General features: G+C 64.3%; 115 protein-coding genes and 2 tRNA genes (1 of these 117 cut by a window edge). 62 read left to right on the top strand and 55 right to left on the bottom strand.

Annotated elements, in window-relative coordinates; genetic code table 11:
• Positions 1-704, top strand: the 3' end of a protein-coding gene (locus Q0D44_RS12290; protein WP_294136876.1) for an MATE family efflux transporter. 745 nt of this gene lie to the left of the window's left edge; 704 of the gene's 1449 nt are visible here — the last part of the coding sequence; its start codon lies off the left edge, out of view; it ends in the stop codon at positions 702-704.
• Positions 705-775: 71 nt separating this feature from the next.
• Here the strand turns inward: Q0D44_RS12290 and Q0D44_RS12285 are convergent, their stop codons facing one another.
• Positions 776-2431, bottom strand: coding sequence for a DUF87 domain-containing protein (locus Q0D44_RS12285; RefSeq protein ID WP_294136875.1), 1656 nt, complete (start codon positions 2429-2431; stop codon positions 776-778).
• A 195-nt stretch (positions 2432-2626) separates the two neighbouring features.
• Here Q0D44_RS12285 and Q0D44_RS12280 point away from each other — a divergent pair, with 195 nt between their 5' ends.
• A complete protein-coding gene (locus Q0D44_RS12280) occupies positions 2627-3718 on the top strand; it encodes an acyltransferase (protein WP_294136874.1) in 1092 nt (363 codons plus the stop codon).
• Here Q0D44_RS12280 and Q0D44_RS12275 read toward each other — a convergent pair.
• The 11 genes from Q0D44_RS12275 to Q0D44_RS12225 all read right to left on the bottom strand — a co-directional run bounded on the left by Q0D44_RS12275 (position 3696) and on the right by Q0D44_RS12225 (position 14203).
• Positions 3696-4700, bottom strand: coding sequence for an LLM class flavin-dependent oxidoreductase (locus Q0D44_RS12275; protein ID WP_294136873.1), 1005 nt, complete (start codon positions 4698-4700; stop codon positions 3696-3698). The two genes, Q0D44_RS12280 and Q0D44_RS12275, sit on opposite strands and share 23 nt — an antisense overlap.
• 46 nt (positions 4701-4746) lie before the next feature.
• Positions 4747-5187: an Hpt domain-containing protein gene (locus tag Q0D44_RS12270; protein ID WP_294136872.1), complete on the bottom strand. Its 441-nt coding sequence runs from the start codon at positions 5185-5187 to the stop codon at positions 4747-4749.
• A 90-nt stretch (positions 5188-5277) separates the two neighbouring features.
• A complete protein-coding gene (locus tag Q0D44_RS12265) occupies positions 5278-5493 on the bottom strand; it encodes a sulfurtransferase TusA family protein (RefSeq protein WP_294136871.1) in 216 nt (71 codons plus the stop codon).
• A 5-nt stretch (positions 5494-5498) separates the two neighbouring features.
• On the bottom strand, positions 5499-6863 hold the full coding sequence (der, locus tag Q0D44_RS12260; RefSeq protein ID WP_294136870.1) for a ribosome biogenesis GTPase Der: 1365 nt from the start codon (positions 6861-6863) through the stop codon (positions 5499-5501).
• Positions 6864-6992: 129 nt separating this feature from the next.
• Complete coding sequence (locus Q0D44_RS12255) at positions 6993-8342, bottom strand: PQQ-binding-like beta-propeller repeat protein (RefSeq protein WP_294136869.1); 1350 nt, start codon at positions 8340-8342, stop codon at positions 6993-6995.
• 14 nt (positions 8343-8356) lie between these two features.
• Entirely contained in the window at positions 8357-9055 is a 699-nt protein-coding gene (locus tag Q0D44_RS12250; RefSeq protein ID WP_294136915.1) for a tetratricopeptide repeat protein, read from the bottom strand.
• A gap of 76 nt (positions 9056-9131) precedes the next feature.
• Entirely contained in the window at positions 9132-10004 is an 873-nt protein-coding gene (panB, locus tag Q0D44_RS12245) for a 3-methyl-2-oxobutanoate hydroxymethyltransferase (RefSeq protein ID WP_294136868.1), read from the bottom strand.
• Between the two features lie 98 nt (positions 10005-10102).
• Positions 10103-12562 carry a TonB-dependent receptor gene (locus Q0D44_RS12240; RefSeq protein ID WP_294136867.1) on the bottom strand — a complete coding sequence of 820 codons (2460 nt, stop codon included), beginning with the start codon at positions 12560-12562 and terminating at the stop codon, positions 10103-10105.
• A gap of 161 nt (positions 12563-12723) precedes the next feature.
• Complete coding sequence (locus tag Q0D44_RS12235) at positions 12724-12912, bottom strand: YezD family protein (protein ID WP_294136866.1); 189 nt, start codon at positions 12910-12912, stop codon at positions 12724-12726.
• A 102-nt stretch (positions 12913-13014) separates the two neighbouring features.
• The gene (locus Q0D44_RS12230) at positions 13015-13683 is read right to left on the bottom strand and encodes an alpha/beta hydrolase (protein ID WP_294136865.1); all 669 of its coding nucleotides are present in this window, start codon (positions 13681-13683) and stop codon (positions 13015-13017) included.
• A 154-nt stretch (positions 13684-13837) separates the two neighbouring features.
• Positions 13838-14203: a PRC-barrel domain-containing protein gene (locus Q0D44_RS12225; protein WP_294136864.1), complete on the bottom strand. Its 366-nt coding sequence runs from the start codon at positions 14201-14203 to the stop codon at positions 13838-13840.
• An 88-nt stretch (positions 14204-14291) separates the two neighbouring features.
• Here Q0D44_RS12225 and Q0D44_RS12220 point away from each other — a divergent pair, with 88 nt between their 5' ends.
• Complete coding sequence (locus Q0D44_RS12220; protein WP_294136863.1) at positions 14292-14723, top strand: OsmC family protein; 432 nt, start codon at positions 14292-14294, stop codon at positions 14721-14723.
• Here the strand turns inward: Q0D44_RS12220 and Q0D44_RS12215 are convergent.
• The 4 genes from Q0D44_RS12215 to Q0D44_RS12200 form a co-directional block, all read right to left on the bottom strand.
• Positions 14695-15573: a DMT family transporter gene (locus tag Q0D44_RS12215; RefSeq protein ID WP_294136914.1), complete on the bottom strand. Its 879-nt coding sequence runs from the start codon at positions 15571-15573 to the stop codon at positions 14695-14697. The genes Q0D44_RS12220 and Q0D44_RS12215 overlap by 29 nt on opposite strands.
• Positions 15574-15670: 97 nt before the next feature.
• Positions 15671-16489, bottom strand: coding sequence for a methyltransferase (locus Q0D44_RS12210; RefSeq protein WP_294136862.1), 819 nt, complete (start codon positions 16487-16489; stop codon positions 15671-15673).
• 96 nt (positions 16490-16585) lie between these two features.
• On the bottom strand, positions 16586-18115 hold the full coding sequence (locus Q0D44_RS12205; RefSeq protein WP_294136861.1) for a CpaF family protein: 1530 nt from the start codon (positions 18113-18115) through the stop codon (positions 16586-16588).
• Complete coding sequence (locus Q0D44_RS12200) at positions 18112-19677, bottom strand: integral membrane-like protein (RefSeq protein ID WP_294136860.1); 1566 nt, start codon at positions 19675-19677, stop codon at positions 18112-18114. The genes Q0D44_RS12205 and Q0D44_RS12200 overlap by 4 nt, the downstream gene beginning before the upstream one ends.
• 117 nt (positions 19678-19794) lie before the next feature.
• Here Q0D44_RS12200 and Q0D44_RS12195 point away from each other — a divergent pair, with 117 nt between their 5' ends.
• Positions 19795-20796 (top strand): glycosyltransferase family 2 protein, encoded by a 1002-nt coding sequence (locus tag Q0D44_RS12195; RefSeq protein ID WP_294136913.1) that lies wholly within the window; start codon positions 19795-19797, stop codon positions 20794-20796.
• Positions 20769-21494, top strand: coding sequence for a class I SAM-dependent methyltransferase (locus Q0D44_RS12190; protein WP_294136859.1), 726 nt, complete (start codon positions 20769-20771; stop codon positions 21492-21494). Before Q0D44_RS12195 ends, Q0D44_RS12190 begins: the two co-directional genes overlap by 28 nt.
• Here the strand turns inward: Q0D44_RS12190 and Q0D44_RS12185 are convergent.
• Positions 21486-22979: a hypothetical protein gene (locus Q0D44_RS12185; protein ID WP_294136858.1), complete on the bottom strand. Its 1494-nt coding sequence runs from the start codon at positions 22977-22979 to the stop codon at positions 21486-21488. The genes Q0D44_RS12190 and Q0D44_RS12185 overlap by 9 nt on opposite strands.
• A 118-nt stretch (positions 22980-23097) precedes the next feature.
• Here Q0D44_RS12185 and Q0D44_RS12180 point away from each other — a divergent pair, with 118 nt between their 5' ends.
• Positions 23098-23451, top strand: coding sequence for a YciI family protein (locus Q0D44_RS12180; protein ID WP_294136857.1), 354 nt, complete (start codon positions 23098-23100; stop codon positions 23449-23451).
• A 78-nt stretch (positions 23452-23529) separates the two neighbouring features.
• Here the strand turns inward: Q0D44_RS12180 and Q0D44_RS12175 are convergent, their stop codons facing one another.
• The 6 genes from Q0D44_RS12175 to Q0D44_RS12150 form a co-directional block, all read right to left on the bottom strand.
• Positions 23530-23784 (bottom strand): ATP synthase F1 subunit epsilon, encoded by a 255-nt coding sequence (locus tag Q0D44_RS12175; RefSeq protein ID WP_006951519.1) that lies wholly within the window; start codon positions 23782-23784, stop codon positions 23530-23532.
• A gap of 113 nt (positions 23785-23897) precedes the next feature.
• On the bottom strand, positions 23898-25343 hold the full coding sequence (gene atpD, locus Q0D44_RS12170; protein ID WP_119747278.1) for a F0F1 ATP synthase subunit beta: 1446 nt from the start codon (positions 25341-25343) through the stop codon (positions 23898-23900).
• Positions 25344-25367: 24 nt separating this feature from the next.
• Positions 25368-26252 carry a F0F1 ATP synthase subunit gamma gene (locus Q0D44_RS12165; RefSeq protein WP_294136856.1) on the bottom strand — a complete coding sequence of 295 codons (885 nt, stop codon included), beginning with the start codon at positions 26250-26252 and terminating at the stop codon, positions 25368-25370.
• 144 nt (positions 26253-26396) lie between these two features.
• Complete coding sequence (atpA, locus tag Q0D44_RS12160; protein ID WP_294136855.1) at positions 26397-27926, bottom strand: F0F1 ATP synthase subunit alpha; 1530 nt, start codon at positions 27924-27926, stop codon at positions 26397-26399.
• 2 nt (positions 27927-27928) lie between these two features.
• Positions 27929-28483, bottom strand: coding sequence for a F0F1 ATP synthase subunit delta (locus Q0D44_RS12155; protein WP_294136912.1), 555 nt, complete (start codon positions 28481-28483; stop codon positions 27929-27931).
• Positions 28484-28665: 182 nt separating this feature from the next.
• The gene (locus Q0D44_RS12150) at positions 28666-30213 is read right to left on the bottom strand and encodes a serine protease (protein WP_294136854.1); all 1548 of its coding nucleotides are present in this window, start codon (positions 30211-30213) and stop codon (positions 28666-28668) included.
• A gap of 115 nt (positions 30214-30328) precedes the next feature.
• Between Q0D44_RS12150 and ada the strand changes: the two genes are divergently transcribed.
• From ada to Q0D44_RS12125, 5 genes are all read left to right on the top strand, one after another.
• On the top strand, positions 30329-31414 hold the full coding sequence (ada, locus tag Q0D44_RS12145) for a bifunctional DNA-binding transcriptional regulator/O6-methylguanine-DNA methyltransferase Ada (protein ID WP_294136853.1): 1086 nt from the start codon (positions 30329-30331) through the stop codon (positions 31412-31414).
• 126 nt (positions 31415-31540) lie between these two features.
• On the top strand, positions 31541-32074 hold the full coding sequence (locus Q0D44_RS12140; RefSeq protein WP_294136852.1) for a YfiR family protein: 534 nt from the start codon (positions 31541-31543) through the stop codon (positions 32072-32074).
• Between the two features lie 4 nt (positions 32075-32078).
• Entirely contained in the window at positions 32079-33302 is a 1224-nt protein-coding gene (locus tag Q0D44_RS12135; protein WP_294136851.1) for a diguanylate cyclase, read from the top strand.
• Between the two features lie 12 nt (positions 33303-33314).
• Positions 33315-33800, top strand: a complete 486-nt coding sequence (locus Q0D44_RS12130) for an OmpA family protein (protein WP_294136850.1) — start codon at positions 33315-33317, stop codon at positions 33798-33800.
• A 92-nt stretch (positions 33801-33892) separates the two neighbouring features.
• The gene (locus Q0D44_RS12125) at positions 33893-35419 is read left to right on the top strand and encodes a hypothetical protein (protein WP_294136849.1); all 1527 of its coding nucleotides are present in this window, start codon (positions 33893-33895) and stop codon (positions 35417-35419) included.
• Here Q0D44_RS12125 and Q0D44_RS12120 read toward each other — a convergent pair.
• The 3 genes from Q0D44_RS12120 to Q0D44_RS12110 are packed head-to-tail and all read right to left on the bottom strand — an operon-like array spanning position 35331 to position 38416.
• Positions 35331-35540: a DUF1289 domain-containing protein gene (locus Q0D44_RS12120; RefSeq protein WP_294136911.1), complete on the bottom strand. Its 210-nt coding sequence runs from the start codon at positions 35538-35540 to the stop codon at positions 35331-35333. The genes Q0D44_RS12125 and Q0D44_RS12120 overlap by 89 nt on opposite strands.
• Entirely contained in the window at positions 35540-37708 is a 2169-nt protein-coding gene (locus tag Q0D44_RS12115; protein WP_294136848.1) for a primosomal protein N', read from the bottom strand. Before Q0D44_RS12115 ends, Q0D44_RS12120 begins: the two co-directional genes overlap by 1 nt.
• 45 nt (positions 37709-37753) lie before the next feature.
• On the bottom strand, positions 37754-38416 hold the full coding sequence (locus Q0D44_RS12110; protein ID WP_294136847.1) for a DUF2490 domain-containing protein: 663 nt from the start codon (positions 38414-38416) through the stop codon (positions 37754-37756).
• Between the two features lie 132 nt (positions 38417-38548).
• Here Q0D44_RS12110 and fsa point away from each other — a divergent pair, with 132 nt between their 5' ends.
• A complete protein-coding gene (fsa, locus tag Q0D44_RS12105; protein WP_006949896.1) occupies positions 38549-39202 on the top strand; it encodes a fructose-6-phosphate aldolase in 654 nt (217 codons plus the stop codon).
• Between the two features lie 60 nt (positions 39203-39262).
• Here fsa and Q0D44_RS12100 read toward each other — a convergent pair.
• Positions 39263-39339 (bottom strand) — tRNA-Arg (locus tag Q0D44_RS12100).
• A gap of 68 nt (positions 39340-39407) precedes the next feature.
• Here Q0D44_RS12100 and Q0D44_RS12095 point away from each other — a divergent pair.
• Positions 39408-40127, top strand: coding sequence for a queuosine precursor transporter (locus Q0D44_RS12095; protein ID WP_294136846.1), 720 nt, complete (start codon positions 39408-39410; stop codon positions 40125-40127).
• A gap of 64 nt (positions 40128-40191) precedes the next feature.
• Positions 40192-41115, top strand: a complete 924-nt coding sequence (locus Q0D44_RS12090) for a sensor domain-containing diguanylate cyclase (RefSeq protein WP_294136845.1) — start codon at positions 40192-40194, stop codon at positions 41113-41115.
• On the opposite strand, the gene truA is transcribed toward Q0D44_RS12090, so the two are convergent.
• Positions 41112-41855, bottom strand: coding sequence for a tRNA pseudouridine(38-40) synthase TruA (gene truA / locus Q0D44_RS12085; RefSeq protein WP_294136844.1), 744 nt, complete (start codon positions 41853-41855; stop codon positions 41112-41114). The two genes, Q0D44_RS12090 and truA, sit on opposite strands and share 4 nt — an antisense overlap.
• A 52-nt stretch (positions 41856-41907) precedes the next feature.
• Positions 41908-42816, bottom strand: a complete 909-nt coding sequence (gene fmt / locus Q0D44_RS12080) for a methionyl-tRNA formyltransferase (protein ID WP_294136843.1) — start codon at positions 42814-42816, stop codon at positions 41908-41910.
• Between the two features lie 53 nt (positions 42817-42869).
• Here fmt and recR point away from each other — a divergent pair, with 53 nt between their 5' ends.
• The 3 genes from recR (at position 42870) to def (ending at position 44593) form a co-directional block, all read left to right on the top strand.
• Complete coding sequence (gene recR, locus Q0D44_RS12075) at positions 42870-43466, top strand: recombination mediator RecR (protein ID WP_294136842.1); 597 nt, start codon at positions 42870-42872, stop codon at positions 43464-43466.
• Positions 43467-43551: 85 nt separating this feature from the next.
• Positions 43552-44010, top strand: a complete 459-nt coding sequence (locus Q0D44_RS12070) for a VOC family protein (protein ID WP_294136841.1) — start codon at positions 43552-43554, stop codon at positions 44008-44010.
• Between the two features lie 52 nt (positions 44011-44062).
• Entirely contained in the window at positions 44063-44593 is a 531-nt protein-coding gene (gene def / locus Q0D44_RS12065) for a peptide deformylase (RefSeq protein WP_217673373.1), read from the top strand.
• Positions 44594-44614: 21 nt separating this feature from the next.
• Here the strand turns inward: def and phoB are convergent, their stop codons facing one another.
• From phoB to Q0D44_RS12030, 7 genes are all read right to left on the bottom strand, one after another.
• Positions 44615-45316 (bottom strand): phosphate regulon transcriptional regulator PhoB, encoded by a 702-nt coding sequence (gene phoB / locus Q0D44_RS12060; protein ID WP_006949946.1) that lies wholly within the window; start codon positions 45314-45316, stop codon positions 44615-44617.
• Positions 45317-45321: 5 nt separating this feature from the next.
• The gene (phoU, locus tag Q0D44_RS12055) at positions 45322-46014 is read right to left on the bottom strand and encodes a phosphate signaling complex protein PhoU (protein ID WP_294136840.1); all 693 of its coding nucleotides are present in this window, start codon (positions 46012-46014) and stop codon (positions 45322-45324) included.
• A gap of 17 nt (positions 46015-46031) precedes the next feature.
• A complete protein-coding gene (pstB, locus tag Q0D44_RS12050) occupies positions 46032-46820 on the bottom strand; it encodes a phosphate ABC transporter ATP-binding protein PstB (protein WP_119747316.1) in 789 nt (262 codons plus the stop codon).
• A gap of 8 nt (positions 46821-46828) precedes the next feature.
• Positions 46829-48073, bottom strand: a complete 1245-nt coding sequence (gene pstA / locus Q0D44_RS12045; protein WP_294136839.1) for a phosphate ABC transporter permease PstA — start codon at positions 48071-48073, stop codon at positions 46829-46831.
• Positions 48070-49464, bottom strand: a complete 1395-nt coding sequence (gene pstC, locus Q0D44_RS12040) for a phosphate ABC transporter permease subunit PstC (protein WP_294136838.1) — start codon at positions 49462-49464, stop codon at positions 48070-48072. The genes pstA and pstC overlap by 4 nt, the downstream gene beginning before the upstream one ends.
• A gap of 8 nt (positions 49465-49472) precedes the next feature.
• Positions 49473-50543, bottom strand: coding sequence for a substrate-binding domain-containing protein (locus Q0D44_RS12035; RefSeq protein WP_294136910.1), 1071 nt, complete (start codon positions 50541-50543; stop codon positions 49473-49475).
• 136 nt (positions 50544-50679) lie between these two features.
• Positions 50680-51924 carry an ATP-binding protein gene (locus tag Q0D44_RS12030; protein ID WP_294136837.1) on the bottom strand — a complete coding sequence of 415 codons (1245 nt, stop codon included), beginning with the start codon at positions 51922-51924 and terminating at the stop codon, positions 50680-50682.
• A gap of 98 nt (positions 51925-52022) precedes the next feature.
• Between Q0D44_RS12030 and Q0D44_RS12025 the strand changes: the two genes are divergently transcribed.
• Genes Q0D44_RS12025 through Q0D44_RS12010 form a run of 4 tightly spaced genes read left to right on the top strand, consistent with a single transcriptional unit; the run spans position 52023 to position 54651 of the window.
• Entirely contained in the window at positions 52023-52463 is a 441-nt protein-coding gene (locus Q0D44_RS12025) for a hypothetical protein (RefSeq protein ID WP_294136836.1), read from the top strand.
• Between the two features lie 54 nt (positions 52464-52517).
• The gene (locus Q0D44_RS12020) at positions 52518-52805 is read left to right on the top strand and encodes an HPr-rel-A system PqqD family peptide chaperone (RefSeq protein ID WP_294136835.1); all 288 of its coding nucleotides are present in this window, start codon (positions 52518-52520) and stop codon (positions 52803-52805) included.
• Positions 52802-53665, top strand: a complete 864-nt coding sequence (locus Q0D44_RS12015; protein ID WP_294136834.1) for an HprK-related kinase A — start codon at positions 52802-52804, stop codon at positions 53663-53665. Before Q0D44_RS12020 ends, Q0D44_RS12015 begins: the two co-directional genes overlap by 4 nt.
• The gene (locus Q0D44_RS12010; RefSeq protein ID WP_294136833.1) at positions 53662-54651 is read left to right on the top strand and encodes a nucleotidyltransferase family protein; all 990 of its coding nucleotides are present in this window, start codon (positions 53662-53664) and stop codon (positions 54649-54651) included. Before Q0D44_RS12015 ends, Q0D44_RS12010 begins: the two co-directional genes overlap by 4 nt.
• Before the next feature lie 10 nt (positions 54652-54661).
• Here Q0D44_RS12010 and Q0D44_RS12005 read toward each other — a convergent pair whose 3' ends face one another.
• Positions 54662-56023: an amidohydrolase gene (locus Q0D44_RS12005; RefSeq protein WP_294136832.1), complete on the bottom strand. Its 1362-nt coding sequence runs from the start codon at positions 56021-56023 to the stop codon at positions 54662-54664.
• Between the two features lie 261 nt (positions 56024-56284).
• Here Q0D44_RS12005 and Q0D44_RS12000 point away from each other — a divergent pair, with 261 nt between their 5' ends.
• Genes Q0D44_RS12000 through Q0D44_RS11990 form a run of 3 tightly spaced genes read left to right on the top strand, consistent with a single transcriptional unit; the run spans position 56285 to position 56977 of the window.
• Positions 56285-56554, top strand: coding sequence for a hypothetical protein (locus Q0D44_RS12000; RefSeq protein ID WP_294136831.1), 270 nt, complete (start codon positions 56285-56287; stop codon positions 56552-56554).
• Between the two features lie 12 nt (positions 56555-56566).
• Positions 56567-56695, top strand: coding sequence for a hypothetical protein (locus tag Q0D44_RS11995; protein ID WP_275402215.1), 129 nt, complete (start codon positions 56567-56569; stop codon positions 56693-56695).
• Between the two features lie 3 nt (positions 56696-56698).
• On the top strand, positions 56699-56977 hold the full coding sequence (locus Q0D44_RS11990; protein WP_294136830.1) for a hypothetical protein: 279 nt from the start codon (positions 56699-56701) through the stop codon (positions 56975-56977).
• Between the two features lie 19 nt (positions 56978-56996).
• Here the strand turns inward: Q0D44_RS11990 and Q0D44_RS11985 are convergent, their stop codons facing one another.
• Entirely contained in the window at positions 56997-57788 is a 792-nt protein-coding gene (locus tag Q0D44_RS11985; RefSeq protein WP_294136829.1) for a 3-hydroxybutyrate dehydrogenase, read from the bottom strand.
• Positions 57785-58960 carry a DUF3734 domain-containing protein gene (locus Q0D44_RS11980; protein ID WP_294136828.1) on the bottom strand — a complete coding sequence of 392 codons (1176 nt, stop codon included), beginning with the start codon at positions 58958-58960 and terminating at the stop codon, positions 57785-57787. Before Q0D44_RS11980 ends, Q0D44_RS11985 begins: the two co-directional genes overlap by 4 nt.
• Before the next feature lie 146 nt (positions 58961-59106).
• Between Q0D44_RS11980 and Q0D44_RS11975 the strand changes: the two genes are divergently transcribed.
• Complete coding sequence (locus Q0D44_RS11975) at positions 59107-59985, top strand: neutral zinc metallopeptidase (RefSeq protein ID WP_294136827.1); 879 nt, start codon at positions 59107-59109, stop codon at positions 59983-59985.
• 3 nt (positions 59986-59988) lie between these two features.
• Here the strand turns inward: Q0D44_RS11975 and Q0D44_RS11970 are convergent, their stop codons facing one another.
• The gene (locus tag Q0D44_RS11970) at positions 59989-60324 is read right to left on the bottom strand and encodes a hypothetical protein (RefSeq protein WP_294136826.1); all 336 of its coding nucleotides are present in this window, start codon (positions 60322-60324) and stop codon (positions 59989-59991) included.
• 72 nt (positions 60325-60396) lie between these two features.
• Positions 60397-60597 (bottom strand): hypothetical protein, encoded by a 201-nt coding sequence (locus tag Q0D44_RS11965; RefSeq protein WP_294136825.1) that lies wholly within the window; start codon positions 60595-60597, stop codon positions 60397-60399.
• A 103-nt stretch (positions 60598-60700) separates the two neighbouring features.
• Here Q0D44_RS11965 and Q0D44_RS11960 point away from each other — a divergent pair, with 103 nt between their 5' ends.
• From Q0D44_RS11960 to xth, 6 genes are all read left to right on the top strand, one after another.
• On the top strand, positions 60701-63391 hold the full coding sequence (locus tag Q0D44_RS11960; protein ID WP_294136824.1) for a bifunctional [glutamine synthetase] adenylyltransferase/[glutamine synthetase]-adenylyl-L-tyrosine phosphorylase: 2691 nt from the start codon (positions 60701-60703) through the stop codon (positions 63389-63391).
• Positions 63391-63852 carry a thioredoxin-dependent thiol peroxidase gene (gene bcp, locus Q0D44_RS11955; RefSeq protein WP_294136909.1) on the top strand — a complete coding sequence of 154 codons (462 nt, stop codon included), beginning with the start codon at positions 63391-63393 and terminating at the stop codon, positions 63850-63852. Before Q0D44_RS11960 ends, bcp begins: the two co-directional genes overlap by 1 nt.
• Complete coding sequence (locus tag Q0D44_RS11950; protein WP_294136823.1) at positions 63849-64649, top strand: ferritin-like domain-containing protein; 801 nt, start codon at positions 63849-63851, stop codon at positions 64647-64649. The genes bcp and Q0D44_RS11950 overlap by 4 nt, the downstream gene beginning before the upstream one ends.
• Before the next feature lie 121 nt (positions 64650-64770).
• Positions 64771-65484, top strand: a complete 714-nt coding sequence (locus Q0D44_RS11945; RefSeq protein WP_294136822.1) for a M23 family metallopeptidase — start codon at positions 64771-64773, stop codon at positions 65482-65484.
• 292 nt (positions 65485-65776) lie between these two features.
• Entirely contained in the window at positions 65777-66103 is a 327-nt protein-coding gene (gene erpA, locus Q0D44_RS11940; protein WP_217673353.1) for an iron-sulfur cluster insertion protein ErpA, read from the top strand.
• Positions 66104-66153: 50 nt separating this feature from the next.
• On the top strand, positions 66154-66927 hold the full coding sequence (gene xth, locus Q0D44_RS11935) for an exodeoxyribonuclease III (protein ID WP_294136821.1): 774 nt from the start codon (positions 66154-66156) through the stop codon (positions 66925-66927).
• A 216-nt stretch (positions 66928-67143) separates the two neighbouring features.
• On the opposite strand, the gene Q0D44_RS11930 is transcribed toward xth, so the two are convergent.
• Together Q0D44_RS11930 and Q0D44_RS11925 are read right to left on the bottom strand one after the other, a co-directional pair.
• A complete protein-coding gene (locus Q0D44_RS11930; RefSeq protein ID WP_294136820.1) occupies positions 67144-68112 on the bottom strand; it encodes a diacylglycerol kinase family protein in 969 nt (322 codons plus the stop codon).
• Between the two features lie 9 nt (positions 68113-68121).
• Entirely contained in the window at positions 68122-68616 is a 495-nt protein-coding gene (locus tag Q0D44_RS11925; RefSeq protein ID WP_294136819.1) for a DUF2141 domain-containing protein, read from the bottom strand.
• 130 nt (positions 68617-68746) lie between these two features.
• Between Q0D44_RS11925 and lptF the strand changes: the two genes are divergently transcribed.
• Together lptF and lptG are read left to right on the top strand one after the other, a co-directional pair.
• A complete protein-coding gene (gene lptF, locus Q0D44_RS11920) occupies positions 68747-69958 on the top strand; it encodes an LPS export ABC transporter permease LptF (protein WP_294136818.1) in 1212 nt (403 codons plus the stop codon).
• 3 nt (positions 69959-69961) lie between these two features.
• Positions 69962-71062, top strand: a complete 1101-nt coding sequence (gene lptG / locus Q0D44_RS11915; RefSeq protein WP_294136817.1) for an LPS export ABC transporter permease LptG — start codon at positions 69962-69964, stop codon at positions 71060-71062.
• 1 nt (position 71063) lies between these two features.
• Here lptG and Q0D44_RS11910 read toward each other — a convergent pair whose 3' ends face one another.
• Positions 71064-72131, bottom strand: coding sequence for a fatty acid desaturase (locus Q0D44_RS11910; protein ID WP_294136816.1), 1068 nt, complete (start codon positions 72129-72131; stop codon positions 71064-71066).
• A 144-nt stretch (positions 72132-72275) separates the two neighbouring features.
• On the opposite strand from Q0D44_RS11910, the gene Q0D44_RS11905 reads away from it, so the two are divergent.
• Positions 72276-73433, top strand: a complete 1158-nt coding sequence (locus tag Q0D44_RS11905; protein ID WP_294136815.1) for an N-acetyltransferase — start codon at positions 72276-72278, stop codon at positions 73431-73433.
• Here Q0D44_RS11905 and Q0D44_RS11900 read toward each other — a convergent pair whose 3' ends face one another.
• Positions 73434-74354 (bottom strand): YegS/Rv2252/BmrU family lipid kinase, encoded by a 921-nt coding sequence (locus tag Q0D44_RS11900; protein ID WP_294136814.1) that lies wholly within the window; start codon positions 74352-74354, stop codon positions 73434-73436. It lies immediately after the preceding gene.
• Between the two features lie 68 nt (positions 74355-74422).
• Between Q0D44_RS11900 and Q0D44_RS11895 the strand changes: the two genes are divergently transcribed.
• Positions 74423-75289, top strand: coding sequence for a metallophosphoesterase (locus Q0D44_RS11895; protein WP_294136813.1), 867 nt, complete (start codon positions 74423-74425; stop codon positions 75287-75289).
• Positions 75290-75451: 162 nt separating this feature from the next.
• Here Q0D44_RS11895 and Q0D44_RS11890 read toward each other — a convergent pair whose 3' ends face one another.
• On the bottom strand, positions 75452-76300 hold the full coding sequence (locus tag Q0D44_RS11890; RefSeq protein ID WP_294136812.1) for a class I SAM-dependent methyltransferase: 849 nt from the start codon (positions 76298-76300) through the stop codon (positions 75452-75454).
• A gap of 41 nt (positions 76301-76341) precedes the next feature.
• Between Q0D44_RS11890 and Q0D44_RS11885 the strand changes: the two genes are divergently transcribed.
• The 5 genes from Q0D44_RS11885 to Q0D44_RS11865 all read left to right on the top strand — a co-directional run bounded on the left by Q0D44_RS11885 (position 76342) and on the right by Q0D44_RS11865 (position 78825).
• Positions 76342-77091, top strand: a complete 750-nt coding sequence (locus Q0D44_RS11885) for a ComF family protein (RefSeq protein WP_294136811.1) — start codon at positions 76342-76344, stop codon at positions 77089-77091.
• Positions 77092-77142: 51 nt separating this feature from the next.
• Entirely contained in the window at positions 77143-77400 is a 258-nt protein-coding gene (gene grxC / locus Q0D44_RS11880) for a glutaredoxin 3 (protein ID WP_294136810.1), read from the top strand.
• A 5-nt stretch (positions 77401-77405) separates the two neighbouring features.
• Positions 77406-78236: a carbon-nitrogen hydrolase family protein gene (locus tag Q0D44_RS11875; RefSeq protein WP_294136908.1), complete on the top strand. Its 831-nt coding sequence runs from the start codon at positions 77406-77408 to the stop codon at positions 78234-78236.
• Positions 78233-78712, top strand: coding sequence for a DUF1178 family protein (locus tag Q0D44_RS11870; protein ID WP_294136809.1), 480 nt, complete (start codon positions 78233-78235; stop codon positions 78710-78712). The genes Q0D44_RS11875 and Q0D44_RS11870 overlap by 4 nt, the downstream gene beginning before the upstream one ends.
• Before the next feature lie 36 nt (positions 78713-78748).
• Positions 78749-78825, top strand: a tRNA-Arg gene (locus tag Q0D44_RS11865).
• A gap of 7 nt (positions 78826-78832) precedes the next feature.
• Here the strand turns inward: Q0D44_RS11865 and Q0D44_RS11860 are convergent.
• Both Q0D44_RS11860 and Q0D44_RS11855 read right to left on the bottom strand, forming a co-directional pair.
• Positions 78833-79054: a hypothetical protein gene (locus Q0D44_RS11860; protein ID WP_294136808.1), complete on the bottom strand. Its 222-nt coding sequence runs from the start codon at positions 79052-79054 to the stop codon at positions 78833-78835.
• A complete protein-coding gene (locus Q0D44_RS11855; RefSeq protein WP_294136807.1) occupies positions 79045-80013 on the bottom strand; it encodes a magnesium and cobalt transport protein CorA in 969 nt (322 codons plus the stop codon). The genes Q0D44_RS11860 and Q0D44_RS11855 overlap by 10 nt, the downstream gene beginning before the upstream one ends.
• A gap of 177 nt (positions 80014-80190) precedes the next feature.
• Between Q0D44_RS11855 and Q0D44_RS11850 the strand changes: the two genes are divergently transcribed.
• The 8 genes from Q0D44_RS11850 to epsC all read left to right on the top strand — a co-directional run bounded on the left by Q0D44_RS11850 (position 80191) and on the right by epsC (position 88330).
• Positions 80191-80718, top strand: a complete 528-nt coding sequence (locus Q0D44_RS11850; protein WP_294136806.1) for a hypothetical protein — start codon at positions 80191-80193, stop codon at positions 80716-80718.
• Between the two features lie 139 nt (positions 80719-80857).
• Positions 80858-81574 carry a response regulator transcription factor gene (locus tag Q0D44_RS11845; RefSeq protein ID WP_294136805.1) on the top strand — a complete coding sequence of 239 codons (717 nt, stop codon included), beginning with the start codon at positions 80858-80860 and terminating at the stop codon, positions 81572-81574.
• Positions 81575-81720: 146 nt separating this feature from the next.
• Positions 81721-82419 (top strand): carbonic anhydrase, encoded by a 699-nt coding sequence (locus tag Q0D44_RS11840; RefSeq protein ID WP_217673326.1) that lies wholly within the window; start codon positions 81721-81723, stop codon positions 82417-82419.
• Between the two features lie 3 nt (positions 82420-82422).
• On the top strand, positions 82423-83919 hold the full coding sequence (locus Q0D44_RS11835; RefSeq protein ID WP_294136804.1) for a SulP family inorganic anion transporter: 1497 nt from the start codon (positions 82423-82425) through the stop codon (positions 83917-83919).
• Between the two features lie 266 nt (positions 83920-84185).
• Positions 84186-85031: a TorF family putative porin gene (locus tag Q0D44_RS11830; RefSeq protein ID WP_294136803.1), complete on the top strand. Its 846-nt coding sequence runs from the start codon at positions 84186-84188 to the stop codon at positions 85029-85031.
• 177 nt (positions 85032-85208) lie between these two features.
• Positions 85209-85919 carry a response regulator transcription factor gene (locus tag Q0D44_RS11825; RefSeq protein ID WP_006961535.1) on the top strand — a complete coding sequence of 237 codons (711 nt, stop codon included), beginning with the start codon at positions 85209-85211 and terminating at the stop codon, positions 85917-85919.
• Positions 85916-87238, top strand: coding sequence for an ATP-binding protein (locus tag Q0D44_RS11820; RefSeq protein ID WP_294136802.1), 1323 nt, complete (start codon positions 85916-85918; stop codon positions 87236-87238). Before Q0D44_RS11825 ends, Q0D44_RS11820 begins: the two co-directional genes overlap by 4 nt.
• Before the next feature lie 84 nt (positions 87239-87322).
• Positions 87323-88330 carry a serine O-acetyltransferase EpsC gene (epsC, locus tag Q0D44_RS11815; RefSeq protein WP_294136801.1) on the top strand — a complete coding sequence of 336 codons (1008 nt, stop codon included), beginning with the start codon at positions 87323-87325 and terminating at the stop codon, positions 88328-88330.
• Between the two features lie 94 nt (positions 88331-88424).
• Here epsC and Q0D44_RS11810 read toward each other — a convergent pair whose 3' ends face one another.
• Positions 88425-90053 carry an alkaline phosphatase family protein gene (locus tag Q0D44_RS11810; RefSeq protein ID WP_294136800.1) on the bottom strand — a complete coding sequence of 543 codons (1629 nt, stop codon included), beginning with the start codon at positions 90051-90053 and terminating at the stop codon, positions 88425-88427.
• A 76-nt stretch (positions 90054-90129) separates the two neighbouring features.
• On the opposite strand from Q0D44_RS11810, the gene Q0D44_RS11805 reads away from it, so the two are divergent.
• The 11 genes from Q0D44_RS11805 to Q0D44_RS11755 all read left to right on the top strand — a co-directional run bounded on the left by Q0D44_RS11805 (position 90130) and on the right by Q0D44_RS11755 (position 101169).
• Positions 90130-92151 carry a protein-disulfide reductase DsbD domain-containing protein gene (locus Q0D44_RS11805; RefSeq protein ID WP_294136799.1) on the top strand — a complete coding sequence of 674 codons (2022 nt, stop codon included), beginning with the start codon at positions 90130-90132 and terminating at the stop codon, positions 92149-92151.
• Positions 92151-92888 carry a TlyA family RNA methyltransferase gene (locus Q0D44_RS11800; RefSeq protein ID WP_294136798.1) on the top strand — a complete coding sequence of 246 codons (738 nt, stop codon included), beginning with the start codon at positions 92151-92153 and terminating at the stop codon, positions 92886-92888. Before Q0D44_RS11805 ends, Q0D44_RS11800 begins: the two co-directional genes overlap by 1 nt.
• An 89-nt stretch (positions 92889-92977) precedes the next feature.
• Positions 92978-94021, top strand: coding sequence for an efflux RND transporter periplasmic adaptor subunit (locus Q0D44_RS11795; RefSeq protein ID WP_294136797.1), 1044 nt, complete (start codon positions 92978-92980; stop codon positions 94019-94021).
• Positions 94022-94029: 8 nt separating this feature from the next.
• On the top strand, positions 94030-97134 hold the full coding sequence (locus tag Q0D44_RS11790) for an efflux RND transporter permease subunit (protein ID WP_294136796.1): 3105 nt from the start codon (positions 94030-94032) through the stop codon (positions 97132-97134).
• A gap of 24 nt (positions 97135-97158) precedes the next feature.
• Positions 97159-97707, top strand: a complete 549-nt coding sequence (locus Q0D44_RS11785) for a TspO/MBR family protein (protein ID WP_294136795.1) — start codon at positions 97159-97161, stop codon at positions 97705-97707.
• 41 nt (positions 97708-97748) lie between these two features.
• Entirely contained in the window at positions 97749-98048 is a 300-nt protein-coding gene (locus tag Q0D44_RS11780) for an accessory factor UbiK family protein (protein WP_217673678.1), read from the top strand.
• Between the two features lie 42 nt (positions 98049-98090).
• The gene (locus Q0D44_RS11775) at positions 98091-98597 is read left to right on the top strand and encodes a YbjN domain-containing protein (RefSeq protein WP_006963728.1); all 507 of its coding nucleotides are present in this window, start codon (positions 98091-98093) and stop codon (positions 98595-98597) included.
• A gap of 4 nt (positions 98598-98601) precedes the next feature.
• A complete protein-coding gene (locus Q0D44_RS11770; protein ID WP_294136794.1) occupies positions 98602-99426 on the top strand; it encodes a pyrroline-5-carboxylate reductase in 825 nt (274 codons plus the stop codon).
• Between the two features lie 30 nt (positions 99427-99456).
• On the top strand, positions 99457-99954 hold the full coding sequence (locus Q0D44_RS11765) for an asparaginase domain-containing protein (RefSeq protein WP_294136793.1): 498 nt from the start codon (positions 99457-99459) through the stop codon (positions 99952-99954).
• A gap of 11 nt (positions 99955-99965) precedes the next feature.
• On the top strand, positions 99966-100859 hold the full coding sequence (locus Q0D44_RS11760) for an SGNH/GDSL hydrolase family protein (RefSeq protein WP_294136792.1): 894 nt from the start codon (positions 99966-99968) through the stop codon (positions 100857-100859).
• A 67-nt stretch (positions 100860-100926) separates the two neighbouring features.
• Positions 100927-101169: a hypothetical protein gene (locus Q0D44_RS11755; RefSeq protein WP_294136791.1), complete on the top strand. Its 243-nt coding sequence runs from the start codon at positions 100927-100929 to the stop codon at positions 101167-101169.
• 74 nt (positions 101170-101243) lie between these two features.
• Here the strand turns inward: Q0D44_RS11755 and Q0D44_RS11750 are convergent, their stop codons facing one another.
• From Q0D44_RS11750 to Q0D44_RS11735, 4 genes are all read right to left on the bottom strand, one after another.
• Positions 101244-101771, bottom strand: coding sequence for a CarD family transcriptional regulator (locus tag Q0D44_RS11750; RefSeq protein ID WP_006963736.1), 528 nt, complete (start codon positions 101769-101771; stop codon positions 101244-101246).
• Positions 101772-102016: 245 nt separating this feature from the next.
• Positions 102017-102355, bottom strand: coding sequence for a ferredoxin FdxA (fdxA, locus tag Q0D44_RS11745; protein WP_119749816.1), 339 nt, complete (start codon positions 102353-102355; stop codon positions 102017-102019).
• 95 nt (positions 102356-102450) lie between these two features.
• Positions 102451-102747: an RNA-binding S4 domain-containing protein gene (locus Q0D44_RS11740; RefSeq protein ID WP_294136790.1), complete on the bottom strand. Its 297-nt coding sequence runs from the start codon at positions 102745-102747 to the stop codon at positions 102451-102453.
• Positions 102740-105349: a helicase-related protein gene (locus tag Q0D44_RS11735; protein ID WP_294136789.1), complete on the bottom strand. Its 2610-nt coding sequence runs from the start codon at positions 105347-105349 to the stop codon at positions 102740-102742. Before Q0D44_RS11735 ends, Q0D44_RS11740 begins: the two co-directional genes overlap by 8 nt.
• A 224-nt stretch (positions 105350-105573) precedes the next feature.
• Here Q0D44_RS11735 and Q0D44_RS11730 point away from each other — a divergent pair, with 224 nt between their 5' ends.
• Positions 105574-107103: a M23 family metallopeptidase gene (locus Q0D44_RS11730; protein WP_294136788.1), complete on the top strand. Its 1530-nt coding sequence runs from the start codon at positions 105574-105576 to the stop codon at positions 107101-107103.
• A gap of 40 nt (positions 107104-107143) precedes the next feature.
• Positions 107144-107935: a nucleotidyltransferase family protein gene (locus Q0D44_RS11725; RefSeq protein ID WP_294136787.1), complete on the top strand. Its 792-nt coding sequence runs from the start codon at positions 107144-107146 to the stop codon at positions 107933-107935.
• 111 nt (positions 107936-108046) lie between these two features.
• On the opposite strand, the gene Q0D44_RS11720 is transcribed toward Q0D44_RS11725, so the two are convergent.
• Together Q0D44_RS11720 and Q0D44_RS11715 are read right to left on the bottom strand one after the other, a co-directional pair.
• Positions 108047-110359, bottom strand: a complete 2313-nt coding sequence (locus Q0D44_RS11720) for an EAL domain-containing protein (protein ID WP_294136786.1) — start codon at positions 110357-110359, stop codon at positions 108047-108049.
• The gene (locus Q0D44_RS11715) at positions 110356-110970 is read right to left on the bottom strand and encodes a methylamine utilization protein (protein ID WP_294136785.1); all 615 of its coding nucleotides are present in this window, start codon (positions 110968-110970) and stop codon (positions 110356-110358) included. The genes Q0D44_RS11720 and Q0D44_RS11715 overlap by 4 nt, the downstream gene beginning before the upstream one ends.
• 115 nt (positions 110971-111085) lie before the next feature.
• Between Q0D44_RS11715 and Q0D44_RS11710 the strand changes: the two genes are divergently transcribed.
• Complete coding sequence (locus Q0D44_RS11710) at positions 111086-111373, top strand: DUF3034 family protein (RefSeq protein WP_294136784.1); 288 nt, start codon at positions 111086-111088, stop codon at positions 111371-111373.
• Positions 111374-111430 lie beyond the last annotated feature (57 nt).

Below are 111430 nucleotides of genomic sequence, written 5' to 3'. Positions count from 1 at the left end.
TGGGCAAGGGGCTGCCGATGGGCCTCCAGATGATCGTCATGTCCGCGTCGGGACTCGTGATGATCGGCCTGGTCAATCGCGAAGGGCTGCTGGTGACGGCGGCCTATGGCGCGTCGCAGCAGCTATGGACCTATCTCCAGATGCCCGCCATGGCGATGGGCGCGGCGGTCAGCGCGATGGCGGCACAGAATGTCGGCGCTGGCCGGTGGGACCGGATCAGCCGGATCACCGGGGTCGGCATCGGCTATCAATTGCTGATTACCGGCACGATGGTCGCGGTGATGCTGGTGTTTCACGAGCCGTTGCTGGGGTTGTTCCTGGGCGATAATGGCGCGGTGATTGCCGAAGCGTGGCACATGCAGTTGCGGGTCAGCTGGAGCTTCATCGCCTTTGGCTGCACCATGATCCTGTTCGGGGTGATGCGCGCCAATGGCGTGGTGGTGAAGCCGCTGATCATCCTGATCTTCACTTTGTTCGTGGTGCGGATCGGCTTTTATTATGTCGCCTATCCGCTGATCGGGCCGGACGCGCTGTGGTTCAGCTTTCCGGCCGGGTCGTTCGTATCACTGCTGCTGGCGTTCCTCGTCTATGCCCATGGCGGCTGGCGCAAGGCCAAGCTGCTGGTGCCGGTGCATGAGGAAGAATGTCGCGAATCGGTGAACAGCGAGGCTGAGCCAGCCGGGCGGATCGCGCCGACGGGGTGAATGATCGAAGCCCTGCATTGCATTTCAAGAAGGGCGACCCTTCGACAGGCTCAGGGCGAACGGATGCATTTTTAACGCCCCTGGTTGCGCCAGCGGGTGATGGTGCGGTCGAGGATGGCGTCCTCGCCGCCTGACTGGCGCCAAAGTTCGGTGAAGCTGGGATCGCCCGATGCGGGGCGGCGATGTTCTTCCAGATTGTCGAGCGCGACGCGGATCGGCACCGCGACACCCTCGCCGCAGATGATCGCCTCCCGATTGCGCAGCGCGGGGATGGAATCGAGGAAGCCGCGCGCGCCTTCGGGCATGGCGGCCTTCACGAAGGCCTGGTCACGGTCGTTGTTCAGGCGCATCGAAATGATGGTGCCGCACTGCGACAGCACGCCTTCGGCAAGGTCCGAGGGACGCTGGGTGATGAGGCCCAGCGACACGCCATATTTACGGCCTTCCTTGGCGATCCGCTCCAATATCTTGCGGACTGCCTGCCCTGCGCCGGTGGTGCTGTTGGGGATGTAGCGATGGGCCTCTTCGCAGACCAGCAGGATCGGCCGCTGCGGCTCGTCGCGCGCCCAGATGGCATAGTCGAACACTAACCTGGACAATACCGACACGACGGTGGAGGTGATGTCGGATGGCATGGCGGACACGTCGATGATGGAGATCGGCTTGCCGTCCGATGGCAGGCGGAAAATCTTGGCGATGAAGGCCTGCATCGTGTCGGCGACCAACATGCCCGAGAACATGAAGCTGTAGCGCGGGTCCGCCTTGATCTCGTCAATCTTGGTCTTGAGCCGCATATAGGGCAGCGAATTGGTGCCCTTGTCGAGCTTGCCCATCTCGTTCTGGAGGATGGAGGTGAGGTCGGACAGCAGATAGGGGATCGGCGAATCGACGGTCAGGCGGCCAATCTGTTCGGCCAGGCGATTCTTGGAGCGCGCGGCGAGCAGGCATTTGGCGAGAATGTCGCAATCGACCGTGCGTTCGGAACCTGACGAGGTGACGAACACCTCACAATGTTCCTCAAAATTCATCAGCCAATAGGGCAGGGCCAGATTGTTGATGTCGAACACCGCGCCATTGGTGGCGAAGGCCGCGCCATATTCGCCATGGGGATCGATCATGACGATATGCCCCTGCGGCGACAGGTCGCAGATGCGGTGCAGGATCAGCGCGGCGCTGGTCGATTTGCCGGTGCCGGTGGAGCCGAGCAGCGCAAAATGCTTGCCCAGCATCGAATCGACATAGAGGGCGGCGCGGGTATCGTTGGTGGGATAGACGGTGCCGATTTCGACATTGGGGCGGTCATCGGCGGCATAGATTTGCTGCATGTCGCTGCCCGACACCGGGAAGATTTCGGTGCCTGGCGTCGGATAGCGGGTCACGCCGCGGCGGAAGCGATAGATGCGGCCGGTCAGTTGCTCCTCATCGCCCTCGCCCAGAAAGTCGATGTCGGCGATGATGCTCTTGCTCGCCTGATCCAGCGTCATCGCGCGCACGCTGGCGACCAGCCAGCATTGGCCGACGCGCATCTTCACCTGGCTGCCGACCTGTCCCGCCATTGCGGTGCAGGGGTCGGGGTCCTGCCCCAGCAGGGCAAGGCGCGTGGCGTCGATCATGACCTTGGAACTGGAGCCGGCAATCTGGAACACCATACCCATGGCCTGCCCCAGTGCGGGGTGCGCGGACGATGCAGCATTGGCAAATTGATGTGCGCCCGGCATCTGGGTCATGAGCCTTTGTCGTCCCTTCGACCGGAGCGGCTTCCGGCAAACAGGGACTTATCTAGGCGATAGAGGTAAAGATTGGCTTATAGCCGCACAGGGTTAATGCGCGGTAGACACAGGTCCGAAACGGATCGACATGAGGCGGCGCGGAACAGCGGGCCAGTTGGCGCATTATTGCCGCGTAACAGTCAGGATCTTTGCTTGTCCGAAACGATAGTGGCCGATGGAGCGCGTCGCTCCGACGCGATCGCCATAGCCCGTGTCATCTGTATCCTTGGCGTCGTCTATGTCCATGCCTGGACCGGGCAGAATGGCGAGACGCTGGACGCGCTGCGCGGCACCGCGCAGGAGAATCTGCGCTGGGCCTTGATGGAGATATTCGGGCGCAGCGCCGTGCCGCTGCTGGGGATGATTTCAGGCTGGCTGGTCGCTGGGTCGCAGAGCGCGCGGCACTGGCAGGGCCATGTCCGGCGCAAGGCGCGGACGATAGCGCTGCCGATGATCCTGTGGAACGGGCTGGCGATCCTGCTGGTGTCGGGCGCTGCCTGGTTCGGGTCGCTGAGCGCGCCGGTGCCGACGTCGCCCTGGTGGGTGGTGGAGGAACTGCTGATCGTCAGCCGCAATCCTGACATCAATGTCCAGATGCCGTTTTTGCGCGACCTGTTCCTGTGCATGGTTGCCGCACCGCTGTTGGTGCGATCGCCGGGATGGGCGTTGTGGCTGGTGGTCATGGCGGCGGTGGCGGCGCATGTCGCGGGGCTGGGGCCGCCGGTGCTGATGCGGGCGTCGATCCTGTGCTTCTTCACGCTCGGCATCCTCGCCCGGCGTGGCGGGTGGGAGCGGCGGGCGATTGCGCTGCCGCTGGCGACGGCAGTGCTGCCCTTTGCGCTGCTGATCAGCGTCCAGCTTTATGTGATGGTCGGGCTGGCGGAATTGCCGTCCCTGCCGCTGCGCAATGCCATCGATCTGGCGGTGCGGGTCGCAGCGGCGCTCGCCTTCTGGCGGCTGGCCTGGGCGCTGGCGGGGAGCGGTGTGCGTGGCGTATTGCTGCGGATCGAGCCGTTCGCCTTCTTCCTGTTCTGCGCGCACCTGATCCTGATCTGGCTGTTCGGGCCATTGCTGGGCCAGATGTTCGGGCCGCTCGGATCGCCGCTCTATCCAGTCTATCTGGTGATCCAGCCGCTGCTGGTGCTGGGCGCAGTCATGCTGATCGCCACGCTGCTGCGCCGGATCGCGCCCGGCGCGGCCACTATGCTGAGCGGCGGACGGATCAGGCCGGTTCGCGGGCAGTGAGTGCCTGTGCTGCGGCCATGGCGATGGCGACGCTGTGCTTGCGCGCAGCCACATCATGGATCTGGCTGGTGAGGATCAGTTCGTCGACCTGAGTGCGCGCCACGAAGGCGGTCAGGTCGCGCTCGACATCGGCCTGGGTACCGATGCTGGAGACGCTTAGCACGTCGGACAGCATCGCCTGCGCCTGGGGCGGCAGGCTGTCATAATAGCCCTCCACCGGCGGCTGGAGCTTGCCCGGCTGGCCGGTGCGCAGGCGCACGAACGCCTGCTGCATCGAACTGGCGAGCAGTTGGGCTTCGTCGGCGCTGTCTGCAGCAAAGACATTATAGCCTGCCATGACATAGGGGTTTTTGAGCTGTGCCGAAGGCCGGAAATCGCGGCGGTAGATCGCAATCGCGTCATCCAGCGCGCCGGGTGCGAAGTGGGAGGCGAAGGCGTAGGGCAGGCCGAGCGCGGCGGCGAGTTGCGCGCCATAGAGGCTGGACCCCAAAATCCATAGCGGCACATCCTCGCCCGCGCCGGGTGTCGCCTGAATGCCCAATCGGTCATCGCCCGCGAAATAGGCCTGCAACTCCATCACGTCGCGCGGGAACTGATCCGCGCCGCCCGTCAGATTGCGGCGGATCGCCTGCGCCACCCGCTGGTCGGAACCGGGCGCGCGGCCCAGCCCCAGATCGACCCGGCCGGGGAACAGGGCGGCAAGCGTGCCAAATTGTTCGGCGATCAGCAGAGGGGCATGGTTGGGCAGCATGATGCCGCCTGCGCCGATGCGGATGGTGGAGGTCGCATGGCCGATATGCGCCAGCACGACCGATGTGGCGGCAGACGCGATGCCCGCCATGCCATGATGTTCGGCGACCCAGTAGCGATGATAGCCCAGCATTTCGGCATGGGCGGCAAGATCGGCGGCATTGGCCAGTGCGGTGGCGACGCTGTCCCCTTCGCGAACGGGGACGAGGTCGAGCATGGAAAAGCGTGTCATGCCTGCCATATGGGGGCAGGTTGGGTTTTATTTCAATACGGAAAAATCAGACCGCGCGGCCAAAGCCCTGTGCCGGGGTGTCCGCGCGACGGCCAAATGTCACCGGACGACGCGCCACCAGCGGGTTGGCGTCACGGTCCAGCAGCGCCATCGTCTCGGAAAAACAGGGGCGCAGCGCCACGACGGTTTCGATCAGTTCGTCCGGGCTTTCCCGCGTTTCCACGCAGCGGCGGGCGACCATCTCGATTTCTTCGGCCATGGCGCTCAGCCGATAGGCGCCAAATTGCGCCGATTCGCCCTTGAGCGTATGGGCGGGCGTCACCAGCGCGGCGGCATTGCGGGCGCGAAACGCATCCTCTACCGCGCTGATGGATTTGGCGCCATCTTCACGGAAATAGCCAAGGATGCGCAGAAATGCCGTACCCAGCTCACCGCGGGTCCGTGCAAAATCGCTCCAATTGACGAGGTCGGCTTCTTGATGAGGCACCCGTGCCACTCCTTGCTCTACAGACAAGAAAATAGGCGGTGCGCGTAAACAGAGCGTTAAAGCGTGGCGAAGAGCAATGGATTGTTCGCTTCAATCTGGCGCAATCTGCGACAGCGCATAACAATGGGTGTCGAGGACCGTAAAGGACCAGCCATGCTGCCGGGCGAGCGCTTCCAGTTCGCGCCCGGCAATCGGGTCGTCCGCTTCGATTCTGATGGCGTCGGCATCGCGCATGGCCCGTGCCGCGCGCAGGGCGGGCCAGGGACATTTCATGCCGCGCGCATGGACGATGACCGGATCGGCCATCGCGCCTATTTGCCGAACGGGTTTTTGGCGCTGCGCAGCGTCAGCCGCACCGGCACCGCACCAAAGCCCAATTCCTTGCGGATGCCATTGACCAGATAGCGGCGATAGCTTTCGGGCAGGTCGTCCAGCCGCGTGCCGAACAGGATGAAGCCGGGGGGGCGGGTCTTGGCCTGGGTGATGTAGCGCAGCTTGATCCGCTTGCCGCCCGGCGCTGGCGGGGGATTGGCCTCCAGCGCGCTTTCAAACCAGCGGTTGAGAACGCCGGTGGACACGCGCTTCGACCAGGTGGTGCGGGTTTCGAACGCGACGCGGATCAGGTCGTCCAGCCCCTTGCCGGTCGCGGCCGACACGGTCATGATCGGCACGCCGCGCACCTGCGCGAGGCCGTCGAACAGCGCCTGCTTGATGCCCTGATAGAGGGCCGAACCATGTTCCACCGTATCCCATTTGTTGAGCGCGACGACGAGCGCCCGCCCTTCCTCCAGCACCTTGTCGGCGATGCGCAGATCCTGCGCCTCCAGCCCGCGGGTCGAATCGAGCAGCAGCACGACGACTTCGGCGAAGTTCACAGCGTTCAGACCATCGGTGACGGCCAGCTTTTCCAGCTTGTCCTGCACCTTGGCATGTTTGCGCATTCCGGCAGTGTCGATCAGGCGGACGGGGCGTTCCTGGCCCTCGTCGCTGACCCACATCCAGTCAACGGCGATGCTGTCGCGGGTGATGCCCGCTTCCGGGCCGGTCAGCAGGCGGTTTTCGCCCAGCAGCCGGTTGATCAGCGTGGATTTGCCAGCGTTGGGACGGCCGACGATGGCGAGCTTGAGCGGCGCGCTCTCGTCATCCTCGTAAAATTCCTTTTCGTGCGGCTCGTCATCTTCCTTTTCCAGATACGGCAGCAGCGCCTGAAACAGGTCGGCCATGCCTTGACCATGTTCGGCGGAAAAGGGGATAGGTTCGCCCAGTCCCAGGCTGAAGGATTCCATCACGCCATCATCGGCGGCCTTGCCCTCCGCCTTGTTGGCAACCAGCACGACCGGGGCATCATTGGCGCGCAGCCAGCGGGCGATTTCCTCGTCCAGCGGGGTGATGCCGGCGCGCGCGTCGATCATGAAGAGGGCCAAGTCGCAATTTTCGACTGCCGCCTCGGTCTGCATCCGCATCCGGCCGGGCAGGCTATTGGCGTCTTCATCCTCATAACCGGCGGTATCGACGATGATGAAGTCCAGGCCAAGCAGATGCGCCTCGCCCTCCCGCCGGTCGCGGGTGACGCCGGGCTGGTCGTCGACCAGCGCCAGCTTCTTGCCGACCAGGCGGTTGAAGAGAGTGGACTTGCCCACATTGGGCCGCCCGACAATGGCTACTGTGGGCAGCATGGAGGCCCGTTTCCTTCTGACAAATTCAAAATCGACAAATGCGGTGCTCCCGCGAAGGCGGGAGTCCAGTCCGAAAGGTGGAACTGGACTCCCGCCTTCGCGGGAGCAGGCCTAGCATATTTGTTGCTCTTAGCGGAGTGCCGTCAATTTTCCATCATCGGCAAGCAGATAAAGCATGTTGTTGGCGACGATGGGCGAGAGTGACATGGAGCGATCCATGTCCACTTCGGCCTGCACGCTGCCATTGGTGGGATCGACATAGACCATCTGGCCGCGCGTGGACACGACGATCAGGCGATTGCCCGCCAGAACAGGGCCGGTCCAGCGGATCGCCTTGTCCTTCTTCTTTTCCTTCTGCCAGCGGCGCAGCTGGCTGACCCAGCGGATCTTGCCGGTGGCGCGCGCGACGCAGAGCAGGCGGGCGTCGCTGGTGACGACGAACACCCATTCGCCGACCACCGACGGGGTGGAGATGCCAGCAATATTGATTTCCCACAGGCGCTGGCCGCTGGTCAGTTCATAGGAGGCCATGCGGCCGCCCTGACCGATGGCGAACACCCGGCCTCGGTCAATCACCGGGTCGGCATCGATGTCGGTCAGCGTCGCAACGGCGGTCGAAATGCTGGTGCGCGAGAGGGCGTCGCCCCACAGGGTGCGGCCATTTTCGTAGCGATAGGCGGTCAGTTCGCCGGAGCTGTAACCCGCGATCACCGTGCCCTGGGCGGCTGCGGGGGCGGCGACGCCGAACACGCCGGTCACCTGCAATGTGCCGCTGTCGGTCCACTGGGTTTCGCCATCGGACTGGTTGAGCGCGAAAATCTGGTTGTCCTGACCCATCACATAGACATGGCCATTTTCCAGCGTCGGCGCGCCGCGCAATGGCCCGGCCAGATGCTTCTTCCAGATGATCGCCCCGTCTGCGGTATTGAGGGCGAATACGTCGCCAAGGCCCGTGCTGGCGAACACCCGGTCACCCAATACGCTGACGCCGCCGCCGAAGAGCGAACGGCCATTGCCCTTGCCCTCGGCAGGCAGGCTGGTCTGCCACAATTTGCCGCCACTCGCCGCGTCAAACGCGATGACATGCGCGCCCGCGTCGGTCACGAACAGCTTGCCGCCCGACACGACCGGGGATGCGGCGAGGCGCGCCTGCGGCGAGCTGCCCTCGATCGAGGCGCTCCACACCTGTGTGGGTGATCCGCCCAACGAGACATTGCCCATCGCCTTGGACGGATCGCCGCCCGGCTGCGCCCATTGTTCGTTGACATAGGGGGCAGGCAGGCTGACCGGCACGTCGGCCAGCGCGGGTTCAACCTCGACACCCTGTTCATTGTTCAGGATGGACACGCGGTTGCCCAGCACCGGGGTCTTGGGACCACCCTTCTTGCCGCCAACAATGCCGCAGCCGGCCAGCAGCGCGATCATCAGGGTGAGCGTCACGGCGCGGCCAATGGGCGCTTTTGTCTTCATGCTGTCCATTCCCATGCGCTCATTCATCCCTGTGCCGGATCAGCGGGCAATTCAACCGCGTCGATCCCCAATAAACCTGCCATCTGTCGCGCGCGTGAACGGATCGACTGGGGCACATTGGCATCCTTGGCGATTCCGGCGAAAAGCGGCCCGGCAAGGTCGTTTTTGCCCATTTTCATATAAGAGATGGCGACCAGCTCGCCAGCGCTGCCGAACCAGGGCGCACCCTCGATCGCCAGCGGTTTCAGGCGATCGACGATTTGCTGCGGCTTTAGCGTTTCAAATTGCAGCGCGGTCTGGCGGATCAGCGCCAGATCGCGATAGGGCTGGTCCAGCCCGGTATCCGCGACCATCGCGCCATAGAGCGCGATGGCGCCCTTGGCGTCGCCCTTGCGCGATGCGGTGCCGGCTTGCACCAGCAGGGCGGACGCGCGATAGCCCGGCTGGTCGGCCTTGGTCAGTGCGTCCAGTTGCTTGGCATCGGGGGTGCCGCCGCCGGTGGCGGTCGCCAGCACGGCGTCCATCTGTTCCGACACGGCTTCCGATTGGGTCTTGCTATGATGCTGCCAGTAGAGCCAGCCGCCAAAGGCCGCCAGGCCGACGACGACCGCGACCAATATCCAGCGCCCATAGCGCTGCCACACGGTCAAAAGCTGGTCCTGACGGACCGCTTCATCGACTTCACGCATGAAGGCTTCGCTATTTTGCGGCGTCAGGGCCACGATATTCTCCGGGACATGGATCAGAAACAGATGGGCAGAAGGCGCGATCAATAGCGGCGCTTATGCCACAGGCAAATCACTTTTTCGGGCGATACACCTGTTCTTCGGTCGGAAAGCTGCGCGCCCGCACATCGGCGGCATAACGCTCTGCTGCACTGGCAATGGTTTCGGCGATATTGTCGAAGCGTTTGACGAAGCGCGGCACCCGTTCGAACATGCCCAGCATATCTTCGGTCACCAGCACCTGCCCGTCGCAATGGGCCGATGCGCCAATGCCGATCACCGGCACATCGACGCTGTCGGTGATGGCGACGGCAAGTTCCTCCATCACGCCTTCCAGCACCAGGGCAAAGGCGCCCGCCTGCGCCACGGCACGGGCATCGGCCATGATCTTGGCATGTTCCTCCTGGCTTTTGCCCCGCGCGCCATAGCCGCCGAGCGCATTGACCGCCTGCGGGGTCAGGCCGACATGGGCCATGACCGGGATGCCGCGCTGGCTGAGGAACGCGATCGTTTCCGCCATCACCTGCCCGCCTTCCAGTTTCACCGCCGCCGCGCCGGTTTCCGCCATGATGCGGCTGGCGCTGGCGAAGGCCTGCTGCGGGGAGGCTTCATAGCTGCCGAACGGCATGTCGACCACGACGACGCTATGATAGCTGCCCCGTACCACCGCCGCGCCATGGGCGCACATCATGTCGAGCGTGACGGCCAGGGTGGAGGGCAGGCCGTAAATCACCTGTCCCAGCGAATCGCCGACCAGCAGCATGTCGCAATGAGGATCGAGCAATTGCGCCTGCCGCGCGGTGTAGGCGGTCAGCATCACCAGCGGCTCGGCTGTTTTCCCCTCAAATTTGCGCCGCTGGATGGCGGGCACGGTCAGGCGCTTCATCGGCGCAGGGGTGGGATTGGCGCGGCTGGTCGACGTGTCGAGGGTGAAGGTCGTAGACATGGGCAGGCTCTAGCCCAGCCGAACCCCCGGCGCAAATGGCCAGCAATGGGCGGAGTGGCATGGTCGTGCCGCTCCGCCCACTGGCGGGGTGAGATGGATCAGAAGCTGAATTTGATCGTGCCGCCCCAGGTTTGCGGATCGCCGGGCTGGCCGGCGATCAGGCCGGTGTTGCCGGGTGCGACCTGGAGGGTTTCGATATAATCGACGTCCAGCGCGTTGCGGACCCAGCCGAATACGTCGAACCCTTCGCCCCGGAAACCGGCGCGGATGTTGGTCAGGGCATAGCCCTTCACATTGGTGTAGATCGAGGGCGAGGCGTTGCTGTTCCAGTGCGAACGGTAATTGCCGTCAACGCCGAAATAGACCTGTCCTTCCTTCGCCAGCAGCGTGACCGGCTGGTTGATCTCCGCGCCATAGGAGAAGGCCCATTTGGACACGCCGGGTAGATCCTGACCCGAAATGTCGCACTGGCGCGGGCTAAGTGCACCCGGCACGCCCGGCTGCGAATAATCCGGCGTCGCATTGGCCGCCTGGAACGTGCCGCCCGACAGTTCGGGCGGGCAGGGCGCGTCCACGAACTTCTTATATTTGGCGTCGGTATAGGCACCATTGGCATAGGCGGTGAAGCGATCGCTGGCGACGATCTTGAAATCCGCCTCGATCCTCTGCGACCGGACCTTGCCCGCATTGGCGAGGTAGCCGCGCACCGTGCCGAACTGGCCGCCATTCACCGTTGCCTGGAAATTCTTGATGTCGGTGCGGAAAGCGGTGAGGTTGAAGGTCGCCCGGCGATCGAAGAACTGGGTCTTGAGGCCGATTTCATAATGGTTGACCGATTCCGGCTTTACCGTGCTGGCGTCATAATTGACCGTATTGTCGGCGTTGAGCGGCAGGCCGTTCTGGTTGATCCCCAGCGTCTTGAAGCTCTTGGCATAGGTCGCATAGGCCAGCACGTCGCGGGCGATCTTGTAATTGATGTTGAAGTCGTAGGTGAAATTCCATGCGCTGTCGGACGGCGCGCTGACCTGCGGCTGATAGACGCCGCATTGCTGGGTCGTACCCTTGATGGTCCCCGGTTCAGCAACGGTGGTGCAGCTGATGGCCTGACCCTGGGCGTTGGTGACAACGCGCTGATAAAAGCCCGATTTCTTGTCATAGTTCAGGCGCAGGCCCGGCTGGATCGTCAGCGCGTCCGTCACTTTCCAGCTCAGCTGACCGAACAGAGCGGCACTGTCGGCCTTAAGATATTGGGTATTGCTGGCGGTCAGGCCTGCCAGCGTAGCCGGGATATTGGCGGGATTGGCCGGATCGGTCGATGGTGCCAGGCTCCATTTCGCAGCGGCGCTGCCCTGCTGTTCGGTGCCCTGAGTGTCGATCCGCTGCTTGAAGCCGAACAAGCCGAGGACGAAATCGACATCCTGGCTTTCGTAATTATAGCGAAATTCCTGGCTATACTGGTCCTGCTGCGAGGGGTTCTGCGATTTCGAGACGATCGACAGGCCAGTAAAGTCGCGGTCATTTTCCGGCTTCCAGTCCCAGAAACGCCAGGCCGTGACCGACGTCAGCGTGCCGGGGCCGACATCCCATTTGATCTTGGCCGACACGCCGCCAATCTTGTTGCCCGCGTTCAGGTTGCTGTCCAGATCAGTCAGCCGGTCATAGGGATTGCGGCTGGGGACGACATAATTTTGCGCAGCGGCCAGCGCGTCATATTGGCGATTGAGCGGGCGCTGCGTTTTGCCGACGCGCACGAAAGTGGTGCCGCAGCATTCGGGGTCCTGCTTGCTGTAATCGCCCGAAAGGGTGATGCTGAAATCCTCGCTCGGCTTGAACAGCAACTGGCCGCGGAGGCCAAGATTGTCCTGTTCGTTGATCCAGCGCTGGCTTGTCACATTGTAGAGCGTGCCGCGACGGCTGGTCGATGCCATGGCAATGCGCACGGCGACCGTGTCGGACAGAGGACCGGAAACAGCGGCCTTTGCCTGTTTGAGGTTGAGGTTGCCGACGGTCAGTTCGGCGCGGCCCTCAAAATTGAAGGTCGGCTGGTTGGTCGTGATGTTGATCGCGCCTGCCGTGGTGTTCTTGCCATAGAGCGTGCCCTGTGGCCCGCGCAGCACTTCGACCTGCGCGACGTCGAGGAAGTCGAAGGTCGCAGCGGCAACGCGGCTGTTATACACGTCGTCGACATAGATGCCGACGCCCTGTTCAAAGCCGTCGCTGGTCAGGCCGAATGGCACGCCCAGGCCGCGAATGTTGACCGACGTGTTGCGCGGGTTGGTCGTATAGACCTGCAGCGTCGGTGCGAGTTGTTGCAGCTTGACGATGTTGAAATTGCCGGTCGCTTCGATGCTGTCGCCACGGACCACTGAAATGGCCAGTGGCACTTCCTGCGCGGTTTCCTGACGGCGGCGGGCGGTCACGACGATGACGTCGCTGCGCGGGTTCTGCGTTTCGGCGGCCGGGTCGACCGGCTGCGGCGTTGCGTCCTGCGCAAAGGCGGCAGGCGTGATGAAGGAAGCGCTTGCCACGCTGGCAAGCAACAGAAAACGCGCAATCATATTGGTCCCCTTTTTCCGGCGGTCCGGTGTTTAGTCGATCGCGGCGTTTCCGGTGGTCCGGTCAAAGCCTGTATTTTCAGGGTGACGCTCAATTTTGCGGCTCACCCCTTTGCCGCATGGGTCATGATGACCCGGTAGCCCCGTTTACTCGCCCTCCGCTGTCAGCTGGTCAGGCGCGTCTTTTCAGTCACATCGATCTGGACCACGCGGGCGTCATGGACGGTCAGCGTGATCGATCCGAATTTCAGGCCCGCCAACACGCCGCGCACCTTGTCGATGCTGATCGTGATGTCGGACCGTTGTGCGTCGGTGCGACCGTTGCGGAAGTCAGTTGGTCTTGTGTCAGTCATGCGTACCTCTTTCCGCACATTATCTCAACTAGATTGATAGACAAAAAAGTAAATATAAGGGGCGCTCAAGTTTCTCTTGTGGCGCCCCTTGGGGTTCAATGATCACAAATGGGCGCGAAGGCCCGCAGAGGTCAGCGTTTGCCGCGCGAGCGGAATGGCGGGACGGGACTGGCGCATGGCGGACGCCTGTTCCTGGGCATTGTTGATCAGCCGTTCGAGCAGCCCCTGTCCAAAACTCCATTCGCCAAGGCCCGAATCGGCGTTGATGTGGCCGACATGGCCAGCATCGATAAATTCGCTGCCCCAATATTTGCCGACGCTGTGGGCGCGCTCGAAGAAGATATAAGGGTCGTCCCGGCTGGCCACCAGGATGGACGGGAAGGGCAGCGGCGCACGCGGAGTAGGGCCAAAACCGCCGATCGTTTCGGGGGTTTCCATCCGGTCGCAATCGGGCGGCGCAACCAGCAGTGCGCCGGTTACGGGCCAGCCATAGGCCTGGCTCTGCAACGCGCCCCACCAGGCGACGGCCATGCAGCCCAGGCTGTGCGCGGCCAGGATGACCGGGCCGTTGACGGCGCGGATCGCTGCGTCCAGCCGCGTGACCCAGGCATTGCGGTTGGGGCTGGCCCAGCTGCCCAGATCAACCCGCTCGCAATCGCCGCGTGTTTCCTCCCACAGGCTTTGCCAATGGCCCGGCCCGCTATTGTTCAGGCCAGGGATGGTCAGCACGACCGGCTGGCGCGTGTCACCCGAAAATCCGAATCGCTCCATGGTCTGATCCTCATCCTGTCTATCCAGGACATGAGGATAATTCTATTCTTATGGTAGACAATGGGCAAGCGACAAAATGTGTCGAAATCTGGGCGACCGGAAGGCGCAGGCGGGCAGGCGGCTTTGCCGCCACCGCCCGTCCACCAGACAGCCCTTACCAGGGGTAGATCAGACCATAATATTGATAGACGTTGCGGCCATAGCCATCGCTATAATCGGGACGTTCGTCGGCCATGTGGCGCGGCGCTTCATCCAGCAGCTTGCGGTCCAGATCGACCACATAGCCGCCCTGCTGCGTGTCATAGTTCAGCATCGACCAGGGCAGGGGATAATGGTCATGCCCCATGCCCAGAAAGCCGCCAAAGGACAGCACTGCATAACGGACCTGCCCCGTAACCTTGTCGACCATGAAGTTGGAGATTTTGCCGAGCTTTTCGCCCTGCCGGTTATAGACAGCAGTGCCTTCTACCCGATCGGATGCGATTAGCTGGCCGTGATTTTCAAGTGTCGTGTCAGACATTGTCACTCTCCTGCACAAGAAGGATTATAAGGATGCAACCACGCGGGTGCCTGCGGGTTCCTTGTCGGCAAGAGCAGGAGATAGAGTCATGAAGATCAATCGTAGCGGATCAGCGGTGTGGAGCGGCGGGCTGAAGGACGGCAAGGGCGCGATATCGACCCAGAGCGGCGCGCTGGACGCCTATCCCTATGGATTTGCCACGCGTTTTGAAGGCGTGCCGGGCAGCAACCCCGAAGAACTGATCGCCGCGGCCCACGCCTCCTGCTTCACCATGGCGCTGTCGCTCATCCTGGGTGAAGCCGGGCTGACCGCATCCAAGATGGATACGAAGGCGGTCGTCACGCTTGAAAAGCTGGACGATGGTTTTGCCGTCACCGCAAGCCACCTGACGCTCAAGGCCAGCATTCCCGGCGTGGATGACGCGACATTTCAGGATCTGGCGGGCAAGGCCAAGGCCAATTGCCCGATTTCCAAATTGCTGAAGGCCGACATCAGTCTGGATGCAGAGCTGTTGTCCTAACCCGCGCCACCTTGCCGCGGACATGTTCGCGCCAGGCAATATAGAGACCGCTGGCGATGATCAGGCTTGCCCCGATCCAGGTCGTTGCCAGCGGCCATGGTTCGCCGATCGCCAGGCCCAGCAGCGTCGTCCAGATGATCGCGCTATAGTCCATCGGCAGCACCACCGACACAGGCCCCCAGCGCAGCGCGGCGGTCAGGCAAAGCTGCGCGATGCCGCCGAACAGGCCGATCAGCAGTAATAGCCCCCAGGTGACCGGATCGTGCATTTGCGCGAAGAAGGGCATGGCGATGCCGAGCGGGATCATCGACAGCGTCGTGAACCAGAACACCACCACGCCCGCGCTTTCAGTCCGGCCCAGTTCGCGCAGCACCAGGCTGACGCTGGCCGTCACGAAAGCAGCGGCGATGGCGACTGCGACCCCCTGTAGCGGGAAATGGCCGGCATCGGGCCGGATCATCACCAGCACCCCGACAAAGCCGATCAGCACCGCCCCCCAGCGATGGATGCCCGTCGCCTCCCGCAGGATCAGCGCCGACAGGATCGTGCCGAAGATCGGCATGGTAAAGCCGATCGTTGCGGCTTCGGCCGGTAATAGCAGGATATAGGACAGGAAATTGAGCAACATGCCGCTCAGCCCCAGCATCATGCGGCTGGCATGGACGCGGATGCGGTTGGTGCGCACGGTGCGGAGGCCATCGGCCATCGCCACCCAGCCCAGCACGAAGGGCAAGGCGAGCGCCTGGCGATAGAAAAGCGATTCGACGACATGCACGCCACGCCCATCGACCACCCGCACGGTCACGAACATGATCGACAGACAGATGACGGCCGTCAGCCGCAGCCCGATGGCAAAGAGCGGCCGATGCGGTCGGGGTTGGGGCGGGGACGGCGTCACCGCTCCGCCTTAACCCGGTTGCGCCGTGGCGCAACCGGGTTGGGTCTATTTACAGCGGCTTGACGAATTTGAGCGTCATGCGGTCGCTTTCGCCGATCGCCAGATATTTGTCGCGATCGACATCCTTGTTGGTCAGCACAGGGGGCAGGGTCCATACGCCCTTGGCCCAATCCGCCGTATCCTTGGGATTGGCGTTGACTTCCGACGCGCCGACATAGGTGAAACCGGCGGCCTCAGCGATGCGGCGGATGGTCGAGACTTTGAGATAGCCGCTGGTCTTTTCCAGCGCGCTGTCGCGCCCTTCGGGCAGGCGATGATCAACCACGCCCAGCGTACCGCCGGGCTTGAGCATCGCAAAGAAGGCAGCGAAGGTCGCCGCCTCCGTGCCGCCCATCACCATATTATGGACATTGCGGAAGGTCAGCACCGTGTCCACGCTGTTGGCAGGGATGGCGGCGGTCGCTTCGGGATAGGGAACGACCGTCACCTTGTCATAGACGGTCGGCTTGGCGGCCAGGAATGTCTTGTAACCGTCCAGATATCGGCCGGTGGGTTGCAGCGCGTAGAATTTGCCCTGATCGCGCAGCAAGGGCGCCAATATTTCGGTGTACCAGCCGCCGCTTGGCGCATATTCCACCACAGTCTGGGTCGGTGTCACACCGAAAAAGGCCAATGTTTCTGCCGGGTGGCGATATGTGTCGCGCAGGACATTGGTTGGCGTGCGGCTGGGCGCGGCGACGGCGGCGGCAATCGGGTCTGCCGCCTTGTGCGCGGCATGATCGCCATGGCCGGCATGTTGGGCCAGCAGGGGCAGGGCAGGCAGGGCAAGGCCGGTCAGCAGCAGTCCGGCACGGGCGAGACGGTTCATCGGCAGTCCTCTCTTGATAGGTCAGGAGAGGGGTGTGCCGGTCGTAGCGAGTGGAAGCAAGGGGGCTGGGGGGAAATCCCTGCCAGCCATGATTCCTTACAGGCAGGCTTCCAGGAAAGGCTGGTCGAAGCCGAACATGCGCGCCTTGTCCAGCGTATAGGGACGCAAGCCCATCGACCGATATTCGCCGACGATTTTGCCGCTGTCATCCTCGTCATGATATTCGAACTTGAACAATTCCTGGGTGACGATGACGTCGCCTTCCATGCCGATCACCTCGGTCACGTTGGTGATGCGGCGCGAACCGTCGCGCAGACGCTTGACCTGGATGATCAGATCGACCGAGTCGGCGATCTGCTTGGAAATGGCTTCCTTGGGGATTTTAATGTCCCCCATCAGGATCATGTTTTCCATACGGCCCAGACATTCGCGGGGTGAGTTGGCGTGGAGCGTACACATGGAGCCGTCATGGCCCGTGTTCATCGCGGCGAGCAGATCGAAACATTCCGCGCCACGAATTTCGCCTAGAATGATCCGGTCCGGGCGCATACGCAGGGCGTTCTTGACCAGATCGCCGATGGTGATGGCACCATTGCCCTCCAGATTGGCCGGGCGGGTTTCCAGCGGCAGCCAGTGCGGCTGTTGCAACCGCAATTCGGCGGCGTCCTCGATCGTCAGCACGCGCTCACCCGGATCGATCATCTTCGACAGGGCATTGAGCATCGTCGTCTTGCCCGAACCGGTGCCGCCCGAAATGACGATGTTGAAGCGGCAGGCGCCCGCAATCTTGAGCGCCGTCGCCATTTTGGGACTCATCGCGCCCCATTGAGCCAGCATGTCGATGGTGATCGGTTTGGCCGAAAATTTACGAATCGAGATGGCGGTGCCGCGCAAGGACAGCGGCGGCACGATGACGTTGACGCGGCTGCCGTCGGGCAGGCGGGCGTCGGCCAGCGGCGTGGTCTGGTCGACTCGGCGGCCGACCTTGCTGACGATCCGCTGCGCGATCTGGAACAGATGCTCCTCGTCCCGAAACTTGATCGGGGCAATCATCAGCTTGCCCTTCTTTTCGATATAGGTCTGGTCCGGGCCGTTGACCATGATGTCGGTCACGTCCGGGTCGGACAGTAACTCTTCGAGCGGCCCCAGGCCCAGCAGTTCATCGACCAGCACCTTTTCCAGCGCGAACTGTTCGCGCCGGTTGAGGGTGAGCTTCAGCTCCGCCAGCACTTCCATGATGATCGGGCGGAATTCCTCGGCCAGCTCATCCTTGGTCAGGGTTGCAGCAGCTTCAGGATCGACGCGCTCCAGCAGGCGGGGCAGCACCTGTTCCTTGATCTTGTGGACGCTGGCTTCAAAACCCTGCGGTCCCGCGTCTGCTACATGCTCGTGATTGGCGCGGTCCGACAGGCGCTGGATCGCATCGGCATTGCGCTGCATCTGGCTGGTCGGCGCGGTGAGCGGATCGAAGCTGGTTTCGCCGGGTAGGGCCGCGATGTCGAGCGGGGGGAACTGGTCACCGCCCCGCGGTTCGTCCTTGGGCGCGCTTCCGCCTTGCATCGGCCGGGCGACGCCAAAGCCGGGCTTGATGCCAGCAGGTCCATTTTTCCGTCCAAAGGCGCTCATAGGTCTCCGCCAGTAATTCGCGATCGAAGCCGCCCGAAAGAAGGCCGATCAGATAGGGCTTGGGAAGGTGAATAAGATGGAAACTTTGACAAATGGCTAATGGCCCGGCGACGGATCAGCAGCGCCAGCCCCAGCAGCGCGATCAGGCTGATCGCCGCGCCGACTTTTTCCTGCCACAGCCGCACCCGTTCGATGCGATAGGTGCCGGGCTGGGCATCGAAGCGGATCAGCGGGCCGTGGCTTGCCACTGCCTGGCCATCGCGTGTCACCTGCCAGATCGGAAAGGCGGCATGGCCGATCGTCACGGGGCCGGGGCGAGTGATGGTGATGCTGTCGCCGCGCGGGAGGCTGGCATAGCGGCCAAGGTCAGTCCAGCGATCGACCCGATCGACCAGCGCGGCATCAAAGCCTGCGGGCAGATATTCGGGCGCGTCGGGCTGGTGCCGATCGATCCTGGCATAATCGACCGGCATGTGCAGCAGGGCGTTGGCGATCAGGCCGGTGAGCAGCAGCGGGAAGGCCAGCACCACGCCCGCGCCGATCGCGATAATGCGGCGGGGCGGGCAGGCGGCAATCGCGGTGATGGCGGCAAATTCGGTGATGGCGAGGATACGCCATGGGAATTGCACCTTGTCGAGCAGATCGATGCTCCACAATGACGGGATCAGATTGACCGCCGCCAATGCGGTGCCAACCGTGATCGCAGTCCATAGCGATCGCGCACGCCAGGCGAGCAGGACGAGGCCCAGCGCGATACAGGGGAACAACTCCACATCCTCGCGCCAGATCGACCAGCTGCTTGCCTGATATTTGCCGGTCCACAGCAAAGCGGTGGACATATGCGACTGGAGCGTCGCGGCGGGCAGCAGATAGAAAGCGGCAAGCGCAAAGGCGAGCAGCCCGGCGATAAGGCCAGGCAGCAATGTCGTGCGATCCTGCAAGATCCGCTGGAGCATCAGCGGCGCGATCAGGAACAGGCCGGTCAGCGTCGCCAGCGGCAAATGGGTCAGGATCAGCGCGGCATAGGCGCTGGCGAGGAGCGCCACCCCGCGTCGTGACGGCAGCCAATGGATGCCCAAGGCGATCAGCGGCAACCAGACGAACCCGGCAAATTCCGCCAGCGCGCCACGGACATAGAGGTCGAACAGATGATAGGGCGCAACCATATAGAGCGCCGCGCCCAAGAGCGGTCTTGTCCCGCGCTCGGCCAGCCACGCATATATGGCCAGTCCTGACGCGATCATCAGCAGCAGGCCAGCGCCGGTGATCGCCTGCCCCACGGTGAGGCCCATCGCGTTCAGCCCGCCCGACAGCCAATAGGCCAAAGGCGGGTAGAAATAGAAGGTGGGGCTGCCCAGCCCCTCGAAACTGCGCGGCAGCCAGCGTTCATAGAGATGCCCCGCCGCCATCTGCTCGCCGAAATGGCGTGTCCACATATGATTATAGAGATGGCTGTGCGTCGCGCCCGGTCCCCATAGCAGGGCAGGCAGCATCAGCACACACCCCAGCAGGATCAGCGTCCAGACCGGATGACGGCTGGCAAGGGAGGCGATGGCGCGCATGGGCCGGTGATGGCGCAATATGGTAAATGAAGCGTAAGGATGGCGGCGCGCCCTTACCTTCCATTAACCATTATGGCCGATAGCAGAGGCAGCTTTTCCGTGAGGATCATCGCGCCCATGCGCACCCTGTCGATCGTCATCCCCGTCTATAATGAGCAGGACAGCCTGTCGCTGTTTCTGGAGGTGGCGCGTCCGGCGGTGGGGCGTGCGCTGGCGCTGATCGGCGCGGATGCACGGGCCGAATATCTGTTCGTCGATGACGGCAGCAGCGATCGCACCGGCGACATATTGGCGATACTGGCGCGGCTGAACCCGGATGTGCGTTGCGTCACTTTGTCGCGCAATTTCGGCAAGGAAGCGGCGCTTGCGGCTGGGATCGACCATGCCTGCGGCGACGCGGTGATCCCGATCGACGTCGATTTGCAAGACCCGCCGGAGGTGATCGTCGATATGGCCCGCCACTGGCTGGCAGGCGCGCAAGTCGTCAACGCCCGCCGCACCGACCGGTCCACCGACGGCTGGTTCAAACGGACCAGCGCGCGGGGTTTCTACCGCCTGCTCAATCGCCTGTCCGATTATCCCATCCCGGAAAATGTCGGCGATTTCCGCCTGCTCGACCGGCAGGCCGTGGACGTCATCAAGCAATTGGGCGAACAGGCGCGCTTCAACAAGGGGCTGTTCAGCTGGATCGGCTTTCGCGTCGCTACGGTCGATTATGTCCGTGCCGCGCGCGGGACGGGGACGACCAAATGGCGGCTGGGCAAGCTCTGGTCGCTGGCGATCGACGGCATTACCGCATCGACCACCATGCCGCTGCGCATCTGGTCCTATATTGGCGGCGGCATTGCCTGCCTGGCCTTTGCCTATGCCGCCTTCCTGGTCGCGCATACGATCATCACCGGGGTCGATACGCCCGGCTATGCCTCCATCATGGTCGCGGTGCTGGGGCTGGGTGGGCTTAATCTGCTCAGTCTGGGGATCATCGGCGAATATCTTGGCCGGGTTGCGCGCGAAGTGCGGCAGCGGCCGCTTTATGTCGTCGCGGATCAGTCGGTCGCGCCGGTCGCAACGCCAATCAGGGATGAGGATCAATGGACCGATCAGCCTATGCGAGCCTGAGCGCGCAGGAGGGGAGCCATTGGTGGTTCGTCGCCCGCCGCGCCATTTTGGACGCGCTGATCCGCACCCGGATCGCGCCGCGCGCCGACGCGCGCATATTGGAGGCGGGCTGCGGCACCGGCGGCAATCTGGCGATGCTGGCGCGCCATGGCCGCGTCGATGCGCTGGAATATGATGATGACGCGCGCCGCCACGCCAGCGAACGCGGTATCGCCCGGATCGAGCCGGGAATGCTGCCGGGCCGGATCGGTTTTGACGGTGCCCGCTATGACCTGATCGCGCTGCTCGACGTGCTGGAGCATGTGGAGGAGGATCGCGCCTCGCTTGCGGCATTGCGCGTGCGACTGGCGGAGGGGGGGCGGATTTTGCTCACCGTTCCGGCGGTGCCCTGGCTCTGGTCCGACCATGACGTGCTGCACCATCATAAGCGCCGCTATACGCTGGCCGGGCTGCGCAGAGTGGCGCAGGAGGCGGGACTGAAGGTCGAGGCGATCGGCTATTTCAACAGCCTGCTCTTTCCCCTCGCGGTCGCGACCCGCACCGCGCACCGCTTGCTGGGGCGCAAGGGCGGGCTGGACGCCCAGCCATCGCCACCCGTCAACGGCGTGTTGAGGCGGATATTCGGCTGGGAACAGCATCTGCTTGGCCGGGTGCGCTTCCCCATCGGCCTGTCGCTCTACGCGATCTTGTCAGTCTGACGGATCGTCAGGATGGTGCCATGGCCCTTCCCAGCAGCGGGCGGGTTCGGTGGTGCTGACCGGGGCCGGATTGGCGGGCCGCACCAGCGGCGGCATCTTGCCCAGCGGCGCGACATAGGAATCGATCGGGAAATCGCCAAAACTCTGGTGCCATGCCTTGAACAGGCTACATCGGACCTGCGGCGCGCCGGGATGCGCCAGCGCCCGGCGGATTTCCACAATGCCAGTGACGGACCCGATCGCCAGCAGCACGACCAGCGGGGCGCGCGCGCGCGGTGCGCCGAGAAGGGCATCGGCGACCATGACCGCCAATATCATCAATGCGCAGATCGATCCGCGCATCATGAAATCGGTGGACGCGCCAATCTGGACGAAGGGAATGGCGATCAGCCAGAGGGCCAGCATCGTCAGCGTATCGCGGCCAAAGCGCGGACGATGGACCAGCAGCGCCAGGGGCGCGACATAGACCAGCACCTCCAGCAGCTCGAACAGACCCCATTGCAGCGGCGACAGCGCCATCAGCCGCACGCCGACCCCATCGCCTGCCGCGCTCAGATAGAGCAGGCCGGGGATGCAGAGAAGGGTGGTGAGCGCGGGGAGGACGATGTCAGCGGGGTGGAGCGCGCCTGCTCGCAAACTCCTTATCCCCGCCAGTGCGGCAAAGGGCATTGCCCCCATCAGCCCCAGCGGCGACCAGAGCGCGGTCAAAGGCAGCAGCGTCAGATAGACGCCGAGCGGCAGCTTCTCCGCCCGCCACAGCAGGAAGCCGAGCGCGCCGATCCAGCCCGACAGCGCATGTTGCGGCACCCAGAAGGCGAGGGTGATGGTCGATGAATATTGGAGATAGGCCCAGTTTTCGAGATGATCCGACAGCCCGCCGCGAAACAGGATGCGCCCCAGCGCATCAAGGCCGCTGAACCCGATGACGACGACCAACGCGATCAGCCTGGCGCGGCGCGTCGCAAACAGGGTGGACCCCAGCGCCAGCAACGTGCCGAGCAGCAGGCTGTTCTGGACCAGCAGCGCGATGTCGGCGGCGCGCTCGCCCAGCGTCTTGGCCGCCAGTGCGGGGATCAGGAACATGCCAATCGGCGCGCGCAGCAGGTCGGGTTCGCCGCGTGCGCTATAGACGAAGGGCCAGGGATTGACGCTCATGTCGCGCAGCACCGCGAACCGCACCTGCCAGTCGATATTGGCATAGAAGAAGCGGCCCTCTCCCCCCAACATCAGCAAGATCGTCGCAACCCCGATGCAGAACATCCATGTCGTAGGCGTTGGCCCGGCAAAGCTGCGCGCCGATCGGACGACAGCAACGCAGAGCGCCGCTACCAGGAACGCCCCCAGCCCATAGGCCCAGAGCGGCATGACATCCAGAAAGCGCCACAACAGCAGCTGGCCGACGCCCAGCCAGCCGACCAGCAGGGCGATCAGCCAGCCGCCGGGCAAAGGGCGCGGAACGGCACGGGCAGGGGACGGGGCGGTCATCGGCCCTGTTCATGGCAAGGCGGGGGAGGCGCGGCAATCGGCGATTGATGATGCGTAATAATTGTTGCGGCCCGTCCGCCGATTGCAGAGACTGACATGCGCGATCGGGAGGCAAACAATGCGTGTGATGGTGCTGGTGAAGGCGACGCCGGATAGCGAAACCGGCCTGTTCCCCGAACCCTGGACGAGCGAGATGATGGCGGCGATGGGTCGCTATAATGACGCCTTGCGCGACGCTGGCATATTGGTTGCCGCTGATGGCCTTACTCCCACATCGCAGGGCAAGCGCATCGCATTCGACGGCGCGGATCGCACGGTGATCGACGGGCCGTTCACGCCCAGCCGCGATCAGGTGGCGGGATTCTGGCTCTGGAATGTCAGGGACATGGACGAGGCGGTCGCCTGGGCCAAGCGCTGTCCCAATCCGATGCCTGGACCCAGCGAGGTCGAAATCCGGCCCTTTTACGAGTGACCGCCCAACAAAAAGGGGCGCTGTCGAGCGCCCCTCTGGATCACCGTGCCGCGTCGGGCCGGTTGTCAGGTGCCGTGATCAGCCGGCTTTTTCGGCCAGGACCGTCAGACCCTTTTCATTGACCTCGGCAAAGCCGCCTTCGACCGGGATGATTTCCGGCGTAGAGCCTGCGGTCGCGTAGATCTGGATGCTGCCGTCGCGCACGGTCGACATGAAGGGCGCATGACCCTCCAGCACGCCGAAGTCGCCATCGGTGCCGGGCACCACGACCTGATAGACATCCTCCGACCGGAAGAGCTTTTCGGGGGTCACGAGTTCAAAATGCAGTGCCATTTTTCTTACTCCCCCCTCCCTTTAGGGAGGGGTCGGGGGAGGGGATGTTGGTCAGGGATCGCCCATGACAGGCCTTCCCTAACCCCTCCCGCAAGCGGGAGGGGAATTTGGATTTACGCCGCCTCGGCAGCCAGCTTCTTGGCCTTTTCAATGGCCTCGTCGATGCCGCCGACCATGTAGAAGGCGTTTTCGGGCAGATGGTCATATTCGCCATCGACCACCGCCTTGAACGACTTGACCGTGTCCTCGACCGCCACGAACTTGCCGCTGATGCCAGTAAAGACTTCGGCGACGTGGAAGGGCTGCGACAGGAATTTCTGAATCTTGCGCGCGCGGGCGACGGTCAGCTTATCCTCTTCGGACAGCTCGTCCATGCCCAGAATGGCGATGATGTCCTGCAGCGACTTGTACTTTTGCAGGATCGACTGGACCGCGCGGGCGGTGTCATAATGTTCCTGGCCCACAGTGCGCGGCTCCAGCACGCGGCTGGTGGAGTCGAGCGGATCGACCGCCGGGTAGATGCCCAGCTCCGAAATGGCGCGGTTGAGAACCGTCGTCGCATCAAGATGCGCGAACGAGGTCGCGGGTGCCGGATCGGTCAAATCGTCCGCGGGAACATAGACCGCCTGCACCGAGGTGATCGACCCCTTGTTGGTGGAGGTGATGCGTTCCTGCAGCTGGCCCATGTCGGTCGACAGGGTCGGCTGATAGCCCACGGCCGACGGAATACGGCCGAGCAGAGCGGACACTTCCGCGCCTGCCTGGGTGAAGCGGAAGATGTTGTCGACGAAGAACAGCACGTCCTGATTTTCGACGTCGCGGAAATATTCCGCGATGGTCAGACCCGACAGGGCGACGCGGGCGCGCGCGCCGGGCGGCTCGTTCATCTGGCCGTACACGAGCGCGACCTTGGAGCCTTCGGAGATGGCATTGCCATCGGCATCCTTGGCGATAACGCCCGCGTCGAGGAATTCGTGATAGAGATCGTTGCCCTCACGGGTCCGCTCACCCACGCCCGCGAACACCGACGTGCCGCCATGGCCCTTGGCGATGTTGTTGATCAGTTCCTGAATGAGAACCGTCTTGCCGACGCCCGCGCCGCCGAACAGGCCGATCTTGCCGCCCTTGGCATAGGGGGCGAGAAGGTCGATGACCTTGATGCCGGTGACCAGGATCGAGCTTTCGGTCGACTGATCGACGAACTCAGGCGCCTTGGCATGGATCGGCGAGCGCATTTCGGTCGCGACCGGGCCGCGCTCGTCAATGGGTTCGCCAACGACGTTCAGGATGCGGCCGAGCGTGGCGGGGCCGACGGGGACGCTGATCTGCGCGCCGGTGTCGGTCACTTCCTGGCCACGGGTCAGACCTTCGGTCGAATCCATCGCGATGGTGCGGACGGTGTTTTCACCCAGATGCTGGGCGACTTCCAGCACCAGACGCTGGCCGTTATTGCTGGTTTCCAGCGCCGAAAGAATGAACGGGAGCGCATCGGGGAAGGTCACGTCGACGACAGCGCCGATGACCTGCGAAATGCGGCCTACATTGTTGGTGGTTGCCATGACTGCTTCCTTGCGTGCGTGTGCTTAGAGGGCTTCAGCGCCCGAAATGATTTCAACGAGTTCGGTGGTGATCGCGGCCTGGCGGCTGCGGTTATACTGGATCGTCAGCTTGTTGATCAGGTCGCCTGCGTTGCGCGTGGCGTTGTCCATCGCGGTCATCGACGCGCCCTGTTCGGATGCGTTATTTTCCAGCAGCGCCTTGAACAGCTGGATCGCGACGTTGCGCGGCAGCAGGTCGTCCAGGATCGCTTCCTCGCTCGGTTCATATTCGACCGTCGCGGCGATGGCGTTGCGGTCAGCGTCGGCGGGGATCCTGACCGGGATGATCTGCTGTTCGGTCGGGATCTGGGCGAGGGCCGACTTGAAGCGCGAGTAGAAGAGGTGCGCGACGTCGAACTTGCCGTTCAGATACATGTCGGTCAGCTCGCCCGCAATGGCGTGCGCCTGATCATAGCCGGGCTGCTTCGCGCCGGTCGTGTCATATTGGGCGACGATCTGGCCGGGATACATGCGGTTGATGACCGGACGGCCCTTGCGACCGATCAGGTAGAATTTGACCGTCTTGCCCTGCTCGATCAGCTCGTCGGCCTTGGCGCGCGCGGCCTTGACGATGTTGGCGTTGAACGCGCCAGCAAGGCCACGGTCGGAGTTGGCGACGACCAGCAGATGCACGTCATCCTTGCCGGTGCCAGCCAGCAGCGGCGAAGCGCCTTCGCCCGAACCGCCCGCAATCTTCGAGGCGAGCGAGGCGACGACGGCTTCCAGACGGCTGCTATAGGGGCGCGCGGCTTCCGCTGCGGCCTGCGCCTTGCGTAGCTTCGCGGCGGCGACCATCTGCTTCGCCTTGGTGATCTTCTGGGTCGATTTGACCGACCCGATGCGGATCTTCAGTTCTTTGAGGCTAGCCATCTCAATCCCGTGTTTCCCTCTCCCTTGAGGGAGAGGTAGTGAAACTTGGCGGCTTGCCGCCTAGTTGAACTAGGAGAGGGTGGTCCGCCCAATTGGCGTCGTACACCCTCACCCAACCCTCTCCCTCAAGGGAGAGGGCTTATGTTACGCGAACGTCTTGCCGAAGCTGTCGAGCGCGGCCTTCAGCTTGCCCTTGGCGTCGTCGCCCAGATCCTTGGTGTCGCGGATCGTGGTCAGCACGTCGGCATGATCGTGGCGCAGATAGGCCAGCATCAGCTCTTCGTAACGGGTCACGTCCTTGACAGCGACGCTGTCGAGATAGCCGTTGGTGCCAGCGAAGATCGACGCGGTCTGCTCTTCGAAGGGCAGGGGCGAGAATTGCGCCTGCTTGAGCAGCTCGGTCAGGCGCGCACCGCGGTTCAGCAGCTTCTGGGTCGATGCGTCGAGGTCCGAACCGAACTGGGCGAAGGCCGCCATTTCGCGATACTGGGCCAGCTCCAGCTTGATCGAGCCGGACACCTTCTTCATCGCCTTGGTCTGCGCGGCGGAACCGACGCGCGACACCGAGAGGCCGACGTTAATGGCCGGACGGATGCCCTGATAGAAGAGGTTGGTTTCCAGGAAGATCTGGCCATCGGTGATCGAGATCACGTTGGTCGGGATATAGGCCGACACGTCGCCCGCCTGGGTTTCGATGATCGGCAGCGCGGTCAGCGAACCCGAACCATTGTCGCTGTTCATCTTGGCCGCGCGCTCCAGCAGGCGGCTGTGCAGATAGAACACGTCGCCCGGATAGGCTTCACGGCCCGGAGGACGACGCAGCAGCAGCGACATCTGGCGATAGGCGACGGCCTGCTTGGAGAGATCGTCATAAACGATGACCGCGTGCATGCCATTGTCGCGGAAGTATTCGCCCATGGTCACGCCGGTGTAGGGCGCGAGATACTGGAGCGGGGCGGGCTCCGAAGCGGTCGCGGCGACGACGATGGAATATTCCATCGCGCCATTTTCTTCGAGCTGCTTGACGATCTGTGCGACAGTCGAGCGCTTTTGGCCGATCGCGACATAGATGCAATAGAGCTTCTTGCTCTCGTCATCGCCAGCGTTTGCGGCCTTCTGGTTGATGAACGTGTCGATCGCGACGGCGGTCTTGCCGGTCTGGCGATCGCCGATGATCAGTTCGCGCTGGCCACGGCCGACGGGGACGAGCGTGTCGATGGCCTTGAGGCCGGTCTGCACGGGTTCGTGGACCGAGGTGCGCGGGATGATGCCGGGCGCCTTGCGCTCGACGCGCATACGCTGGTCGGATACGATCGGACCCTTGCCGTCGATGGGATTGCCGAGGCCATCCACGACGCGACCCAGCAGACCCTTGCCGACCGGAACGTCGACGATGGTGCCGGTGCGCTTGACGGTGTCGCCTTCCTTGATCTCGCTGTCCGAGCCAAAGATCACGACGCCGACATTGTCGGCTTCCAGGTTCAGCGCCATGCCCTGAATCCCGTTGGCGAATTCGACCATTTCGCCCGCCTGGACGTTGTCGAGGCCATGGACGCGGGCGATGCCGTCACCCACGGTCAGCACGGAACCGACTTCGCTAACCTGCGCTTCGGTGCCGAAATTGGCGATCTGGTCCTTGATGACCTTCGAAATTTCTGCGGCGTTGATATCCATGTTCAGCCTTTCATCGCCATAGCGAGACTATTCAAACGGGTACGAATGGAGCTGTCGATCATCTGGCTGCCGATCTTGACGACCAGCCCGCCCAGGATCGCGGGGTCAACCTTGGCATCGACGGCGACGTCGCGGCCGACACGGGCGCGCAGGCTTTTGCCCAGCGCCGTGATCTGCGTCTTGGTCAGCGGATGCGCGCTGGTGACTTCGGCGCGGGCCTCACCGTTGTGATTCGACAGCAGGGTTTCATAGGCGCGGATGACGGCGGGAAGCTGGCCAAGCCGGCGGTTCCCGGCAAGCACGCCCAGAAATTTCGTGGTCAGGGGATCGATCCCCATAGAGGATGCGACTGCACTGATCGTCTTGCCAGACGCATCGCGGCTCAGCACGGGGCTGTTGATAAGCGCTTTGAAATCAGGCGATTGGGCAATCGCCGCCTTCAACGCGGCCAGGCTTTCCGCCACGGTGTCGAGCGATTGGCCGTCGCGTGCCAGATCGAACAGCGCAACCGCGTAGCGGCCGCTGAGGCTGGCCTGTATCCCGCCGGTAGTCTCCACGCGCTTACCGTCCTCCATTTGATGTGCCGGTCATGCAAAGAGGGGGGAGCAGTTACGCCCGTCCCCCTTGTTGTGGGGCCGGTTAGCAGCGCGATTATGACTATGCAAGTCATGCTGCGCGATTCCGTCAATAGTGCGAGATCACTGGCATTTGACTGAGTTTTTCTGTGAGCGCGAATCGACTATTGTGCGGGATCGGCCGGAGCAAGCCGACCTTTCTGGCAATGATAGACAATCCGCTCATTGGGCTGGGCCGGGACCAAGGCCGCCATTTGCGATTGCAGCGCGGCGACCCGGGCCAGCGCCTCCGGGTCGCTGCCACAGGCGGGAATCGGCTTGTCGCCCACCAACGCCCGCGCCTTGGCCATCGTATCCCCATCGGGCAGCCAGCGATCGACGCGCAGCACGCCATTGACCGGATCGAAGCGGCTGGAGGCCAGATAATGGCCGTCCGCCGGGATGGTGACGCGCTGCCATCCGATGCCGCTGGCGACATATTGGGTGTCGCCATTGACGCACCCGCCTTCGGCCCAGTTAAAGCCGATATCATTGGGTTGCGACAGGGTCAGGCGGCTTCGCGCTATGTCGACCTTGCAGATATTGTCGCCCGCCCAGGCGAAGGCGGCATTGCTGACGACGCCCCCGTCCTGCGCCACGGCGACCTTCTCGTCGATGCTGGCGAAGCTGGGTTTGAAGAAGAATAGCCCCAGCGCGCCGAACAGTAGCAGCCCGCCGGTCGCCAGCGCCCAGGTCGCATGTTTCTCACGCTTCTGGCTGTAGAACAGCCCGCCAGCGCCCAGGCCCAGCACGGCCAGCGCCAGCAGCATAGCGGCCCCGGCCATGGCGTTTTCGCGCGCGGAAATGACCTCCCGCTCGGCAGTATCGCGGGCGCGATCCATCGCCTGTTGGCGCGCGCTGTCGCTGGCGCGCAGCTTCTGCTCGCTCATCGCCGATTCGCGCTGGAGGATGGCGGCTTCGGCCGAATCGGCGTCGGCAAAGGAGCGGCACGGTACGACGGTATGGAGCGACGACACGCCTGCCTGCCGCAGGAAGGAGGCGATTTCGCGCCAGGACACGGCAAAGCCGAACTCCGCGTCGCTGCCGTCGGACACAGAACCGAAGCTGTTGACCCCCAGCACCCGACCGCAATCATCGACCAGCGGCCCGCCGCTGTTTCCAGCAGCCAGCGGCGCAGTGTGCAGCAACGTGTCGAAGCTGCGGCTGGCGCGGCCCGCCGATATGTTGCCGCTGGTCTTCACCGTCGCCACCGGCTCGACCATCTGCTTGAGGCCCAGCCCCTGCGCCCGGTCGACCGTGCCGGGATAGCCGATCGCGGTGACATGCTGGCCATCGGTCACGGCACCGGCATAGAAAGTGCTGACCGGCAGGCTGCCCTGTTCCAACTGGATGAGGGCGAGGTCGTTGCCCGGCGAAAAGGCGATGATCCGCCCGCCATAGGTCTTGGCCCCTTCGGACGGGATGATGCCGATGACGAGATTCTTCTCCTCACGCGCCAGTTCCACGACATGGGCGTTGGTCAATATCTTGTCGGGCGCAACCGCCAGCCCGCTGCCATGCCCGACAAAATAGGCTTCGCTGCCATCGGTCGCGACCAGCACGACACGGACGACGCCCCGCGCGGCAGCGGCGATGTCCTGCTGCTCGGCATGGGAGGCGACCGGCGCTGCAAGAGCGAGCGCCAGGAGGATGAAGCGGAAAAGAGCGATCATATGGGGCGCATACATATGCGAAGGCGGGCGTTGCGCAATCGGGAAAAGTGCGTGGTTTTTTTTGAACGCAAGGCGCGGGAAGCATGGCCAGCGGTTTCGCTTTATCCCATAACCCATGAACCAGATGACCCGCCTGTCCGCCGCCTCGATCGCTCCGGCACCCCTGATGCCCGATCCCGACCAGTGCTGGGCGGCGGTGTTGCGCCGTGACCGGGCGATGGACGGGCGGTTCGTGGGCTGCGTCGCCACCACTGGCATCTATTGCAAGCCCAGCTGCGCCGCGCGCCACCCGAAGCGTGAGAATATGAGCTTCCTGCCCGATCCCGCTGCGGCGCGCGCGGCAGGTTTTCGCGCCTGCCTGCGCTGCCGCCCGGACGAAACGGGGCGGGATCAGCGGGCAGTGGCGGACGCGATCGCCCTGATCGAGGCTGCGGAGGACACGCCCCGGCTCGACGTGATTGCTGCTCATGTCGGCTACGCCCCGCATCATTTCCATCGCCTGTTCAGGCGCGAGACCGGGCAGACCCCGGCGGGCTATGCACGCACGCTGCGGGCCGACCGGCTGAAGGCGGCGCTCGATGCGGGCGGCAGCGTGACGGCGGCCATTTATGAGGCAGGCTATGCCGCGCCCAGCCGCGCTTATGCCGATGCGGCCTCCCACCTGGGGATGACGCCCAGTGCCTGGCAGGCGGGCGGACGTGGCGTCACCATCCGCTGGCGCAGGATCGACAGCAGCCTTGGCCCGATGCTCGTCGCCGCCACGGACAAGGGGCTGTGCCGTATCAGCTTTGACGAGGGCGAGGCGGCATTGCGCGCGCGCTTCCCCAATGCCGATCTGCAATCCGCCGACGCCGCGCTCGATCGGCTATCCGCTGCGGTGGTGGCGCTGGTCGATGATCCGGGCATAGCGCCGGACCTGCCCGTGGATATCGCCGGCACCGCTTTCCAGCAGGCGGTCTGGTCCGCGCTGCGCGCCATTCCCGCCGGGCAGACGCGCAGCTATGGCCAGATCGCCGCGGCCATCGGTCGCCCCGGCGCTGTGCGGGCCGCGGGGAGTGCCTGCGGCGACAATGCGCTCGCGGTCCTCATCCCCTGTCACCGCGTCCTGCGCAGCGATGGCACGGCGGGCGGCTATGCCTGGGGCGTGGAGCGGAAGCAGGCGCTGCTGGCGCGGGAGCATGACGTTTCGGCCACGGATTGAACCAATCTCCGCCAATATCGGAACGATGTCGTCACAAGCGGTTGACTTCGCCACGGATTGGGCGATTTTTACGGCTGATTAACTAATCGTCGGGCCGGATCATGGCCCGCTGGGTTGGGGCGGGGATTGCGACTTCTGCTGTTTTGGCTTTTGCTGCTGGCGCCGATAGCGGCGATGGCAGCGCCGGTGTTCCAGCCAGCCATGATGCCGCTGGGGTCGGGGCCAGACCGTATGGCCGCGGGCGCGGCGCGGATGACCGACGCGATACTGGAATTTACCCGCTGGCCTGTTGAAAAACCGCTGGTGCATCTGTGCGTCGTCGGCGTGGCCGATCATGCCGGGCAACTGGACGAGATCAGCCTGTCCAACGGCGCGCGCGTGCAGGTGAGCCGCTTGCCTGATCCGGGCGCAGCGACGCAGTGTGATGCCCTGTATATCGGTCGGATGGCGGCGCTTGATAATCGGCGGCTGCTGACGGCGGCGCGCGGCGCGGCGGTGGTGACGATTGCGGAGGCTGATGCCGATTGCCGCAGCGGGGCGATGTTCTGCCTGCTCTTCACGCCGCAAGCGCTCAATTTCCAGCTCAATATCGATGCCGTGTCACGATCTTCCGTACGGATAGATCCCCGCGTATTGCGCCTGTCGAAAGGGGGCTATTGAGGCCATGACCCGTCCGGCTGCCCCACTCATGCCAACCCTGCGCCAGATATTGGCGCGGGTTCACACACGTCTCATCCTGTTTGCCGTGCTGATGGCGGGCGTGACCCTGATCGCAGCGGGCGTCCTGATCATGCGCGATTATGCCGAACGCAATCTGGCGCTGGTGGCCCGCACTGCCAGCTACACGATTGAGCCAGCCCTTTTGTTCGATGACATGGCGGCGGCACAGGATGGCATCGCGATGGTTGCCAATGGCCAGGGCGTGCGCTTGGTCGAGGTGCGCGACAATCAGGGACGGTTGATGACGCGCTGGATCAGGCCCGACGCGGGGGCAATGGCGCGCCTGGAGGCGACGGCCGGAAAATTGCTATGGCCATCGCCTGTGACGGAGCCAGTCCGCCATGGCCGGGACGTTATCGCCCGGCTGACCGTCCATGGCGATGCCGGTGCGATCGGTCGCTATCTGCTATCGGGCGTCGTCATCGCGCTGGCCTGCCTAGGCCTGACCGTCATCGCCACGCAAATCTTGGCGCGTAGGCTGCAAAAGGATGTGACCGGGCCGCTGGCGCAGATCGCCGACGTTGCCCATGCTGTGCGCGTGGAAAGGCGCTTCGACATGCGCGTGCCGAGCGCTGACATTGCCGAAGTCGATCAACTGGCGCGTGATTTCAATGCATTGCTGGACGAATTGCAGCAATGGCACGCAGGGCTTCTGTCCGAAAACCGTCAGCTGGAGCATCAGGCGACGCGCGATCCGCTCACCGGTCTTGGCAATCGCGCCATGTTCGAGCGGCAGTTGGCGGCATCGGTCGAAGCGGCGGAACAGACTGGTCAAGGCTTTGCGATCATCTATGCCGACGTAAACCGCTTCAAACAGGTCAATGACGGCCATGGCCATGATGCGGGCGACGTGATGCTGATCGTCATCGCCGCGCGCCTGCGCGCCGCCCTGCGCACTGGCGACCTGGCTTTCCGGCTGGGCGGAGACGAATTTGCGCTGATCCTGGCATCGGACACGACCCGCGAGGTGGTGGAGGCACTTGCCGCGCGGATCGACACCAGCATGGAGCAGCCGATCATGCTGCCCAGTGGCCAGAGCATCCAGTCGTCGCTCAGCCTTGGCTGGGCACTATATCCACAGGACAGCGCCGACCCACGCGATCTGCTGCGTCACGCCGACGCGGCCATGTACGCGGCCAAGGGACGCCGCCACGCAACCACCGATTGACGGATATTCGTAATGCGCCCAATTCTCGCCCTGCTGTCTGCTACCCTTGTCCTGACGGGATGTCAGACCGTTCCTGATCGCGGTGGCTTTACCCCGCGCCAGCAGGCGACGCTCCGGCAAAACGGGTTTGAGCCGGTCGGCGATGGCTGGCAGTTCGGCATGGCCGACCGGCTGCTGTTCGCTACCGATGAAAGCGTGCTGATCCCGGCCCAGCATGTCGTGATCGGGCGCATGGCCCAGGCGCTGGTGGCGGTCGACATTCGCGGCGCACGGGTGGAAGGTCATACCGATTCAACCGGGTATAATGATGCGCTGTCGCTGAAACGCGCGCAGGCGGTCGCTGACGCGCTGCACAGCGGGGGCATGGCGCAGGGGGCTCTCCGGGTGGTGGGCATGGGCGCGCGCATACCGGTGGACAGCAACCGTTCGGCTGATGGCCGCCGCGAAAATCGCCGCGTGGTGGTGATCGTGTCGCCGACCGATGCGATCCGCCCCTGATCGACCCTATCGGAACAGATCGCGATGGAATTTCCTTTCTATTCATGCCCTTCTCCGCCATTCTTAAGTCGGGGATATTGCAAGGGAGCGGGATGATGCGGACAGCGGCAAAGGTCATGCTGGCCATGATGCTGGCCTGGACGGCGCTGCCCGGCACGGCGCAGGCAGCGTGGTGGCAGGCGAAAAGCCGCCACTTTACCGTGTACAGCGAGGGCAATGACGAAAAGCTGCGCGGCTTTGCCGAACGGCTGGAGAAGTTCGATTTTCTGCTCCGGCGGCTGTACAATGTGACCGACCCTGAACAGGGCAGTCCGGTGCTGGTCTATCTCCTGTCCAACGATCGGAAGGTGCAGAAGCTCGCGGGCAATCCGAATATTGGCGGCTTTTACACAACGTCGGACCGCACCGCCTTTGCCGTGCTGGCGCGCGGTGACAAGACCGGCACATTTGATTTCGGCGCGGAGGAAATCCTCTTCCACGAATATACCCACCATTTCATGCTGCACCATTTCCCGGCCGCCTATCCCGCCTGGTATGTCGAGGGATTTGCCGAGTTTTTCTCGGTTGTAAAATTCCCCAAAAGCGGCGCGATCGAGTTTGGCCATGTGCCAATGGCGCGGTTGCCCGGACTGGTGCTGGGGCAGCCCTATCCGGTCAAATATCTGTTTGCCCATGACACGGGCGATCTCAGCCGGCGTGACGGTGACCGTTATTATGGCACCGCCTGGCTGCTCACCCACTTTTATCAATATAACAAGACGGAACGCCGCAAGGAAATCGCCAGCTATTTGGAGGATTTGGTGAGAGGCGTGCCGGACCGGTCGCCTGACAGCTATTTTGAGGGCGGGCTTGACGGTCTGGAAAAGGATCTCAGAGCCTATATGCGCCACCGACTGTCGGCTTCATCGCTCAAATCGAACGAGATGAAGATTGGCGAGATCGTCGTCAGCCCGGTCGATCCGGCGCAAGGCGCGCTGATCGAGGATGAGCTGCGCCTCATCAATCGGCCCAAAGAGGACGAACTCCCCGCCATCGTCACGGCCATTCGCGTAACTGCCAGCAAATTTCCCGATTCCGCCTATGCCGCCGCGCTGTTGGCGGAAGCGGAATGGGCGGCGGAACAGAAGGACGCAGCGCTGGCCGATGCCGATCGGGCGATCGCGATCGACGCCACATTGTCGCGCGCTCATGCGGTCCGTGCACAAGTCCTGCTGGAGCGCGCGCATGACAGCGACAAGGCGGAGGATTGGAAGGCGGCGCTGACCGCCATCGTCCGCGCCAACCGCGCCGATACGGAGGACCCGGTGCCGCTGGCGCTCTTCTACCGCTATCACGCGATGCGCGGGGGCAAGATGCCCGACCTTGGTTATGATGGCCTGTACAAGGCCTTCACCCTGTTGCCGCAAAGTTCGGACTATCGCTTCAATTTCGTCCACGCGATGGCGGCGCGGGGCGACTATGCCACCGCCTCGCTGCTGCTCGATCCTATCGCCTATTCGCCCCACGCATCGGACATGCGCGAGGCGGCGATCAGGTTGAAGGCGGAGCTGGACGCCCAGGCAGCGGCGAAGTCGGGGGAGAAGGCGAAGAAACCGGGAAATCCCGCACCCGCGCCATGACGGCGGCGCGCGCTTCGTCGCCCATGCTGCGCCAATGAACGATCTCGTCGATCGTGCGCCCGCACCCTGTGCAGACACGCGCCGCGTCCAGCGCACAAAGGTTACGGCAGGGCGTGTCCATCACATGAAACTGTAGGGATCAACATCCACCGCCACGCGGGTGCTGGATTTCCACACGATATTGCCCAGCCATTCGCGGATCGCGGCCTGTATGTCGACCTGCCGCGTCGCGTGGATCAGCAGCCGGTGGCGATGGCGACCGCGCAGGACGGACAGCGGCGCAGGGGCAGGGCCATAGACCCGCATCCCCTCAATCAGCGGGGCCGACTTGCCGATCAGCCGCGCGACCTGCGCCGCCTCATCGGCATCCTCGCTCGAAATGATGATCGCGGCGAAGCGGCCGAAGGGCGGGGCGTTGGCGCGGCGTCTATTCTCCGTCTCAACCGCATAGAATCGCTCGGTATCGCCCTCGATCAGCGTCTTGATCACTTCGCCTTCGGGCATCCGCGTCTGGATGAACACCCGTCCCGGCTTTTGCCCGCGTCCCGCGCGTCCAGCCACCTGCATGATCTGCTGGAAGGTCCGCTCCGACGCGCGCAGATCGCCGCCCTCCAGCCCCAGATCGGCGTCGATCACCCCCACCAATGTCAGATTGGGGAAATGATAGCCCTTGGTCACCAATTGCGTGCCGACGATGATGTCCACGTCGCCCGCCTCCACCGACTTCACGAAATCGGCGACCCTGGCGGGCGAAAATAGCGTGTCGGACGTGACGATGGCGGTGCGCGCCTGAGGCCATAGCGCCTTCACCTCATCGGCGATCCGTTCCACCCCCGGCCCGCAGGCGACCAGACTATCCTCCTCCTTGCACTCCGGGCAGAAGCGCGGCGCGGGGACGACATGGCCGCAATGATGGCAGGCCAGCCTGTGGGTCAGCCGATGCTCGACCATCCAGGCGGTGCAATTGGGGCATTGGAAGCGATAGCCGCAATGGCGGCACAGCGTCAGCGGCGCATAGCCGCGCCGGTTGAGGAAGAGCAGGCTCTGTTCGCCCTTGGCCATGACCTCGTCGATCGCCTTGACCAGAGGCGGCGCGATCCAGCGGCCGCGTTCGGGGGGATCTGTCAGCAGGTTGATCCCCTCGATCTGCGGCATCTCCGCCCCGCCATAGCGCGACGGCAGCTTGATCTCGCGATAGCGGCCCAGTTCGACCTGATGCCGCGTTTCGATCGCCGGGGTGGCCGACGCCAGGATGACCGGGAATTTCTCGATCAGGCCGCGCATCACTGCCACGTCGCGGGCGTGATAATGGACGCCATCCTCCTGCTTGAAACTGGCCTCGTGCGCCTCGTCAACGACGATCAGGCCGAGCTTCGGATAGGGGAGGAATAGCGCCGACCGTGCGCCGACAACTACCTGCGCCTGTCCGCTGGCAATCGCCCGCCAGGCCCGCCGCCGCTCGGTCTGGCGCAGGCCGCTATGCCAGTTGACCGGGATCGTGCCGAAGCGCGCCTCGAACCGCTCCAGAAACGGCTCGGTCAGCGCGATTTCGGGCAGCAGCACCAGCACTTGGGCGTTAGCGCGGATGGCGGCGGCAATCGCCTCGAAATAGACCTCGGTCTTGCCCGATCCGGTCACGCCATCGAGCAGGAAGGGCGCAAAATCATGCGCGCGCACGGCGTCCGCCATCGTCGCTGCCGCGTCCGTCTGCGCCGCTGACAAAGCAGGCGGGGCATGGTCCGGGTCGGGCGCGGGGAAGGGGGTGTCGACGCTGACTTCGATGGCGTCGAATATATCCTGCTTGATGAGGCCGCGAATAACCGCGTCGCTGACCCCGCCGATCAGCGCCAGTTCGCGGATCAGCCCCTGCCGCTCGCCGATCCGCTCCAGCGCCTGCGCACGTTGATCGGTCATGCGATCGGGCTGGCGGCCATTGGCCTTATATTCGATGACGGTGCGCGTCCCCTCCAGCGCCGCCATCGACGCCAGCGCCATGCGAAGCACGGCGGCGGGGGGCGACAGATAATAGTCCGCCGTCCATTCGATCAGCCGCCGCAGTGTTTCGGGCAACGGTGGGGCGTCCACCACTTCGATCAGGTTGCGCAGCCGATTGTCGCCCACGCTGTCCACATCGGGGAAACTATCCTCTTCCCACACCACGCCGACCAGCTGGCGGGGCCCAAGCGGCGCGACGACGATGCTGCCGGGCTTGACGCTCATCCCGTGCGGCACGCGATAGTCGAGCGGCCCCAGGGCAGCGTTGAGCAGGAGGACACGGGCGCGGGACATGCCCCGTCCTTAGCGCCTAGCGCCCGGCAGGCAAATGCCGCCTGCCTACATTCGCACGCTCAGCGTCAGCCATGGGATATGCGCGACGACATCGGGCCGACCGTCGCGGAAATTCTGCTGCCGCATATAGAGCAATTGCGCGTCCACATGATCGCTGATCGGGTGGCGCAGGCCGATCTGGTGCCGCATTGTCGCAAGCCCGGTCTTGTCGCTGGGCCGTGCGCGGTTGAGGTGAAAGAATATTTCTGTCGCGGCGATCGCCGTCCATTTTTTCGCCCGGTCCAGCGCCACACTGGCCTGCACACGCTGGCGCAGCCGCCAGCTGGCGGTGTCGGCATTATCGAAGAAGCGCTGCTCCATCCGGGTGCGGGCCAGCCACATGCCTTTGGTCAGCGTCACCTGCTGATGGAAGCGTAATTCCTGATCGACCTCGCTCTTCAGATAGGCGAAGCCGCCGCCTACCTGCACCAGTGGCGTCAGGCGATGGTCGATCGCGATCCGCGCCAGAAACTGCTCACCCCCACTGCCTGCGTCGGATCGAGCGCGCTGGCTGGAATCGATGGTCACCAGATCGGCCTTGCTGGCCCGGATCATCGCCGTTTCCGTGATCCACATTTGCGATTCCTGGGTCGCGGCGATGGCGGGCGATGCGATCGCCATGGCCGGCAGGACGCCTGCAAGCAGGCGGAAGTGCAATAAGCGGAGCATGTCTGGTCCTTTGGAAAGGTGCCCGCGCTGTAACCGTCCTGACCCGGCGATACAATCACCCGATCCGACATGGCCAATCCCCCCGCCAGCCGCTAAAGGAACCGGATTCGCCTATCCCCGGAGCCGCATCCCATGAAATTCTTTGTCGATACCGCCGACACCGCCGAAATCCGCGACCTCGCCGCCACCGGCCTGCTCGACGGCGTCACCACCAACCCTTCGCTGATCCACAAGTCGGGCCGCAAGTTCCTGGAAGTGGTCGAGGAAATTTGCGGGCTGGTCGATGGTCCCGTCTCCGCCGAAGTCGTCGCGCTCGATCATGAGACGATGATGAAGGAAGCCGCCGTCCTGCGGAAGATCGCGCCCAATGTCTGCATCAAGGTGCCGTTGACGATCGACGGCCTCAAGACTTGCAAGGCGCTGACCGACGATGGTGTGCTGGTCAATGTGACGCTGTGCTTCTCTGCCAATCAGGCGCTGCTCGCGGCTAAGGCGGGCGCCAGCTTCATCTCGCCCTTCGTCGGCCGTCATGACGATAACGGCTTTGACGGCATGGCCCTGATCCAGGACATCCGCCTGATTTACGACAATTACGGTTTCGACACCGAAATCCTGGTCGCCTCGGTCCGCCACCCCATCCATGTGCTGGAAAGCGCGCGGATCGGCGCTGACGTGATGACCGCGCCGCCCGCCGTCATCAAGGCGCTGTTCAACCATGTCCTGACCGACAAGGGTATTGCAGGCTTCCTGGCCGACTGGGAAAAGACCGGCCAGACCATCCTCTGATCCATGATCGCCGGGTGCGTGGAACCACGCGCCCGGCTCGTGACCGTGATCCATGGTGGATGGTGACCCCGGCGTGACTCGAACACGCAACATCCCGCTTAGAAGGCGGGTGCTCTATCCAGTTGAGCTACGGGGCCTTGGGCTGGCTCGATAGCGGCGGCGGGGGCGGCTTGCAATCGCTGGTCTGTGCGATATGCACGTTGCCATGATCGACGGGGCGGTTCACAAAATCGATGCAGCTGCGCTGGCTGGCCGCCCGCTGCGCTATTTCGACTTTGTCATGGCGGCCTTCGTCGTCATCTTGCTGCTTTCCAACCTGATCGGCGCGGCCAAGCTGTCGACGCTGGGCGGCGTCACCTTTGGTGCAGGCATCCTCTTCTTTCCGCTGGGCTATGTCATCGGCGACGTGCTGACCGAAGTCTATGGCTATGCCCGCGCGCGCCGCTGCGTCTGGGCCGGTTTCGTCGCGATGCTGTTCATGGCGCTGATGAGCTGGGTCGTGGTCGCATTGCCACCCGCGGCGGGCTGGCCGGGGCAGGCTGCCTACGAAGCGGTGTTCGGCAGCACCTGGCGCATCGTATTTGCCTCGCTCGTCGCCTTCTGGGCCGGGGAGTTTGCCAACAGCTTCGTCCTGGCCCGCATGAAAGTGCTGACGCAGGGCAAGCATTTGTGGATGCGCACGATCGGATCGACCGTCGTGGGGCAGGGGGTGGACAGCCTGCTTTTCTACCCGCTCGCTTTCTATGGTGAATGGAGCAATGCGCAGGTGCTGACCGTCATGGTCACCAACTGGGGGATGAAGGTTGGCTGGGAAGCGGTGCTGACGCCGGTCACCTATGGCGTGGTCAACATGCTCAAGCGGCGTGAGGGGCTGGACGTCTATGACGAGGGCACTGATTTCACCCCCTTCCGCGCCCGGCTCTGACTTTTTGTCCGTTTGTGTGATGGGGTAAAGTCCCTGTTTACCCCCGCTGCCGCATGTAGGGGGCATGAGCAGGCAGTCGCACCGGCAGTTCCACGAATCGAACATGAAGAAGGACGGGCTGGATGCGCCCGTCGAAGCGACCGCGTTGCGCCGGTTCGAGGCGACCTTTCTCCACGCGCCGGTCGGCATCGCCCATGTCGGGCTGGACGGCGGCTTCCTGCTGGTCAACCCGCGCTTTTGCGAGATTAGCGGCCATGATGCCGACACGCTGATGCGCACCGGCTTTCAGCAGATCACCCATCCCGACGATCTGGATACCGATCAGTTGCTGCTCGCGCGCCTGAATGCCGGGGACTTTCCGCGCTATACACTGGAAAAGCGCTATATCCGCGCTGACGGCACGATCATCTGGATCAACCTGACCGTCGCGATGGTGCGCGATGCGGCGGGCCATCCCGAATTTTACGTCGCGGTGATCGAGGATCTGTCCGAACTGCGTCAGGCAAGTTTCGAGGCGGTGCATGATCCGCTGACCGGGTTGCTCAACCGGCGCGGTCTGGCCGTGCGCGCCAATGCCATATTGGCCGACGCCGCGCGCCTCGGTACGCCGGTCAGCCTGTTGTTTCTTGATCTCGACGGCTTCAAGCAGCTCAACGACAGCCGGGGCCATGCGGTGGGCGACGCCTGTCTGGTGGCGGTGGCAGCGCTGCTATCGCGTCATGCCGGAACCAGCGACGCGGTTGCGCGCGTGGGGGGCGATGAATTTCTGATGCTGATCCCCACACTGGACGCAGGTTCCGCCGCAGAACGGGGCGAAACGATCCGCCTCGCACTGGGCGCGCAGGGCATCGGCGTCAGCGGATCGTTCGGGCTGGCCACAGGCAGCGGCACGACCGATCTCGACCGGCTGATCGACAGCGCCGATGGCGCGATGCTGGCCGCCAAGCGCGCGGGCAAGAACCAGCTGCGGGTCGCGACCCTGCACTAAGCCGGGTAATCGGCGCGCACGAAATAGAGGCCGTCGGGTGGCGCATTCAGCCCCAGCGCGGCGCGATCCGCGGCCGCCAGCGCATCGCGCAAATCATCCGCCGACCATCGCCCCATCCCCACATAGACCAGACAGCCCACCATCGATCGCACCTGGTGATGCAGGAAGGACCGCGCGGCGGCATGGATCGCGATGCGGTCCCCCTCCCGCTCCACCGCCAGCCGGTCGAGCGTCTTGACCGGACTGGCCGACTGGCAATGGGCCGACCGGAATGTGGTGAAATCATGCAGCCCCACCAGCGCCTGCGCCGCCTCATGCATCGCGCCTGCATCGAGCGGCTGTTTCACCTGCCAGGCCAGCCTCGCCTCGAAGGTCAGCGCCGCGCGGCGATTGACGATGCGATAGACATAGGATCGGCCCATGCAGGAAAAACGCGCGTGCCAGTCGTCCGCCACCTCTTCACACGCCAATATCGCCACCGGTTGCCGTCCCAGCCGTGCGTTGATCGCCTCCATCAGGCGAAACGGCGTGATCGCCTTGGCCACATCGGCATGGGCGCGCATCGCCAGCCCATGCACGCCCGCATCGGTGCGCCCGGCGGCATGGACCGCGACCCGCTCGCCGGTGACGGCATGGATCGCATCCTCGATCGCCTGCTGCACGCTCGGCCCATGCGCCTGTCGCTGCCACCCCATAAACGGCCGTCCGTCAAATTCGACGGTGAAGGCAAAACGGGTCATCGCTTAAGGCCGTTCGTTTCGAGCATAGTCGAGACACCCCACGCGCGCCGTCTCACCCATCCACCCGGCTCCCCGCCGGCATGTCGAAGCCGCGCAGCATCTCGTCGGGCGGCATCGCCGCCTTGCCTGCGCGCTGGATCAGGGTCGGGCGGATCGCGCCATGGCCGCAGCCGATCAGCAGCGCGTCGTCCAGCATTTCGCCGGGCGCGCCATCCTCATGCTCGATCTGCGCTGCTAATATGCGGAACCGCTCGCCGCCATATTCGAAAAAGGCGCCGGGAAAGGGATTGAAGCCGCGCACCTGCCGCTCGACCTGGATCGCGGGCCGGGTGAAGTCGATCCGCGCCTCGGCCTTGGCGATCTTGGCGGCATAGGTCACGCCCGCTTCGGGCTGCGCCATCGGCGGATGTTGCGCAATGTCGTCCAGCACCTCGACCATCAGCGCCGCGCCCGCCTGCGCCAGTTCCGCTGTCAGCGCGCCGGCCGTCTTACCCTCTATCTTGGTCACATATTTGGCCCGCATCGGCCCGGTATCGAGGCCCGCTTCCATGTCCATGATCGTGACGCCGGTGACATTGTCGCCCGACAATATCGCCCGCTGGATCGGTGCCGCCCCGCGCCAGCGCGGCAGCAACGACGCATGGATATTCATGCAGCCGTGGCGCGGCGCATCCAGCACCGCGCGCGGCAGGATCAGGCCATAGGCCGCGACCACCGCGACGTCGGCCTCCAGCGCCGCAAACTCCGCCTGCACCGCTGCGTCCTTCAGCGACTCCGGCACCCGAACCTCTATCCCCATCGCCTCGGCCCGCTGCTGGACGGGGGAGGGGGTCAGGCTCTTGCCGCGCCCCGCCGGACGGGGCGGCTGGCTATAGACCGCAACGATCCTATGCCCCGCCTTGGCAAGCGCTTCGAGCGCGGGAACCGCGAAATCGGGAGTGCCCATATAGATGATACGCATGGTGCCATCTCAAAGCCCTTGTCGGGACGGGTTGCAAGCCCTTATCTCATCACATGGCCTCTCCCGAAATCGAAGCATTGACGCAAGCCCTGTCCCGCCTGCCCGGTCTTGGCCCGCGTTCGGCGCGGCGCGCGGTGCTGCACCTCATCAAGAAGCGCGAGGCCGCAATGGCCCCGCTGCTGCGCGCGCTGGAGGCGGTGAACGAACGGCTGGTGACCTGCCATGTCTGCGGCAATGTCGATACGGTCGATCCCTGCGGCATCTGCACCGACATGCGCCGCGATCCCCGTGCGCTGTGCGTGGTGGAGGATGTGGCCGACCTGTGGGCGCTCGACAAGTCCCGCCTCTTTCCGGGCCGCTTCCATGTGCTGGGCGGGCGCTTGTCCGCGCTGGAAGGGATCAGACCGGAAGATCTGACGATCGACGCGCTGGTCGCACGGCTGGAACAGGGGGGCGTCGATGAAGTGGTGCTGGCGATGAACGCCACGCTGGAGGGGCAGACCACCGCCCACTATCTCGCCGAACGCCTCGAACGCTTCCCGATCCGCCTGACGCAACTGGCCCATGGCGTGCCCGTAGGCGGCGAACTCGATTATCTGGACGAAGGCACGCTGGCGCAGGCGCTGCGGGCAAGAAGGCCGGTAGGGTAGGGCGCGCACCCTGCCAAAGCTGTTAGCTGACCCCGCCGCATCCCTCCGCTAGACCGGGCCAGATAACCCACTGGAAGGATGCCCGATGATCGACCTCAGCCGTACCCATCATAAGGGCATTGCCGTTCCCGACATCGACCGGGCGGTGGCGGATTATAGCGCGGCGCTGGGGCTGACCTTCGCGCCGATCCGCGATTTCGATCCGCTGCCCTTCTGGACGCCGGAGGAGGGCGCGCGGGAAATCAGCGTACGCGCCACCTACTCGTTGGGCGGGCCAATCCATCTGGAACTGGTGCAGGGCAATAGCAGCTTTTACGACACGGCCAGTCCGGCAGGCGCGCGCCATATCGGCGTATGGGTGGACGATCTGCCCGCCGAAGCGGACCGGCTGGTCGCGGCGGGCTGGACCCCGCGCGCCGCCAACCTGCCGCCCGAACAGGGCTATGGCGCGATCGCCTATCTCACCTCGCCCGATGGCGGCTTGCTGGTCGAACTGATTTCGACCATATTGAAACCCGCGATCGACGAATGGCTGGGTGAATAGCGCGATGCAGCGCATCGCTTGAAATCCTGCGTCTTTCCGCTATTTTAGAGCCATGGCCATTCTTCCCATCCTTGAGGCGCCGGACCCGCGCCTGCGCACCATTTCGACCCCCGTGGAGTCGATCGACGCCGATCTGCAACGGCTGATCGACGATATGTTCGAGACTATGTACGACGCGCCGGGCATTGGCCTGGCCGCGATCCAGGTCGGTGTGCCAAAACGGGTGCTGGTGATGGACCTTCAGGAGCCGGAATCCGATGCGGAAGATGCGCCCCCGGTCAAGAAGCCGATGGTGTTCATCAACCCCGAAATCCTGCGGGAATCAGAGGATCTGTCGGTCTATAATGAGGGCTGCCTGTCCGTCCCCGATCAATATGCCGAGGTCGAACGCCCCGCGACGATCCGCGCCAGCTGGATGGACCGCGACGGCCGTATCCATGAAGAACAGCTTGAAGGCCTGCTCGCCACCTGCCTCCAGCATGAAATGGACCATCTGGAAGGCGTCCTCTTCATCGACCATCTGTCGCGCATGAAGCGCGACATGCTGATGAAGAAACTGACCAAGGCCCGCCGCGCCGCCTGACGGGCGCGACGGGCTGGAGATTCAGCTCACCCCATCGGTATCCAGCGCATAGCCCGCCGACCGTACGGTACGGATGATGTCCTGAAACTGGCCGTCGCCATTGATCGCCTTGCGCAGGCGGCGGATATGGACGTCCACGGTGCGCAGTTCGATATCGCTATCCTGTCCCCACACGCTGTCGAGCAGCCGTTCGCGTGAGAATACCCAGCCGGGATGCTCCAGAAAGTGGCGCAGCAGGCGGAATTCGGTGGGACCAAGCGGGATCACCTGCCCGCCGCGCCGCACCTTATGCCCCACCGTGTCCATTTCGACATCGGCAAAGGTCAGCGTTTCGCCTGCCAGCGCCGGGCGCACGCGCCGCAGCACCGCGCCGACCCGCGCCACCAGTTCGCGGGGGGAGAAAGGCTTGGTCACATAATCGTCCGCGCCCGTTTCCAGCCCGCGCACCCGATCCTCTTCCTCACCGCGCGCGGTCAGCATGATGATCGGCACATTGGCGGTGCCATTGGCGCGGCGCAGGCGGCGGCACACTTCGATCCCCGACAGGCTTTCCACCATCCAGTCGAGCAGCACGATGTCCGGCACATTTTCCTGCGCCATCAGCAAGGCTTCCTCGCCATCGACGGTATGGGCGACCTCGAAATCCTCACGCTTGAAATGCCAGATCAGCAGTTCGGCCAGCGCCGCGTCATCCTCGACCAGCAGCATTTTTGCACGGGCCATAATCTTTATTCCTCCGCCGCCGCGCCGCCGCGGTCGCGGTCGGGCAGGGTCTGGCCCGTGGCCGCATAATAGACCATCTCCGCGACGTTGGTCGCATGGTCGCCGATCCGCTCGATATTCTTGGCGATGAACAGCAGATGCGCACATTCGCTGATCGTCTTGGGATTTTCGACCATATAGGTCACCAGCGTGCGGAACACGCTGTTGTAGAAATCGTCGACCACCGTGTCGCGCTCGACCACGGCGACGGCCAGGTCGGCGTCGCGCGCGGCAAAGGCGTTGAGCGCGTCATGCACCATTTCGCTCGCCACCTGACCCATGGACGGCAGCAGCGACACCGGCTCCAGCGTGCGCTGGTTGACCATGATCAGCGGCACGCGCTTGGCGATATTCTTGGCATAGTCGCCGATGCGTTCGACCACGCCGACGATCTTGAGCGCGGCGATCACGTCGCGCAGATCGTTGGCCATCGGCGCGCGCAGCGCAATCACCTGGATGACCAGTTTCTCGACTTCCGCCTCGATCGCGTCGATGCGCTTGTCGTCGGCCACCACCTGCGCCGCCAGCACCAGGTCCTGCCGTTGCAGCGCGGTCATCGCGCTTTCGATGGCAGCTTCGGCGCGTCCGCCCATTTCCGCGATCAGGCCGCGCAGCCTGTCGATATCCTCGTCGAACGCCTTGATCGTATGTTCAGCCATATTCGTCTCTCCCGCGATCAGCCGTAGCGACCGGTGATATAATCCTTGGTCCGCTCCTGCGTCGGGTTCGTAAATATGTCGCTCGTCACGCCATATTCGACCAGATCGCCGAGGTGGAAGAAGGCGGTGCGTTGCGACACGCGCGCGGCCTGCTGCATATTGTGGGTCACGATGACGATCGCATAGCGGCCGCGCAGCTCGTGGATCAGCTCCTCGATCTTCGCCGTCGCAATCGGGTCCAGCGCGGAACAGGGTTCGTCCATCAGGATGACTTCCGGCTCCACCGCAATGGCGCGGCCAATGCACAGGCGCTGCTGCTGCCCGCCCGACAAGGCGGTGCCGCTGTCATGCAGCCGGTCCTTCACTTCTTCCCACAGGCCAGCGCGGCGCAGCGATTTTTCCACGACCACGTCGAGGTCCGCCTTGGCATGGGCCAGGCCATGGATACGCGGCCCATAGGCGATATTTTCGTAGATCGACTTGGGGAAGGGGTTGGGTTTCTGGAACACCATGCCGACCCGCGCGCGCAGCTGCACCACGTCCATCGACGGGGAGTAAATATCCTCGCCATCCAGCGTGATCATGCCTTCCACCCGCGCGCTGGCGACGGTGTCGTTCATGCGGTTCAATGTCCGCAGGAAGGTCGACTTGCCGCAGCCCGACGGGCCGATGAAGGCGGTGACATGGTCCATGTCGACGTCGATCGACACGCCCTTGATCGCCTGCTTCGCGCCGTAGAATACCTTGACGTCGCGGGCCGACATTTTGGGGTTGGCAATGGCCAGAGGATTGATTGCTTCGGTCATGGGTGCGTTTACCACCGTGTTTCAAACTTGTTGCGCAGATAGATGGCCAGACCATTCATCGCGAGGAGGAAGGCCAGCAGCACGATGATCGCGGCCGACGTCTTTTCGACAAAGCCCCTGGAGACTTCATCGGACCACAGGAAAATCTGTACCGGCAACACCGTCGCCGGATCGCTGATCCCGCCCGGCGGCGTCGCAATGAAGGCCCGCATCCCGATCATCAGCAGCGGCGCCGTCTCGCCCAGCGCGCGCGCCATGCCGATGATCGTGCCGGTGAGGATGCCGGGCAGGGCGAGCGGCAGCACATGATGGAACACCACCTGGACCGGCGAAGCGCCAATGCCGAGCGCCGCGTCGCGGATGCTGGGCGGCACCGACTTGATCGCGTTGCGCCCTGCAATGACGATGACGGGCATCGTCATCAGCGCCAGCGTCATGCCGCCGATCAGCGCTGCCGATCGCGGCAGGTGCAGGAAGTTCAGGAAGATCGACAGGCCCAGCAGGCCGAAGATGATGGAGGGGACGGCAGCCAGATTGTTGATCGACACTTCGATAATGTCGGTCCACCACGCCTTGGGCGCATATTCCTCCAGATAGAGGGCGGTCGCCACACCGACCGGGAAGCTGAGCGCCAGCGTCACCAGCATCGTCAACAACGATCCCTTGAACGCGCCCCAGATGCCGACCTGGGTCGGATCGGTGCCGTCGCTTGCGGTCAGGAAGCTCCAGTTGAAACCGGTGGTCAGCAGGCCTGCCTTGCGCAGCCGTTCGACCGCCGCTTCCGCTTCCGGCGCGCCTTCATGCTTGGCGGCGAGGTCGATGGTGGTGGAGGCCGGGACGCGGATCGTCACTGTCCGCCCCAATATTGCGGGGTCGGCCTTGATGGCGTCACGGATGCTGATCCAGGCGGTCGATGACAGCAAGGCATCGGCATCCGCGCCCAGTGCTTCCTTGGCGACCTGCCCCGTCACCATCGGCAGGTTGGCATTGGCCAGCGCCGCGTCGGTGATATTGGCCGGATCGAGCAGCAGCGGCGAGGCCGGGAAATCGATCTGAAGCGCAATCTCCGTCCGGGTGAAGCCGCGCAGCCCGTTGCCCATCATCGTGAACAGCAGGAAGGCCAGGAAGGCGGCAGACAGCGCCACTGCAAACAGCCCGGCGAATTTGAACCGCCGCTCCGCCGCATAGCGCCGCGCAATCCGCTTGCGCATTTCGTCCGACTTCCAGTCGGTGGGGTTGCGAGTGGGTGTCATTCGTAAGCCTCGCGATATTTCTTCACGACCCGCAGGGCCACGATGTTGAGCAGCAACGTGACGACGAACAGCACCAGTCCCAGTGCAAAGGCCGCCAGCGTCTTGGCGCTGTCAAATTCCTGGTCGCCGGTCAGCAGCTGGACGATCTGGGTGGTCACCGTGGTCACGCTGGCAAAGGGATTGAGCGTCAGGTTCGCGGCCAGACCAGCGGCCATCACCACGATCATCGTCTCGCCGATGGCGCGGCTGACCGCCAGCAACACGCCGCCGACCACACCGGGCAAAGCGGCGGGGATCAACACCTTGCGGATCGTCTCGCTGGTGGTTGCGCCCATCGCCAGGCTGCCGTCGCGCATCGATTGCGGCACGGCGGCGATGCTGTCGTCGGCCATGGAGGAGACGAAGGGAATGATCATCACGCCCATCACCAGACCCGCCGCCAGCGCGCTTTCCGACGAAGCGCCATGGATGCCGATCATCACCGCAAAGTCGCGGAGCGCCGGGGCAATGGTGAGCGCCGCGAAATAGCCATAGACCACCGTCGGCACGCCCGCGAGCATCTCCAGCGTCGGCTTCATCCATTTGCGCACGACCGGCTGGGCATATTGGGTCAGGTAAATGGCGCTCATCAGGCCCAGCGGGATCGCGACGACCATGGCGATGATCGCGCCGATGAAGATGGTGCCCCAGAAGAGCGGCACCGCGCCGAACGCATCCTCATTGCCATAGCCCATCGCGGCTGACTGTGGCGACCATTTGGTGCCGAACAGGAAGTCCAGAGGATTGACCATGGAGAAGAAGCGGAAACTTTCCCACAGCAGGGAGGCGACGATGCCCACCGTGGTCACGATCGCCAGCAGCGACGCGATCAGCAGCGTCGCCATCACCAGCCGCTCGACCCGTGTGCGCGCCCGGAAATCGGGGCGGACGCGGGTGAAGGCATAGGCGCCGCCGGCAAAGGCCAGCACGATCGCCAGCACTGCGCCCGCGACGCCATATTTGTTGATCGCGGCGCGATACGGCTCGACCAGTCCCTGCGCCAGCGGGTTGAACGCCCCGGCCTGCGCGCCCGTCGCGATCGACCGCGCCTCGCCCAATATGGCGGAGCGGTAGAAATCGTCCATCGGCAGGCTTTGTGCCGCCGGATCGGCCAGCACCGCCTGCGTCACCAGACCGGGCACGATATTGGCCCAGACCGCTAGGAACAGGATGGCCGGCGCGATCGTCCACAACGCCACATACCAGCCATGATAGCCCGGCAGCGAGTGGACGGCATCGCGCCGCCCGGTCGCCCGCGCCACTATCTGCAAACGCAGCGCGCGGGCGCGGGCGCTGACCCAGGCGATAGCGCCCAGGCCAGCGAGCAGCAGGAAAAGTGCGGGACCGGTCATTATGGCCCTTACTTCAGCTTGGAGCCGTCAAGCACGGTCAGCGCCTTGACCGTTTCGGCACTGGCCTTGCGCACATCTTCAGGTGCCGCGACCATGCCGCGCTTGGTCAGCGCTCCGTCGGGCGACCAGTTGGCGGCAAAGGCGTTGAGGAAGCCCTGCAAGCCCGGAATGGCGGCGATATGCGCCTTCTTCACATAGATGTAGAGCGGACGCGCACCGGGATATTGGCCGGTCGACACGGTCTCATAGGTCGCCTCGACGCCGTTGATCGGCACGTCCTTGAGCGTATCCTTATTCTCTTCCAGGAAGCTGTAGCCGAACACGCCGACTGCGTTCGGATTGGCGCCCAGCTTCTGCACGATCAGATTGTCATTCTCGCCCGAATCGACATATTTGCCGTCCTCGCGAACGCGGGTGCAGGTCGCCTTATATTCGTCCTCGTTCTTGTCCTTCAATTCCTTCATCGCCGGATCGGACTGGCAGCCCTTTTCCAGGATCAGCTCAGCCAGCGAATCGCGCGTGCCGCTGGTCGAAGGCGGGCCAAAGACGGAAATCGCGATGGCGGGCAGGGTGGGGTCGACATCCTTCCACGTCTCCGCCTTGTTCGGACCCTTGCCATAGGGATTGGCGGCCAGCGCCTCATACACGATCTTGGGGGTCAGCTTGTAGCCGGGGCCATTCTTGGCTTCGGCAAAGGCCAGGCCGTCGACGCCGACCTGCACTTCGATGATGTCCTTGACGCCATTGGCCGCGCACATATCAAATTCGGACTTCTTCATCCGGCGCGATGCGTTGGCGATGTCGGGATGCTGCGCGCCCACGCCTGCACAAAACAGCTTCATGCCGCCGCCAGTGCCGGTCGATTCGATGATCGGCGATTTCATGCCGGGATTGCCCTGCACGAACAGTTCGGCAACCGCCGTGGCGAAGGGATAGACAGTGGACGAACCGACCGCGCGGATCTGATCACGGGTCTGGCCCGCACCGCCGCTGCCGCTCTGGTCGCCACAGGCGGAAAGGGAAACAACGCTCAACGCCGTTGCGGCGAACAAGGTGAATTTATTCACGGGAACCTCCATCATGCAAGGCCGCGATTCGCTGTTCGCCGCCCCCCTTTGACCGGCGCTATAGGGCCGCTCCATCGCGGCATTGTGACATTCAGGTTGCAGTTTGATGACATGGCAAAAGGCGATGATGACAGGACCGCCATTTTGGTCAAACCTGCCCGCCGTCCGCCTCATGCATCAGCGGCAGCAAGACGGTCACGGTCGTCCCTTTGCCCAGCACGCTCGCCACGTCCAGCCGTCCGCGATGCCGCTCGACAATATGTTTGACGATCGCGAGGCCCAGTCCGGTGCCGCCCATCGCCCGGCTGCGTCCCGAATCGACGCGATAGAATCGTTCGGTCAGGCGCGGCAGATGATCCGGGCCAATCCCTTCGCCTTCGTCGGCCACGGACAGGCGGCACATGCGGCTGCCTCCCTCCGACAGCGTCACCCGGATCGGCGTGCCGGGGCGGCCATATTTCACCGAATTGCCGATCAGATTGTGCAGCAGTTGCGACAGCTGCGCCCGGTCGCCCTGCACCGCCTGCCGCCCCGGCGAGACCTCCATCTCCACCTCGCGGCCCCGTTCGCCATGGCTGGAGCGGAACACATTGACCGCTTCGGCGACCAGTTCGCCCAGATCGACCGATGCGTCCGGCGCGCGATATTTCTCCGCCTCGATCCGCGAAAGGGAGATGAGATCATCGACCAGCCGCTGCATCCGCCGCGCCTCGCCATCCATGATCTTCAGGAAGCGCTGCCGCGTCTCGTCATCCTTGCCGAGTTCCGGGTCGGCCAGCGTTTCGATAAAGCCCAATATCCCGGCCAGCGGCGTGCGCAATTCGTGGCTGGCATTGGCGACGAAATCGACCCGCATCCGCTCGGCGGCATGGGTGCCGCTATGGTCGACCAGATGCACCAGGCGGCGCATGTCGGCCACTGCACCGACCGGCGCGACCCGCATCTGCCACCGCTGCTCGCGCGTTCCCAGCCCCACCAGTTCGATCATGAACGGTTCGGCCAGCGGGGCCAGGCTCGCCAGCCGTTCAGCGGCGGCAGGGTGGCGGATGGCGATGCGTGCATCGTCCCCCTCGATATGCGCGCCCAGCAGGCGCTGCGCCGCCCGGTTGGCGCGCGCAATCCGCCCGCGCTCCACCAGCATCAGCGGATCGGAAATCCCCTCCAGCAGGCTGGCGAAATCGGGATGGTCGATCAGGTCCGGCTCATCCATCGCCACGTCCGGCACATCGGGCGGCGGCGTCCCGGCATCCGCCGTGATGGCCAGGACGATCACCCCGGCCAACACCGGCAGCGCGATGGCAAAGGGGGATGCGCCCATCATCAAGGCAGCGCCCGTGCTGAGCAAGAGGACGGCGAAGGACGCGATGATCTGGGAAAGACTGAGTCGATTCATGGTTACCGCACTGGATTTGTCGCGTATTTGCTGCGATGTCAGACCCAATAGCGTGCAATCATGACGCTTTGGCAAGCCCGATAGCGGATCAGGATCAGATGAGCGAGCCGATGACCGGACAGGATGATGACCAGCAGCCCGAAGCGGCTGCGCAGGCCGATACGCCCGATCTGGCCGTGCCGTCGCGTCGCCAGCTGCTGATGGGCGGCGCAGCGGCTGCCTCCGCGATCGTGTCGATCCGCCCGGCGCTGGCGAACACCGCTGCCTCGGTCCTCAACTGCACGATACCCGTGCCGGACGCCAGCCGGGCGGGCAATCTGATCGCCCCCAATGGCCAGCTCGTTCCCGCCGGGACGCCCGGTGCCTTCCCCGGCACTGGCCGCCCTTTCACCGGAGAACAGGTCAAGCAGGCGCTGCGTGGCCGCCCGCTGCCCGGCACCAGCTATCAGCAGAACCAGGCCTATCTCAACTATATCCGCCGCCTCCAGTCGGGCACCAGCGGCTTCACCTGCTACGCCTCGCTCCAGATGCCACGTTAGGCACTTGGCTACCCCTCTGCGTTAGGGCAGGGCGGACGGTGCGAGGTGGCGATAGTGACAGCAACGAAACTCTATCGGCGGGACGGGGCGGACGCGGTGACCGCCTGCGCGCTCGACGATATCGTGCTGCTCTATCATCCCCGGTCGGGCCAGACCCATATGGTGATCAGCCCGGTCCCCGAAATTCTCGATCAACTGGCCGACGGCGCCCCCGCCAGCGTGGCGCAGATTCACGACCGGCTGACGCGCAGCTTCGACCTTGGCGTGCCGGACGATGCCATGCGCGAAATCGCCGTGCATCTCGACGCGCTGGTGGCGCTCGGTCTGGTGCGCCCGGCATGAGGCAGAGCCTGACCCTGCGCATTGGTCCTGCGACCTTCCGCATCGGCTCTGCCTGGCCCGCGCCGATCGCAGAGCTTGCCCGCCTCTACGCCGCCTATCCGCAGCCGATCGACGCGATCGCCGATTTCACTGTCCGGCTCCAGCCGACCAGCCTTGTGCGCCGCTTCATCCGCCCGTCCATCTTCATCACTGGCGACCATGGCCTGGCAGACGCTGCACCGATGAGCCTGTCCCATGGCCTGCTGGCGGCGGAAATGGGGATGAACCTGCAAATGGCGCTGGGCTGGCGGCGGCATTTGCTGCTCCATGCGTCGAGTGTGGAGAAGGATGGCCGCGTGCTGGTGATGACTGGCGAGTCAGGCTCCGGCAAATCGACCCTGGCTGCGCTGCTTGGCGAACGCGGCTGGCGCTTCATGGGTGATGAATTTGCCTTGCTGGACCTCGACAGCGGCGCGATCCTGCCCTTTCCCCGCCTCGTCAGCCTGAAGAATCGCGCGATCGACGTGGTGGCGGGCGAAGTCGGGGAGGCCCGCATGGGACCGCTGCTTGCGGCCACTGCCAAGGGCGATATTCGCCACATGGTCCCCCGCCGTGACGCGGTCGCGCGTATGGGGAAGGGGGCGATGCCCGCGCTGCTGCTCTTTCCCCGCTTCGGCCACGCCGCCGATATGCGTGCCGTCCGCCAGGCGGAAATCTTCATGCGCCTGACCCAGGCGTCGACCAATTATGTCGCGCTGGGCGAACCGGGCTTCGCCGCGCTGACCCGTTTCGTCCAGCATGTTCCCGCACGCGCCATTGACTTCCCCACGGGTGAGGAGGCCATCGCCATGGTCGAACGGCTGTGGGAGGAGAGGACATGAGCGCTGCCTTGCTGGTGCGGACGCTACGCGATCCCGCGTCCGTTGCCGGGCTGGACGCATCGGGCTGGAACGGCCTGATCGCAGCTGCCCGCGCCGAACGGCTGATCGGGACGCTGGCCTTTCGCCTGGCCGACGTCGCCGTGCCACCAGCGGTCATGCCGATCCTGTCCGACGCGCGGGCCGACGCCGCCCGCGAAGCGCGGCAGGCGCTATGGGAAGCCGACCGCGCGGCACAGGCGCTTGGGGCGTTGGGCGTGCGCGTCGTGCTGCTCAAAGGCACCGCCTATGCCGCCGCCGGGCTGAAGGCCGGGCAGGGCCGTTTCATCGGCGATCTCGACATCCTCGTCCCGGTGGAGGCGATGGCGGCGGTCGAACAGGCGCTGATCGCAGCAGGCTGGGAATGGGTGAAGGATGATCCCTATGACGACGCCTATTATCGCCAATGGATGCACGAACTCCCGCCGATGATCCACGCCACGCGCGACCGGATGATCGACGTGCATCACACGATATTGCCGCTGACCGCGCGCCAGACCCCGGACGCCGCCGCGATGATCGCTGACGCTGTGCCTTTGGGTGATGGCTTGTACGTCCTCTCGTCCGAAGATCGCGTCGTCCACGCCGTCGCCCATATGCTGGCCGATGGCGATTTGCAGGGCGGCCTGCGCAACCTGTGGGACATCCATCATCTGCTGGCCGACACTGACCCGGACATAGTGATAGCCCGTGCCGCCCGGCACGGTTTGCTGCCCCATGTCCAGCAAGCCCGACGCCTCGCCGCCGCGCTCTACAGCCCCGGCGCGCGCCTGACTTTATGGGACCGGCTGATCCGCGCCCGGTTGCTGGCGCGCGACGGCTGGGGCCGCGAGACCCGCAAGGCGCTGATATTCGCCTTCTTCCTGCGCTCCCACTGGTTGCGTATGCCTCCGCTGATGCTCGCCCGGCACCTGTGGACCAAATGGCGCAAGGGGCATCGGCCGAGCTAGGCGGCGCATCCTACTCCTTCTTCAATATATCCAGCGCCAGCACCGTCATCGCCTCGCTGGCCGACCCGATTACCTTGTCGGCTTGCGGCGCCCAGAAGGGGCTGTGGAGGGAGGGGAGCGTTGTCTGTCCCGCCTGAGCTGCCGCCATCTTGTCAGCCGGCACGCCGCCGACCCAGAAGATGAAACTGTTGATGCTCTTGTCCGCGCGATAGAAGCGGCCGAAATCCTCGCCGCCCATCACCGCCGGGGTCTTGACCACCTGGTCTTGCGGGAAATGGGCTTTCAGCACGCCTGCCATCTGTTCGGCAAATTCGGGTGGATTATAGGTGGAGGGCGTAAATTCGTCCTTCACCGTCACCACCGGCATCCGGTCGTCCGGCACCCCTGCCGCAATCGCCTCGCCGCGCGAAATCCGCTTGATCCCCTCGATCAGCTTCGCCCGCGTCTCGTCCGAATAGCTGCGGATCGTCAGCAGCAATTTCGCCTCGTCGGGGATGATATTATGCTTGGCCCCGCCCTGAAAACTGCCCACCGTCACGACCGCCGGGTCGGACGGTTCCTGCTCCCGGCTCACCAAAGTCTGAAGCGCGCCCACGATCCGCGATCCCAGCACGATCGGGTCCTTGGTCGTTTGCGGATAGGCGCCATGGCCGCCGACGCCCCGCACCACTATGTCCACGCTGTCGACATTGGCCAGCGCATAGCCGGGCGTATAGCCGATCTTCCCCGCTTCCAGATTGGCCGCGTCGTGAAAGGCGATGGCGTGGGTGGGCTTGGGGAAACGGGTATAAAGCCCATCCTCCAGCATCAGCCGCGCGCCGCGTCCGACCTCTTCGGCGGGCTGGAGGATCATCACCAGCGTGCCTTTCCAATCGTCCTTCGCCGCCGCCAGCAGCTTCGCGGTTTCGATGAAGGCGGTCATGTGCGTGTCATGGCCGCAGGCGTGCATCACGCCGGTCTCCACGCCTTCGGGGGTCTTGGTCCGCACCTTCGATGCGAAGGGCAGGCCGGTCTGCTCCACCACCGGCAAGCCGTCCATATCGGCGCGGATCAGCAGCACCGGACCGGACCCGTTCTTCATCACCGCGACGACGCCGGTGCCGCCGACTTTCTCGGTCACGTCAAACTTCATCGCTTTCAGGCGCTTGGCCAGCTTGGCGGCGGTGTTTACCTCCTGCTCCGACAGTTCGGGATTGGCGTGAAGATCGCGGTAGAGCGTCATCAGCCCGTCCATATCCTTCGCGATCGTCGCGCCGATCGCGCTTTGCGGCGGCGCAGCCGGTGCGGGGGCTGGAGCCGTCGGTTCGGTCTGGGCGGTAGCGATGGACGACAGGCTGGCGGCGGCCAATATGGCCGTGAGCGCATGGCGCATGATGAAGTCTCCCTTGGTTGCCCGCAGCATAAGGGGATTCTACGCCTGTTAAAGGGGGGAGCGTGGCGGGCGATGAAAAAGCACCGGCCCTTGTAAACTCATGCGATCCAACCTATTTCACATGTGAAAGGAACGATCCGCCGCACTGCGCGGCCACATGATCGTCCGCCCCCCTTGCGACATGACTGACCCGCGCGCGTCCGACGAAGCGCCTCCTGTCGCCCCGATATCTCGATTTCCTCGTGCAAAGGAGCCTGCTCCATGGCCCAGACATCCGCCTTCTGCCTTGCTCAGCAGTCGATCCATCACGCCCGTTCATTGTCCGAAACCCTGCCCAACGCCCGCCGCGTCGCGGTTGCGGCCGCCAACGCCTGGGGCCGCGAAGCAAAGCTCGCCGCCAGCGCCGAACGCCGCCGCGCAACCCGCACGGTGGAAACGGAGGACGAAGCGATCGCCGCCGAATTCCGTGCCGAAGAGGATGCCGAAGCCGCATTGAACGCTGCGCAACAGCCGTCGACTCCCGCGAACTGAAAGACCCAGATCATGGCCAAAAGTCAGAAGAAATCGAGCCGCGAGACGCGCAAGCCCAAGGCGGAAAAGCCGCCCAAGGCCAATGCGTCCAACCCGTCGACCAAGCCCGGCCCGGTCGGCATCGTGACGCTGAAAAGCTGAACGATGACGACCGATATCCCTGTTCAGCCAGCGCCAGCCACCAACCGCACATCGCCGGGCCGCCGCTTCATTCCGCATAATGCGGTGCGCCTGTCTCCGGCAGAAGCCGAACGGCAGGGTCGCGTCACCCGCATCGTGATCGAGAAACTGGGCGCGCCCGCCGCGATCCTGTTCCTCAACAGCCAGCATGACGGCCTGCCCGATCGCCCCCTGCCGCTGGCGACGGCGAGCGAGGATGGCCTGCAATCGGTCCTGCGCCTGCTGCAGCCGACTGCGGCCTGACCTTAAAAGGGGCGGCGCGTCACTGCGCCGTCCATCCTCCGTCGATGCTCATATTCGCGCCAGTGATGTTGGCGGCGGCGTCGCTGCACAGGAACATCGCCATCGCCGCGACCTGTTCGACCGTCACGAACTGCTTGGTCGGCTGGCCCGCCAGCAGCACGTCATTCATCACCTGCTCGCGGGTCATGCCACGCGCCTTCATCGTGTCGGGAATCTGGTTTTCAACGAGCGGAGTCCAGACATAGCCGGGCGAAATGCAGTTGGCGGTGATGCCGAAGGTCGCGACTTCCAGCGCCACCGTCTTGGTAAAACCGGCCAGGCCATGTTTGGCCGTCACATAGGCGCTTTTGAACGGAGAGGCGGTCAGTGAATGGGCGCTGGCGGTCTGGATGATCCGGCCCCATTTCTTGCCCTTCATATAGGGGACCGCCAGCCGCGTCGTGTGGAACGCGCTGGTGAGGTTCAGCGCGATGATCAGGTTCCATTTGTCGACCGGAAAATCCTCGACCGGCGCGACATGCTGCATCCCGGCATTGTTGATCAGGATATCGACCCCCTCAAAGGCAGCCGCTGCCTCCGCCATCATCGACTCGATCTGGTCCTGCTTGGTCAGGTCATGCCCGCTATAGAGCGCCTTCGCGCCGCTCAGCGCCTCCAGCCCCAGCCGCTCCTGCTCGATCGCATCCTTGTCGCCAAAGCCGTTGATGACGACATTCGCGCCTTCGCCCGCCAGCGCCTTGGCATAGGCCAGGCCAATGCCGGAGGTCGAACCGGTGATCAGGGCTGTCTTGCCCGCAAAAGCCTTGCTCATGCCTTTTTCTCCTTGAGATGATCGGGCGCGTCGAGGTCGAAGGTCGCGCTCTTGCCGTCCAATATGTTGCGGGCGATCAGGTCGCCCTTGTGCATCACTTCTTCCACTGCGTCGCGGCCCTGGCTCCAATGGTCCAGCATCGTGGCGCGGGAAAATTCAAAGTCCTTCGCCCCGCTTTCCCAGTTCCGGCTGCGATAGATCAGGTGAACGATGTTGATCGAACCGCCATCGAGAATGTCGCGCAGTTTCTGGGCCTCCGGTTCGTTGCGCAATTCGGGCGGCAGCTTGTCGAGCAGCGCGCAGATCGCCCCATGTTCGCGGCGCAGGCGCAGATATTGGTCGGTCACCTGCCGGGTGCGGCTGCTATACTGAATATCCTTCGCGCGCGAATAGACGTCGGTCATCTGGCGTGGCATCGGCCCTTCGGCGGGGAACAGGTCGACCTGAAACACCAGCATATCTTCGGTCTGATGGTCCAGCACATGGGCCAGCGGGGTGTTGGACACGATGCCGCCATCCCAATACCAGCGCCCGTCAATCTCGACCGGCGGCAGGCCAGGCGGCAGCGCGCCCGACGCCATGATGTGGCGCGCGTCGATCCGGGTATTGCCGCCCGGCCCGCGCGTGTCCCAATAGGCGAAATTACCGGTCTCCACATCGACCGCGCCGACCGACAGCCGCACTGGCCCGTCGTTCAGCAGATCCCAGTCGATACAGGCGTCCAGCGTGTCCTTCAGCGGCGCGCTGTCGTAAAAGCTGATCGCGCCGGATGATCCTTCGGGCATCATCGTCGCGGGCCACAGGCGGGGGCGGAACATGCCCGGCACGCCGAAGGTCGCGACCGTGCCGGCGGCGGCCAGATGCGCGATCTCGCGTATATGGTCGATGTCGGGCAGCAGCACATTGGGCATCCCGCCGGACACGGTGTACCAGAATTTCTTGAGGCGGCTGATCCGCCTGTGCGGCGGGTTGCCCGCGATGATCGCGGCATTGACTGCGCCGATCGAAATGCCCGCAACCCAGCTGACATCGACCCCCAGTTCGTCCAGCCGCTCATAGACGCCCGATTGGAAGGAGCCAAGCGCGCCCCCCCCCTGGAGCAGGAGCGCGACTTCGCGGGGCAGGGGCAAAGGCGTGCGGGCGCGGCGGAGGGGCTTGGGCTGATTATCCATGATGCGGTGCAATATAGTCTTTGCCGACCGCAATCCAACTTTATGTCGCCAGATAAAATTTGCTTTGTCCGCAACCCTCTGCCCATCCCGGCGGTTTGCAGCATTCCGTGAATCGGGTAGGCAGAAGCCTAAACAGGGAGGGCGTCATGCGTCTCGACGACGAACAGGAAAGCAGCCATTTCGAGGTGCAGGACGGCCGGGGTGGCGGCGGTGGCGGCTTTGGCGGCGGCCTCGGAATGCTCCTGCCGCTGATCGGCAGCAGGTTCGGCTGCGGCGGCATTGTCGTGGCGCTGATCATCATGGTGGTGATGGGCATCAATCCGCTTAGCCTGATTGGCGGGGGCGGTGGCGGCGGCCAGCCGGTCCAGACGCAGCGCCCTGCGACGACCGAACTGACCGACATTCAGCGCACGTCGCTCAAGGTGCTGGGATCGACCGAGCGCCGCTGGGACGAGATATTCAAGGCGTCGGGCGAGCAATATCCGCCACCAACGCTGGTATTCTACAGCCAGAACGGCCAGTCGGGCTGCGGCGCGGCGCAGGCGGCGATGGGTCCGTTCTACTGCCCGGCCGACCAGCGCATCTATATCGACACCGATTTCTTCAACGAAATGGAGAGCCGCTTCAACGCGCCGGGCGATTTCCCGATCGGCTATATCATCGCCCATGAGGTGGGCCATCATATCCAGACGATCACGGGGCAGGCGGACCGGATTCGCAAGGCGCAGCAGAGCGCATCGGAAGCCGAGGGCAATGCGCTGCAGGTGCAGATGGAATTGCAGGCGGACTGCTATGCCGGTGTCTGGGCGGCGCGGGATACCAATTTGATGGAAGCGGGCGACCTGGAAGAAGGGATGCGCGCAGCGGAGGCGATTGGCGACGATACGCTGCAAAAGGCGGCGGGGCGGCGGCCCGTGCCCGAAAGCTTCACCCATGGTAGCAGCGCCCAGCGCATGGCCTGGCTGCGCAAGGGGCTGTCGACCGGCGATCCCGCCCAATGCGATACGTTCAAGGGATCGGTCTGACGCTTATTCCGCGTTGGGCGATCCGGGCGCGGCTGTGTCCGGCGTAGTCATCTGATCGGTTTCGACCGTCGGCGCGACCGTCGTTTCGGGCAGGCCAGCGCCGGGGGCCAGCATCGGCTGGCCCGCTTGCGGCATCGGCTGACCGAAACCGGGCGCGCTTGCGTCTGCAGGTGGCGGGGCGACGGGGGGTGCCACAGGAACGGCGACCGGCGGCGGGGCATCCGCGATATTGCCCTGCACAGGCGCGGATTCCGGCGGCTTTGGCATAATGTTCTGGACCGCCAGCACGATCAGCGGTGCGACGACCAGCGTACAGATAGCAAAATTGCGATATATCATGGCTTGAACTTCTTGCTGGCCGACGGCTTGGCCAACAATAGTCAGAATGGGTAAACAAAAAGCTGCGGGTGATCAGCCCTTTACTTGGCCTAATTTATCCAGCCGGGCCAGCATTGCGGTCATGTCGTCGGGCAATGCGTCACGCGGGGGCGCATAAGTGGAACGCAGCGCATTGCCCACGCCCTCATAGGGCAGGGGGAGCGCGACGGTCACGATCCGCCCGTCGTCGCCTTGGCGACCCGGTGCCGATCGGCCGGAAGATTTGCGCTGCATTTCCATGTCAGTAAGAACGGACGGCGCAAGCAAAAGTTTCTGGCGTTCGTCGCAAGCCCAAGCGATAGCGCCCCAAAGCACGCCCGCCGCAAGGGGAGAGACGATGGTGACGGACTGGCCCGAAACGCAGGCACGGATACGCGGCCATTCGCCCTTCCTGACACGCGCGCTGGATCGCTATCCGGACGTCGCGGAGGCGCTGGCGACCGGCGATATGGAAGCGGCGCTGGCCGTTGCGCAGGCGCTGGGCGGGCCGGAGGATGGCGTCGCCCGGTCGCTGCGGCGGCGGCGCACGGGGATCGCGCTTGTAACGGCGGCGGCCGACCTGTCGGGTGCCTGGGGACTGGACCGGGTGACGCGCACCCTGTCGGACTTCGCCGATAGCGCGGTGGAGGAGGCGCTGGCCGCCGCCATGGCCGAACGCTATCCCGACGCCGAACATAAGGGTTTCGTCGTGCTCGCTTTAGGCAAGCATGGCAGCCGCGAACTTAATTATTCGTCGGATATCGACCCGATCCTGCTCTACGACCCGGCCACCCTGCCGCACGGGCCGCGCGAAGATCCTGCCGATGCCGCCGTCCGAATCGGGCGGCGGATGAGCGAATTGCTGACTGCCCGTGATGCTGACGGCTATGTGTTCCGCGTCGACCTGCGCCTGCGCCCCTCGCCCGAAGCCACGCCGATCGCGCTGCCGGTCGAGGCGGCGATTGGCTATTATGAATCGACCGCGCTGGGCTGGGAGCAGGCCGCCTTCATCCGATCGCGCGCGGCGGCGGGCGACTTGCCGCTGGGCGACTATTTCCTGCGCCAGATTCGCCCCTTCGTCTGGCGGCGACATCTGGATTTCAGCGCGATCGACGCGATCGTCGATATCAGCCGCCGGATTCGCGACCATTATGCGCAGGGGCAGGCGTTCGGGCCGGGCTATGACCTGAAGCGCGGGCGCGGCGGCATTCGCGAGGTCGAATTTTTCGCGCAGGTGCATCAGCTGATCCATGGTGGGCGCGATCCGGCGCTGCGATCGGGCAATACGCGGCAGGCGCTGGCCGCGCTGGCGCAGGCAGGCGTGATCGAGCCTGACGTCGCGGCGCAGCTGGACGAGGCTTACATCCTGTTCCGCACGATCGAACATCGGCTTCAGATGGTCGAGGATTTGCAGACCCATGAACTGCCCAAATCGGCCGCCGCCATGGACAATGTCGCGCGGCTACATGGTCTGGCCGATGGCGACGCTTTGCTCGACCTGCTGCGGCCCCAGGTCGAATGGGTCGGGCGCAATTATGACCGGCTCAGCCCGGAAAAGGACGATGCCTCGCTGTCGCAGGATGAGGCGCTGTTGGCCGCGCAACTGGCCGAGATGGGTTTTGCCGATCCTCAAACCGCGCTGGCGCGGATCGCCCACTGGCGTGGCGGAAAGGTGCGCGCGCTGCGCAGCGGTCCCTCGCGCGAGGCGCTGGAAAGCCTGCTGCCCGGCCTGATGCGCGCGCTGGCGACCGCGCCCGATCCGTCGCGCGCGCTCAACCGGCTGGACGATATGATCGGGCGGCTGCCCAGCGCGATCAATTTCTTCAAGCTGCTCGCCGCGCGGCCCGCTTTGGTCGCGCTGCTGGCGGAGATATTGAGTCATGCGCCGACGCTGGCCGATGCGCTGGCGCGGCGGGCGGAGCTGATCGACGGGCTGATCGACGCCACCGCCTTCGATCCGCCGCCGCCTGTCGATGTGTTGGTGACGCAACTCGCCGCGCTGGAGCCGGGCGAGGATTATCAGGCCTTGCTCGACCGGGTGCGCCAGCGCGTGGGCGATCGCCGCTTCGCGCTGGGCGCGCAGATCATCCGGGGTGGCGATCCGCTAGAGGCCGGGCGCGGCTATGGTCGGGTGGCGGAGGCCGCGATGGAGGCGCTGGCGGCTGGCACGGTCGCGGAGTTTGAGACTGCCCACGGCAAGGTGGTGGGTGGAGAGATCGTCATCCTCGCGCTGGGGCGGCTGGGCGGCGGGGTGCTGACCCATGCGTCGGACCTGGACGTCATCTTCCTGTTCACCGGCGATTTCCGCGCCGAATCCGATGGACCCAAGCCGCTGGGCGCGACCCAATATTTCAACCGGCTGGCGCAGCGCATCGTCAATGCCTTGTCGGTGCATACCGCGTCCGGTCCGCTCTATGAGGTCGATACGCGCCTCCGCCCATCCGGCGCGCAGGGCTTGCTGGCGGTCAGCTTCGACAGTTTCGCCAAATATCAGCGTGAAGAGGCCTGGGCCTGGGAGCATCTGGCGCTGACACGGGCGCGGCCGATATTCGGGTCGTCGCAAGCGCGCACGGCGCTGGCCGCGATTCTGACCGAAACACTGGAAAAAGACCGTGATATCAATGATCTGTCGCAAGAAGCGGTCAAGATGCGGAGCGACATCGCCACCCACAAACCGCCCGCCAGCGACCTGGACGTCAAGCTGGTGCCGGGCGGTCTGGTTGACCTCGAATTCCTGATCCACATCACCCAATTCCGCTACGGCATGGCCTTTGATCCCGATCTTGGCAAGGCGCTGGCGATGCTGGTCGCGGCGGGCCATCTGCCCGCCGACCTGATAGCCGCCCATGACCTCATCACACGCTATCTGATTGTGTCCAGGTTAGTGTCGCCTTCATCCACAGAGCCGCCCGAAGCGACCCGTCCGCTGGTCGCACGGGCTTGCGGGGCTGGCCATTGGGACAGTCTGCTTGAAAGCTATGCCAAGGCGCGGCAAAGCATAGGCCAAGCTTGGGCCGCGCTCGCCGCGCCCTATCAGGAGGACAAATGATGCTGGTACAAGGCGACAGCGCGCCCGACGTCGCGCTCAAGGATGCCGATGACGCGGACTTCACCCTGGCCCGCTATCGCGGCAAGCCGGTGGTGGTCTATTTCTATCCCAAGGCGGATACGCCCGGCTGCACCAATGAGGCCAAGGACTTTACCGAACTGGCCAGCGACTTTGCCGCGATCGGCGTGCCGGTCGTCGGCGTGTCGAAGGACAAGCCCGCCAAGCTCAAGAAGTTTGCCGACAAATATGGCCTGACCGTCACGCTGGCGTCGGACGAGCCGGGCGACGCCTGCGAGGCGTTCGGCACCTGGGTCGAAAAGTCGCTCTATGGCCGCAAATATATGGGGATCGAGCGGGCAAGCTTCCTGATCGACGCGGACGGCGCCATCGCGCGGGTCTGGCCCAAGGTGAAGGTCAAGGGCCATGCCGCCGAGGTGCTGGAGGCGGCGAGGGCGCTTTGATCTTGCCCGATAGCGTCGGCGCGGCGTGCCGCGATGTCCTGCTGACCTCCGATCCCCATGCCAAGGTCATGGCCGCGCGCGCGGTGGCGCGGGCGTGGCGGCTGGGCCGACTGGCGCATCGGTTCGATGGGACGATGCCCGACCAGCCAGCGCGCCCGGACGCGCCGATATTGCTGCATCCGGGCCAAATGCCCCGGCGCGGCAAGATGGGGTCGGAACGGTCCCGCATCGCGATGCTCCATGCGCTCGCCCATATCGAATTTGTCGCGATCGACCTGGCCTTCGACCTGATCGGCCGCTTCGGCGATCAGTTCCCCACCGCCTTCACGAATGAATGGATGCAAGTCGGCGCGGAAGAAGCGATGCACTTCGCCCTGCTCGACCGGCGCCTGCGCCAGTGCGGCAGCCATTATGGCGCGCTCCCCGCGCATGACGGGCTGTGGCAGGCGGCGGAGGAAACCGCGCATGACGTTCTCGCCCGGCTGGCGATCGTTCCGATGGTGCTGGAAGCCCGCGCGCTCGACATCACCCCGGCGACGGTCGAACGGTTCGAGGGGGCAGGGGATTTCACCTCCGCCAAATTTTTGCGCCGCATCATGGCGGATGAGATTCGCCATGTGGCCGCCGGGACGACATGGTTCCTGGCGGCGACGAACCGATTGGGCCTATCCGCCCCAAATCATTACCAAATGCTTGTGAAAAGGCATTTTCGTGGTTCGGTTAAGCCTCCGTTCAACGACTCAGCGCGTCGACAGGCCGGTTTAACGCGGGAATTTTACGCCGCGCTTGCAACATGACCGGCGATTTGCAGTCTGCGTAACTGCGGGGGCGATCCAGGTCGCCAAAAAGTAACACGGGAAGCGCCGAGGGGCATAAGCCTCCGGTGACACAGTCGGGGTCGGCATGTTTGAACTTGATATGATCAATACTCGTGGTGCGCGTTTGTTCCATTCTGCCGTCAAGGCGACACAGATTTTTGCAGGACTAGGCATTGCAGGCGCGCTCTGCGCCGCTGCCCCGGCCCATGCGACCGAAACAGACGATCCCTATGGCGATGCGTCGGAAATCAACACCAGCGCCCTGGGGCCGCAGGATGTCGGTTTCTCCAACCTCTTCTCCAGCCTCCAGCGCCTTGACGGCAATGCCAAGACCGCGGCCTATATCCCGTCGGGCCGCCCGGTCGAAAAGCTGTCGCTGACCTCCAATTTCGGCGTCCGGTCTGACCCCTTCAACGGCGGCGCACGGATGCATAAGGGGATCGATATTCCCGGCCCCATCGGCACCCCGATCCACGCCACTGCCGACGGCATCGTCAACCGCGCAGGCTGGGCCAGCGGCTATGGCAACCTCGTTCAGATCTCGCATGGCAGCGGCATGGAAACGCGCTACGGCCATATGTCCAAGCTGCTCGTGCCTGCCAACAGCTTCGTCAAGCGCGGCCAGATCATCGGCCTGATGGGCTCGACCGGTCGCTCGACCGGTAGCCACCTTCATTATGAAGTCCGTGTCGACGGCGCCGCGATCAACCCGCTGCCCTTCGTCGCCGGTCCCGATTATCTGGTGGCGATGAACAGCAAGCCGCCGATCGCCATGGGCGGCCCGACCAAGGCGCAGGAAAAGAGCGTCGACTAAACAGGCTGTGTCGGAAATCTTTTACATCTATGAAAATTGGACACATGATCGTGTCCGGATACACACGGCGAATTGTGGCTATTGTAACGATGGCCGTGGAACGCAGTCGTCAGATTCCAATCGTAATGGCAGATGGCATGGGCCATATAATGATGAAGCTTCCGCAAGACTATTTGCTGGAAAGTTAAAACGCGCTGATTCTAAGGCGTGCGGTACATGCTTGGGCTGATTGGCAGGCTGATAGATTGCGTCAGGGTTGCCGTGCCTTTTGCTTGACCCTATCTAGGGTGCCATGACAGATATTGATCTCACCCCATCTGCCGCTGCCCGTGTCGCCGCGATCGCCGCCAAACAGGGCAAGCCTGCGATCCTGCGGCTGGCGGTGGAGGGTGGCGGCTGTTCGGGCTTCCAATATCGCTTCGGCCTGGCCGACAGCATCGAGGCGGACGATCTGTCGGTCGAGCGCGATGGCGTGACGCTGGTGGTCGATGACGTCAGCCTGGACCTGGTGCGCGGGTCGGCGGTGGATTTCGTGTCCGATCTGGGCGGCGCGGCGTTCAAGGTGACCAACCCCAACGCCACCGCCGGTTGCGGTTGCGGCACCAGCTTCTCGGTCTGATAGCCAAAAGCCGATCTTCCCATTAGGGACTTGGACGAGGAGAATCGTCCATGCGTATCGCCACCTTCAACATCAACGGCACCAAGGCGCGCCTGCCGCGCCTGCTGGAGTGGCTGGACGAAACGCGGCCCGACATTGCCTGCCTGCAGGAAATCAAGACGTCGGACGAAACCTTTCCGGCCAAGGATATCGAAGCGGCGGGCTATGGCGCGATCTGGCACGGGCAGAAGGGCTTTAACGGCGTTGCCATCCTCGCGCGCGGCGAAACCCCCGTGGAAGTGCGGCGCGGCCTGGATGGCGAGCCGGAGGATGAGCATAGCCGCTATCTGGAAGCGGACGTGAAGGGTGTGCGCGTCGCCAGCATCTATCTGCCCAATGGCAATCCGCAGCCCGGCCCCAAATTCGATTACAAGCTGCGCTGGATGAAGCGCCTGCGCGCCCGCGCGGCGGAAATCTGGGCGGAGGAAGTGCCTGCGATTCTGGCGGGCGACTATAATGTCATCCCGCGCGACAATGACGTCTATTCGGTCAAGGCGATGGCCAGTGACGCGCTGATGCAGCCGGAAAGCCGCGCCGCCTATCGCCGCCTTCTGGCCGATGGCTGGACCGACGCGCTGCGCAGCCGCCATCCGGCGGGCGGGGTGTGGACCTATTGGGATTATCAGATGAACGCCTGGCCCCGCGACGCGGGCTTCCGCATCGACCATCTGCTGCTCAGCCCCGCTGCCGCCGACCGGCTGGTCGATGCGCAGGTGGACAAGGATTTTCGCGGCAGAGAGAAGGCCAGCGACCATGCGCCGACCTGGGTGGAATTGCGGGGGTGAGGGGGAGGCTTATCCCTCTCCCTTGAGGGAGAGGGCTGCGGAGACTTGGCAGCTTGCTGCCTTAGTCGCAGCTGGGAGAGGGTGTGCTGACCTCAAGGAAACGCACACGATCATCGTCGATCCCCCTCATCCAACTTCGCCTAACCGGTTGCACCGGTAAGGCTTCGTATCCTTCTCCCCCCAAGGGAGAAGGATCGTCGGGACAAGATCCCGCGCTTAAGCCGCCAGCCGCAGGAACGGCACTGGCTTGGTCGAACGCAGCACGATCGGCTTGCCCTCGGACGCTTCGAACAGTTCGCCGTCCAGAATGACGCTGCTATGATTGCCCTCGATGCGGATGGTGTCGCCCTGTTCCAGATGGATGCCCTGCATCTGACTCTTGCCGACCCGCTTGAAGATGCTCGCGAAGATCAGGCGCAGCAGGGCGGGCAAATTCTGCTCGACTGCCATCAGTTTCATGTTGCCGCGACGGCTGTCGCCCGGCTGCACGCCCAGCAGCAACCGCTCCAGCGTGGTGACGATCAGCACGGAGAATCGCCCGGCCAACTGCCCGTCGCGAATCAGCGAGATGCTGACCGGCTTGCTCGACGGCGGCAGGAATTTCGCGCGGATGCCGAAGATCAGCGAGACCAGCACTGCCATCGCCGTCAGGAAATGGCTAAGGCCATTGGACAGGCCCAGCGGATAGATCTGGTTGCGGCAATAGAGCATATAATCGGCCAGCCCCGCGCCGCCCAGAAACATGCCCAGCACTGGCCGACTGCCGACCTTGCCGTCCGACAGGGCGATCAGTTCGCGCGCAACGACATGGTCGTCCACGCCGGCCTTGGCCAGCGCGACGATCCGCTCCAACGCCTTGATCGGATCGCCATGGATGCCAAGGTCGAGCGCGATCAGGTTGGTCTTGCCGTTGGGCAGCACTGCGATCGGCGGCACCCGGCCTTTGAAATGTTCGCCCTGATACAGTTCGGTCAGCGCCGCCTGCACCGTGCCGTCGCCGCCATTGATGACGATGACGACGGGATCGACACGGGCGATCGTCTGGAGCGCGCGGCCGATCTGATCGACATGCTCCACTTCATAATGGAAGATGTCCGGGTTGCTGGCGCAATAGCTGCGCACGCGCGGCAGGGTCTGGCGGTTGCCCGTGGATTTGGGATTGGACAGGAGCGCGACGCAGACCATGGCTTTTGATCACATATATTTGAGGGTGATAGTGATTTTCGTCACGCCGGGACCGGCATAGAAAGCGGCCTTTTCAACCCCAGGCTTGCCCAGGTTGAAGATGCTGATCGACGGGTTGTTGGAAAAACCACCGCCGTCCCGTGATATGTCGGTCTTGCCATTGCCGTCGCGATCGTGGCGCACGGCAATGCCATATTTGCCCGGCTGCGGCACCGGCATACAAAAGCGCATCGCGCCATTGGCCGGGCGAACCTGGCTGTCGATCCGATTGAGCCATTCACCCTTGGTCAGCCAGGCCGATTTGGTGGCGGGGTAGGACTGGACGCGCACCTTGCCGGTCGCGGCCGCAAAGCCGCGCACATCGACCAGCACGGCCGGGCCGTTCCCGCTGCTGGCGCAGCGTTCCAGATCATTGCCGATAACCTGGCCATGGGCCATTGCCGGGACGGCTGCGATCATCGCTGCCACCGACATCAGACCCACTGCAACTTTTACCATGACCATTAGACTCCTGGAAGCTATAGCCGCCCGACCGGGTCGGACGGACAGCCCCTGTTCGCCCCGCTACTTTCCCTGATTCCGATATGGGATGGGTTTGCGGCCAAAACATGGTGATGGGACGACGACTTAGAGAATGCTGACCGCCACCGACCGTTATCTCGCCCGCCTGATCGCGGTGCCCATGCTGGGTACGCTGGTGATCGCCGCGATGCTGCTGGTGCTGGACAAGATGCTCAGCCTGTTCGATTTCGTCGCGGCGGAAGGCGGACCGGTCAGCGTCGTGTGGCGGATGCTGGCCAATATGCTGCCCGAATATCTCTCGCTCGGTATTCCGATCGGCCTGATGCTGGGCATATTGCTGGCCTTCCGCAAACTGGCGCTATCGTCGGAACTGGACGTGATGCGCGGGATCGGCCTTTCCTACGGACGCCTGCTGCGGGTGCCGTACATGTATGCGATCGCGCTGGCTTTGCTCAATTTCGGCATTGTCGGTTTCGTCCAGCCCCTTTCTCGCCACGCCTATGAGGCGCTGCGATTCGAGCTGCGGTCGGGCGCGCTGGGCGCGTCGATCAAGGTCGGCGAATTCACCAATCTGGGCAAGCGGATGACGATGCGGATCGAACGCAGCCTGGACGAAGGGCGCAATCTGCAAGGGATTTTCGTGCGCGCCGTCAGCCGCGACGGGCAGTCGGTCGCGGTCACCGCGGCGCAGGGCATGTTCCTGGCGACGGATGATCCCGACACGATCATCTTCCGCCTGCGCGATGGCGTGCTGGTCAACGATGCGCCCAAATATAAGACGCCGCGTATCCTGTCTTTTTCCAGCCATGACCTGCCGATCGATCTGCCGCAGATCGAAAATTTCCGCGGGCGCGACGTGGACCGGGAAAAGACGATTCCCGAACTGATGGTGATTGGCCGCAACCCGGCGACCCCGGAAAAATTGCGCGACGAAGTGCGCGCCAATTTCCATTTCCGCATGGTGGAGGTGGTGATGATGATGCTGTTGCCGCTGGCGGCGCTCGCCTTTGCGATCCCGCCCAAGCGATCGACATCGGCGCTCGGCGTGTTCCTGTCGATCATCTTCATCGTCACCTATCATAAGATCAACCAATATGGCGAAAGCGTCGGCGCGCTGGGCAAGGTGGACCCGATCATCGCGCTATGGGGACCGTTCCTGCTGACGTCGGGCCTGATCTTCTGGATGTATCATGTCATCGCGCACCGCCCCGGTGGCCAGCCGATCGGCGCGCTGGAAGTGGCCTTCGCCAAGATCGGCAAGCAGATCGTGCGCCTGTTGCGGCTGGGCCGCCGACGCCCGCCCTTGGCGGAAGGAGCCGCCTGACCGATGCAATTTGCTTTCTTCCCCTCGCGCCAGATCAGCTGGTATATGGCGCGCCTGTTCCTCACCCGGACGCTGGCCGTGCTGGCGCTGCTGGTGCTGGTGTTGCAGACGCTGGACCTGCTCGGCCAGTCAGGCGACATCCTTGCCTATCCCGGCAATGGCGACGCGCAACTATGGCATTATGTCGGCCTGCGCGTGCCGCAGATCGTCGCCCGCTTTCTCCCTTTCTCGGTGCTGCTCGGCACGCTGGTGATGCTGGCGACGCTCAACCAGAATAGCGAAATCATCTCGATGAAGGCGGCTGGCCTGTCCGCGCACCAGATATTGGCGCCGCTCGTGGTGGCGGCGCTCGGCGTGGCGGTGATCAGCTATGCCTTCAACGAACGCATCGTCGCGCGATCCACTGCGTCGCTCAGCGCCTGGCAGGCGGTCGATTATGGCCCGATCCCGCGCGACAGCGGGGTCAAAAGCAACCCCTGGGTGCGCGACGGCAATAATCTGGTCAACGCCGCGATCGTGGCGGGGCGCGGCACGCAGGTGCAGTTGCGCAAGGTCGAGATTTTCAACCGCATCAACAACAGCCTGACGACCATCGTCCAGGCTCCGCGCGGCCATTATGACGCGGCGAACAAAAGCTGGGTGCTGGAAGATGCGCGCCAGTTCGACGTGGCGCGTGGCACGGTCGCCAATGTCGGCACCGTCCGCTTTGGCCGCGACATTCGCCCCGACCAGTTCACCCTGGCCAAGGTCGATCCCGACGCGCTGACCTTCAGCCAGCTTCAGGCGGCGATTTCAGACCTGCATGACGCCGGAAGGCCCACGGCGGAGCTGGAGGCCAATTTGTGGCACAAGCTGTCGGGGCCGCTCTCGGCGCTGCTGATGCCGATATTGGGATCGGTCGCCGCCTTTGGCCTCGCGCGATCCGGCCAGTTGTTCGTCCGCGCGGTCATGGGCATGGCGCTGGGCTTTGCCTATTTCGTCGCCGACAATTTCTCGCTGGCGATGGGCAGCCTTGGCGCTTACCCGCCGTTTCTGGCGGCCTGGGCGCCCTTCTTCCTGTTCCTGCTGGTCGGTGAAACCGTGCTATTCAGGACGGAAGAGTGATTTATCGCGCCGCCATCGTGCTGCGCGCGATCTTGCCGACCAGCGGCAGCATCCCGCGATAATTGCCGCGATGATAGGGTGACTGCGGGTCCAGCGTGGCGATCAGCTTGCGGTGCGCGGCGGCCAGATTGTGATAAGGTACGCTGGGCAACAGGTGGTGCAGCGCATGGTAGCGCAGGCCGACCGGCGCCCAGAGTGCAGGCAGGCTGCCGGGCGGTGGCACATTGACCGAATCGAGATATTGCGCGGTCACCGTCATCGGATCGCCCTCATTCTCCCACAGATGCGCGACCAGGGTGCGCAGCTGGTTGATGACGGTCATCGCCGAATGGATCGCCATATAGACCAGCAGCGGCTTCCACCCGAACAGGAACACACTGCCGACCAGCGCCAGCGCAAACAGGCACGCGCCCGCCTCCTGCCACGCCCACATCCGTGCAAAGGCACCTTCGGGCGCGCGACGGCGATAGGCCGGGTTGATCGACAAGGCCGACAATTCCGCCACCAGCTTCGCGCGCAGCGGCGGGATGATCAGCGACAGCGGCGTCAGCACGCCAAAGCGCAGGATCAGGCCGACCGGGGCCAGCGAGGCGACCAGGATGAACAGAGGCAGCGACCAGGGCTTCATCAGTGCCAGCGGCAGATATTCCGGATCCTCGGCCGTGCCGTAGCGGGTGCGGGCATGATGCTGGGTATGGACGCCTTCATACATGAACGACGGGATCATCAGCGGAATGCCGACGATCAGGTTCCATCCCGCCCGGAAACCGGGCAGCGCACCGGCGCGAATATGGGTGAGTTCGTGAATGAAGCTCGCCGCCCGATAGAGCGCCAGCATCGCCACCACAGCGCAGGCGATGGCCAGCGGCACGCTGTCGACCAGCACCGCACCCGCCAGCGCACCCCAGCCGATCAGCGCCGACGCCAGCAAATCGGGCCAGTAGATGCGCGCATCGGCGCTGGACAGGTCGCGGGTCAGTTCCGCCGCCGCGCGCAGCATCGCCACGTCATCAGGAATGGTCGCCCGCGCGCGCTGCGCGGCGGCAAGTATGGGATCATGCACAGTCATGACAGGCGTCCTAATCTCCAAATGCGCTGATATCGTGGCAGCACGATGACATATTCTGCCCGATAGCGGGCTGGCGGCGGCCTGTGATTGACAATCCGCAAACAAGCGGCGAACTGCTCCCCTCTTTTGGTGAAAGCGGCAGCCGTGGCACAGAATGATCTGGTGATTACCCCCGTTTCGGGCAAGGGCGACCTCAAGGCCTTTATCGACCTGCCCTGGTCGATCTACGCCAACGATCCCAATTGGGTGCCGCCGCTGAAGGCGGAAATGCACGAGTTGCTGACGCCGGGCAAGAACCCGTTTTTCGAACATGCCAAGGCGCAATATTTCCTGGCCCGCCGCCAGGGTCGCGTCGTCGGCCGCATTTCGGCCCATTATGACGAGCTGGCGCTGGCAATGCCGCGCGAACAGGGGATTGGGCCGGGAACGGGCAATTTCGGCCTGTTCGAGGCGGAGGATAAGGCGGTCGGCGCGGCCCTGATCGCGCGCGCCGAGCAATGGCTGCGCGAACAGGGCATGACCCGCGTGGTCGGGCCGATCTCGCTGTCGATCTGGGAGGAGCCGGGCCTGCTGATCGCCGGGCATGATCATCCCCCCACGGTCATGATGGGCCATGACAGCCCGGCCTATCAGGCGATGGTCGAGGGCGCGGGCTATCAACCCGTCAAGACGCTCAACTGCTTCGAGCTGGACATCACCAAAAGCTTTCCCCCGCTGATCCAGCGGATCGTCGCGTCGGGCCACAAAAATGACCGCATCCGCATCCGCAAGGTCGACAAGTCGAAATTCGACGCAGAAGCGGCGATCATCCTCAATATCCTCAACGATGCCTGGGGCCGCAACTGGGGCTTTGTGCCGATCACCGATTCGGAAATCGCGCATACCGGCAAGAAGCTGAAACCCATCGTGTTTGAGGATCTGATCATGATCGCGGAGGTCGATGGCGAGCCGGTCGCCTTCATGATGACGCTGCCGGACCTGAATGAAGCGATCAAGCCGCTCAACGGCGCGCTGTTCCCGTTCGGCTGGGCCAAGCTGCTCTGGTGGCTGCGCAAGCCCAGGGTGCGGACGATGCGGGTGCCGTTGATGGGCGTGCTCCAACGGTTGCAGGCGTCGCGGCTGGCCAGCCAGCTGGCCTTCATGATGATCGAGACGATCCGGCTGGAAGCGCTGGCCCAATATGGCGCGACGCGGGGCGAGATCAGCTGGGTGCTGGACGATAATCAGGGCATGAACGCGATTGCCGAGGCGATCGGCAGCAAGATCAATAAGGTCTATCAGCTGTACGAAAAGCCGCTCTGATCAGCTCTCCGCCGGGACCGCGACCTCGATCGCGCCCGGCGCGACCTTTGCCACGACCGGGGTTTTCGCCAGCACTTCGCCGTCGATCGAGATGCGCTGGCGCGGGTGGGTGGTCAGGGTGAAGGCCTTGCCGTGAAACTCCTCGGTATGGGCGTCGCGGTCACGCAGCTTGAAGAATTTGGCGTACCAGTCCCATGCCAGCCGCGGCTTGCTGCGCCCGACCACCGCCTGAATGACGATTTCGCCGGTATCGACATCGGCATGGTCGGACAGTTCGACCCCGCCATGATAGGGGCCGTTGAGGATGCGCACTTCGGTCGACCATAGCCGCCATTCCTGCTGCCCGTCGTCGATGGTCAGGCGGAAGGCGCGAAACCCCACCGAACATTTGACCGCCCATAGCAGGTAACCGATCCGCCCCAGATAGCGTTTCAGCTTGTGCGGCACCGTCTGGCCGATCATCGGTGAGAGGCCGAGTGAGGCGGCGTTGACGAAATAATCCTTGTCGATCATGCCCAGGTCCACCCGGCGGCGGCGTCCGTTGGCAATCGTCGCGACCGCGCCGTCCAGGTCGAGCGGCAGGCCGAGCGTTCGCGCAAAACTGTTCGCGGTGCCGAGCGGCAGGACCGCGAACACGCAATCCTTGCCCACCAGCTGATCGACCGTGCCGGACATGGAGCCGTCGCCACCGCCCACGATCACCATCGGCGCGCCGTCGGCGATCGCCTTAGCTACGGTTTCTTCCATCAGTTCGGGGTTCTTGATCGCGTGAGCAGCGAGAAGCTCCATCCCCGCCTGTTCCAGTTTTTCCTTGGCCTGCGCAAACAGCGCCTCGCCCTTGCGGCTGTGCGCGTTGACGATCAGCGCGGCCTGACGTGGCAGTGGACGGGTAGTTGGGCGGGTGGGGGATTTCGTTTCCATGGCACAACAACTCGCGAGAGGCTGTTCGGGTCCGGGGAAACCATATCGCGCCGGATCGTTATCCGACCATGGCCCGTATCGCTCACCTGTCCGACATTCATTTCGGCGCGCATGATCCCCGCATCGTCGACGCTGCCACTGCCTGGCTGGAGGAGCACAGGCCCGACCTTGTCATCATCAGCGGCGACCTGACCCAGCGGGCGCGGGTGGAACAGTTCCGCGCGGCGTCCGCCTGGATCAACGGGTTGCGCGCGGTGGGGCTGAAGCTGCTGGTGATCCCCGGCAATCATGACATTCCGCTCTATGACGTGATGCGGCGCTTCGCCGCGCCGCTCGACCGCTACAAGCGCTATATCAGCCCGGACCTATGCCCCTGGTATGAGGATGACGAGGTCGCGATCCTGGGCCTCAACACCGCCCGGTCCCTGACGATCAAGGACGGGCGGATCAACCATAACCAGATGGACATGCTGCGGGAGCGCTTTGCGTCGGTCGCCAGCGCCAAGACGCGCATATTGGTGACCCATCATCCGCTGTTCGCCATGCCGATCGGCCGGGGCGGGGAGCTGAGCGAAGCGGTCGGCCAGCATGATGATGCCGTGCAGGCGGCGAGCGAGGCAGGGGTGCATCTGGCGCTGGCTGGCCATTTCCACCGCACCTATGCGCAGGCCGCGCGCAAGATGGTGGAGAAGGCGGGCGGCGCGCTGATCATACAGGCAGGCACCGCGACATCGACCCGGCTGCGCAACGCCGAACCTCAAAGCTTCAACTGGCTGCATGTGCGGCGGCATGACGAGATGGAGTTGCAAGTGATCGTGTGGGACGGCGCAGGCTTCCGCCGGGCCAGCCATGTTGAGTATCGGCATGACGGGGCGGATTGGACCGGGCGGGATGTGGCGGATGCGCCGGTTATCGGGGCGATGGCGGGCGAATAGGATTTTCCGGGCTTAACTTCGCATATTTCCCGGCAATCGTGACATTTGCGAACAGGATTGGATAATAATATTACGCATCTGGGTCGAGCAATTATACGATGGAAAGAGCCGGATGCGGCTTTTAGCACGGGGTATTCATGTAGGACAGCAGACCGGTCGCGCTCAATCCTTCCCTTTCAACGCCGCCGCCAGCGAGACCGTCGCGCTGCCGCGCCGGGCCGGGGCGGCCTGGCTGGGGTCGGGTTTCCAGCCGGAGAGATAGACGATGGCGATCTGCTCCGCCGTGCGGCCGTCCGGGTCGGCGGCATCGACAAAATGGGCGGCGGCACCTACCAGCGCGTCCCGGCGCAATGCGGGCGGGCGTGCCGTCAACATGTTGCCCGCGCCCATGCCGCGAAGGTCGTGCATCAGGCGCAGCAGGTCGCCATAGCGGACGCTCAGCGTTTCGCCATCCGCGACCGGCATCGCGAAACCCGCGCGGCTGAGCAGGTCGCCAGCCGATCGCACATCGACCTGCGGGTGGATATGCTGGCCGGGCCGGTCGCCTTCGCCCGCCATCAGCGCGGCGCGCAGGCGGGGCAGGCTGCCCGCGCCCGTGAAGGCGGCAAGCATCAGCCCGTCGGGCCGCAGCACCCGCCGCATCAGGATCAGCGCGCCGGGCAGGTCATTGACGCTGTCGAGCGTGCCGCAGGCCAGGATCAGATCGAAACTATTGTCGGCAAAGGGCAGGGCATCCTCATCCCCCTGCACCCCGCCATGGGCACGGGCAGCGAGGAAGCCGGGATCGATACAGGCGACACGCTTGCCCATCGCTTCCAGCGCGGTCCTGGCGCTACCGTCCGGGCAGCCGATCACCAGCGCTTCGGGCAGGTCGCGCTGCACATCGCCCAGCCGGTCGAGCAGTTCGTCCAGCATCGCGCGATAGAGAAAGTCGTGGGCCGCGAAATCGGCCAGCATCCGGTCCCGCCGGATGCTGCGCAGGGATCGGTCGAAGATGTCGGGGCTGCTCATGCCGGGCCTTGTGCAACGGGCGGGAAGGGGGGACAAGGCAGATGATGCCTTTCCTGCCGCTTCTCAAGAGCGCGATCCGCCCCGCGCTCGATTATGCGTTGCCGCCGCGCTGCCCCGGTTGCGGGACGATCGTGGGGGAGGATCATGGTTTCTGTCTGTCTTGCTGGGGCGGCATGGAATTTTTGGGCGAACCTTGCTGCGCGCGTTGCGGCATCCCTTTTCCGCATGACATGGGGGATGGGGCGGCGTGCGGCGCGTGCCTGGCTGATCCGCCGCCCTTCGACAGCGCGCGGGCAGTGCTGGCCTATGGCGATGTGGCGCGCACGGTGGCGCTGCGGCTGAAATATGGGCGACGCATTGGCCTCGCCCGGCTGGTCGCGCGGCAGATGCTGCGCCATGTGCCGGTGGCGGGTGATGATCCGCCGCTGATCGTGCCGGTGCCGCTGCATCGCTGGCGGCTATGGGGGCGGGGGTTCAACCAGTCGGCGCTGATCGCGGATCATCTGGGGCGGCTGACGGGACTGGCGGTGGACAAGCACAGCCTGTTGCGGGTCAAACGGACGGTGCCCCTGCGCGGTATGCATCCGGGCCAGCGCGCCAAAGCGGTGCACGGGGCATTCGCGCTGGCGGACGGGCATGGGCTGAAGGGACGGCGCATCCTGCTGATCGATGATGTGCATACCAGCGGCGCGACGGCGGCGGCCTGCACCCGCGTTTTGAAGCGCGGCGGGGCAGGCGAGGTGCGGTTGCTCTGCTGGGCGCGGGCCTTGCCGCGCGAAGGCGTCGATTGACAAAGCTGCGATAAGCCCCAATTTCAGGGAATAAGGAGTGATGACGGACAGATGGCAAAGGTCGAAATCTACACCAAGGCATTTTGCGGCTATTGCGCGCGGGCAAAGGCGTTGCTGACCGACAAGGGCGTCGCGTTCGAGGAATATGATATCAGCATGGGCGGGCCGAAACGCGCCGAAATGCTGGAGCGCAGCCGGGGCGGCAGCACCGTGCCGCAGATTTTCATCGACGGTCAGCATATTGGCGGCAGCGATGACATGGCGGCGCTGAACCGGCAGGGCAAGCTCGACCCGCTATTGGGCCTGTGACGACGATGCGCGCCGCGCTGTTCCAGATGACCAGCGGCATCGACCCAGCCGCCAATGCCGCGGCGATTGTCGAGATGGTGGAGCGGGCCAAGGGCGAGGGAGCGGACATGTTCTTCACCCCGGAAATGGCGGGCTATCTGGACCGCGACCGCAGCCGCGCCGCCGCGACTTTGCGGTCGCAGGCCGAGGATGGCGTGCTGGCCGCCGTGCGGGATGCAGCAGCCAGACATGGCTTGTGGGTCCATATCGGATCGCTGCCGCTGAAGGACGAGCGGGCCGACGGGCGCTGGGCCAATCGCAGTTTCCTGATCGATGATACAGGCGCGATACGGGCGAGTTATGACAAGATTCACCTGTTCGACGTCGATCTCGCTACCGGCGAAAGCTGGCGCGAGTCGTCGGTCTATGGGCCGGGCGAACAGGTGGTCGCGGCCGATACGCCCTGGGGGCGGATGGGCTTTTCGATCTGTTACGACATGCGCTTTCCCGATCTTTATCGCGCACTCACCAATGCCGGGGCGACGATCCTGCTGGCACCGGCGGCCTTCACCGTGCCGACGGGACAGGCGCACTGGCATGTCCTGTTGCGCGCGCGCGCGATTGAGGCGGGCTGTTTCGTGATCGCCACCGCGCAGGTCGGCACCCATGCGGACGGGCGCGTCACCTATGGCCATAGTGTGGTGATCGACCCATGGGGCGAGGTGCTGCTGGATATGGGCGAGAGCGCGGGGCTGGGGCTTGTCGATATCAACCTGACGCGGCTAGGGGATGTGCGGGCGCGGGTGCCCGCCATCGCCAACCGCCGTATCATTCCGCAGGAAGTGCAAATTTCGTGATCGTGTTCGACCTGAAATGTGAGCGTCAGGGCCATGTGTTCGAGGCTTGGTTCGGCTCCAGCGCGGACTATGCGGACCAGCAGGCGCGGGGCCTTCTGACCTGCCCGATCTGCGGCGACGCACAGGTGGTGAAGGCCGTGATGGCCCCTGCCGTTGCAGCCAAGGGGAACAGCCGGGCAGTCGCGGTGCAGGATGCGCCCACCCCGGACGCGCCTGTTGCAATCAGCGCGGGCGACGCGGCCAAGATGCGCGCGATGGTCGATGCGCTGGCCCAGGCGCAGAAAAAGGCGCTGGAAGGCTCCACCTGGGTCGGGCGCGGCTTTGCCGAACAGGCGCGCGCCATGCATTATGGCGAGCAGGCCAATAGCAGCATCCATGGCGAGGTCGCCCCGGCGGAGGCCAAGGCACTGATGGAAGAAGGCGTGCCAGTCGCGCCGCTGCCTTTTCCGGTCATCCCCCCCGAAGCGAAGAATTGACCGCGTCGCCCGCCCATAATAGAGGCCAAGCCATGGGCACCCGTAGCTCAGCAGGATAGAGCATCAGATTCCTAATCTGAGGGCCATGGGTTCGAATCCCGTCGGGTGCACCATTTTTTCTCAAGCCTCAGCCAGCATCGCGTCGATGACCGCCTGCCAGGCAGCAAGCGCTGGCGCGTCCATCGGCACGCCCGGATCGCGGATCGTGGTCAGCACGACACGCGCGTTTTCGCGATACATATGCCGCATCGGTTCCGCGTCGGGATCGTCCCAGTCCCAGTCGGGCGCGATGTTGGCATACATGGCGCGGGCGGCGCGCTCTACGGCGTTGGTCACAGCCATTTGAGTTTCCTGAAGCGGGCATAGAGCAGGGTGCAGACGATGCTGATCACGCCCAGCACCACGAAATAGCCATAGCGGGTGCGCAGTTCGGGCATATGTTCGAAATTCATGCCGTAAATGCCCGCAATCGCGGTCGGCACCGCCAGGATCGCGGCCCAGGCGGCGAGCTGGCGGGTGATGACGCCAGTGCGCTGCTGTTCCAGCAGATTGCTGAATTCAAACACTGATGTCAGGATTTCGCGCAGATCCTCCACCATCGTCTGGACCCGGCGGACATGGTCGCGCACGTCGCTGAAATAGGGGCGTGCTTCGGGGTCGATGCAGGGCAGTTCCTGCTTGACGAATTTGGTCGCGACCTCGTGCATCGGGGTCAGGATACGCTGGAAGCGCAGCAGCTGGCGGCGCAGGTTGAAGATGCGGGTGATGTCGTCGCGGCCCAGGAATGTGTCGACCGTATGCTGCTCCATCGCCAGCACCTCTTCCTCTATCCCCTCGATAATCGGCAGATAGCCATCGACGACGAAATCCAGAATGGCGTGCAGGACATAATCGACCCCCTGGGACAGGCGGGCAGGCACTGCCTCTAGATCCTGCCGTAAGGCCAGGTGCGCGCGGGCCGAACCGTGGCGGACGGTGATGATATGGCTGTGGCCCACGAAGATCGCGGTTTCGCCATAGCAGATGCTGCCATCCTCGACATGGGCAGTGCGGGCGACCACGAACAGCTGGTCGCCATAGAGATCTACCTTGGGCAACTGGTTGGCCTTGATCGCATCCTCGATCGCCAGCGGGTGCAGATCATAGGCGTGCTGGAGCGCCTGCATTTCAGCCAGCGTCGGGTCGGCGACACCGATCCAGACGAATTCTGACTTGTCGTGGGCGCAGTCGATTCGTTCGTCGATCGACACGGCCCGGACGCGGGCACCATTGCGATAGAGATAGGCAGCAACGACGGTCATAAGCGGGTCCGGCTGAGGCAAGATGATTGCCGATTAGCAGATGCCGACGCTCTACCCCAGTCGGACCACGACTTGCATGATTTTTCGTCAAGGGGGTGGCGGCTGACTTTGGCGTGACATAGTTGGGGGCGACAGGGGAGCATCAAAAAGCGCGCGAAAGCGGAGACGGTTCTGCCCATGTTTGCCATAGATTTCGAGGCGTCCTGCCTGCCGCGCCACGGACGATCCTTTCCCATCGAGGTCGGGTTGGCGGGCAGGGACGGTGCGCGCAGCTGGCTGATCCGGCCGCACCCCGACTGGTCGGGGTGGGACTGGACGGCGGAGGCGGAGGCCCTGCACGGGCTTAGCCGGGCGCGGATTGAGAGCGATGGCCTGCCTGCCCATGTCGTGCTGGACCAGTTGGCCGATGCGGTGGGCGGGCGACGGGTGGTCGCCGACAGCCTGATCGATCCCTATTGGCTGGATACGCTGGCGGCAGCCGCTGGACGGGAGGCTCCCTTTGCCATCGATCATGTCGCGACGCTGATGGATGAGCGGCAGGTCGATGAAGCGCAGATCAGCGCGGCGGTGCGGATAGCAGACCAGCGCTGTCCGACGCGACACTGGGCGGGCAGCGACGCCTTGTGGCTGGCGAGCGTGATGGCGCAGCTATGGCCCGATGTGACGGGTTATCCGGCCGCCCGGATGCCGCTGATGTCCCGGTAGCAACAATTTGTTACGTCCGGCAAATTTCGGAGACATTCGCCGTCCCTAATTCGGGCGCTCCGGTTCCGCAGGGATCGGATGCTTTCGCCCGAGCAGGAGTTGCGATGATGACGGACAATGCCGCGCCGGACGGCCCGCGATGCCGGTAACCGCGCCGCTGATCATGGTCGCCGAGACGCAGCCGGACCTGCGCCGGACGATCCGCGAATTTCTGGAGGAGAGCGGCTTTCGCGTCCTGCCGGCCAAATCCTCCGATGATATATTCCAGGCGCTGGGCACAATGCCGGTCGGTGTCGTCGTGCTGGATTCGGCGTTGCGCGGGGCGGACGGGCTGGACCTGTGCCGCGACGTGCGCGAACGCAGCGATGTGCCGGTGATCCTGGTCGGCGCCAACAGCAGCGAGGTTGACCGAGTGGTCGGGCTGGAGCTGGGGGCGGACGATTATATGGCCAAGCCCTATTCGGGCCGCGAACTGGCCGCGCGGGTGCGGGCGGTGCTGCGCCGGGGGCGGAGCGACCGGTCGCTGGGCCTTGGCCGCCAGACCGAAGCGCTGTTCGATGGTTGGGTGGTGCATTTCGGGCGACGGGAGGTACTCGATCCGGCTGGTGCGCCAGTCAATCTGACGGCGGCTGAGTTTACATTGCTGGCTGTGTTGCTCGATCATCCGCAGACGGTGATTGCGCGGGCGCGGCTTATGGAACTGGCCGGGGTGCGGGATGCGCCATCGTCCGATCGCAGCATCGACGTGCTGATCAGCCGCCTGCGCCGCAAGCTGCGCCATGGCGACCGGCCCGCACCGATCGTGACCGCGCGCGGCGTCGGCTATATGTTGAGCGCAACGGTCGATCGCCGCTGAAATCGGGCTTTGTCGCGCTGGCGTATCAATTCAACGTCCAGACATACTATTTAACAAAGCCGCTGCGACGCAGCAAAACCGCTCTCCTATCTATGCTGCAGGCCGGTCCGCCCCCTGACCGGCAAAGCAACAAAAGGATAGACTCCATGAACGAGCTTATCGGTCGCGTTTTCAACTTCGAAAAGCACACTTTTCCGAATGAAAGCGCGCTTTACAATCGACTCGCCAGTGACGGCCAGAGCCCCAAGGCGCTGATGATCTCCTGCGCCGATTCGCGGATCGTGCCCGAACATATTATGCAGGCACAGCCCGGCGATCTGTTCGTATGCCGCAATGCGGGTAATATTGTTCCGCCGCACGCGACGCAAAATGGCGGCGTGACCTCGACGGTCGAATATGCCGTCATGGTGCTGGGCGTGCGCGACATCATCGTGTGTGGCCATAGCGATTGCGGCGCGATGAAGGCGCTGTCCACCGAGGCCGACCTGACCAACATGCCCAATGTCGCTGCCTGGCTGCGCCACAGCCATGCCGCGCAGCAGGTGTGCAAGGCCAGCTATCCTGCCGATCTGAGCGATGCTGAAAAGCTGCGCAACATGGCGCTGGAAAATGTCGTCGCGCAACTCGCGCACCTGCGGACCCATCCTTCGGTCGCATCCGGCATCGCGCGTGGCGAGATCGCTCTGCACGGTTGGTATGTCGACATCCATGCCGGTCTGGTGATGGGCCTTGATGGCGAAACCGGACGCTTCTCGCCGTTGCGTGAAGGGCAGCCAATGCCCGTCGCGCTGCCTCACGCCCGTCGCCTCGCCGGCGAAGGCGAATATGCCCTAGCGGCGGAGTAAGCCATGTTGAAAGCCTTTTCCGGCGGCACATTCAGCCGCGATTTCGTAGCGTCGATCGTTGTCTTTCTGGTGGCGATGCCGCTGTGCATGGGCATTGCGGTTGCATCTGGCGTGCCGCCGGAAAAGGGCCTGATCACCGGAATTATCGGCGGCATCGTCGTGGGATTGCTGGCAGGTTCACCGTTGCAGGTCAGCGGTCCTGCGGCGGGTCTGGCGGTCATCGTTTTTGAAATCGTCCGCGAACAGGGGCTGTCCGCCCTTGGTCCCATCCTGATCCTGGCAGGCGCGATCCAGGTCGTTGCTGGCCTGTTGCGGGTTGGCGGCTGGTTTCGCGCGATTTCGCCTGCGGTCGTCCACGGGATGCTGGCGGGCATCGGCGTGCTGATCGTGGTCGGCCAGTTCCATGTGCTGTTCGACGACAAGCCGCTGTCGAGCGGCCTGCAAAATCTGATCGCGATGCCGGGCCAGATTTTCGGGCTGAGCAATGGCGATGCAGCGACGGCCTTTGCGGTCGGCATGGTCACCATCTTTGGCATGTTGGGCTGGGAGAAATTTCGTCCCGCCTCGCTCAAGCTGGTGCCTGGCGCGCTGGTTGGCGTGGTTGCTGCCACGCTGATCGCGTTCCTGCTCGGCCTGCCGGTCGCGCGTGTCACAGTGCCTGAATCGATTGTGGGCGCGATTGCGCTGCCCGAAGGCGGGCTGTTGGCGCAATTGCTCAACCCCGCGATCTTTACCACAGCGATTGCCATTGCCTTCATCGCCAGTGCCGAAACATTGCTGTCGGCCGCAGCGGTCGACCGGATGCATGATGGTGTGCGCACCGACTATAACCGGGAACTGAGCGCCCAGGGCGTCGGCAATCTGCTTTGCGGCTTTGCCGGGGCGCTGCCGATGACCGGCGTTATCGTCCGCAGCTCCGCCAACGTGCAGGCGGGGGCCAAGACCCGGATGTCGACCGTGCTGCATGGCATCTGGATTTTGGGCTTCGTCGCGCTGCTACCATGGCTGCTGCGCGAAATCCCGATGGCCGCGCTGGCGGGCATCCTCGTCGTCACCGGTGTGCGTCTGGTCAGTGTCGATCATGTTCGCCATCTGCTCCACCGTTATGGCCCGTTGCCCGCAGTGGTGTGGGCCGCGACGCTGATCTGCGTCGTTGCTACCGACCTGTTGACCGGCGTGCTGGTCGGCATCGGCCTGTCGATGCTGGAACTGGTGCCGCACCTTAGCCGTCTGCGGCTCAGGATGGAGGAAGAAAGCCGGGGTGACGCGCATGAAGTCGCGCTGCGCGGGTCGGCGACCTTCCTCAACCTGCCCAAGCTGTCGGCCAAGCTCGATTCGCTGCCGACCGCTGGTCTCGTCATCCTGAATGTCGAGCGGCTGGGGCATATCGACCATACATGCGCGGAAATGGTGCGCGAATGGGTCGATCGCCGTCGCGGTGCCGGGTCGCCTGTAGAACTGTTTGGCGCAACCGGACGGATGCGCCAGCTCGTCGCCTGATCATCCCCCCTCGACCAGGTGACAAAAGGTGCCGCCGTGTCCCCCCGACACGGCGGCATTTTACGTCTTGGGACCGCATTGTACCGACAATGAATAGTTACTTTTATGTCACAGCGATTAGCATCATCTCGCATCTGCGAGAAAATCCTGTTTGCCTGTAGGGCATTTGAGAATTAGGCAGACCTCGACCACCGGTACTGGAAGCGCAAGCAACAGACTTTCGGATCAGAGTGGACGCAGGACGGAACATTCTTTCGTAAAGGGGAATGTTCATGAAGTATAAGATCGCTACTGTCGCCCTCGCGCTTATGTCTAGCGTACCGGCTTTCGCGCAGGAAGAACCTGCCAGCCCCGTCACCGTTACGGGCAGCGTTGGCCTCGTTTCCGACTATCGCTTCCGTGGCGTGTCGCAGAGCGACAAGGGCATGGCCGTTCAGGGTGGCATCACCGCCACGCATGAAAGCGGTGCCTATGTCGGCACCTGGGCATCGAACCTGGGCGGCTGGGGCCGTTTTGGTGGTTCCAACATGGAACTCGACCTGTTCGCCGGTTACGCCATTCCGCTGGGCGGCGCGACGCTGGACGTCGGTCTGACCTGGTACATGTATCCGTCGGGCGCCGACATCACCGATTTCGCTGAGCCCTATGTCAAGCTGTCCAGCACGATCGGCCCGGTCAAGGGTCTGGTTGGCGTTGCTTATGCGCCCAAGCAGGAAGCCCTGGGCAACTGGTGCAGCGATGCGGCTTGCACCATCTTCAACCCCGGCGACAAGGAAGATAACCTGTACGTCTGGGCTGACGTGAGCGGTGCTGTTCCCAACACGCCTGTCACGCTGAAGGCGCATCTGGGCTATTCGAACGGTAACCCCGGCCTTGGCCCGAACGGCACGTCGGTCGCCCCGACCGGCAAATATGTCGATTGGCTGGTTGGCGCGGATGTCGCCATCCCCGGCACCCCGCTGACCCTGGGCGTCGCCTATGTCGACACCGACATTGCCCGCGTCGAGGAAAATTACCTGCGTCCCAACTTCGCCGTTTCGGGCGACAGCAAGGATGTCGGCAAGTCGATCGCGCGCAGCCAGGTCGTATTCTCGCTGACCGCCGCTTTCTGATCTAAAGCGCCGGGCCTGTTCATGCAGGCCCGGCGCACCTTTACCTGCCGCGATGGCGCTGGCATGACAAATTGTTGCTGTTGCCGCTGCGGAACGTTTCGCAAGCCGCTCATGGTTGACCCCTGTTAAGGGCGACCCTATCCCAGCTGACATGACCAACGCTCTGTCGTCCCCATCATGACTGCCCCCACCATCATCCTGGTCGAGGATGACCCGCCGCTGCGCACCCTGACCGCGCGGGCGTTGCAGGAACATGGCTATCAGGTCCGCCCCGCCTCGTCGGGACCGGAAATGTGGGTGGCGTTCGATGCTGGCCCCGTTGATCTGGTCGTGCTGGACGTCATGCTGCCCGGCACCAACGGCATTGACCTGTGCCGCCAGATCCGGCGCAAGAGCGACGTTCCCATCATCTTCATCAGCGCCAAGGGCAGCGAGACCGACCGGATCGTCGGGCTGGAACTGGGCGCGGACGATTATCTGCCAAAGCCGTTCGGCACCCGCGAGTTGATCGCCCGCATCCGCGCCATATTGCGTCGGGTGGGGCTGGAGCGCGGGCCGGACGATCATCGCGAAAATGAAGCGCGGTTCGACGATTGGGTGGTCAATTTCCCCCGTCGCGAACTGCGGTCGCCCACCGGCGCGATCGTTGACCTGACCGGTGCGGAATTTGATCTGCTGGGCAGCTTCCTCAGCCATCCGCAGCGGGTGATCGCGCGGGAGCGACTGATCGAACTGTCGCGCACCCGCATGGGTGACAGCAGCGACCGCAGCATCGACGTGCTGGTCAGCCGCCTGCGCCGCAAGCTGACAACCGAGGACCGACCCGCGCCGATCACCACGGTGCGCGGCGTCGGATACATGTTCAATGCCGAGGTCAGCCGCGCTTGAAACGGCATTTCAAAGGATCGCTGGGGCTGGTCGGCCGCATTTTCGCGATTCTGTTGCTGACGGTGATGCTGGAATTTGCGGTTGGCACGTTGATGTACGAACGCGCCAGCCAGCTATCCCTGCAGGATGACGAGGCGCGGCGGCTGGCCGAGCATCTGGTGATCGCGCGCAAGCTGTTGACCGAACAACCGGTCGAGGAACGGCGCACCATGGGCGTGCAGCTGACCACGGATCGCTACGACGTTCACTGGTCGCCCGCTGCGCCGCCGCCGCCGCCGCTATCGCCCGAACTGGAGCGGATGCGGCAACAGATCATCGCCTGGGAGCCCAGTCTGGAACGGTCGCGGCTGTGGCTGCGACTGGCGTCGCCCGGTCGCCATTCGGAAATCAATGGCGGGCTGCAATTGCCCGATGGCAGCTGGCTCTATTTCGGGATGCATCATAGCGGGGGCAAATGGGCCTTCACCATCGGACGGATGGGGATGGCGCTGATCCCGGTACTGGCGCTGCTGATCGCTGGCTGGGTGCTGATTCGTAAGACGCTGGACCCGCTGCGCGACCTGACCCGCGCGACCGAGCAGATCGGCCTGGGGCGGGAGGTGATCCTGCCTGAAGCAGGCACCAGTGACGTGCGCAACCTGATCCGTGCCTTCAACGTGATGCAGACCCGCATCCATCGCCTGATCGACGAGCGGACCGAGACGCTGGCGGCGGTCGGCCATGACATGCGCACGCCGCTCGCCCGGCTGCAATTGCGGCTGGAAACGGTGCCGGATGGCGAGACGCGCGAGGCGATGGACGGCGATCTGGAAGAAATGGGGCAGATGATCGAATCGCTGCTCGATTTTCTGGGTGGCGAGAAAGATCCCGAACCCGCGGTGCGCACTGACCTGGCGGTCACGGTGGCGACGATTGTCGATGCGTTTCAAGACCATGGCCATGATGTCGATTATGCCGGGCCGGACCATCTGGAAATGGCGGTGCGGGCGCTGTCGTTGCGCCGGGCCGTGCGCAACCTCATTGAAAACGCGCTCCACTATGGCAAGCGCGCCCGCGTAACCGTGGAGCGCAAAGGCGATGAAGTGCTGATCCGGGTCGATGACGATGGCCCCGGCATTCCGCGTGACCAGCTTGATACGGTCCTCAAACCCTTCGCCCGGCTCGACACCGCGCGCCAGCGTAATACGAGCGGGTTGGGGCTGGGGCTGGCGATCGTGCAGAAAGCAGTGGATGCCGAAGGGGGCAAGCTGACGCTGGCTAACCGGCCCGAAGGGGGCTTACGCGCCGAAATCTGCCTGTTCCTGCCCGCCAGCAAATGAGAAACTGTCCGGCTACAAGCAAAACTCGTTTATCGCCGCGCCCCTGCACAGGCTAAGCCAGCCGCGACAAGCAAAGAGGCGCATATGACGGCGGACGTGGATAAGCCAAATAGCGAGGTGGATGGCTATTGGGATCTGGATCAGCTGGTTGCTGATCTGGGCGCGGTGCGCGGCCGTTGGCGGCGCGACCAGCAGCATCATGCCGAATATGGCGCGGAGGGCTTCCCCTCGCGCGCCAATCTGACGAAAATCATGCAGGCGCTGTGCGGCGCGCTGTTCCCGCTGCGGCTTGGCCCCGATTTCGTGCGGCTGCATAACGAGGACAGTTTCGTCGCCGAGACGCTCCAGACCGTGCTCAGTCGCCTCTACGGCCAGATCAGGCTGGAGCTGATCTATGCGCTGAAGCACGAACCGGCGACGGCGATCGACGCGCAGGCGGCGCGGATCATCAGCGGCTTTGCGCAGGCGCTGCCCGGATTGCGCGAACTGCTCGATACCGATGTGGAGGCTGCATTTCTGGGCGATCCCGCCGCGCGCAGCGTGGACGAGGTGCTGATCTGCTACCCCTCGATGCTGGCGATCATCCACCACCGGCTGGCGCACCGGCTGCACGACCTGGGTGCGCCGCTGGTGGCGCGGATCATCTCCGAAATCGCCCATGGCAAGACCGGGATCGACATTCACCCCGGCGCAAAGATCGGTCCCAGCTTCTTCATCGATCATGGCACCGGCGTCGTCATTGGCGAAACCGCGATCGTGGGACAGCGGGTGCGGCTCTATCAGGGCGTGACGCTGGGCGCGCGCAGCTTTCCGTCGGACGAGAAGGGCGCGCTGGAAAAGGCTTTGCCGCGCCATCCGATCATCGAGGATGACGTGGTCATCTATGCCGGTGCCACGGTGCTGGGACGGATCATCGTCGGCAGTCGGTCGGTCATCGGCGGCAATGTCTGGTTGACCGACAGCGTCCCGGCGGACAGCAATGTGCGTCAGGCCAAGGCGCAATATGAAGTCACCAGCCGGGTCGACGTATCCGCCCCGCACCGCGTCCATGCTATGGTCGAAAGCACGGACGGGGTGGGGGAGAATTTTTGAACCACCACCTGTTCGTTTCGAGCGTGTCGAGAAACGCTGGCTGAGGTTTCTCGACTTCGCTCGAAACGAACGGAGGTTGGTTGTTTGATCGGGCTTACTGCGCGGGGCAGCTGGTTCCTTCGCCCGCCACCAAATCCAGGCAGCGGCCGTCAATCTCGCTCTTGGCGACCGGCAGGGCGATGAGCGCCGCCAGCGTCGGCATGATGTCCACCGTCTCCACGCCCAGCGGCTGTTCGAAATGGGCTAGTCCCTTGCGCCAGAACAGGATGGGCACGCGGCGGTCATAGTCCCATGGGCTGCCATGGGTGGCGACATAGCCCTTGGTCGGATCGACGATCGGCGTGACGCGCGGCTTGAGCAGCAGCAGTATGTCGCCTGATCGCACCGGGTCGAAGCTGGCGCGCGCTTCCTGAAGCAGGGTCCAGCTTTCCGGCGGGCCGGAGGGGGAGGGGACGGCGGCGATCTGCGCCTTGGTATAGGCGGCCTCGACCTGCGGATGGGCGCGTAGCAGTTTGAGCGTTTCGGCCTCCACCTTGGCGCGCTGGGTGGCGGTCAGCCCCTTGTCGAAATACAGGTCGCCCGCCGGGCCGTCGCCCCAGATGAGCTTCTTGCCGGTCAGGCCGGTCTTTGCGCCGATGGTTGCGGTCAGCGCCTTGGGCGTCAGCGCTTCATCGACGCGCGCGTCCATCGGCATGGCATTTTCCTGATGGCGTTCGGGCAGGTCGTGGCCGCCATGGTCAGCGGTCAGCACCACGGCATAGTCAATGCCGTCCTTGTCGAGGCGATCGAAGAAAGCGCCAAGTTCGCGGTCGAGCCGGTCGATCTGGATGCAGCTTTCCGTGCCTTCGGTGCCGTGGGTGTGGCCGACATAGTCGGTCGCCGATAGGCCGATCGAGATGATGTCGGTCTGCGCCTGCTTGCCCAGCGCCATGCTTTCGATTGCACCAGCGGCCAGCACCAGCGTCATCGCATCCTGTTCGGGCGAAGCGCGGAAGCTTTTGAAATCGCCCGCCGCGCGGGCGAAGCGGCCAGTGCCGACACTCTTGCCAGCGCCGATCGCGACGGGGAAATCCTTGGCCACACATTGCTGCGGCAGCTCGAAGCCCGCATTGGGCTGGGCCAGACGCTGGGCGAAAGCCTCATTGATTTTCGCGACCAGGGGCGGGGTCGCGACGCCCTTATAGCTGACAAAGCCCTGTGCGCCGCCGATCCACCATGTCTGGTCGGCGGTCGGCCCGCCCATCATGATCGCGGCGCGATCCTTGCCCGCGACGGACACGACGCGGGTGGCAGGATTGGCGATCTTCATCCGGCCGCCCAGGGTCGGGACTTTGAGGTGAATGGGGGAGGCGACATAATTGCCGCTGTTGCTACCCGGCTGGTTTTCATCCTCGGCGCAATAGATCGCCTTGTCATCGCGCGCGGTCGACAGGTCGAACCAGGTGTTGGCGATGATGCCGGTGCGCGACGGGCGGCTGCCGGTCAGGATGGTCGAATGGCCGGGGCAGGTTTCGGTCGCCGCATGGCTTTGATAGCCTTTGGGGAACACGACGCCCTGCGTCAGCCGCTTGAGGCCACCGCTATAATATTGGCGATATTCGCTGAACAGGTCGGCCGAAAACTGGTCGACCGAGATCGCGACGATCAGCTTGGGCGGCGTCGTTTGTGCGGCAGCGGGGATTGCGGTGGCGAGCAGCAGGGCGGCGGCGACTTTTCTCAACATCTACTGTACCTTCTCCAGCCTTGACGGCGAACGCCACCGGACCTAGCCCGCTGACAACCACCCGACCAGAGGCCCGATGCGGATTTTTCATGTCATACTGATGACGCTGGCGTTGCTGGCCGGGGTGTCAGGCGCGCAGGCGCAGGGGGCTTTCGGGGGCGGCGCGCCGCATATCGCCGCGCGGCTGGTGGCCGAAAGCGCCACGCCCGCGCCGGGCAAATCGACCAGCATCGCCTTTGCCATGGTGCCGGAAGCGGGCTGGCACGGCTATTGGGAAAATCCGGGCGACGCGGGCCTGGGCATGACAGTGAACTGGACATTGCCCAAGGGCGTGAGCGTCGGTCGTCTGCGCTATCCGGTGCCGGAAACGCTGCTGATTTCGGGCCTGATGAACCATGTCTATGAAGGCCCCTACGGCGTACTGGCGACCCTGACCGTTGCGCCAGACGTCGCGGCTGGCACGCGACTGCCGGTGCTGGCGAAGGCGCAGTGGCTGGCCTGCACCGACAAAGTGTGCGTCCCCGAAAGCGGCGAGATGGCGCTCGATCTGGTGGCGGGCGATGGGCAGGTCGTAGCGGCAGATCGGGCGCGGTTCGACGGGTGGCGCAGCCATCTGCCCCGGCCATTGGGGTCGGAGGCGACCTATGCGATTGCGGGTGGCAAGCTGCGCCTGTCGGTGCCGTTTCCCGCCGATGCGCAGGCCAGCAATGTGCATCTTTTCCCGCTTGCCGAAGGGCTGGCACGCTATGCTGCGCCGCAGAGCGTGACCCGCGATGGCGACCGGCTGCTGGTCGAAACCGACGCAGGCGAGGGTGGCAAGGGCGGCGCAGTGCAGGCGGTACTGGCCACCGGGGACCATGTCGGCTTTCTGCTGACGGCCCGCCCCGGTGCGGTCGCGGCGTCAGGCGGCGTGGCGGGGGCCATCCTGATCGCGCTGGGCGGCGCGTTGCTGGGCGGGTTGCTGCTCAACATCATGCCGTGCGTGTTCCCGATATTGGGGCTGAAAGCGATGAAGCTGGCCAAGGCCGGGGGCGATGAGCGGACCGTCCGGCGCGAGGCGCTGGCCTATGCGGGCGGGGTGATCGCCACCTGTCTGGCGCTGGGCGCGGCGCTGCTGGCGTTGCGCGCGGCGGGGGCGGCGGTGGGCTGGGCGTTCCAGTTGCAGGACCCGCGCATCATCCTGTCGCTGCTGCTGCTGGTCAGCGCCATCGCCTTCAATCTGGCGGGACTGTTTGAATTGCGCGCGGTCGGCGGGGGCGAGGGGCTGGCGGGCAAGGGCGGTATGGCGGGCGCGTTCTGGACCGGGACGCTGGTCGCCTTCGTCGCGACGCCCTGCACCGGGCCGTTCATGGGCGCGGCGATGGGCGCGGCGATGGTGCTGCCGCTGGCGGCCGCGCTGGCAGTGTTTGCCGGGCTGGGGCTGGGGCTGGCGCTGCCCTTCCTGCTGCTGGCCTATATCCCGGCGCTGCGCACGCGGCTGCCACGGCCCGGACCATGGATGGCGCGGTTCCAGAAGATTTTGGCGATCCCGATGTTCCTGACTGCGCTGGGCCTGGCCTGGCTGCTGGGGCAGCAACGCGGCGTTGTGGGCATGACCATTGGCCTGGCCGCTATGCTGACCTTTGTCCTGCTGCTCTGGTGGCTGGGCAGTCGGCAGCGGGCCGGGCGGGGTGGTGGCTGGATCGTCGCGCTGGCGGGGCTGGCCGTGCTGGGCGGGGCGGTGGCGTTGCTGCCGTCGCGCGCGCCTGCCGCCGCGGCTCAGGAAGGCGCGGCGCTGCCCTTCGACGAAGCGAAACTGGCCAGTCTGCGGGCAGCCGACAAGCCGGTATTTCTCTATTTCACCGCCGACTGGTGCCTGACCTGCAAGGCCAATGAAGCCGCCGCGATCGACCGTGCCGAAACCCGCGCGGCATTCGACAAGGGTGGCGTGACGGTGATGGTCGGCGACTGGACCAATGCCGACCCTGCGATCACCCGCTTTCTGGAAGGGCAGGGCCGATCGGGCGTGCCGCTGTACCTCTGGTATGCGCCGGGCAAGGAGGCGCAGACGCTGCCGCAATTGCTGACCCCGGCCACGCTGACGGCGCTGGTGCGCTGATGGCGAAGATTCGCGCCGACCAGTTGCTTGTCGACAATGGCCTGGCGGAAAGCCGGGCGCGGGCGCAGGCGCTGATCCTGGCGGGCCTGGTCTTTCTGGGCGACCGGAAGATCGACAAGGCTGGCCAACAGGTTGCGCTCGACGCCGATCTGGACGTGCGGGGCCGGGACCATCCCTGGGTGTCGCGCGGCGGCATCAAGCTGGCCCATGCCTTGGCCGAATATGCGATTCCCGTGACCGGCATGGTCGGGCTGGACGTGGGCAGCTCGACCGGCGGCTTTACCGACGTGCTGCTGACCAATGGCGCGGTTCGGGTCTATGCGGTGGACAGCGGCACCAACCAGCTGGCGTGGAAATTGCGCAGCGACGATCGCGTCATCGTCCATGAACAGACGAGCGCGCGCGTCCTGACAGCGGCGCACATCCCAGAACCGATCGACATCATCGTGTGCGACGCCAGCTTCATATCGCTGGCCAAGGTGCTGGAGCGGCCCTTGACCTTCGCCCGTCCCGGCGCGGCGCTGGTAGCCCTCATCAAGCCGCAGTTCGAGGCGGGGCGGGAGGAAGTCGGCAAGGGCGGGGTGGTGCGCGATCCTGAAATCCACCAGCGTGTCTGCGAAGAGGTCCGTACATGGATACAGGCGCAGGGCTGGACCGTTATCGGCATCACGCCCAGTCCGATCACCGGACCGCAGGGCAATGTCGAATTTCTGCTCCATGCCCGGCTTGGTGGATAAACGCCTTATGTTCGTTGTTTGGGACGTTGTTACATCTTGCGACAAAAGGCCATGTTGTGTCGCACCGAAAGGCCCGATAGCCCTCCACCATGCGTAATTCCCTGTTTCTTTTCACCGCCCTTTGCCTTGCCGGTTGCAGCGGCGACAAGGCGCCCAAGCCGCGCCCGGCTGCGCTGGTCGAGGCCGCGCCGATCGCAACCGCCGATTTCGCCGATACGCTTGACGCGGTCGGCACTGCGCTTGCCAATGAACAGGTGATTTTGTCTGCGCCGGTGACGGAGCGGGTTACGTCGATCAACTTTGCCGATGGCGGCTATGTCGCCAAGGGGCAGGTGATCGCGACCATGGCGATTGCGCAGGAACAGGCGGAACTGGCGGCGGCGCAGGCGCAGGCGTTGCAGGCCGGACAGCAATTGCAGCGGGTGCAGGCGTTGAAGGCACGGGGTTTTGCTACCGCCGCCTCGCTCGACCAGCAACTGGCGCTGGCCAATGCGGCCAAGGCGAGCGCGGACCAGAGCCGGGCCGCGATCAGCGACCGGGTGATCCGCGCGCCCTTTGGCGGCTGGGTCAGCCTGCGCACCGTATCGCCCGGCGCGATCGTGACGGCGGGGACGGCGATCGCCACGGTCAGCGACATTTCGCGAATCAAGCTGGACTTCACCGTGCCGGAGACGCGCCTCGCCACCATTCGCGCGGGTCAGGCGATCCGCGCTGTCTCCGCCGCCTGGCCCGACCGGCCCTTTACCGGCACGATCGCAACGATCGACCCGGTGATCGATCCCGCCACCCGTGCCGTGCGCGTGCGCGCGATCCTGCCCAATCCCGACCGTGCGTTGAAGCCCGGCATGTTGCTGACCGTCAGCATCGTGTCGCGACAGCGCAAGTCGCTGGCGCTGCCAGAACTGGCAGTGGTCGGCGATGGCGAGGATCGCTTCGTGTTCGTGCTGGATGATCGCAAGGCCAAACGGGTCAAGGTCGATACCGGCCTGCGCCAGAATGGACTGGTCGAGATTTTGGGCGGGGTGAAGGCCGGGCAGATGGTCGTTACCGATGGCGTCGTCAAGCTGAGCGATGGCGCGCCGGTGCGACTGGCAGGGGACAAGCCTGCACCATCAGCCAAGCCCGCAGGCTAAGTAGCGCCATGCAGCTGTCCGACCTGTCCGTCCGCCGCCCGGTTTTCTCCGCCGTCGTCGCGGTGCTGCTCTGCATCGTCGGGGTGGTGGGCTATCTCAGCCTGTCGGTGCGCGAATATCCCGATACCGATCCGCCGGTCGTGTCGGTCGAGACCAATTATACGGGCGCTGCCGCTTCGGTCGTGGAAACGCGCATCACCCAGCTCATCGAGGATGCTGTGGCCGGTGTGCAGGGCATCGTTACGATTACATCGACGTCGCAGGACGGCACGTCCAACATCAGCATCGAATTCGACCCGTCGCGCGACATTGACACCGCCGCCAACGATGTGCGCGACCGGGTGGGGTCGGTCGTCGAGGATCTGCCGGAGGATGCGCTGGCACCAGAGATCCGCAAGGTCGATGCGGATGCGCGGCCGATCCTGTTCCTGGCCTTCTCCCGCCCCGGCTGGAGCGCGATCCAGCTGAGCGATTATATCGACCGCAATATTGCCGACCGTTTTTCCGCGATTGACGGGGTGGCGCGCGTGACGATCGGCGGCGAGGCGCGGCCATCGACCCGCGTCTGGATGAACGCCGAACGTCTTGCGGCCTTTGGCCTGACCCCGGCCGATGTCGAAAATGCGCTGCGTGCGCAGAATGTCGAACTGCCCGCCGGGCGGTTTGAATCGAAGGACCAGAACCAGACGCTGCGTGTCGATCGCCCGTTCGCCACGCCGGAGCAATTTGCCCAGCTGGTCGTTGGTCGGGGCGACAATGGCTATCAGGTCAAGCTGGGCGATGTCGCGCGGATCGAGGAAGGGCCGGAAAACCCCTATAGCAGCTTCCGCTCCAACGCCGGGACCGCGATCGGCCTTGGCATTGTGCGGCAGTCGGGCGCAAACACGCTGGAGGTTGCGGACAAGGCCAAGGCGCTGGCCGAACAATTGCGCCCGACCCTGCCGCAGGGGATGCGGGTGGCGGTTGGCTCCGACGAATCGCTGTTCATCAGCCGCGCGATCGACAATGTCTATGACACGCTGATCGAGGCGGCGCTGCTCGTCATCCTCGTCATCTTCCTGTTTCTGGGGTCGGTGCGGGCGACGATCGTTCCGGCCATTACCGTGCCGATCTGCCTGCTGGCGACCTGCGCGGTCATGTGGTTGCTGGGCCTGTCGATCAACCTGCTGACCCTGCTCGCCTTCGTGCTGGCGATCGGGCTGGTGGTGGATGACGCCATCGTCGTGCTGGAAAATGTCTATCACCGCATCGAACAGGGGGAGGACCCGCTGGTCGCTTCCTATCTCGGCACGCGGCAGGTGGGCTTTGCGATCATTTCCACCACATTGGTCGTATGCGCGGTGTTCGTGCCGGTGATGTTCCTGGCCGGGCAGACCGGATTGCTGTTCCGCGAACTGGCCATCGCGATGATCGCCGCGATTGCCTTTTCAGGCTTCATCTCGCTCAGCCTCGCACCGATGCTCTGTTCCAAATTGCTCAACAATGCCGAGCGCGGGCGGCTGGCGCGCTGGGTCGATGCCCGGTTCCAGCGGCTGGAGGGCGGTTATGCCCGCTGGCTGGACCATGTCTTGCGCAAGCCGCTGCTGCCGCTGATCGGGGTTGGGCTGTTCCTGTGCCTTGCCGGTGGCATGTTCACTTTCCTGCCGAGCGAACTGGCACCTGCCGAGGATACCGGTGTCGTCGACAGCCAGATCAGCGCGCCGGAGGGGGCGGGCTTTGACCGGATGCTGGCCTATATGCGCAAAATCGAAAATGAGCTGGCCCCGTTGCGGAAAGACGGAACGCTCCAGAACCTGATTGTCCGTGCGCCGGCAGGTTTCGGGACGTCGGACGATTTCAACAGCGGCAATGTCATCGCCTTCCTGCGTCCATGGGAGGACCGCACGATCACAACGGCGGAAGTCGCGACCATCATCAACAAGGTGATTGCCGACCAGCCCGGCGTCCGGGGCAATGCGGCACCGCGATCGGGGCTGGGGCGTGGGCGCGGCCTGCCGGTCAATATCGTGCTGGCCGGATCGACCTATGAAGGGCTGGTGGCGGCGCGCGATCGGATCATTGCCGCAGCGGCCAGCTATCCGGGGCTGATCAACCTGGACAGCGACTATAAGGAAACCAAGCCGCAGATGCGGATCGACGTCAACCAGCAGCGCGCGGGTGATCTGGGCGTGTCGGTTAACGACATCAGCCAGGCCTTGCAAAGCCTGTTGGGGTCGCGGCGCGTGACCACCTATGTCGACCGGGGCGAGGAATATCGCGTGCTGGTGCAGGCGGAACAGGAAGGGCGGCAGACGCTGGCCGATCTGGAGCGGATACAGGTGCGCGCGACCAATGGTGCGCTCGTCCCCCTCTCGGCGCTCGTCACCGTGCGCGAAGTGGCCGGGCCGCGCCAGCTCAACCGCTACAACAAGCTGCGCGCGATCACCCTGTCGGCGGCGCTGGCCCCCGGCACGTCGCTGGGACAGGCGCTCGCCTTCCTGGAGAATGAAGCGCGCCAATCGCCCGAAGTGCTGGCGATCGGCTATCGCGGTGAAAGCCAGTCGCTGCGCGAAACCGGCGGGTCGATCTGGCTGATCTTTGGCCTCACGATCCTGATCGTCTATCTGCTGCTGGCGGCGCAATTCGAAAGTTTCATTCACCCCGGCGTGATCATCGCCACGGTGCCGCTGGCGGTGGCCGGTGGCGTGCTGGGGCTGATCGTCACCGGCGGGTCGATCAATCTCTACAGCCAGATCGGCATCGTCATGCTGGTGGGTCTGGCGGCCAAGAACGGCATATTGATCGTCGAGTTCGCCAATCAGTTGCGCGACGAGGGGCTGGAGGTGGCGCAGGCCATTCGGGAGGCCGCGACCCGCCGCCTGCGGCCGATCCTGATGACGTCGATCGCGACCGTCATCGGCGCGGTGCCACTCGTGATTCGTGGCGGCGCTGGCGCGGCGGCGCGCAACTCGATCGGCGTGGTCATCGTCTTTGGCGTCAGTCTGGCGACGCTGATCACCCTGTTCCTGATCCCCATATTCTATTCGCGTGTTGCGAAGCGGACCGTTTCTCCGCAAACCGTTGGTCGCAAGCTGGATTCGGCGTTGAAGGATTCGCCCGATCCGGCCGAATAGGATGAGCGTGGAGAAGCGTTGCCGATGAACGAAATCGCGTCCCCCGGCCAATTGCGCCTTGCCTATCTGCGCTGGGCGCTGGTGACCGTGCCGGTCATCGTCCTGCTGGGTTTCCTGTCCGGTCAATTCGCCAATAGCGGTTTTGGCAATCGCTGGTTCGACGCGCTGGTAAAGCCCGCGCTGATGCCGCCGGGCTGGGCATTTGGCGTCGCCTGGACCATTCTCTACATTGCGATGGCACTGGCGCTGGCGATCGTTCTGCACGCGCGCGGGGCGAAGGGGCGGGGCGTGGCGATCACCCTGTTTCTGGTGCAGTTTGTCATGAACCTCGCCTGGTCGCCGCTCTTTTTCCGCGCGCATCAGGTCGGCAGCGCGCTGGTCCTGATCCTTGCCCTGTTCGTGCTGGTGGCGCTCACCGCCTGGCTGTTCAGCCGTATCCGCCGCGTTGCTGGCTGGCTGCTGCTGCCCTATCTGGCCTGGCTGGCCTTTGCCTCCTTCCTCAATTATGAGCTTAATCGCCTGAACCCGGATGCGGAAACCCTTGTCGCGCCCGCGCTCCAGACCCAGATATGATTTTTGGCGCGGTTGCCGCGCCAGTTGAGAGGATGAGCATCATGCAGAGCGAGAATCGCTTTTTCGACGATCTGGCCAAGCTGGTAAATGGCGCGGCCGGGACCGTGGCGGGCATGAGCCGCGAGTTTGAGGCCAATGCGCGCGAGAAGGCCAAGGAATGGATGGGCGGCGCGGACTTCGTGTCGCGTGAGGAGTTTGACGCGGTCAAGGCGCTGGCGGCAGCTGCGCGCGAAGAGGTCGAGCTGCTCAAGGCTCGCATCGACGCGCTGGAAGGCAAGACGTCCGAACCGGTCAAAAAGACCGTCAAGGCGACCAAGACCAAGCCCGTTGAAGCGGACTGATCCTGTCTGTCCTTTCGCCGTTCGCGGTGTTAAGGCGCGCCGATGATGGATAGTGACGAGTTTGAGCATGGCGGCCAGGAAGCCGCGCCGATCGACATGCTGGCCGCCTTTTTCGAGGCGCATGGCTGGACCTACGAGCAGGTTGGCGAGGATGAGATCGTCGCCAACACGCAAGGCAGCTGGGCGCAATATGAGCTGCGCGGCATCTGGCGTGACGAGGATCAGGTGCTGCAACTGCTGGCACTGCCCGACATTCGCGTTACCGACGAAAAGCGCGGCACGATCTACGAGACGCTGGGGCTGATCAACGAGCAACTGTGGCTCGGCCATTTCGAGCTATGGTCGTCGAGCGGTATCATCCTGTTCCGCCATGGCGCGCTGCTGGGGGCTGGCGGCACGCTGACGCTGGATCAGGCGCAATTGCTGGTCGAAACCGCGATCGACGAGTGCGAGCGTTTCTATCCAGTGTTCCAGTTCGTGCTGTGGGGTGGCAAAAGCCCGACCGAGGCGATTGCTGCCAGCCTGATCGAAACCCGCGGCGAGGCCTGAGCGCGTGGCGATCCGTTGGCCCGATCATCTGTTCCTCGTCGGCTGCGGCAATATGGCCGGGCAGATGCTGGCGCGCTGGCTGGATTGCGGGCTGGATGCCGGGCGGGTGACGGTGTTGCGGCCAAGCGGGCGTCCGGTCGCCGATGGGGTGACGGTCGTCACTGACTATCCGGCCACGCTGCCCGCCGGGACGACCGTGTTGCTGGGCATGAAGCCCTATCAGATCGCCGATGTTGCCGCGGCGCTGGCGCCCTTGTGCAGGGCGGATACGCGGATCGTTTCGATCCTCGCTGGTACGCCGCTCGCTGATTTGCGGGCGCGTTTTCCGGCGGTGCGGGATATGGTGCGGGCGATGCCCAATCTGCCCGTGGGGCTCGGCGAGGGCGTGACTGCGCTGTTCGCTGACGATATCACGGCGGCGCAGGCAAAGGCGGATGTCGAGGCACTGATCGAGCCGCTGGGCCTGGCCGAATGGATTGGCGATGAAGCCTTGTTCAATCAGGTGACGGCACTGTCGGGCTGTGGACCCGCCTTCCTGTTCCGCTTCATCGACGCGCTGGCACGGGCTGGGGAGGCGTTGGGCATCCCCGCCGATCAGGCCGCGCGCATGGCGCTGGCGACGGTGCAAGGTTCGGCCAATATGGCTGCGCGGGCGAGTGCCCGCACCGGCGACAGTCCGGCCGTGCTGGCCGATCGCGTCGCCAGCCCCGGCGGCATGACGCGCGAGGGAATGAATGTGCTGGACGCCGACGACCGGCTGCTGGCATTGCTTATCGACACGCTGACCGCTGCCCGCGATCGTGGCGAAGCGATGGGGCGCGGCGCATAAGCCTTTGCCTTCTTATATCGGAGCCTCATCATGCTGACCCCGAACACCCCGATATTGATCCTGACGACGGGCGGCACGATCGACAAAATCTATTTCGATGCCCTGTCCGACTATCAGGTCGGTGAAACGGTGATGGCCCGGCTGCTGGACGTGGCGCGGGTCAAGCGGCCCTTCCGTATCGAGGAAATCGTGCGCAAGGATAGTCTGGAACTGGACGATGCCGACCGGGCGCTGATCCATGCCAGCGTCGCTGCTGCGCCGGAAAGCCATATCGTCATTACCCATGGCACCGACACGATGACCGACACCGCCAAGGCACTGGCCGACATCCCCGGCAAGACGGTGGTGCTGGTCGGCGCGCTGGCCCCGGCCCGCTTTGGCGAGAGCGACGCGAGCTTCAATCTGGGCATGGCCTTTGCGACGGCGCAGGTGGCGCAGCCCGGCATCTATATCACGATGAGCGGTTCGGTGTTCCGCGCCGATGCCGTGGTCAAGGATCGCGCCAAGGGCGCGTTCGTGCCGTTATGAGGAAAAACGACATGATCAAAGGCATCGGCGTCTCACTCTGTGCGCTTCTGCTGGCCGGATGCGCTGCCGGACCGGAAGTGGCGAGAGCGCCGGTCGCGCCGTCCGCCCGCTATGTCGCCATGGGCAGTTCGTTCGCAGCCGGGCCGGGCGTGACCGATTCGGCGGACTCTCCGGCCACGCGCTGCACCCGCTCGCGCGACAATTATGCCCGGCAACTTGCGCGGCTGCGACAGCTCGATCTGGTGGATGTCAGTTGCGGCGGCGCGACGAGCACGCACCTGCTGGGACCATGGAATGAATTGGCACCGCAAATCGACGCGCTGACCGCCGACACCGCGCTGGTGACGATCACGATCGGTGGCAATGATGTCGGTTATGTCGGGCGTCTGTTTGCTGCGTCCTGTAAAGGCGGAAGCGAACTGCCAGCCTCTGCCGCCGCCATGTGCAAGGGGATGGCAGCGCGGCAACAGGCAGGCGGCCCATCGGCCAGTCTGCCAGCGATTCCGACTGAAGCTGCTTGGGCGACACTGGCCGTCAGCCTGGACCGGATCACCGCGGAAGTGCGTCGTCGTGCGCCGCGCGCGCGGCTGATCTTCGTGGATTATGTGACCTTGCTGCCGTCTGGAGCGTCGTGTCCGCAAGTCCCGCTGAGCGCTGATGACGCCGCCAGTGCGCGCGCGACGGCCCGGCGTCTGGCGCAGGAAACCGCTGCTGCCGCCAAGCGGGCAGGGGCGGAGGTGTTGCGCGCGTCGAACCTGTCGCAGGGGCATGACGCCTGTGCGGCGGAGCCGTGGGCCAATGGCTTTGTCCCGAGCCAGGGTGGCGCTCCCTTTGCGCCCTACCACCCCAATCTGGCGGGCATGACGGCGATTGCCGCGGCACTGGACCGGATGCTGGGGCGCTGACGGCCCGGAACCCTCTCCCTCCTCCGCGCATTATGCGGCCATCTATGATGAAGAGGAGGAGAGTTTTATGGCCGACTATCAGGAGCGTCCGGCAACGACGACGACCACGGTGATTGAAAAGCGCAGTGGCGGGGGCATGACCTTCGCGATCCTGCTGCTGGTGGTCGTGGTGGCAGTTGCCGCCTTCTTCCTGGTCAGCAGCGAGACGAGCAAGGATAATGCCGTCACCAGCGCCGCGACAGAGGTCGGGCAGGCTGCCAGCGATGTCGGCGATGCGGCCAAGGATGCGGTCGACACCAAGGGAGAATAAGCCCGCGCATCGCTGCACAAAAAAGGGGCGCGCCTTTCGCAAGGCGCGCCCCTTTTTCGCGTCAATGGCTGAGGTCAGCCTTCGACCTTGACATATTTCGGCGCGGCTTCGTTGAGGATCGCGAGGATCTTCTTGAGCGCGGCGGGTTCGTCCGTCTCTTCCATTGCTGCCAGTTCGCGGGCGAGGCGGCTGGACGCGGCTTCGAAAATCTGGCGTTCGGAATAGCTTTGTTCGGGCTGGTCGTCGGCGCGGAACAAGTCGCGGGTCACTTCGGCGATCGACACCAGGTCGCCCGAATTGATCTTCGCTTCATACTCCTGCGCGCGGCGCGACCACATGGTGCGCTTGACCTTGGGCTTGCCCTTCAATGTTTCCATCGATTCTTCGAGCGTCTTGTTGGACGAGAGCTTGCGCATGCCCACGCCTTCGGCCTTGTTGGTCGGCACGCGGAGCGTCATCCGCTCTTTTTCGAAGCGGAGCACATATAGCTCCAGCTCCATGCCGGCGATCTGCTCCTTTTGCAGTTCGATCACACGGCCCACGCCATGCTTGGGGTAAACGACATAATCACCAACGTCAAAGGACAGCGCCTTGGCAGCCATTTGGAACCTTTCCAATCAACCGGGGAACGGGGCCGTCGCGGAACATATGCGCAAGGGGCATATGCATGGGGGGTCCACGGCGCCACCGTCAGGACATGAAGCTAATTCTCCAGGGACGGACAGGAGGGTGTCCGACCGTTAAAAAGTGACATAGCAGATTCGTAACAAAATTACCACCCCCGGACATAATCGCCGGGAGTGCAAGGCAAAACGGATAGGAAGGGTGCGGCGCGTGGCCGCCCGGATCAGTCGCCGGAACCGGGTTCGGGCGAGAAAAACTTTTCCAGCTTGCCTTCAACGCCCTTCATGGCGTCGGCGTCGGCAGGCGCTTCGCCCTTGACGGTGATGTTGGGCCATTCAGCCGAATATTTGGTGTTGAGTTCCAGCCATTTTTCCAGGCCGTTCTCGGTATCGGGCAGGATGGCCTCGGCCGGACATTCCGGTTCGCACACGCCGCAATCGATACATTCGCTCGGATTGATGACCAGCATATTCTCGCCCTCGTAGAAACAGTCCACGGGGCAGACCTCGACGCAATCCATATATTTGCAGCGGATGCAGTTGTCGGTCACGACATAGGTCATTGTCAGGGCACTCTTGGTTGGAAAAGCGCGGTCCTGCTATGCGCAGGCAAGCGCAAGGTCAATGAGGATAATGTTGGGCGCCTGCAGCTTGCACTTCACTCCCCCACCGTCAGCTCTTCATAGCATCCCTGCGCCTCGACCGCCGGTCCGCGCCTGACCGGTAGTTGCGCCACCCGCACCACGCGCACGCTCTGGCCGTGAGGGAAGGTGATGAGGTCGCCCACGCGGATGGCGGCGTGGGCGCGTTCTATCCGGCGGCCATTGACGCGGATGTGGCCGTCCTCCGCCAGCTTCTGTGCGCTCGACCGGCTGGGGCATAGCCGGACGAACCACAGATATTTGTCGATGCGCAGCGTGGGGCCATGGCCGCCCACCGCGACTGGATCAGCCATTGCGGCCGAGCAGCGCGGCGAGACCGGCAAAGGCGTTGTTGGCGGGGGCCGCGGGCGCTCTGGCAGGCGTTGCGGCGGCGGGCCGTGGCGCGGGCTTGCCGCGTGGTTTGCCGTCGCGCGCCGGGGCGGGCGGCTGCTGGGGCGGGCGCGCCTTTTGCCGCCCCTTGAACACCCAGTTGGGCTTGCCTTCCTCTGCGCCTTCCACGGCACGGAAACCCGCGGCGCGCATCAGCGAAAGGAACGCAGGCTCGGACAGGCCGAGCGAGACGATCTGGGGGCTTGTGGCGGTGAAAGCTTCGCCCTTGGCAATGGCTTCATGCGCGGTGCGGGCCATGCGTTCAGCCATGTCGATGCGGAGCATCTGTTCGCCAAAGGTACGGAAGCCCGCGATCCGCGCGCCCATCTGGTCGAATTTTTCGCCAGCCGGGATCAGGGTGAGGCCGGGCAGTGGCAAAGGCAGGCAGGGCTTGCCGATCCGCGCCGCCAGCAACGCGCCGCGCCAGCGCGCCGCGCCGGGCTTGAGCAGGCCGGGATGATAAAGATCCAGCACGCCGATATCGATGCCGGCGCGACGCAGCAAATGGCGCTGGTCCTTGTCCAGATGGCCGAGGGCCGAATCGAGATCGGTGCGCGGGCTGACCCCGCCTGCGTCGCCCAACTGCGCAAATACGGCGCGCACCACGGGTGGCACCTGCGGGTCGGCGGCGCTTTCGGCCATCTTGACCAGCGGCAGCAAATGCTTCTGCTTTTGCGCATCGACCCAGTTGGTGAGGCGCGATGTCACCTGTTTCTGCACATCCTGATCCAGCGCCAGAATCGCGCGATCCAGCCGGATTTCGGGCGTCAGCAGGGTCGGCCCTGCCAGCAATGCGGCGACTGGCGTACCGTTCCACGCAATGCCGGGCGCGTCGCCCGCTGCGTCCAGAAGCGCGAAATCCACGTCCGCCGCGCCGATCAATTCGTCTGCCTTCACCCGTAATACCTTTCCAAGGCGCCTTTCCGCCGCAGCCAACAGCAATTTCCTGTCCTGATGGCGCGTAGCGGGATCGACCGAGAATCGAAAGCCGTCAAGTCGCCCGATCGTTTCGCCATCTACACAGACGTTGCCGTCGGCCTCTACCGTTACCGGCAACTGGTTCACATTCTGGCCGATGTCACGCAACAGGACGGTGGTGCGCCGGTCGACGAAACGCTGCGTCAGCGCGGCGTGCAGCGCGTCGGACAGTTTTTCCTCCAGCGCGCGGGTCCGTTCGGCCATTTCGGCAGGGTCGGCCAGCCAGTCGGCGCGATGGGCGATATAGGCCCATGTCCGCGCCGCCGCGATCCGGCCCGACAGCGTGTCGATATCCCCCTGCACCGAATCGAGCCGGGCGAGTTGCTGCGCGAACCAGTCGCGCGGGATATGGCCGTTGCCTTCGGACAGAAAATGCCAGATGCGGCTGACGGTGCGGGCATGATGGTCTGCGCCCAGTTTCTGGAAATCGGGCAGGCCGCAGGCGTCCCAGAGCCGCGCGACCTGCCGCTGGCCGCGCACCCGGTCGATGACGGCAGGGTCGGCAGCCATGCGCTTCAAGACAGCGAGATCGACAGCTTCGGGCGCGGCGCGCAGTTCGGGGCGGTCGGGCCGTTCCTCCAGATCGGCGATCAGGGTCGCCAGACTGTCCAGCCGGGGCGCGCCATCGCGCCAGTGGAGATGCTCGATAGGCGGAAAGCGGTGCGCCTCGATCGCTTCGATTTCTTCGGGGGTGAAGGCGGCGTTACCATCCTCGCCGCCCAGACTGCCGAAGGTGCCGTCCTTGTGATGGCGGCCCGCGCGCCCGGCGATCTGCGCCATTTCCGCGACGGTCAGGCGGCGGCTGCGACGGCCATCGAACTTGCGCAGCGAAGCGAAGGCGACATGGGCGACGTCCAGGTTCAGCCCCATGCCGATCGCGTCGGTGGCGACCAGATAATCGACCTCGCCATTCAAAAACATCTGTACCTGCGCATTGCGGGTGCGGGGGCTGAGCGCGCCCATCACCACCGCCGCGCCGCCGCGAAAGCGGCGCAGCATTTCGGCGACGGCATAGACTTCCTCGGCGGAGAAGGCGACGATGGCGGAGCGTTTGGGCAGGCGGGACAGCTTCTTCGCGCCCGCATAGGAGAGGGTGGAAAAGCGCGGGCGACCGATAATGTCCACATCGGGAATGAGCGATTTGACCAGTCGGGCGATGCTGGCTGACCCCAGGATCATCGTTTCCTCGCGCCCGCGTGCGCGCAACAGCCGGTCAGTGAAAATATGGCCGCGTTCCGGGTCCGCGCCGATCTGCGCCTCGTCCAGCGCGACGAAGGCGTAATCGGTCTGGAGGGGCATGGATTCGGCGGTGCAGAGGAAATAGCGGGCCTGCGGGGGCACGATCTTTTCCTCGCCGGTGATCAGCGCGACCTGGGCCGGTCCCTTGATCGCCACCACCCGGTCATAGACTTCGCGGGCCAGCAGCCGCAGCGGAAATCCCATCATGCCGCTGCTATGGCCGCACATGCGTTCGACGGCCAGATGGGTCTTGCCGGTGTTGGTTGGACCCAGAACGGCGGTGACGGGCGAACGGGTGAACTGGACCATGGCCCATTCTGTCGGGCAGGACGGGGTCGGGGGCAAGCGGATTTAGAGGTTCCCTCGCTAGCCGCAATCCTGTCGGACCGCTGGCACCGTTCGTCGCACGGCCAGGTGTCATAGGGCCGTCTTAAATTGACTTTAACCTTGGGGGTTCACAACAGTGAAGCTCGACGCACGGCGCGCGGGGCCGTTGCGGACGCAATGATAAAAATGCCCTGGGGGTCGCGGGTTTGTTTCAGGAAAGCCAGTTCGGTTCGCAACAGGGCGGCGCGTCCATGTCGCTGTGGCTGGCCGATTCGCTTGCCCGGACGCCGATAGCCCCACCACCGCAGGACTGGCGCGCGCGGTTGCGCGAATGGTCGGACGAGGTGGAACTGGTCCCCGACCTTGGCCAGCGTGTCGGCAGCCTGACATGGTTTCGTGGCCTTGCCACCTGTATCGGCCTGTGCGCCACCGCCCTCTATCTCTCGCCCGGTTTTCAGCCGGTACCGGGTGCGCCGGGTGCGCTGCTGGGCAACAAGCAGTTTGACGAAGTGCGCAGCCAGATGATCACGCCGCTGGCGCTGGGCGCGGACAGTGGCCATCGCATGGGGTCGACCGATGCCGTGCAGCCGCTGCGCCAGACGCCAGAACGGCCGCAGATTGAATTGAATGCACAGGTTGGCAGCAGCGATACGCTGTCGCGCGCACTGTCGCGCGCTGGCGTCAGCGGCGGTGACGTCGCGACGATCAACGCGCTGGTCGGGGGAGACATTGCCGGCGGGGTGAAGCCCGGCACACGGCTCGACATCATTTTGGGCCGCCGCGCCAGCCGCGACCGGCCCCGGCCGCTGGACAGGCTGGCGTTCCGCGCCCGGCTCGACCTGGGGCTGGAACTGACGCGCAGCGGTGGCGTGCTGACGGTCAAGCGCATCCCCATCCGCGTCGACGATACGCCATTGCGGATTCAGGGCGTGGTCGGCGACAGCATCTATCGTTCCGCACGCGCAGCCGGTGCGCCGCCCAAGGCGGTGCAGGCGTTCCTGCGGGTGATTGCGGGACAGGTCGATCTGGGCGGGATCGGGGCGGGGGACCGCTATGACATCGTCACTGCCTATCGCCGCGCCGAGACCGGCGATGTTGAGGTGGGCGATCTTCTCTATGCAGGCCTGAAGCGCGCCAGCGGCAAGTCGGTCGACATGCTGCGCTGGACCAAGGATGGCCGCACCGAATGGTTCGAGGCATCGGGCGTGGGCGAACGGCGTGGCGTGCTGTCCTCGCCGGTCGCGGGGCGCATGACGTCGGGCTATGGCCAGCGGCGGCACCCGATCTTGGGTTATACGCGGATGCACGCCGGTATCGATTTCGCCGCGCGTTACGGATCGCCCATCTATGCCGTGACCGATGGCATTGTCGCCTTTGCCGGGCGGCATGGCGGGCATGGGAATTATGTCCGCATCCAGCATGGCGGCGGTCTTGCCACCGGCTACGCCCATATGAACCGCATTGCCGCTGCGCCGGGGCAGCGGGTCCGCCGGGGCCAGGTGATCGGCTATGTCGGCTCCACCGGCCTGTCGACCGGTCCGCATCTCCATTATGAACTCTATCGCAATGGCGCGACGATCAACCCGCTGTCGGTGAAATTCACCACCACCGCGCAACTGGCCGGCGCCGAACTGTCCGCGTTTCGTGCGAAGCTGGCGCAGTATAAGGGGCTGCATGTCGGCCAGCAGGACCGCTTCGCGCAAAAGCAGGTCGCGCCGGTGGCGAGCGGGAAATAAGCCGCTTTCCGTGCTGCCCCTGCTTGGCTAGAGGGCGGATATGATCGTGCCCATTACCGCCATCCTGCTCGCCGGATCACGGCCCACGCCTGATCCTCTCGCCGTAGCGGCAGGGGTGGCGATCAAGCCGCTGGTGCCGGTGGCGGGCGAGCCAATGATCAACCATCCGGCCCGCGCGTTGCTGGCGCATCCGGTGGTGGGGCAGGTCATCATCCTGACCCAGTCGGCTGATCCTTTTGCTGCTAATCCCGCGACGGCATGGTTGCTGACGCACCCGCATGTCCGGTTCGAGCAGAGCGGGGCGGGCATAGCCTCTTCGCTGCTGGCGCTGCTGGAGCGGGGCGATGTGCCATTTCCGATTCTGCTGACGACCGCCGACCATGTGCTGCTCGATAGCGCGATGCTGGATCAGTTCACGCGCGAGGCGGCGGGGGCGGACATTGCGGTCGCCATGGTGGAGCGGGCGACGCTGCTGGCGCGCTATCCTGGGTCGCGCCGCACCTGGCTCAAATTTCGCGATGGCTGGTGGTCTGGCGCCAATATCTTCTGGTTCGGCAGTGACCGGGCGCGGCCCATCATCGCCTTGTGGCAGGAGGTCGAGCAGGACCGCAAGAAGGGCTGGAAGATCGTGTCCGCCTTTGGTCCCGTCGCGCTGCTCGGCACATTGCTGCGCCTATTGACACTGCGTGGTGGTATCGCGCGGATCGGGCGGCGTTTTGGGTTGGTTGCCCGGCTGGTCGCTATGGAGAAGGCCGAAGCCTGTATCGACGCGGACAAGGTGGACGATGTGGTGCTGATCGAACGGATCGTCGCCGCGCGAATAAGCACCTAGCCCCCCTAATCTCCGTTCGTTTCGAGCGAAGTCGAGAAACCTGCGCACGACGTTTCTCGACTTCGCTCGAAACGAACGGAGGTGGAGTTTCAGCCAAGAGCGACGACGCGCTTAGGCCGCCTTGCGTGCGCCATCCAGCTTGCCCAGCAGCGCCTCGACCTCCTGCGCGGGGATCGGACGGCTGAACAGATAGCCCTGGATCTGGCCGCACCCTTCTGCGCGCAATATGTCGAGCTGCTCGCTATGTTCCACGCCCTCGGCAGTGGTTTCGATACCCAGCGCGTCGGCCAGCGTCGTGATCGCGCGGATGATGGCGGTCGCGCCCTTATGCTCCAGCAGATCGACGATGAAGCTGCGGTCAATCTTGAGCTTGTCGAAGGGAAAACTGCGCAAATAGCTGAGCGAGCTATAGCCGGTGCCGAAATCGTCGAGCGCCACGCGCACGCCCAGCGCGCGCAGGCTGTGGAGCGAGGATAACGTCGCCTCGACATTGTCGATGAACAGGCTTTCGGTGATTTCCAGTTCCAGCCGGTTGGGCGCGATGCCCGACCGCGCCAGCGCCTGTAGCACCACGGCGGCCAGATTGGGGCTGCGAAACTGGATGGGGGATATGTTGACGGCGACGCGGATATGGTCGGGCCAGGTCGCGGCGATCCGGCAGGATTCGTGCAGCGCCCATTCGCCGATCGGGATGATGAGGCCGGTTTCCTCGGCCAGCGGGATGAAATTGACCGGCGACACCATGCCACGCGTGGGGTGCTGCCAGCGCAGCAAGGCCTCGAACGCAGTGACGCGATTTTGCGACAGGCCGAACAGCGGCTGGAAATGCAGCGCCAGCTCGCCGTTGCGCAGCGCGTCGTGCAGGTCGGTTTCCAGCGCACGGCGGGCCTGCGCCTCGGCATCCATGGCGCTTTCAAAGAAGCGATGACTGCCCTTGCCCTCGCTCTTGGCCCGGTGCAGCGCGAGTTCGGCATTTTTGAGCAGGCTGGTCGCGTCCGCGCCGTCCTGCGGGCTGAGCGCGATGCCGACGCTGGCGCTGACGATGATGCGATGGCCGTCAATATCGAAAGGTTCGGCCATAGCCGCGACGATGGCGCGACCGGCCTGATCGGCGGTCTGTCCGCCTGCGCGAATTTTGACCGCAAATTCGTCCCCCGCCAGTCGGGCGACAAAGCCGCTGGGGCAGGTCGCGGCCAGGCGCGTGCCGGCTTCGCACAGCAAGGCGTCGCCAATCGGATGGCCAAGCGATTCGTTGATTGATTTGAAATTGTCGATGTCGACGCTGAACAGCATCAGATTGCCGCCCTCGGCGCGGGTCAGACCCAGCGCGACCTGTTCGCGCAGCATCGCCCGGTTGGGCAGGCCGGTCAGCGCGTCGTGGAAGGCCATGTGCGCAATCTGCGCCTCACGCGCCTCGACCGCCTCGACCATGCGGTTGAAGCTTTGCGCCAGCCGCCCGATTTCGTCGCGCGTCTCGACCTTCACCTGCGCATGTTCGCCTGCGCTCACCTTGCGCGCGGCAGCCTCCAGCGCGACGATCGGCTGGGTCAGGCGGCGGGAAGCCGCAAATACGCCAGCCACCGCCAGCACGCCGCCAATCGCGCCAAATCCGAACAAGGCCCACAGGATCGGGGCATAGCCCGCCATGGCGCGGGTCAGACTATATTCCAGCACCAGCATTTCCGGCGCGGTCTTAATCAGCGTTTCGACTGGCCGGGTCTGCACCAGCATCAGTTCACCATCGCGCATGACTTCGCGCAGGCCGCCATCGGCCTTGTCCGCACGCGCGACACGCGCCAGTGGCATGAGTTGCGGATGCAGGTCGATCGAGGAGAGTTTCGCCAGCGCGTTGAGGTCGGCTGGACCCATGTTGCGGGCGAACACGACCCAGCCGGTCAGCATCGGCGCGCGCACGGGCGCGGCGGCCGCGATATGGCTGTCGCTGCCCCATCGCACGACGCCCTGCGTGCGCCCGGCGTCGAGCGCGTCGTAAAGCTGATCCTGTTCCGGGCGGCTTAAATCCTTGATGTCGCCCACCACCGTGCCATCGACCCCGACGAACAGCGCATGGTCGAGCTGGAATCGCCCTTCCAGACTGTCCAGCGCGGACTCGATCGTCGGGGCGTCACCGGTGCCGACCGCCTCGCGAAAGCCGAAATCGCTGGCCAGCACGTCGGCCCCCTGGCCAAGCTGGCGCAACTGCATCGCTGAAATCCGGTCGAACAGCGCGCTGCCGACGTTCATTTCGCGGCGAATGACATTTTCGGCATAGCTTTCGATGGCATTGCGCGTGCCGAACAGGGTCAGCGTCGTCACCGCGACGAACAACGCGCCGTAAAAGAGCGTCATCCTGATCGTCAGGGTCGACTGCGCCGCGCGCCGCCAGCGCCGCCATCGTCGTTTCAGGCGGAACGCGCGGGTCATTTGGAGGCGCGCAAAGCCATTGGCACGCTTTTGCTCACCGTGCCGCTGCCGGGAATGGGCAGGTTGATGAGCAACTCATTATCCTTGCCCTTGAGCAGGGGGTGCCAGACCGTGACCTGCGCCGTGCCGGTCGCCAGCCCGTTGATCCGGGCTTGCCCTGCGGCATTGCTCTTGGTGGCAAAGGGGGTGTCGACCACCTTGATGAAGCCGCTCATCGCGTCGTGAATATTGCAGCCCAGCGCCACCGCGCCCGCGCTGGTAAAGATATAGCTGCGGCTTTCATCCTGCCCGAACAGCTTGATTTCAAACCTGGCGGGTTTGGAGAAGGAATAGACATGGTGCCGCACCTTGTCCTTGTTGGGGAATTTCACCGTCGCGCCGACGGGTACGATCAGCACATGGGGCGCAAAGGCGATATTCTGCTGCACCATGGTGGTGCCCCACGGAAAGCGGATCGGCCCTGCCGGGATGCCGCCGGCGGGGCGAACGGTGACGACCGCGTCACTGACCGGGCGACCAGCGGAATCGACGATCCGAAGATCAAGGTCACCCGCGATTGCCGGACTGGCGAGCAAAGACAGGGCAGCAAGGAGTAGGCGTGGCTCGATCATGGTTACGCTTGGTAAATGGAAATATTGAACAAATGTTTAGTTCATTTTGGATCAGATTGTCGGGGGGTTAGCGCGGCAAACGCTATTTTAACCATGATCTGCCTATCAGCCGATCATGACCTATCTCCGTCCGCTCCTGCTTGCTGCCCTCATGCTGGTCGCTGTGTCGCCGCAACAGGGCATGGCCAGACCGATCCGCAATGGCGGCAAATTGCTGCTGACCAACGGCATCACGTCGCTGGAGGGGGCGTCAGGGGGTGGCCTGACCCCTTGGGCAGTCATAGCAGGCAATGAAACATCGGACGGCATCGGCCTGTCGGCCCATGGCACGCTAGTCGAGGTCAAGCCCAAGTTGAACAGTGCCAGCGGAACACGCAGAGAACGTGAGCTGGTAAGTATCTGATATCGCTGGGCGTGGATTTGGTGGCAAAACCGGGTGTGCTAACAACATTTTGCCTGT

The sequence above is a fragment of the Sphingobium sp. genome, from assembly GCA_023266575.1.
Taxonomy (GTDB): domain Bacteria; phylum Pseudomonadota; class Alphaproteobacteria; order Sphingomonadales; family Sphingomonadaceae; genus Sphingobium.
The sequence above is the reverse complement of the archived record's forward strand: the minus strand, read 5'-3'. Positions and strand labels throughout refer to the sequence as shown.

Excerpts from the sequence above, each read along its gene's own strand:
- Q0D44_RS11760 (WP_294136792.1), top strand. The coding sequence starts at position 99,966 with ATGATCAAAGGCATCGGCGTCTCACTCTGTGCGCTTCTGCTGGCCGGA.
- Q0D44_RS12025 (WP_294136836.1), top strand. The coding sequence starts at position 52,023 with ATGAGCGAGCCGATGACCGGACAGGATGATGACCAGCAGCCCGAAGCG.
- Q0D44_RS12135 (WP_294136851.1), top strand. The coding sequence starts at position 32,079 with ATGACCCGTCCGGCTGCCCCACTCATGCCAACCCTGCGCCAGATATTG.
- fdxA (WP_119749816.1), bottom strand. The coding sequence starts at position 102,355 with ATGACCTATGTCGTGACCGACAACTGCATCCGCTGCAAATATATGGAT.
- Q0D44_RS12090 (WP_294136845.1), top strand. The coding sequence starts at position 40,192 with ATGAGCAGGCAGTCGCACCGGCAGTTCCACGAATCGAACATGAAGAAG.
- Q0D44_RS11895 (WP_294136813.1), top strand. The coding sequence starts at position 74,423 with ATGGCCCGTATCGCTCACCTGTCCGACATTCATTTCGGCGCGCATGAT.
- Q0D44_RS12165 (WP_294136856.1), bottom strand. The coding sequence starts at position 26,252 with ATGGCTAGCCTCAAAGAACTGAAGATCCGCATCGGGTCGGTCAAATCG.
- pstA (WP_294136839.1), bottom strand. The coding sequence starts at position 48,073 with ATGACACCCACTCGCAACCCCACCGACTGGAAGTCGGACGAAATGCGC.
- Q0D44_RS11830 (WP_294136803.1), top strand. The coding sequence starts at position 84,186 with ATGTTCATGAAGTATAAGATCGCTACTGTCGCCCTCGCGCTTATGTCT.
- pstC (WP_294136838.1), bottom strand. The coding sequence starts at position 49,464 with ATGACCGGTCCCGCACTTTTCCTGCTGCTCGCTGGCCTGGGCGCTATC.
- Q0D44_RS11990 (WP_294136830.1), top strand. The coding sequence starts at position 56,699 with ATGACGACCGATATCCCTGTTCAGCCAGCGCCAGCCACCAACCGCACA.
- Q0D44_RS11930 (WP_294136820.1), bottom strand. The coding sequence starts at position 68,112 with ATGGTCTGCGTCGCGCTCCTGTCCAATCCCAAATCCACGGGCAACCGC.
- Q0D44_RS11805 (WP_294136799.1), top strand. The coding sequence starts at position 90,130 with ATGCGGATTTTTCATGTCATACTGATGACGCTGGCGTTGCTGGCCGGG.
- Q0D44_RS11755 (WP_294136791.1), top strand. The coding sequence starts at position 100,927 with ATGGCCGACTATCAGGAGCGTCCGGCAACGACGACGACCACGGTGATT.
- lptG (WP_294136817.1), top strand. The coding sequence starts at position 69,962 with ATGCAATTTGCTTTCTTCCCCTCGCGCCAGATCAGCTGGTATATGGCG.
- Q0D44_RS12275 (WP_294136873.1), bottom strand. The coding sequence starts at position 4,700 with ATGACACGCTTTTCCATGCTCGACCTCGTCCCCGTTCGCGAAGGGGAC.
- fmt (WP_294136843.1), bottom strand. The coding sequence starts at position 42,816 with ATGCGTATCATCTATATGGGCACTCCCGATTTCGCGGTTCCCGCGCTC.
- Q0D44_RS12180 (WP_294136857.1), top strand. The coding sequence starts at position 23,098 with ATGCGTGTGATGGTGCTGGTGAAGGCGACGCCGGATAGCGAAACCGGC.
- Q0D44_RS12210 (WP_294136862.1), bottom strand. The coding sequence starts at position 16,489 with ATGAACCGTCTCGCCCGTGCCGGACTGCTGCTGACCGGCCTTGCCCTG.
- Q0D44_RS12120 (WP_294136911.1), bottom strand. The coding sequence starts at position 35,540 with ATGGACACGCCCTGCCGTAACCTTTGTGCGCTGGACGCGGCGCGTGTC.
- Q0D44_RS12015 (WP_294136834.1), top strand. The coding sequence starts at position 52,802 with ATGAGGCAGAGCCTGACCCTGCGCATTGGTCCTGCGACCTTCCGCATC.
- Q0D44_RS12225 (WP_294136864.1), bottom strand. The coding sequence starts at position 14,203 with ATGTCTGACACGACACTTGAAAATCACGGCCAGCTAATCGCATCCGAT.
- Q0D44_RS12130 (WP_294136850.1), top strand. The coding sequence starts at position 33,315 with ATGCGCCCAATTCTCGCCCTGCTGTCTGCTACCCTTGTCCTGACGGGA.
- def (WP_217673373.1), top strand. The coding sequence starts at position 44,063 with ATGGCCATTCTTCCCATCCTTGAGGCGCCGGACCCGCGCCTGCGCACC.
- der (WP_294136870.1), bottom strand. The coding sequence starts at position 6,863 with ATGCTGCCCACAGTAGCCATTGTCGGGCGGCCCAATGTGGGCAAGTCC.
- Q0D44_RS11840 (WP_217673326.1), top strand. The coding sequence starts at position 81,721 with ATGAACGAGCTTATCGGTCGCGTTTTCAACTTCGAAAAGCACACTTTT.
- Q0D44_RS11780 (WP_217673678.1), top strand. The coding sequence starts at position 97,749 with ATGCAGAGCGAGAATCGCTTTTTCGACGATCTGGCCAAGCTGGTAAAT.
- bcp (WP_294136909.1), top strand. The coding sequence starts at position 63,391 with ATGCTGGTACAAGGCGACAGCGCGCCCGACGTCGCGCTCAAGGATGCC.
- lptF (WP_294136818.1), top strand. The coding sequence starts at position 68,747 with ATGCTGACCGCCACCGACCGTTATCTCGCCCGCCTGATCGCGGTGCCC.
- Q0D44_RS11875 (WP_294136908.1), top strand. The coding sequence starts at position 77,406 with ATGCGCGCCGCGCTGTTCCAGATGACCAGCGGCATCGACCCAGCCGCC.
- Q0D44_RS11995 (WP_275402215.1), top strand. The coding sequence starts at position 56,567 with ATGGCCAAAAGTCAGAAGAAATCGAGCCGCGAGACGCGCAAGCCCAAG.
- Q0D44_RS12235 (WP_294136866.1), bottom strand. The coding sequence starts at position 12,912 with ATGACTGACACAAGACCAACTGACTTCCGCAACGGTCGCACCGACGCA.
- Q0D44_RS11925 (WP_294136819.1), bottom strand. The coding sequence starts at position 68,616 with ATGGTCATGGTAAAAGTTGCAGTGGGTCTGATGTCGGTGGCAGCGATG.
- Q0D44_RS11725 (WP_294136787.1), top strand. The coding sequence starts at position 107,144 with ATGATCGTGCCCATTACCGCCATCCTGCTCGCCGGATCACGGCCCACG.
- Q0D44_RS12195 (WP_294136913.1), top strand. The coding sequence starts at position 19,795 with ATGCGCACCCTGTCGATCGTCATCCCCGTCTATAATGAGCAGGACAGC.
- Q0D44_RS11960 (WP_294136824.1), top strand. The coding sequence starts at position 60,701 with ATGGTGACGGACTGGCCCGAAACGCAGGCACGGATACGCGGCCATTCG.
- Q0D44_RS11890 (WP_294136812.1), bottom strand. The coding sequence starts at position 76,300 with ATGAGCAGCCCCGACATCTTCGACCGATCCCTGCGCAGCATCCGGCGG.
- Q0D44_RS11965 (WP_294136825.1), bottom strand. The coding sequence starts at position 60,597 with ATGCAGCGCAAATCTTCCGGCCGATCGGCACCGGGTCGCCAAGGCGAC.
- Q0D44_RS12110 (WP_294136847.1), bottom strand. The coding sequence starts at position 38,416 with ATGCTCCGCTTATTGCACTTCCGCCTGCTTGCAGGCGTCCTGCCGGCC.
- Q0D44_RS11975 (WP_294136827.1), top strand. The coding sequence starts at position 59,107 with ATGCGTCTCGACGACGAACAGGAAAGCAGCCATTTCGAGGTGCAGGAC.
- Q0D44_RS11860 (WP_294136808.1), bottom strand. The coding sequence starts at position 79,054 with ATGGCTGTGACCAACGCCGTAGAGCGCGCCGCCCGCGCCATGTATGCC.
- recR (WP_294136842.1), top strand. The coding sequence starts at position 42,870 with ATGGCCTCTCCCGAAATCGAAGCATTGACGCAAGCCCTGTCCCGCCTG.
- Q0D44_RS12005 (WP_294136832.1), bottom strand. The coding sequence starts at position 56,023 with ATGCGCCATGCGCTCACGGCCATATTGGCCGCCGCCAGCCTGTCGTCC.
- Q0D44_RS11750 (WP_006963736.1), bottom strand. The coding sequence starts at position 101,771 with ATGGCTGCCAAGGCGCTGTCCTTTGACGTTGGTGATTATGTCGTTTAC.
- Q0D44_RS12255 (WP_294136869.1), bottom strand. The coding sequence starts at position 8,342 with ATGGACAGCATGAAGACAAAAGCGCCCATTGGCCGCGCCGTGACGCTC.
- Q0D44_RS12095 (WP_294136846.1), top strand. The coding sequence starts at position 39,408 with ATGATCGACGGGGCGGTTCACAAAATCGATGCAGCTGCGCTGGCTGGC.
- phoB (WP_006949946.1), bottom strand. The coding sequence starts at position 45,316 with ATGGCCCGTGCAAAAATGCTGCTGGTCGAGGATGACGCGGCGCTGGCC.
- Q0D44_RS11790 (WP_294136796.1), top strand. The coding sequence starts at position 94,030 with ATGCAGCTGTCCGACCTGTCCGTCCGCCGCCCGGTTTTCTCCGCCGTC.
- panB (WP_294136868.1), bottom strand. The coding sequence starts at position 10,004 with ATGTCTACGACCTTCACCCTCGACACGTCGACCAGCCGCGCCAATCCC.
- Q0D44_RS12150 (WP_294136854.1), bottom strand. The coding sequence starts at position 30,213 with ATGATCGCTCTTTTCCGCTTCATCCTCCTGGCGCTCGCTCTTGCAGCG.
- Q0D44_RS11900 (WP_294136814.1), bottom strand. The coding sequence starts at position 74,354 with ATGGAAACGAAATCCCCCACCCGCCCAACTACCCGTCCACTGCCACGT.
- Q0D44_RS11825 (WP_006961535.1), top strand. The coding sequence starts at position 85,209 with ATGACTGCCCCCACCATCATCCTGGTCGAGGATGACCCGCCGCTGCGC.
- Q0D44_RS11720 (WP_294136786.1), bottom strand. The coding sequence starts at position 110,359 with ATGACCCGCGCGTTCCGCCTGAAACGACGATGGCGGCGCTGGCGGCGC.
- Q0D44_RS11785 (WP_294136795.1), top strand. The coding sequence starts at position 97,159 with ATGAACGAAATCGCGTCCCCCGGCCAATTGCGCCTTGCCTATCTGCGC.
- Q0D44_RS12010 (WP_294136833.1), top strand. The coding sequence starts at position 53,662 with ATGAGCGCTGCCTTGCTGGTGCGGACGCTACGCGATCCCGCGTCCGTT.
- fsa (WP_006949896.1), top strand. The coding sequence starts at position 38,549 with ATGAAATTCTTTGTCGATACCGCCGACACCGCCGAAATCCGCGACCTC.
- Q0D44_RS12000 (WP_294136831.1), top strand. The coding sequence starts at position 56,285 with ATGGCCCAGACATCCGCCTTCTGCCTTGCTCAGCAGTCGATCCATCAC.
- epsC (WP_294136801.1), top strand. The coding sequence starts at position 87,323 with ATGACGGCGGACGTGGATAAGCCAAATAGCGAGGTGGATGGCTATTGG.
- Q0D44_RS12175 (WP_006951519.1), bottom strand. The coding sequence starts at position 23,784 with ATGGCACTGCATTTTGAACTCGTGACCCCCGAAAAGCTCTTCCGGTCG.
- ada (WP_294136853.1), top strand. The coding sequence starts at position 30,329 with ATGAACCAGATGACCCGCCTGTCCGCCGCCTCGATCGCTCCGGCACCC.
- Q0D44_RS12265 (WP_294136871.1), bottom strand. The coding sequence starts at position 5,493 with ATGGCCGATCCGGTCATCGTCCATGCGCGCGGCATGAAATGTCCCTGG.
- Q0D44_RS11970 (WP_294136826.1), bottom strand. The coding sequence starts at position 60,324 with ATGATATATCGCAATTTTGCTATCTGTACGCTGGTCGTCGCACCGCTG.
- pstB (WP_119747316.1), bottom strand. The coding sequence starts at position 46,820 with ATGACCGAAGCAATCAATCCTCTGGCCATTGCCAACCCCAAAATGTCG.
- Q0D44_RS11850 (WP_294136806.1), top strand. The coding sequence starts at position 80,191 with ATGTTTGCCATAGATTTCGAGGCGTCCTGCCTGCCGCGCCACGGACGA.
- Q0D44_RS12205 (WP_294136861.1), bottom strand. The coding sequence starts at position 18,115 with ATGAGCGCCTTTGGACGGAAAAATGGACCTGCTGGCATCAAGCCCGGC.
- Q0D44_RS12230 (WP_294136865.1), bottom strand. The coding sequence starts at position 13,683 with ATGGAGCGATTCGGATTTTCGGGTGACACGCGCCAGCCGGTCGTGCTG.
- Q0D44_RS11800 (WP_294136798.1), top strand. The coding sequence starts at position 92,151 with ATGGCGAAGATTCGCGCCGACCAGTTGCTTGTCGACAATGGCCTGGCG.
- Q0D44_RS11885 (WP_294136811.1), top strand. The coding sequence starts at position 76,342 with ATGATGCCTTTCCTGCCGCTTCTCAAGAGCGCGATCCGCCCCGCGCTC.
- atpD (WP_119747278.1), bottom strand. The coding sequence starts at position 25,343 with ATGGCAACCACCAACAATGTAGGCCGCATTTCGCAGGTCATCGGCGCT.
- grxC (WP_294136810.1), top strand. The coding sequence starts at position 77,143 with ATGGCAAAGGTCGAAATCTACACCAAGGCATTTTGCGGCTATTGCGCG.
- Q0D44_RS11710 (WP_294136784.1), top strand. The coding sequence starts at position 111,086 with ATGACCTATCTCCGTCCGCTCCTGCTTGCTGCCCTCATGCTGGTCGCT.
- Q0D44_RS11910 (WP_294136816.1), bottom strand. The coding sequence starts at position 72,131 with ATGACTGTGCATGATCCCATACTTGCCGCCGCGCAGCGCGCGCGGGCG.
- Q0D44_RS12185 (WP_294136858.1), bottom strand. The coding sequence starts at position 22,979 with ATGACCGCCCCGTCCCCTGCCCGTGCCGTTCCGCGCCCTTTGCCCGGC.
- Q0D44_RS11855 (WP_294136807.1), bottom strand. The coding sequence starts at position 80,013 with ATGACCGTCGTTGCTGCCTATCTCTATCGCAATGGTGCCCGCGTCCGG.
- Q0D44_RS11835 (WP_294136804.1), top strand. The coding sequence starts at position 82,423 with ATGTTGAAAGCCTTTTCCGGCGGCACATTCAGCCGCGATTTCGTAGCG.
- Q0D44_RS11735 (WP_294136789.1), bottom strand. The coding sequence starts at position 105,349 with ATGGTCCAGTTCACCCGTTCGCCCGTCACCGCCGTTCTGGGTCCAACC.
- Q0D44_RS12115 (WP_294136848.1), bottom strand. The coding sequence starts at position 37,708 with ATGTCCCGCGCCCGTGTCCTCCTGCTCAACGCTGCCCTGGGGCCGCTC.
- Q0D44_RS12220 (WP_294136863.1), top strand. The coding sequence starts at position 14,292 with ATGAAGATCAATCGTAGCGGATCAGCGGTGTGGAGCGGCGGGCTGAAG.
- Q0D44_RS12200 (WP_294136860.1), bottom strand. The coding sequence starts at position 19,677 with ATGCGCGCCATCGCCTCCCTTGCCAGCCGTCATCCGGTCTGGACGCTG.
- Q0D44_RS11715 (WP_294136785.1), bottom strand. The coding sequence starts at position 110,970 with ATGATCGAGCCACGCCTACTCCTTGCTGCCCTGTCTTTGCTCGCCAGT.
- Q0D44_RS11740 (WP_294136790.1), bottom strand. The coding sequence starts at position 102,747 with ATGGCTGATCCAGTCGCGGTGGGCGGCCATGGCCCCACGCTGCGCATC.
- phoU (WP_294136840.1), bottom strand. The coding sequence starts at position 46,014 with ATGGCTGAACATACGATCAAGGCGTTCGACGAGGATATCGACAGGCTG.
- xth (WP_294136821.1), top strand. The coding sequence starts at position 66,154 with ATGCGTATCGCCACCTTCAACATCAACGGCACCAAGGCGCGCCTGCCG.
- atpA (WP_294136855.1), bottom strand. The coding sequence starts at position 27,926 with ATGGATATCAACGCCGCAGAAATTTCGAAGGTCATCAAGGACCAGATC.
- Q0D44_RS11765 (WP_294136793.1), top strand. The coding sequence starts at position 99,457 with ATGCTGACCCCGAACACCCCGATATTGATCCTGACGACGGGCGGCACG.
- erpA (WP_217673353.1), top strand. The coding sequence starts at position 65,777 with ATGACAGATATTGATCTCACCCCATCTGCCGCTGCCCGTGTCGCCGCG.
- Q0D44_RS12035 (WP_294136910.1), bottom strand. The coding sequence starts at position 50,543 with ATGGAGGTTCCCGTGAATAAATTCACCTTGTTCGCCGCAACGGCGTTG.
- Q0D44_RS12125 (WP_294136849.1), top strand. The coding sequence starts at position 33,893 with ATGATGCGGACAGCGGCAAAGGTCATGCTGGCCATGATGCTGGCCTGG.
- Q0D44_RS11845 (WP_294136805.1), top strand. The coding sequence starts at position 80,858 with ATGCCGGTAACCGCGCCGCTGATCATGGTCGCCGAGACGCAGCCGGAC.
- Q0D44_RS11945 (WP_294136822.1), top strand. The coding sequence starts at position 64,771 with ATGATCAATACTCGTGGTGCGCGTTTGTTCCATTCTGCCGTCAAGGCG.
- Q0D44_RS12240 (WP_294136867.1), bottom strand. The coding sequence starts at position 12,562 with ATGATTGCGCGTTTTCTGTTGCTTGCCAGCGTGGCAAGCGCTTCCTTC.
- Q0D44_RS12070 (WP_294136841.1), top strand. The coding sequence starts at position 43,552 with ATGATCGACCTCAGCCGTACCCATCATAAGGGCATTGCCGTTCCCGAC.
- Q0D44_RS11810 (WP_294136800.1), bottom strand. The coding sequence starts at position 90,053 with ATGTTGAGAAAAGTCGCCGCCGCCCTGCTGCTCGCCACCGCAATCCCC.
- Q0D44_RS11795 (WP_294136797.1), top strand. The coding sequence starts at position 92,978 with ATGCGTAATTCCCTGTTTCTTTTCACCGCCCTTTGCCTTGCCGGTTGC.
- Q0D44_RS12285 (WP_294136875.1), bottom strand. The coding sequence starts at position 2,431 with ATGACCCAGATGCCGGGCGCACATCAATTTGCCAATGCTGCATCGTCC.
- Q0D44_RS11775 (WP_006963728.1), top strand. The coding sequence starts at position 98,091 with ATGATGGATAGTGACGAGTTTGAGCATGGCGGCCAGGAAGCCGCGCCG.
- truA (WP_294136844.1), bottom strand. The coding sequence starts at position 41,855 with ATGACCCGTTTTGCCTTCACCGTCGAATTTGACGGACGGCCGTTTATG.
- Q0D44_RS12190 (WP_294136859.1), top strand. The coding sequence starts at position 20,769 with ATGGACCGATCAGCCTATGCGAGCCTGAGCGCGCAGGAGGGGAGCCAT.
- Q0D44_RS11985 (WP_294136829.1), bottom strand. The coding sequence starts at position 57,788 with ATGAGCAAGGCTTTTGCGGGCAAGACAGCCCTGATCACCGGTTCGACC.
- Q0D44_RS12030 (WP_294136837.1), bottom strand. The coding sequence starts at position 51,924 with ATGAATCGACTCAGTCTTTCCCAGATCATCGCGTCCTTCGCCGTCCTC.
- Q0D44_RS11980 (WP_294136828.1), bottom strand. The coding sequence starts at position 58,960 with ATGGATAATCAGCCCAAGCCCCTCCGCCGCGCCCGCACGCCTTTGCCC.